The organism is Streptomyces sp. NPDC050315 (genome assembly GCF_040655775.1).
Classification (GTDB): Bacteria; Actinomycetota; Actinomycetes; order Streptomycetales; family Streptomycetaceae; genus Streptomyces.
In genome coordinates, this window is sequence record NZ_JBFAKN010000011.1 from 55,222 (window position 1) to 170,564 (window position 115,343).

General features: G+C 71.9%; 88 protein-coding genes, 2 tRNA genes and 3 pseudogenes (1 of these 93 running past the window's edge). 48 read left to right on the plus strand and 45 right to left on the minus strand.

The features are described from left to right. The first annotated feature begins 3 nt into the window (after positions 1-3). A complete protein-coding gene (locus AB0I82_RS32585; RefSeq protein ID WP_363261058.1) occupies positions 4-864 on the plus strand; it encodes a fused MFS/spermidine synthase in 861 nt (286 codons plus the stop codon). Positions 865-899: 35 nt separating this feature from the next. On the opposite strand, the gene AB0I82_RS32590 is transcribed toward AB0I82_RS32585, so the two are convergent. Beyond that, positions 900-1,454 (minus strand): hypothetical protein, encoded by a 555-nt coding sequence (locus AB0I82_RS32590; RefSeq protein ID WP_363261059.1) that lies wholly within the window; start codon positions 1,452-1,454, stop codon positions 900-902. 135 nt (positions 1,455-1,589) lie between these two features. On the opposite strand from AB0I82_RS32590, the gene AB0I82_RS32595 reads away from it, so the two are divergent. From AB0I82_RS32595 to AB0I82_RS32610, 4 genes and pseudogenes are all read left to right on the plus strand, one after another. Next, on the plus strand, positions 1,590-2,306 hold the full coding sequence (locus AB0I82_RS32595) for a response regulator transcription factor (protein WP_363261060.1): 717 nt from the start codon (positions 1,590-1,592) through the stop codon (positions 2,304-2,306). Then, on the plus strand, positions 2,303-3,712 hold the full coding sequence (locus AB0I82_RS32600) for a HAMP domain-containing sensor histidine kinase (protein WP_363261061.1): 1,410 nt from the start codon (positions 2,303-2,305) through the stop codon (positions 3,710-3,712). The genes AB0I82_RS32595 and AB0I82_RS32600 overlap by 4 nt, the downstream gene beginning before the upstream one ends. A 286-nt stretch (positions 3,713-3,998) precedes the next feature. Next, positions 3,999-4,898 (plus strand): annotated as a pseudogene (locus tag AB0I82_RS32605) (chitinase); the annotation flags it as partial. Between the two features lie 207 nt (positions 4,899-5,105). Continuing rightward, a complete protein-coding gene (locus AB0I82_RS32610) occupies positions 5,106-6,143 on the plus strand; it encodes a LacI family DNA-binding transcriptional regulator (protein WP_363261062.1) in 1,038 nt (345 codons plus the stop codon). Between the two features lie 21 nt (positions 6,144-6,164). Here the strand turns inward: AB0I82_RS32610 and AB0I82_RS32615 are convergent, their stop codons facing one another. Continuing rightward, complete coding sequence (locus AB0I82_RS32615) at positions 6,165-7,055, minus strand: AraC family transcriptional regulator (RefSeq protein WP_363261063.1); 891 nt, start codon at positions 7,053-7,055, stop codon at positions 6,165-6,167. A 132-nt stretch (positions 7,056-7,187) separates the two neighbouring features. On the opposite strand from AB0I82_RS32615, the gene AB0I82_RS32620 reads away from it, so the two are divergent. Further along, complete coding sequence (locus AB0I82_RS32620) at positions 7,188-7,838, plus strand: NAD(P)H-binding protein (protein WP_363261065.1); 651 nt, start codon at positions 7,188-7,190, stop codon at positions 7,836-7,838. A gap of 67 nt (positions 7,839-7,905) precedes the next feature. Here the strand turns inward: AB0I82_RS32620 and AB0I82_RS32625 are convergent. The 4 genes from AB0I82_RS32625 to AB0I82_RS32640 form a co-directional block, all read right to left on the minus strand. After that, positions 7,906-7,981: transfer RNA gene (locus AB0I82_RS32625), tRNA-His, on the minus strand. A 108-nt stretch (positions 7,982-8,089) separates the two neighbouring features. After that, positions 8,090-8,710, minus strand: a complete 621-nt coding sequence (gene orn / locus AB0I82_RS32630; protein ID WP_363261066.1) for an oligoribonuclease — start codon at positions 8,708-8,710, stop codon at positions 8,090-8,092. Positions 8,711-8,715: 5 nt separating this feature from the next. Continuing rightward, positions 8,716-9,996 (minus strand): helix-turn-helix domain-containing protein, encoded by a 1,281-nt coding sequence (locus AB0I82_RS32635; protein WP_363261067.1) that lies wholly within the window; start codon positions 9,994-9,996, stop codon positions 8,716-8,718. 369 nt (positions 9,997-10,365) lie between these two features. After that, on the minus strand, positions 10,366-10,671 hold the full coding sequence (locus AB0I82_RS32640) for a hypothetical protein (protein ID WP_363261068.1): 306 nt from the start codon (positions 10,669-10,671) through the stop codon (positions 10,366-10,368). A gap of 443 nt (positions 10,672-11,114) precedes the next feature. Between AB0I82_RS32640 and AB0I82_RS32645 the strand changes: the two genes are divergently transcribed. Continuing rightward, positions 11,115-11,636 carry a universal stress protein gene (locus tag AB0I82_RS32645; RefSeq protein ID WP_030250046.1) on the plus strand — a complete coding sequence of 174 codons (522 nt, stop codon included), beginning with the start codon at positions 11,115-11,117 and terminating at the stop codon, positions 11,634-11,636. 412 nt (positions 11,637-12,048) lie between these two features. On the opposite strand, the gene glmS is transcribed toward AB0I82_RS32645, so the two are convergent. From glmS to AB0I82_RS32675, 6 genes are all read right to left on the minus strand, one after another. After that, the gene (gene glmS / locus AB0I82_RS32650) at positions 12,049-13,869 is read right to left on the minus strand and encodes a glutamine--fructose-6-phosphate transaminase (isomerizing) (protein WP_363261069.1); all 1,821 of its coding nucleotides are present in this window, start codon (positions 13,867-13,869) and stop codon (positions 12,049-12,051) included. A gap of 45 nt (positions 13,870-13,914) precedes the next feature. Further along, positions 13,915-14,190, minus strand: coding sequence for a hypothetical protein (locus AB0I82_RS32655; protein ID WP_030250040.1), 276 nt, complete (start codon positions 14,188-14,190; stop codon positions 13,915-13,917). A gap of 355 nt (positions 14,191-14,545) precedes the next feature. Beyond that, entirely contained in the window at positions 14,546-15,706 is a 1,161-nt protein-coding gene (locus AB0I82_RS32660) for an acyl-CoA dehydrogenase family protein (RefSeq protein ID WP_363261071.1), read from the minus strand. Between the two features lie 5 nt (positions 15,707-15,711). Next, positions 15,712-16,647 (minus strand): hydroxymethylglutaryl-CoA lyase, encoded by a 936-nt coding sequence (locus AB0I82_RS32665; RefSeq protein ID WP_363261072.1) that lies wholly within the window; start codon positions 16,645-16,647, stop codon positions 15,712-15,714. After that, a complete protein-coding gene (locus tag AB0I82_RS32670; protein ID WP_363261073.1) occupies positions 16,644-18,584 on the minus strand; it encodes an acetyl-CoA carboxylase biotin carboxylase subunit in 1,941 nt (646 codons plus the stop codon). Before AB0I82_RS32670 ends, AB0I82_RS32665 begins: the two co-directional genes overlap by 4 nt. An 11-nt stretch (positions 18,585-18,595) precedes the next feature. Beyond that, complete coding sequence (locus AB0I82_RS32675; RefSeq protein ID WP_363261074.1) at positions 18,596-20,212, minus strand: carboxyl transferase domain-containing protein; 1,617 nt, start codon at positions 20,210-20,212, stop codon at positions 18,596-18,598. 85 nt (positions 20,213-20,297) lie between these two features. Between AB0I82_RS32675 and AB0I82_RS32680 the strand changes: the two genes are divergently transcribed. The 4 genes and pseudogenes from AB0I82_RS32680 to AB0I82_RS32695 all read left to right on the plus strand — a co-directional run. Continuing rightward, positions 20,298-20,903 carry a TetR/AcrR family transcriptional regulator gene (locus AB0I82_RS32680; RefSeq protein WP_363261075.1) on the plus strand — a complete coding sequence of 202 codons (606 nt, stop codon included), beginning with the start codon at positions 20,298-20,300 and terminating at the stop codon, positions 20,901-20,903. A 118-nt stretch (positions 20,904-21,021) separates the two neighbouring features. Next, positions 21,022-22,179 carry an acyl-CoA dehydrogenase family protein gene (locus AB0I82_RS32685; RefSeq protein ID WP_363261077.1) on the plus strand — a complete coding sequence of 386 codons (1,158 nt, stop codon included), beginning with the start codon at positions 21,022-21,024 and terminating at the stop codon, positions 22,177-22,179. 9 nt (positions 22,180-22,188) lie between these two features. After that, on the plus strand, positions 22,189-23,076 hold the full coding sequence (locus tag AB0I82_RS32690) for an acyl-CoA thioesterase II (RefSeq protein ID WP_363261078.1): 888 nt from the start codon (positions 22,189-22,191) through the stop codon (positions 23,074-23,076). Positions 23,077-23,211: 135 nt separating this feature from the next. Beyond that, a pseudogene (locus tag AB0I82_RS32695) lies at positions 23,212-23,446 on the plus strand (hypothetical protein); the annotation flags it as partial. On the opposite strand, the gene AB0I82_RS32700 reads toward AB0I82_RS32695, so the two are convergent. Continuing rightward, positions 23,355-24,152, minus strand: a complete 798-nt coding sequence (locus AB0I82_RS32700) for a phosphatase (protein WP_363261079.1) — start codon at positions 24,150-24,152, stop codon at positions 23,355-23,357. The pseudogene AB0I82_RS32695 and the gene AB0I82_RS32700 overlap by 92 nt on opposite strands. Before the next feature lie 192 nt (positions 24,153-24,344). Here AB0I82_RS32700 and speB point away from each other — a divergent pair, with 192 nt between their 5' ends. Then, on the plus strand, positions 24,345-25,325 hold the full coding sequence (speB, locus tag AB0I82_RS32705; protein ID WP_363261080.1) for an agmatinase: 981 nt from the start codon (positions 24,345-24,347) through the stop codon (positions 25,323-25,325). Between the two features lie 72 nt (positions 25,326-25,397). Here speB and AB0I82_RS32710 read toward each other — a convergent pair whose 3' ends face one another. Together AB0I82_RS32710 and AB0I82_RS32715 are read right to left on the minus strand one after the other, a co-directional pair. Then, positions 25,398-25,598: a hypothetical protein gene (locus AB0I82_RS32710; protein WP_363261081.1), complete on the minus strand. Its 201-nt coding sequence runs from the start codon at positions 25,596-25,598 to the stop codon at positions 25,398-25,400. A 287-nt stretch (positions 25,599-25,885) separates the two neighbouring features. After that, the gene (locus AB0I82_RS32715) at positions 25,886-27,454 is read right to left on the minus strand and encodes a PucR family transcriptional regulator (RefSeq protein ID WP_363261082.1); all 1,569 of its coding nucleotides are present in this window, start codon (positions 27,452-27,454) and stop codon (positions 25,886-25,888) included. 126 nt (positions 27,455-27,580) lie between these two features. On the opposite strand from AB0I82_RS32715, the gene AB0I82_RS32720 reads away from it, so the two are divergent. From AB0I82_RS32720 to AB0I82_RS32745, 6 genes are all read left to right on the plus strand, one after another. Then, the gene (locus AB0I82_RS32720) at positions 27,581-29,047 is read left to right on the plus strand and encodes a sodium:solute symporter (protein WP_363261083.1); all 1,467 of its coding nucleotides are present in this window, start codon (positions 27,581-27,583) and stop codon (positions 29,045-29,047) included. Between the two features lie 98 nt (positions 29,048-29,145). Continuing rightward, positions 29,146-30,822, plus strand: coding sequence for a thiamine pyrophosphate-binding protein (locus AB0I82_RS32725; RefSeq protein WP_363261084.1), 1,677 nt, complete (start codon positions 29,146-29,148; stop codon positions 30,820-30,822). A gap of 113 nt (positions 30,823-30,935) precedes the next feature. Continuing rightward, a complete protein-coding gene (locus AB0I82_RS32730) occupies positions 30,936-33,698 on the plus strand; it encodes a discoidin domain-containing protein (protein ID WP_363261085.1) in 2,763 nt (920 codons plus the stop codon). Positions 33,699-33,797: 99 nt separating this feature from the next. Then, the gene (locus AB0I82_RS32735; protein ID WP_363261086.1) at positions 33,798-34,823 is read left to right on the plus strand and encodes an esterase-like activity of phytase family protein; all 1,026 of its coding nucleotides are present in this window, start codon (positions 33,798-33,800) and stop codon (positions 34,821-34,823) included. Positions 34,824-34,918: 95 nt separating this feature from the next. Beyond that, positions 34,919-38,770 carry an ABC transporter ATP-binding protein gene (locus AB0I82_RS32740; protein WP_363261087.1) on the plus strand — a complete coding sequence of 1,284 codons (3,852 nt, stop codon included), beginning with the start codon at positions 34,919-34,921 and terminating at the stop codon, positions 38,768-38,770. Positions 38,771-38,883: 113 nt separating this feature from the next. Then, positions 38,884-40,344, plus strand: a complete 1,461-nt coding sequence (locus tag AB0I82_RS32745) for a S28 family serine protease (protein ID WP_363261088.1) — start codon at positions 38,884-38,886, stop codon at positions 40,342-40,344. 65 nt (positions 40,345-40,409) lie between these two features. Here the strand turns inward: AB0I82_RS32745 and AB0I82_RS32750 are convergent, their stop codons facing one another. The 6 genes from AB0I82_RS32750 to AB0I82_RS32775 all read right to left on the minus strand — a co-directional run bounded on the left by AB0I82_RS32750 (position 40,410) and on the right by AB0I82_RS32775 (position 49,300). Further along, positions 40,410-42,005 (minus strand): phosphodiester glycosidase family protein, encoded by a 1,596-nt coding sequence (locus tag AB0I82_RS32750; protein ID WP_363261089.1) that lies wholly within the window; start codon positions 42,003-42,005, stop codon positions 40,410-40,412. 118 nt (positions 42,006-42,123) lie between these two features. Further along, positions 42,124-42,753 carry a hypothetical protein gene (locus tag AB0I82_RS32755; RefSeq protein WP_363261090.1) on the minus strand — a complete coding sequence of 210 codons (630 nt, stop codon included), beginning with the start codon at positions 42,751-42,753 and terminating at the stop codon, positions 42,124-42,126. 302 nt (positions 42,754-43,055) lie between these two features. Next, positions 43,056-44,729, minus strand: coding sequence for a glycoside hydrolase family 3 protein (locus AB0I82_RS32760; protein WP_363261091.1), 1,674 nt, complete (start codon positions 44,727-44,729; stop codon positions 43,056-43,058). Between the two features lie 1,224 nt (positions 44,730-45,953). After that, on the minus strand, positions 45,954-46,763 hold the full coding sequence (locus AB0I82_RS32765; RefSeq protein WP_363261092.1) for a sugar phosphate isomerase/epimerase family protein: 810 nt from the start codon (positions 46,761-46,763) through the stop codon (positions 45,954-45,956). A 276-nt stretch (positions 46,764-47,039) separates the two neighbouring features. Then, entirely contained in the window at positions 47,040-48,110 is a 1,071-nt protein-coding gene (locus AB0I82_RS32770; RefSeq protein WP_363261093.1) for a helix-turn-helix domain-containing GNAT family N-acetyltransferase, read from the minus strand. A gap of 26 nt (positions 48,111-48,136) precedes the next feature. After that, positions 48,137-49,300, minus strand: a complete 1,164-nt coding sequence (locus tag AB0I82_RS32775; protein WP_363261094.1) for a LacI family DNA-binding transcriptional regulator — start codon at positions 49,298-49,300, stop codon at positions 48,137-48,139. Positions 49,301-49,532: 232 nt separating this feature from the next. Here AB0I82_RS32775 and AB0I82_RS32780 point away from each other — a divergent pair, with 232 nt between their 5' ends. From AB0I82_RS32780 to AB0I82_RS32800, 5 genes are all read left to right on the plus strand, one after another. Next, positions 49,533-50,684: a Gfo/Idh/MocA family oxidoreductase gene (locus AB0I82_RS32780; RefSeq protein WP_363261095.1), complete on the plus strand. Its 1,152-nt coding sequence runs from the start codon at positions 49,533-49,535 to the stop codon at positions 50,682-50,684. Between the two features lie 44 nt (positions 50,685-50,728). Then, positions 50,729-51,832 carry a dihydrodipicolinate synthase family protein gene (locus tag AB0I82_RS32785; protein ID WP_363261096.1) on the plus strand — a complete coding sequence of 368 codons (1,104 nt, stop codon included), beginning with the start codon at positions 50,729-50,731 and terminating at the stop codon, positions 51,830-51,832. After that, the gene (locus tag AB0I82_RS32790) at positions 51,829-52,716 is read left to right on the plus strand and encodes a sugar phosphate isomerase/epimerase family protein (RefSeq protein ID WP_363261097.1); all 888 of its coding nucleotides are present in this window, start codon (positions 51,829-51,831) and stop codon (positions 52,714-52,716) included. Before AB0I82_RS32785 ends, AB0I82_RS32790 begins: the two co-directional genes overlap by 4 nt. A gap of 353 nt (positions 52,717-53,069) precedes the next feature. Beyond that, on the plus strand, positions 53,070-55,313 hold the full coding sequence (locus AB0I82_RS32795) for an ATP-dependent RecD-like DNA helicase (RefSeq protein ID WP_363261098.1): 2,244 nt from the start codon (positions 53,070-53,072) through the stop codon (positions 55,311-55,313). A gap of 176 nt (positions 55,314-55,489) precedes the next feature. Continuing rightward, entirely contained in the window at positions 55,490-56,779 is a 1,290-nt protein-coding gene (locus AB0I82_RS32800; RefSeq protein ID WP_363261100.1) for a citrate synthase, read from the plus strand. Between the two features lie 698 nt (positions 56,780-57,477). Here AB0I82_RS32800 and AB0I82_RS32805 read toward each other — a convergent pair. Beyond that, the gene (locus AB0I82_RS32805) at positions 57,478-59,754 is read right to left on the minus strand and encodes a heavy metal translocating P-type ATPase (protein WP_363261101.1); all 2,277 of its coding nucleotides are present in this window, start codon (positions 59,752-59,754) and stop codon (positions 57,478-57,480) included. Between the two features lie 5 nt (positions 59,755-59,759). Continuing rightward, positions 59,760-59,993, minus strand: coding sequence for a heavy-metal-associated domain-containing protein (locus AB0I82_RS32810; RefSeq protein ID WP_363261102.1), 234 nt, complete (start codon positions 59,991-59,993; stop codon positions 59,760-59,762). A gap of 137 nt (positions 59,994-60,130) precedes the next feature. Here AB0I82_RS32810 and AB0I82_RS32815 point away from each other — a divergent pair. Next, a pseudogene (locus tag AB0I82_RS32815) lies at positions 60,131-60,607 on the plus strand (VTT domain-containing protein); the annotation flags it as partial. 132 nt (positions 60,608-60,739) lie between these two features. On the opposite strand, the gene AB0I82_RS32820 reads toward AB0I82_RS32815, so the two are convergent. Both AB0I82_RS32820 and AB0I82_RS32825 read right to left on the minus strand, forming a co-directional pair. After that, the gene (locus tag AB0I82_RS32820) at positions 60,740-61,507 is read right to left on the minus strand and encodes a sulfite exporter TauE/SafE family protein (protein WP_363261103.1); all 768 of its coding nucleotides are present in this window, start codon (positions 61,505-61,507) and stop codon (positions 60,740-60,742) included. 13 nt (positions 61,508-61,520) lie between these two features. Continuing rightward, the gene (locus AB0I82_RS32825) at positions 61,521-62,522 is read right to left on the minus strand and encodes a Gfo/Idh/MocA family oxidoreductase (protein WP_363261104.1); all 1,002 of its coding nucleotides are present in this window, start codon (positions 62,520-62,522) and stop codon (positions 61,521-61,523) included. A gap of 137 nt (positions 62,523-62,659) precedes the next feature. Here AB0I82_RS32825 and AB0I82_RS32830 point away from each other — a divergent pair, with 137 nt between their 5' ends. Further along, positions 62,660-63,724, plus strand: coding sequence for a LacI family DNA-binding transcriptional regulator (locus AB0I82_RS32830; protein ID WP_363261105.1), 1,065 nt, complete (start codon positions 62,660-62,662; stop codon positions 63,722-63,724). Positions 63,725-63,834: 110 nt separating this feature from the next. Here AB0I82_RS32830 and AB0I82_RS32835 read toward each other — a convergent pair whose 3' ends face one another. The 5 genes from AB0I82_RS32835 to AB0I82_RS32855 form a co-directional block, all read right to left on the minus strand. Further along, positions 63,835-64,041, minus strand: coding sequence for a MerR family transcriptional regulator (locus AB0I82_RS32835; RefSeq protein ID WP_030249939.1), 207 nt, complete (start codon positions 64,039-64,041; stop codon positions 63,835-63,837). Positions 64,042-64,313: 272 nt separating this feature from the next. Next, the gene (locus tag AB0I82_RS32840) at positions 64,314-65,711 is read right to left on the minus strand and encodes a sugar porter family MFS transporter (RefSeq protein WP_363261168.1); all 1,398 of its coding nucleotides are present in this window, start codon (positions 65,709-65,711) and stop codon (positions 64,314-64,316) included. 34 nt (positions 65,712-65,745) lie between these two features. Continuing rightward, on the minus strand, positions 65,746-66,606 hold the full coding sequence (locus AB0I82_RS32845) for a sugar phosphate isomerase/epimerase family protein (RefSeq protein WP_363261106.1): 861 nt from the start codon (positions 66,604-66,606) through the stop codon (positions 65,746-65,748). 117 nt (positions 66,607-66,723) lie between these two features. Beyond that, the gene (locus AB0I82_RS32850) at positions 66,724-67,743 is read right to left on the minus strand and encodes a Gfo/Idh/MocA family oxidoreductase (protein ID WP_363261107.1); all 1,020 of its coding nucleotides are present in this window, start codon (positions 67,741-67,743) and stop codon (positions 66,724-66,726) included. Positions 67,744-68,188: 445 nt separating this feature from the next. Further along, positions 68,189-69,109, minus strand: a complete 921-nt coding sequence (locus AB0I82_RS32855; RefSeq protein WP_363261108.1) for a sugar phosphate isomerase/epimerase — start codon at positions 69,107-69,109, stop codon at positions 68,189-68,191. Positions 69,110-69,399: 290 nt separating this feature from the next. Between AB0I82_RS32855 and iolC the strand changes: the two genes are divergently transcribed. From iolC to AB0I82_RS32880, 5 genes are all read left to right on the plus strand, one after another. Beyond that, entirely contained in the window at positions 69,400-70,407 is a 1,008-nt protein-coding gene (iolC, locus tag AB0I82_RS32860) for a 5-dehydro-2-deoxygluconokinase (RefSeq protein ID WP_363261109.1), read from the plus strand. Positions 70,408-70,524: 117 nt separating this feature from the next. Further along, on the plus strand, positions 70,525-71,406 hold the full coding sequence (locus AB0I82_RS32865; protein ID WP_363261110.1) for a deoxyribose-phosphate aldolase: 882 nt from the start codon (positions 70,525-70,527) through the stop codon (positions 71,404-71,406). Between the two features lie 67 nt (positions 71,407-71,473). After that, positions 71,474-72,373: a 5-deoxy-glucuronate isomerase gene (gene iolB, locus AB0I82_RS32870; protein WP_363261111.1), complete on the plus strand. Its 900-nt coding sequence runs from the start codon at positions 71,474-71,476 to the stop codon at positions 72,371-72,373. Then, complete coding sequence (iolD, locus tag AB0I82_RS32875) at positions 72,370-74,289, plus strand: 3D-(3,5/4)-trihydroxycyclohexane-1,2-dione acylhydrolase (decyclizing) (RefSeq protein WP_363261112.1); 1,920 nt, start codon at positions 72,370-72,372, stop codon at positions 74,287-74,289. Before iolB ends, iolD begins: the two co-directional genes overlap by 4 nt. A gap of 35 nt (positions 74,290-74,324) precedes the next feature. Then, complete coding sequence (locus AB0I82_RS32880; protein ID WP_363261114.1) at positions 74,325-75,818, plus strand: CoA-acylating methylmalonate-semialdehyde dehydrogenase; 1,494 nt, start codon at positions 74,325-74,327, stop codon at positions 75,816-75,818. Positions 75,819-75,878: 60 nt separating this feature from the next. Here the strand turns inward: AB0I82_RS32880 and AB0I82_RS32885 are convergent, their stop codons facing one another. Beyond that, a complete protein-coding gene (locus AB0I82_RS32885; RefSeq protein WP_363261115.1) occupies positions 75,879-76,712 on the minus strand; it encodes an AraC family transcriptional regulator in 834 nt (277 codons plus the stop codon). 49 nt (positions 76,713-76,761) lie between these two features. On the opposite strand from AB0I82_RS32885, the gene AB0I82_RS32890 reads away from it, so the two are divergent. Beyond that, positions 76,762-77,145, plus strand: coding sequence for a cupin domain-containing protein (locus AB0I82_RS32890; RefSeq protein ID WP_363261116.1), 384 nt, complete (start codon positions 76,762-76,764; stop codon positions 77,143-77,145). Between the two features lie 53 nt (positions 77,146-77,198). Here AB0I82_RS32890 and AB0I82_RS32895 read toward each other — a convergent pair whose 3' ends face one another. Together AB0I82_RS32895 and AB0I82_RS32900 are read right to left on the minus strand one after the other, a co-directional pair. Further along, the gene (locus AB0I82_RS32895; RefSeq protein WP_363261169.1) at positions 77,199-77,927 is read right to left on the minus strand and encodes an XRE family transcriptional regulator; all 729 of its coding nucleotides are present in this window, start codon (positions 77,925-77,927) and stop codon (positions 77,199-77,201) included. A gap of 421 nt (positions 77,928-78,348) precedes the next feature. Continuing rightward, positions 78,349-79,581 carry a styrene monooxygenase/indole monooxygenase family protein gene (locus AB0I82_RS32900; RefSeq protein WP_363261117.1) on the minus strand — a complete coding sequence of 411 codons (1,233 nt, stop codon included), beginning with the start codon at positions 79,579-79,581 and terminating at the stop codon, positions 78,349-78,351. Between the two features lie 167 nt (positions 79,582-79,748). On the opposite strand from AB0I82_RS32900, the gene AB0I82_RS32905 reads away from it, so the two are divergent. The 10 genes from AB0I82_RS32905 to AB0I82_RS32950 all read left to right on the plus strand — a co-directional run bounded on the left by AB0I82_RS32905 (position 79,749) and on the right by AB0I82_RS32950 (position 92,244). Further along, the gene (locus AB0I82_RS32905) at positions 79,749-81,035 is read left to right on the plus strand and encodes a hypothetical protein (RefSeq protein WP_363261118.1); all 1,287 of its coding nucleotides are present in this window, start codon (positions 79,749-79,751) and stop codon (positions 81,033-81,035) included. A gap of 236 nt (positions 81,036-81,271) precedes the next feature. Beyond that, positions 81,272-83,977: an alpha/beta fold hydrolase gene (locus AB0I82_RS32910; protein WP_363261119.1), complete on the plus strand. Its 2,706-nt coding sequence runs from the start codon at positions 81,272-81,274 to the stop codon at positions 83,975-83,977. Then, the gene (locus AB0I82_RS32915) at positions 83,974-84,837 is read left to right on the plus strand and encodes an ABC transporter permease subunit (RefSeq protein WP_363261120.1); all 864 of its coding nucleotides are present in this window, start codon (positions 83,974-83,976) and stop codon (positions 84,835-84,837) included. Before AB0I82_RS32910 ends, AB0I82_RS32915 begins: the two co-directional genes overlap by 4 nt. A 146-nt stretch (positions 84,838-84,983) precedes the next feature. Next, positions 84,984-85,451 (plus strand): hypothetical protein, encoded by a 468-nt coding sequence (locus AB0I82_RS32920; RefSeq protein ID WP_363261121.1) that lies wholly within the window; start codon positions 84,984-84,986, stop codon positions 85,449-85,451. Positions 85,452-85,560: 109 nt separating this feature from the next. Further along, entirely contained in the window at positions 85,561-87,630 is a 2,070-nt protein-coding gene (locus AB0I82_RS32925) for an FUSC family protein (RefSeq protein WP_363261122.1), read from the plus strand. A 178-nt stretch (positions 87,631-87,808) separates the two neighbouring features. Beyond that, complete coding sequence (locus AB0I82_RS32930) at positions 87,809-88,930, plus strand: rod shape-determining protein (protein ID WP_363261123.1); 1,122 nt, start codon at positions 87,809-87,811, stop codon at positions 88,928-88,930. Between the two features lie 330 nt (positions 88,931-89,260). Then, on the plus strand, positions 89,261-90,820 hold the full coding sequence (locus AB0I82_RS32935; RefSeq protein ID WP_363261125.1) for an ATP-binding protein: 1,560 nt from the start codon (positions 89,261-89,263) through the stop codon (positions 90,818-90,820). Then, positions 90,817-91,224 carry a roadblock/LC7 domain-containing protein gene (locus AB0I82_RS32940; protein WP_030249885.1) on the plus strand — a complete coding sequence of 136 codons (408 nt, stop codon included), beginning with the start codon at positions 90,817-90,819 and terminating at the stop codon, positions 91,222-91,224. Before AB0I82_RS32935 ends, AB0I82_RS32940 begins: the two co-directional genes overlap by 4 nt. Then, the gene (locus AB0I82_RS32945) at positions 91,221-91,583 is read left to right on the plus strand and encodes a DUF742 domain-containing protein (RefSeq protein ID WP_030249882.1); all 363 of its coding nucleotides are present in this window, start codon (positions 91,221-91,223) and stop codon (positions 91,581-91,583) included. The genes AB0I82_RS32940 and AB0I82_RS32945 overlap by 4 nt, the downstream gene beginning before the upstream one ends. After that, positions 91,564-92,244, plus strand: coding sequence for an ATP/GTP-binding protein (locus tag AB0I82_RS32950; RefSeq protein WP_363261126.1), 681 nt, complete (start codon positions 91,564-91,566; stop codon positions 92,242-92,244). Before AB0I82_RS32945 ends, AB0I82_RS32950 begins: the two co-directional genes overlap by 20 nt. A gap of 66 nt (positions 92,245-92,310) precedes the next feature. Here the strand turns inward: AB0I82_RS32950 and AB0I82_RS32955 are convergent, their stop codons facing one another. The 7 genes from AB0I82_RS32955 to AB0I82_RS32985 all read right to left on the minus strand — a co-directional run bounded on the left by AB0I82_RS32955 (position 92,311) and on the right by AB0I82_RS32985 (position 101,553). Further along, on the minus strand, positions 92,311-93,675 hold the full coding sequence (locus AB0I82_RS32955) for a cytochrome P450 (RefSeq protein ID WP_363261127.1): 1,365 nt from the start codon (positions 93,673-93,675) through the stop codon (positions 92,311-92,313). After that, entirely contained in the window at positions 93,669-94,817 is a 1,149-nt protein-coding gene (locus tag AB0I82_RS32960; RefSeq protein WP_363261128.1) for a selina-4(15),7(11)-diene synthase, read from the minus strand. Before AB0I82_RS32960 ends, AB0I82_RS32955 begins: the two co-directional genes overlap by 7 nt. Positions 94,818-95,048: 231 nt before the next feature. Then, entirely contained in the window at positions 95,049-96,407 is a 1,359-nt protein-coding gene (locus AB0I82_RS32965) for a cytochrome P450 (RefSeq protein WP_363261129.1), read from the minus strand. Between the two features lie 274 nt (positions 96,408-96,681). After that, positions 96,682-98,415: an alpha-amylase family glycosyl hydrolase gene (locus tag AB0I82_RS32970; protein ID WP_363261130.1), complete on the minus strand. Its 1,734-nt coding sequence runs from the start codon at positions 98,413-98,415 to the stop codon at positions 96,682-96,684. Then, positions 98,412-99,260: a carbohydrate ABC transporter permease gene (locus AB0I82_RS32975; protein WP_363261131.1), complete on the minus strand. Its 849-nt coding sequence runs from the start codon at positions 99,258-99,260 to the stop codon at positions 98,412-98,414. Before AB0I82_RS32975 ends, AB0I82_RS32970 begins: the two co-directional genes overlap by 4 nt. Beyond that, positions 99,257-100,228, minus strand: a complete 972-nt coding sequence (locus AB0I82_RS32980) for a sugar ABC transporter permease (protein ID WP_363261132.1) — start codon at positions 100,226-100,228, stop codon at positions 99,257-99,259. Before AB0I82_RS32980 ends, AB0I82_RS32975 begins: the two co-directional genes overlap by 4 nt. After that, entirely contained in the window at positions 100,225-101,553 is a 1,329-nt protein-coding gene (locus AB0I82_RS32985) for an extracellular solute-binding protein (protein WP_363261133.1), read from the minus strand. Before AB0I82_RS32985 ends, AB0I82_RS32980 begins: the two co-directional genes overlap by 4 nt. Positions 101,554-101,799: 246 nt before the next feature. On the opposite strand from AB0I82_RS32985, the gene AB0I82_RS32990 reads away from it, so the two are divergent. Together AB0I82_RS32990 and AB0I82_RS32995 are read left to right on the plus strand one after the other, a co-directional pair. Beyond that, positions 101,800-102,858 carry a LacI family DNA-binding transcriptional regulator gene (locus AB0I82_RS32990; protein ID WP_363261134.1) on the plus strand — a complete coding sequence of 353 codons (1,059 nt, stop codon included), beginning with the start codon at positions 101,800-101,802 and terminating at the stop codon, positions 102,856-102,858. 227 nt (positions 102,859-103,085) lie between these two features. After that, positions 103,086-103,601 carry a hypothetical protein gene (locus tag AB0I82_RS32995; RefSeq protein WP_363261135.1) on the plus strand — a complete coding sequence of 172 codons (516 nt, stop codon included), beginning with the start codon at positions 103,086-103,088 and terminating at the stop codon, positions 103,599-103,601. Between the two features lie 39 nt (positions 103,602-103,640). Here AB0I82_RS32995 and AB0I82_RS33000 read toward each other — a convergent pair whose 3' ends face one another. From AB0I82_RS33000 to AB0I82_RS33020, 5 genes are all read right to left on the minus strand, one after another. Beyond that, positions 103,641-104,411, minus strand: a complete 771-nt coding sequence (locus tag AB0I82_RS33000; protein WP_363261170.1) for a ribonuclease BN — start codon at positions 104,409-104,411, stop codon at positions 103,641-103,643. Positions 104,412-104,607: 196 nt separating this feature from the next. Next, a complete protein-coding gene (locus tag AB0I82_RS33005; RefSeq protein WP_363261136.1) occupies positions 104,608-105,669 on the minus strand; it encodes a glucose 1-dehydrogenase in 1,062 nt (353 codons plus the stop codon). A 372-nt stretch (positions 105,670-106,041) separates the two neighbouring features. Continuing rightward, complete coding sequence (locus tag AB0I82_RS33010) at positions 106,042-106,737, minus strand: hypothetical protein (RefSeq protein ID WP_363261137.1); 696 nt, start codon at positions 106,735-106,737, stop codon at positions 106,042-106,044. A gap of 147 nt (positions 106,738-106,884) precedes the next feature. Continuing rightward, on the minus strand, positions 106,885-107,343 hold the full coding sequence (locus AB0I82_RS33015) for a hypothetical protein (protein WP_363261138.1): 459 nt from the start codon (positions 107,341-107,343) through the stop codon (positions 106,885-106,887). A 341-nt stretch (positions 107,344-107,684) separates the two neighbouring features. Continuing rightward, a tRNA-Arg gene (locus tag AB0I82_RS33020) sits at positions 107,685-107,757 on the minus strand. Between the two features lie 311 nt (positions 107,758-108,068). On the opposite strand from AB0I82_RS33020, the gene AB0I82_RS33025 reads away from it, so the two are divergent. The 5 genes from AB0I82_RS33025 to ettA all read left to right on the plus strand — a co-directional run. After that, positions 108,069-110,009 carry a dynamin family protein gene (locus AB0I82_RS33025; protein ID WP_363261140.1) on the plus strand — a complete coding sequence of 647 codons (1,941 nt, stop codon included), beginning with the start codon at positions 108,069-108,071 and terminating at the stop codon, positions 110,007-110,009. Between the two features lie 42 nt (positions 110,010-110,051). Continuing rightward, on the plus strand, positions 110,052-111,764 hold the full coding sequence (locus AB0I82_RS33030; protein ID WP_363261141.1) for a GTPase: 1,713 nt from the start codon (positions 110,052-110,054) through the stop codon (positions 111,762-111,764). A gap of 244 nt (positions 111,765-112,008) precedes the next feature. Then, complete coding sequence (locus AB0I82_RS33035; protein WP_363261142.1) at positions 112,009-112,644, plus strand: single-stranded DNA-binding protein; 636 nt, start codon at positions 112,009-112,011, stop codon at positions 112,642-112,644. 270 nt (positions 112,645-112,914) lie between these two features. Beyond that, on the plus strand, positions 112,915-114,333 hold the full coding sequence (locus tag AB0I82_RS33040; RefSeq protein WP_363261143.1) for an LAETG motif-containing sortase-dependent surface protein: 1,419 nt from the start codon (positions 112,915-112,917) through the stop codon (positions 114,331-114,333). A gap of 227 nt (positions 114,334-114,560) precedes the next feature. Further along, on the plus strand, positions 114,561-115,343 hold the 5' end (the start) of the coding sequence (ettA, locus tag AB0I82_RS33045) for an energy-dependent translational throttle protein EttA (RefSeq protein ID WP_363261145.1). It continues 882 nt past the right edge of the window; the window shows 783 of its 1,665 coding nt (coding positions 1-783); it begins with the start codon at positions 114,561-114,563; the stop codon falls past the right edge of the window.

The window sequence follows — 115,343 nt, forward strand, 5'->3', positions numbered from 1 at the left end:
CGGATGGCGAAGAACAGGCGGGCGCGTGCGGCGCGGGAGCCGGTGACGGCGGAGGTGACCGGCGGCCGCGCCGAGCTGCGGCCCGACCGGGACCGGCCGCGCGGCTGGACGCTGCTGATCGACGACGCCCCGCAGTCCTTCGTGGACCTCGACGACCCGGCGTACCTCGACTTCTCCTACCAGCGCCGCCTCGGTCACATCGCCGACCTCGCGGCCCCGCCCGGCAAGCCGCTGCGCGTGCTGCACCTCGGAGGCGGCGCGCTCACCCTGGCGCGTTACGTCGCGACGACCCGCCCCCGCTCCACCCAGCAGGTCGTGGAGATCGACGCGCCGCTCGTGCAGTTCGTCCGCGAACAGCTGCCCCTGGAGAGCGGGGCGCGCGTCAAGGTACGCGGCGGGGACGCCCGCGCCGGACTCGCCAAGGTCCCGGACGGCTGGGCCGACCTGATCATCGCGGACGTCTTCAGCGGCGCCCGTACACCCGCGCATCTGACCAGTACCGAGTTCGTCACCGAGGCGGCGCGGGCGCTGGCGCCCGGCGGCTGGTACGCGGCCAACCTCGCGGACGGCCCGCCGCTGGCCTTCGTACGCGCGCAGATCGCCACCGTGGGCGCGGTCTTCGGCGAGCTGTGCCTGACCGCCGCGCCCCCGGTGCTGCGCGGCAAGCGCTTCGGGAACGCCGTACTGCTCGCCGCCGACGGGCCGCTGCCGGTCGCCGAGCTGACCCGGCGGGCCGCGACCGACCCGGAGACCGGCCGCGTCGAACACGGGCGCGCGCTGCGGGACTTCGCGGGCGGCGCGGCGCCGGTCACGGACGCCACCGCGGTCGCCTCGCCCGCGCCGCCGCCCGGCACCTTCGACTGAGGCTGCTGAGGCTGCGCCTCGAAGCCCGCTGCGGACTACTGCGCGTGGTTGTCCGTCGTGACCGTCGGCGGGTGGCCGTTCCAGGTGGAGATCACCGAGGTGCGGTCGGGGCCGCGGGTGAAGTCGACGCGGAGCCAGCCGTCCTGCTTCCAGACCTGCATCTGCCAGCCGGGCCCCGGCGTGGCCGACACCAGCTCGGCGTGCGTCTCGCGCAGGTCCAGGACGACCCGGCCGCCGTCGGTGCGGTAGCCCCTGACCGTGCTCGGCGCGGCGGAGCCGGGGGCCGTGGAGGAGCGGTCCGGCGCCGGGCTGGGTGGCGGCGAGGAGGGCTTCTCCGAGGGCCGGTCGGTGCTCGCACTCGGGGAGGGGGAGGGCTTGGGGCGGTGGGTGGAGGACGCGCGGGGTGCGGCGCCGCTCGCGGAATCGGGCTGCGCGCCGGGCGCGTTGTCGGAGATCGGGAGCGCGCGCGGCGGGTCGTACGCCGTACCGGAGACCACCGTGTGCACGCCGAACCACGACAGCGTGACCGCGGCGCCCGTCGCCAGCGTCCAGGCGCCCGCATGAATCAGTCCTCGTAGCACCCGGTTCATACTGCACCACTCCGGGCGCCGCGCACGACGCTCCGCCGCGGGGCCGTGCGAAACCGACGACGGGGCCTTGCGAAACGGACGACGATCGTCAATGGCCGGTCAAGAACCGCACCCGAATGGCGTACGGTGCCGCCCATGGCTCGTGTGCTCGTGGTCGAGGACGACCAGTTCGTCCGCTCGGCTCTCATCCGGCATCTGTCCGACGCCGCACACACCGTGCGCAGCGTCGGCACCGCCCTGGAGGCGCTGCGCGAGGTGGCCCAGGTCGGCTTCGACGTGGTCGTCCTGGACCTCGGGCTGCCCGACCTGGACGGCCGCGAGGCGCTGAAGATGCTGCGCGGCATCACCGATGTCCCCGTGATCGTTGCCACAGCGCGCGACGACGAGGCGGAGATCGTTCGATTGCTCAACGACGGCGCCGACGACTACCTCACGAAGCCGTTCTCCGTGGAACACCTGTCCGCCCGGATGGCCGCCGTACTGCGCCGCGCCCACGGGTCCGGCGGGCCGCCGCCCTCCCAGGTGCTCCGGGTCGGCGGCCTGACCGTCGACCCGCTGCGCCGACAGGCCGCCCTGGACGGCGCGCCACTGGACCTGACCCGCCGCGAGTTCGACCTGCTGGCCTTCCTGGCCGGGCGCCCCGGCGTGGTCGTGGCCCGTAAGGAGCTGCTCGCCGAGGTGTGGCAGCAGTCCTACGGCGACGACCAGACCATCGACGTCCACCTGTCCTGGCTGCGCCGCAAGCTCGGCGAGACCGCCGCCAGCCCCCGCTACCTGCACACCCTGCGCGGCGTCGGCGTGAAGCTGGAGCCGCCACAGGAAGTGCCGCCGCAGGCCGGGCCCCGGCCGTGAGATGGGCGCTGGTCAAGGTCGCGCTCGCGGTCACGGCCATGGTGGTGATCGCGTTCGCCGTCCCGCTCGGCATGGTCGTCAAGGAGCTGGCCCGGGACCGCGCGTTCGCCAACGCCGAGCGGCAGGCCGCCGCGATCGGTCCGGTACTCGCCATCACCACCGACCGTGCCGCGCTGACCCGCGCGGTCGCCAGCGCCGAGACCGGGCCCGGCGGCCAGCTCGGCGTCCACGTACCGCCGAGGGGCCGGGGCGGCGCGCCCGCGGTGATCGGCGCGGGCCGGGCGAAGGCCGCCGAGGTGGCCCGCGCCGCACGGTACGGCCGCGCTTCCGTCGCCACCGTCCGCGGCGGCTCCTCGCTGCTCCAGCCCACCGCGGTCGCCTCCGGCACCGCCGTGGTCGAGGTCTTCGTCCCGGAGGCGGCGGTCACCAACGGCGTCACGACCTCCTGGGTGCTGCTCGCCGGCGTCGGCCTCGCGCTGATCGTCGGCTCGGTGGCGGTCGCCGACCGGCTCGGTACCCGGATGGTGCGGCCCGCCGAGCGGCTCGCGGGCGCGGCGCACGACCTGGGGGACGGCAAGCTGGGCGTACGGGTCCTGGAGGACGGCCCCAAGGAGCTGCGCTCGGCGGCCGTCGCCTTCAACTCCATGGCCGACCAGGTCGTCCAGCTGCTCGCCAATGAGCGCGAGCTGGCCGCCGACCTCAGCCACCGCCTCCGTACGCCGCTGACCGTGCTGCGCCTGAACGCGGCGTCGCTCGGCGACGGCCCGGCCGCCGAGCACACCCGTACCGCCGTCGCTCAGCTGGAGCGCGAGGTGGACCGGATCATCCGTACCGCGCGCGAGCAGCAGGCGCTGACCCAGCAGGTGGCGGCGGCCGGGTGCGACGCGGCCGAGGTGATCCGGGAGCGGATGGGCTTCTGGTCGGCGCTCGCGGAGGACGAGGGGCGCACGGTACGAGTGGCGGGCGCGGACCGTCCCGTACGCGTTCCCGTCGCGCGCCCCGAGCTGGCCGCCGCGCTGGACGCGCTCCTCGGCAACGTCTTCCGGCACACCCCCGAAGGCACCGCGTTCGCCGTGGACGTGCACCACGCCGAGGACGCGGTGATCGTGCTGGTGTCGGACGCGGGCCCCGGCATCGCCGACCCGGCCGCCGCGCTCCGGCGCGGCCACGGCCACGGCGGCGACGGCTCGACCGGGCTGGGCCTGGACATCGCCCGCCGTCTCGCGGAGTCCACCGGCGGCGACGTACGGATCGGCCGCTCGGTCCTGGGCGGTACCGAGGTACGCATCTGGCTCGCCCTGCACGACCGGCGTGGCCGGGGCCCGTCCGGGCGCCGCCACCGGGCCCGCCGCCTGGGCCGGCTCCGCCGGCGGGCCCTCGGAGCGCGCGTTCCCCGGCCGCGCTGAACGCCGCCGCTTAACCCCTCCCTTTCCGTTCCTTAAGCGGTCCATAAGTCCGCTGCCCGGCGCACGGAACCTGCCGATTGTCCGTTTTCCGCTCGCTAGCGTGCGGGGCGTCACCCCCCACGACACGACAGGCAGGCACCAGATGACTTCTCCGGCACACCGCCGCCGTACGAGCTGCACGGCCAAGCTGATCGGCGCGGGCGCCGCCGCGGCGCTCGCCGTGGGCGGCGCGTTCGCCGTCGCCGGCGCGGCACAGGCGAGCAAGGCCACGCCGGCCGAACGGGCCGCTGCGGGCGGCGCGTTCGCCCCGTACGTCGACACCTCGCTCAGCCCCGCGTACGACCTGCTGGACACGGCCAAGAAGACCGGAGTGAAGACCTTCAACCTCGCCTTCATCACCTCCGGCGGCGGCTGCGACCCCAAGTGGGGCGGCAGCGGCGCGCTGGACGGCGACCCGGTCGCGCAGCAGATACCGAAGCTGCGCGCCGAAGGCGGCGACGTACGCGTCTCGTTCGGCGGCGCGGCCGGCTCCGAGCTCGGGCTCGCCTGCGGCTCGGCGGACGAACTGGCCGCCGCGTACGGCAAGGTCGTCGACGCGTACGACCTGAAGAAGGCCGACTTCGACATCGAGGGCGGCGCGCTGCCCAACACGGAGGCCAACACCCGCCGCGCGCAGGCCATCGCGCAGCTCCAGAAGGACCACCCGGACCTGGAGGTCTCCTTCACCCTGCCCGTCATGCCCGAGGGGCTGACCCAGGACGGCGTGGGCCTCCTTGCCGACGCCAAGAAGAACGGGGTGAAGATCTCCGCCGTCAACATCATGGCGATGGACTACGGGGCCTCGTACGACGGCGACATGGGGAAGTACGCGATCCAGGCCGCCACCGCCACCCAGAAGCAGGTGAAGGACGCCCTCGGGCTGAGCGAAACGGACGCCTGGAAGACGGTCGCCGTGACCCCGATGATCGGCGTCAACGACGTGGCGACCGAGATCTTCACGCAGGCCGACGCCAAGGAGCTCGCGGACTTCGCCGCCACCAAGCACCTCGGCTGGCTGTCGATGTGGTCCGCCACCCGCGACAAGGCGTGCGACGGCGGCTCCTCCGGCACCGCCCAGCCGACCTGCAGCTCCATCGATCAGCAGCCACTGGACTTCACCAAGGCCCTCGGCGCCTACCAGGGCTGACCCGCCCCGGTACCAGAACCGACCCGGACCACCCCCCAACGGCGGGGCGCAGCGGACCCCCACCCCCACAGCCGCTGCGCCCCGCGCTTCCGTTTGTTCCGCACCGCACCGATCTGGCGCCGCTTTCCGCCGTTCCGCCGCGTTCCGCTGTGTAATGGCCGCATACATTCACGGCCGGGAGGTACGGCCGGGAGTCCGGAGGCAGCCATGGCAGCGGCAGGGCGCGGTGGTCGGCGCGGCGGACGCCCCACGCTCGAGGAGGTGGCGGCGCGGGCCGGCGTCGGCCGGGGCACCGTCTCCCGGGTCGTCAACGGCTCGCCCCGGGTGAGCCCCCGCACGCGCGCCGCCGTCGAGCGGGCCATCGCCGAGCTGCAGTACGTACCGCACGGCGCGGCCCGCGCGCTGGCCGCCGACCGCACCGACGCCGTCGCGCTCGTGATCCCGGAGCCGGAGACCCGGCTGTTCGCCGAGCCGTACTTCTCCGGGATCATCCGCGGGGTCGGCGCCGGGCTCGCCGACACCGACCTCCAGCTGCTGCTGATCCTCGTCCGCACGCCCAAGGAGCGGGAGCGGCTGGGCCAGTACCTCGCCGCGCACCGTGTGGACGGCGTGCTGCTGGTCTCCGTGCACGTGGACGACCCGCTGCCCGACCTGCTGTCCCGGCTGGAGCTGCCCGCCGTGCTCAGCGGCCGCCGCTCCGCCCGCGAGACCGTGCCGTACGTCGACTCCGACAACACCGGCGGGGCCCGGGCCGCCGCCCGGCACCTCCTGGAGCGCGGCCGGCGGACGATCGCCACGATCGCCGGGCCGCCGGACATGTACGCGGCGCAGTGCCGCCTGGACGGTTACCGGCAGGCGCTGGAGGACACCGGGTACGACCCGGACGAGGCACTGATCGTCCCGGCGGACTTCACCGAGGACGGCGGACGGCGGGCGATGGCCGCGCTGCTGGACCGCCGCCCGGACGTGGACGCGGTCTTCGCGGCCTCGGACGTGATGGCGGCCGGAGCGCTGACAGTACTGAGAGAACGCGGCCGCCGGGTCCCGGAGGACGTGGCGCTGGTCGGCTTCGACGACTCGGCCGTCGCCCGCCACCTGGACCCGCCCCTGAGCAGCGTGCGCCAGCCGATCGAGGAAATGGGCCGGGCAATGGCCCGCGTCCTGATCGAAGAAATCGCCGAACGCTCCCGCGAACGCCCCCAACTGGTCCTGCCGACGGAACTGGTCGTACGCGAGTCCTCCTGACGGCCGCGACCTGACAGGCCGTCACGCCCCGCCGCGCACACTCTCCCGGAAGGCGATCGGCGTGACGCCCGCGCGGTGCAGGAAGTACTTGCTGAAGTTCGTCGCGTCCTCGAAGCCGAGGCGGCGGGCGACCCGGGCGGCCGGCAGATCGCCGTGCGCGAGCAGCCGCTTGGCCTCCAGCACCACCCTGCGGTCGATGAACTCCTTCGCGCCGACCCCGGCGGCGGCCTCCGTGGCGCGGGAGAGCGTACGCGGCGAATAGCCCAGCGCCCGGGCGTAGTCGGCGACCCGGCGGCTGACCGCGAAGTCCCGCTCGACGGCGTCCCGGAAGCGCAGGAACGTCGTCGTCGCCGCACAGTCACCGGCGTACTCCGCCGCATCCCGCACCAAATGTGCGGCGCGCAGCACCAGTACCGACAGCAGATGCCGCAGCACCTCCAGGTGCGCCTCCAGCGGCAGCCCGCACAGCGCGCCGAACTCGCGGTACAGATGGTCCAGCGCCGCCCGCGCGGCTTCCCCTGCCGCGTCCTCCGGATGCCGTACGGCCGGGCCGTACCAGTCCTCCAGGCGGGCCGCGGTGGCCGTCGCCGGGTCGAGGAAGCCGGACTCGAAGAGCACGAGGACGCCCTCCGCCTCCGCCAGGTCCCCGAAGTGCTGCACCTGACCGGGCCGTACCCACAGCCAGTCGCCCGGCGCCACGTCGTACCGGCGGAAGTCGACGGTGTGGGAGAGCCGGCCCGCGTCCAGCGAGAGGAGGTGGTGGAAGCCGGGGCGGTGCGGGACGGCCAGCGCGCAGGCGTCGGCCCGCGCGCGCAGCTCGGCGAGCGTCATGACCTCCACGCCCGCGGGCCGCCCGGCAGGCGCCGAGAACGCCACCTCCGGAATGCTCTCCGCACGCTCACTGCCCTGCATGTCGCTTTTTCACCATCGCTAGTCGTGCTCATACCCCGGAATGCCTGGATACCACCCCTAGCGTAGAAGACGTCACCGCGAAGGTTGACGGAAACCGGAAACCCCTCACCGAACCCCTCACCTGGAGTACCCATGTCCAAGATCGCCCTGTTCGGCGCCAACGGCACCATCGGCAGCCGCGTCCTCGACGAGGCCCTGGCGCGCGGCCACGAGGTCACCGCGGTGGTCCGCGACCCCGCGAAGATCACCAAGACCCACCCGAAGCTCACCGTGACCACCGGAGACGTCCTGGACCCGGCCGCCGTGGCCGCGGCCGCCGAAGGCCAGGACGTACTGATCAGCGCGGTCGGCGGTGGCGATGGACCCGGCCACCTCGCCACGATCAAGCCCTCGGCCGAGTCGCTGGTGGCCGGCCTGCGGAAGCTGGGTGACGGAGCGCCGCGGCTGATCGCGGTCGGCGGCGCGGGGTCGCTCCGTACCCCCGACGGCAAGCAGGTCTGGGACGCGGAGGGGCTGCCGGAGTTCCTGCTGCAGATCATGCACGCGCACGGCGACGCGCTGGAGTACTTGCGCACCATCACAGACGTGCGCTGGACCAGCCTCAGCCCGGCGGCCCTGATCGAGCCCGGCACCCGTACGGGCAGCTACCGCACCGCCTCCGACGACCTGGTCGCCGCGGCGGACGGCAGCAGCCGGATATCCACCGAGGACTACGCGGCCGCCCTCCTCGACGAGGCCGAGCAGCCCCGCCACATCGGCGAGCGCTTCACCGTCGGCTACTGAGAGCCCGCGCCCTCACACCGGACACGATGAAGGCCCGGTCCGCTTTCGCGGACCGGGCCTTCATCGTTGGGGTGAGTAACGGGACTTGAACCCGCGACATCCTGGACCACAACCAGGTGCTCTACCAGCTGAGCTATACCCACCATGACCGGTGCTGTGTGGTGTCTTGTTCCCCACCGGCTGAAGAAAAGTGTACAGGGTCCGAAGGGGTGCTCGCTCCCGGCTTTCCCCCGAGCCGGGAGCGAGCTGCGTCACTCTCCTGCCGGCTGCTGTTCCGCAGGCAGGACGTGCTTGGCCGCGATCGCCTTCGCGGTGTCGGAGTCGGGCCCCGGCTGCGGCACGAAGACCGCCTCCCGGTAGTACCGCAACTCCGCGATCGACTCACGGATGTCCGCGAGCGCCCGGTGGTTCCCGTTCTTCTCCGGGCTGTTGAAGTACGCCCTCGGGTACCAGCGCCGCGCCAGCTCCTTGACCGACGAGACATCGACGATCCGGTAGTGGAGATAGTCCTCCAGCTCCGGCATGTCGCGCAGCAGGAAGCCGCGGTCGGTGCCGACGGAGTTGCCGCACAGCGGGGCCTTGCCCGGCTCCGGTACATGACTCTTGATGTAGTCCATGACCTGCCGCTCGGCGTCGGCGAGGGTCGTCCCGCCGTCCAGCTCCGCCAGCAGACCCGAGGCGGTGTGCATCTCACGCACCACCTCGGGCATGGTCTCCAGGGCCTCGGCGGGGGGACGGATGACGATGTCCACCCCCTCGCCGAGGATGTTCAGCTCCGAGTCGGTGACCAGTGCGGCCACCTCGATGAGCGCGTCGTTCGCCAGCGAGAGCCCCGTCATCTCGCAGTCGATCCACACCATGCGATCGTTCATGCGTCTCACCCTACGGGGCGCTCCCGCTGGCTGGGCAGCACCGGGCGTCCGGTGGAGCGGCCGACGGCGGGCTCACCGAGCCGGGACGCATACGCGTCCGACTCCGGTTTGCCCGGTTCGTGCGCACCGAACGGAGCGCCCTGACCCGGTACCGGGGCGTGGGCCCCGAAGCGCTCGGCCGCCGGGGTTCCCGTGCGGTCCAGGCGCTCCGGCCGTTCGGACGGACGGACCGCGGGCCCTGGTGGCTCCCCGGTGCCGTTCTGTGGCCGCCGGGCGCGGTAGGCCGCCCGGTAGGCCGCCGGGGAGGACCCCAGCTGCCGCCGGAAATGACCACGCAGCGCGACGGGGGAGCGGAAGCCGCAGCGGCCCGCCACCTCGTCCACCGAGTAGTCCGACGTCTCCAGCAGCCGCTGAGCCTGCAGTACGCGCTGAGTGATCAGCCACTGCAGGGGAGCGCTCCCAGTGAGTGAGCGGAACCGGCGGTCGAACGTCCGGCGGCTCATGTAAGCGCGCGCGGCGAGCGTCTCCACGTCGAACTGCTCGTGGAGATGCTCCAGCGCCCAGGCGACGACCTCGGCCAGCGGGTCGGCACCGATCTCCTCTGGTAATGACCTGTCGAGATAGCGCTGGTGCCCCAACTCCGACGCGGTGCGCCGGGGCGGTACGACCAGGCGGCGGGCGAGCGCGTTGGCCGCGTCGGCGCCGTGGTCGGTCCGCACGATGTGGAGGCACAGGTCGATGCCCGCAGCCGTGCCCGCCGACGTCAGCACATCGCCGTCGTCGACGAACAGTTCGCGTGGATCGACATGGACGGACGGGTAACGCTTCGCGAGCGTCGGTGCGTACATCCAGTGTGTGGTCGCCGGTCGGCCGTCCAGCAGCCCTGCGGCCGCCAGCACGAACGCGCCCGTGCAGAGCCCGACGATGCGGGCCCCTTCTTCATGCGCGCGCCGGAGTGCGTCCAGCGCGGCAGGTGGTGGCGCCTGGGTGATCGAACGCCAGGCCGGTACCACGACGGTACCTGCCCGGGAGATCGCTTCCAGGCCGTATGGAGCGGAAAGCTCCAGTCCGCCAGTCGTGCGCAAAGGCGCATCTTCGCCCGCGCACACAAGCAACCGGTACCTCGGCACGCCCGCGTCCTGGCGGTCGATGCCAAATACCGAGAGCGGAATGGAGCTCTCGAAAATGGGGCCGCCACTGAAGAGGAGCACCGCGACTACTTCGCGGCGTCGTCGGGCGGCGAGCTTGCGTGCGGCATCTGGTACGGCAGCGGAGTCCTGGCTCATGGCACTAAGCCCCCCTCGGTCGTCTCGCCCTCTCGGTCCTGCACTGTTCCCCCGCCGTGATTGCCAAGATCGAATCTACTGTGTCCCGTGAGGATGGAGTGCCAAGTTCACCACCTGCTGGTAAGTCGATATGGCAACTTGGCGCGAAGCATTCGATCACGAAGCGTTCCACTCGTGGGCCCCGGTGGGAAGTACGCGTCCCGTCCCTGCGCCTCCGTCGTAGGGCACAGCCACGCCGCGCGGTCCTTTCCGGCCTGTTCAAAGGCCGGTTGCGGGTCGCTTTTGCCAAGGGATGTGCCGGGGGTCGAACTTGGCTGAAAAGGTTCGCGGGCACTCGTGCGAGCACCGCCGGAGTCGCGCGGAAGCGCCTCAATCCCCCGGCGTGCGCCCCCCTCCATGACGTCCGCCCCGGTGCGCCCCCAGGCCCGTTCTGCCGTGCCGTCCGCGGTGCACGGAAGCCCGCTCGACGGCCAGCCGGGCGGCGGTCCGCTCGGACTGCCGCAGCAGCGCCCGGCAGGCGCACGTGACCGCCGCGAGGCCGAGGGCGGTGCCGATGGCGCCGACGGGCGACGAGCCGCACACAAGGAGGACAAGCGGAACCAGCGCGCAGCTGAACGCGCCCCAGCGGACCACGTCGCTCACAGGGTCCGTCGGCGGGTGCGGCGTACCGGGCAAGGGGGTCTCCTTCCGAGTGCTCCACGCCGACCGCGCGGACCACTGGAACAACGCGGCCGGCCACGGGGAGTCACCGCGAGGGGTACGGACGGAGCAGAGGCGGCGGTACCGGAACAGAGGAGTCCGTATCGGATCCGGGGCGTCCGTATGTAAGGGCGGCGGGCCATTGCCAACGGCGCGACGCTCCGGCATGCTCCGGGGAACGTTCGGGGGCGCTGTCCGGTCAAAAGGGACAACCGCCGTTTACGGAGGGCCTGGGCAGGGGAGGAGTGGCGCCGTACTCTTGGGGTAAGGGGTTGGGAAGATGATTCCCGGCCGTATTGTTCGGCATTGAACCATCGCCGTCGCCCCGCTCTCCGCCCAGCTCAGTCAACTGCCCGAACAAGTCAATCGCCGTTCCCCTCCGCCTCTGGGCACGAGGGCTCCCCTTCGCCGAGACACTCATGGCCGGTCACGAATTCCCCGAACCCGCGGACCGCAAGCAGGTCGCCGATCCGATGGCGGACCTCGAAGCGGCGGAACAGTCACGCCACTCCTGCGACCCCGCCTTCCAGCACGGTGTGGTGGTGGGCTTCGACGGCTCGGTGTCCAGTGAACGGGCCCTGGCCTACGCCATCGGCATGGCCCGGCGCTCCGGCTCCGGTCTGATCATCGTGCATGTCGCCAACCGGCTCCCGACGACGGTGTGGGCGGGCTGCGAGCCGCCGGTCTTCGTCGACGTCCCCGATCACCGCACGGAGGTCCTGGGGCTGGAGCTGGCCTGCGCCGACCATCTCTCCGAGCTCTCCTGGATCCTGGTCGAGCGGGGCGGCGACATCTGCCACGAACTGGAGGAGGTCGGCCGGGAGTACGCGGCCGACGCGATCGTGGTCGGCTCCACGCACGGCATCGTCGGACGGATCTTCGGCTCGGTCGCCGGGCGGCTGGCGCGGCGCGCGCAGCGACCGGTGATCGTCGTGCCGTGAGGGCCGGCGCCTGAGGGCCGGCTTGCCCTCCTCTTCTGTACGGCTCTCCCCTTCCGTACGTATTCGGCCTCAGCCGCACGTCTACTGCATCAGGTCACCTCGACGTGACGAAGCGTCATACTCCGTTTGTAGTCGACAAATCTACTGACTCGTAGAGGTGGGTTCTGCGCTGGTGAGGGGTACAAACCTTCACACGACGTGCTGCCGCCCGGGTGTGACGGTTCCCGGGAAGGCGGCATCACTGCCGGCGTTAGGGCGACGCCGGCACCGGGAGGCGGGACCTCGCACGTATGGTGGCGCGCGCGAGGCCCCGCCTCTTTTTTGCGGCTAAACCGCCGCCGCTCTCGCGGACCGGGTGCTCACCGTCGTGGTTCCTCAATTGATGGTTGCGGTGCCCGGTCGCTCTTTTTGGTTACTCCACCGTCACCGACTTCGCCAGGTTGCGGGGCTTGTCGATGTCGCGGCCGAGGGACAGGGCCGTGTGGTACGCGAGGAGTTGGAGCGGGATGCCCATGAGGATGGGGTCGAGCTCGGGCTCGTTCTTCGGTACCACGATCGTGTGGTCCGCCTTCTCCTGCTCCGCGTGCGCGACGGCGAGGATGCGGCCGCTGCGGGCCTTGATCTCCTCCAGCGCCGCGCGGTTCTTCTCCAGCAGGTCGTCGTCCGGGACGATCGCCACGGTCGGCATCGCCGGCTCGATGAGCGCCAGCGGGCCGTGCTTCAGCTCGGAGGCCGGGTACGCCTCGGCGTGGATGTAGGAGACCTCCTTGAGCTTCAAGGACGCCTCGCGCGCCACCGGGTAGCCGCGGACCCGCCCGATGAACATCATCGACTTCGCATCCGCATACAGTTCGGCGAGCTTCTTGATCTCCGCTTCGCCGGCCAGGATCTCGGTGATCTGCTCCGGCAGCCGGCGCAGGCCGTCGATGATCCGCTTGCCGTCCGCCACGGACAGGTCCCGGATGCGGCCCAGGTGCAGCGCGAGCAGCGCGAAGGAGACCACCATGTTGGTGAAGCACTTGGTGGAGACCACGCAGACCTCCGGGCCCGCGTGCACGTAGATGCCGCCGTCGGTCTCCCGCGCGATCGCCGAACCGACGACGTTCACCAGGCCCAGCACCCGCGCGCCCTTGCGCTTGAGCTCCTGTACGGCCGCGAGTACGTCGTACGTCTCACCGGACTGCGAGACGGCGACGTAGAGGGTGTCGGGGTCCACGACCGGGTTGCGGTACCGGAATTCGGAGGCGGGCTCGGCGTCCGAGGGAATGCGCGCCAGCTCCTCGATCATCTGCGCGCCGATCTGGCCCGCGTGGTACGAGGTGCCGCAGCCCAGGATCTTGACCCGGCGGACGCCGCGTGCCTCGCGCGCGTCCAGGTTGAGGCCGCCCAGGTGCACGGTGGAGAAGCGGTCGTCGATCCGCCCGCGCAGCGCGCGGTCCACCGCGTCCGCCTGCTCGGAGATCTCCTTGTGCATGTACGTGTCGTGCGCGCCCATGTCATACGACTCGGCGGCGTACTCGACGGTCTCCGGGGAGGACGTCGTGCGCGAGCCCTCAGTGGTGTACGTGCGGTAGTCGTCGGCCTTCAGTGTGGCCATCTCGCCGTCGTCGAGGGTGACGACCTGGCGGGTGTGCGAGACCAGCGCGGCCACGTCGGAGGAGACGAACATCTCCTTCTCGCCGATGCCCAGCACGACCGGGGAGCCGTTGCGCGCGACCACGATGCGGTCGGCGAAGTCGGAGTGCAGTACGGCGATCCCGTACGTGCCCTCGATGTGCCGCAGCGCCTCGCGGACCTTCTCCTCCAGCGTGGTGGCCTCGGAGCGGCCGATGAGGTGCGCGAGGACCTCGGTGTCGGTCTCGGAGGCGAACTCCACGCCGTCGGCGGTCAGCTTCGCGCGCAGCTCGGCGGCGTTGTCGATGATGCCGTTGTGGACGACGGCGACCTTGCCCTCGGCGTCCACGTGCGGGTGGGCGTTCTCGTCGTTCGGCGCGCCGTGGGTGGCCCAGCGGGTGTGGGCGATGCCGGTGGTACCGGCGAAACGCTTCGGCAGGCGCGACTCCAGCTCCCGGACCCGGCCCTTGGCCTTGGCGGTCTTCAGCCCGCCGGTCTTGCCGGAGGCGTGGATGGCGATGCCGGCGGAGTCGTAACCGCGGTACTCCAGGCGCTGCAGGCCCTCGAGGAGCAGCGGCGCGACATCGCGTTTGCCGATATAACCGACGATTCCACACATGTGGGTTGACCCTCTCGGATTGACGGTGCGTAGGTGCTCGGCGTCTCAGCCGTAGACGAGGCGGCGCAACTGGCGTATCGAGAGCTCGGGCGGGGCCACGGCGCGGTGCGGCAGCTCGTGGGCGATCCGCTCGAAGATGGCGTCGTTGCGCAGGCCCTGCGCCTGCAGTTCGCGGTGTCTGCGGCGCACGAACGTCTCGGCCGTCTCATCGAAGTACGCGAGCACGTCCTGGATCACCCGGACGGCCTCGCCGCGCTGCAGCGGCGTACTGCGTACCAGGTGTTCTACGAGGTCCTCGTGGGACGGACGGCGATCGAGCACCCGTCGATACTGCGGTCTCCGGCGCGCTTTCGCAAGAAATCTGCCCGATATCGGGCAGGGGGGTGGGGAGCGAGGCGGGGCGGGGGCGGGTTCTCCCGCGCCCCGCCCGCGTTCCTGGGCAGGGCCCCTCCCTCTCCCCGAAGGGAGAGCCCCCGCGGCAAGGCCCCTCCCCCACCTCCACCGCACTCCCAGTAACGCTACCGTCACCCACCGACAGCACCCCGGTTGTCCACAGGGCGAAGGCCGAGGCTCACAACAAGGCGAAGGCCGAGGCTCACAACCAGGTGAAGGCCGAGGCTCACACCCGGAGACTCACAACCAGAGGGTCACACCCCAGAAGCTCACCCCCCGAAGCTCACAGCCCCATCTCCCGAGCAATCAGCATCCGCTGCACCTCACTCGTCCCCTCCCCGATCTCCAAAATCTTGGAGTCGCGCCACATACGGGCGACCGGGTACTCGTTCATGAAGCCGTAGCCGCCGTGGATCTGGGTGGCCTCGCGGGCGTTGGTGACCGCGATCTCCGAGGAGTACAGCTTCGCCAGCGCGGCCTCCTTCTTGAAGCGCTCGCCGTGCACCAGGCGGGAGGCCGCGTCGCGCCAGGCCAGCCGGGAGGTGTGGGCGCGCATCTCCATGTCCGCGAGCTTGAACTGTATGGCCTGGTTCTCCCCGATCGGCTTCCCGAAGGACTTCCGTTCCTTGGCGTACTTCACCGACTCGTCCACACAGCCCTGCGCGAGGCCCGTGGCCAGCGCCGCGATGGCGATCCGGCCCTCGTCCAGGATGCGCAGGAACTGGGCGTAGCCGCGGCCCTCCTCGCCCAGCAGGTTGGCCGCCGGGACGCGGACGTCGGTGAAGGACAGCTCGCGGGTGTCCGAGGCGTTCCAGCCGACCTTGGAGTACGGTGCCGCGACCGTGAAGCCGGGAGTGCCGGACGGCACGATGATCGCGGAGATCAGCGGGCGGCCGTCCTCCTTGTGGCCGGTGACGGCCGTGACCGTCACCAGGCCCGTGATGTCCGTGCCCGAGTTGGTGATGAAGCACTTGCTGCCGTTGATCACCCACTCGTCGGTCGCCGCGTCGAGCCGGGCCGTGGTCTTCGTACCGCCCGCGTCGGAGCCGGCCTCCGGCTCGGTCAGCCCGAACGCGCCCAGCATCTCGCCCGAGCAGAGCTTCGGCAGCCAGGTCTGCTTCTGCTCCTCCGTGCCGAAGTGGTACAGCGGCATCGCGCCGAGTGAGACGCCGGCCTCCAGCGTGATCGCCACCGAGGAGTCGACCCGCGCCAGCTCCTCCAGGGCGATGCCGAGCGCCAGGTAGTCGCCGCCCATCCCGCCGTACTCCTCGGGGAACGGCAGCCCGAACAGGCCCATCCGGCCCATCTCGCGCACGATGTCGTACGGGAACTGGTGGCTCTCGTAGTACTCGCCGATCTTCGGGGCGACGACGTCGTGCGCGAACGCCTCGACCGTGGAGCGCAGTTCCTCCAGTTCGGAGGGGAGACGGTGGTCCAGGGACATGGGGGTCACTCCTTGTGGGAGAGGGCTCGTACGGTGCGGGACGGGCTCGGTCGGCCCAGCTGCTCGGCCATCCACGCGCTTGTGGCGGTGAGGCGGCCGAGGTCGACCCCGGTCTCGATACCGAGGCCGTGCAGCATCCAGAGGAGGTCCTCGGTGGCGAGGTTGCCGGTGGCGCTCTTGGCATACGGGCAGCCGCCCAGCCCGCCCGCCGACGCGTCGACGGTGGTGACACCGTGCTGCAGCGCGGCCAGGGTGTTGGCCAGCGCCTGGCCGTAGGTGTCGTGGAAGTGGACGCCGAGCACGTCGGTGCCGACGCCCGCTTCGTTCAGCGCCGTGAGCAGGGTGGTGACATGGCCGGGCGTGGCGACGCCGATCGTGTCGCCCAGGCTCAGCTCGTCGCAGCCCTGGTCCAGCAGCGCGCGGCAGACCCGTACGACCTGGGGGATGGGCACCGGGCCCTCCCAGGGGTCGCCGAAGCACATGGAGAGGTAGCCGCGGACGTGCGCGCCCGCGTCCTTGGCGCGGGCGACGACCGGCGCGAACATCGCCAGTGCGGCGTCGACCGTGCGGTTGAGGTTGGCCTGGGCGAAGGACTCGGTGGCGCTGCCGAAGACCGCGATCCGGTCGGCGCCCAGGGCCAGCGCCCGGTCCAGGCCGCGCTCGTTCGGTACGAGGACCGGGAGCCGGGCACCGAGATCGCTCACCAGCGGGAACAGCCGCTCCGCGTCCGCCAGTTGGGGTACCCACTTGGGGTGTACGAAGCTGGTCGCCTCGATGGTGTCGAGCCCCGCGTCCGCGAGGCGGCGGATGAACTCCGCCTTGACCTCGGTCGGGATCACGGTCTGCTCGTTCTGCAGCCCGTCCCGCGCGCCGACCTCGTGGATGCGGACCCGCGCCGGCAGGCCGGGGGCCGGTACGGACATGGGCAGTCCCGGTGTCATCGCTGGTCGTCCTCCGGCTCGTCGGGGGTGATCACGGCCAGCACCTGGTCCATGGCGACCGTGCTGCCCGGTGTCACGTCGAGTTCGGCGACGGTGCCCGCGTGCGGCGCGGAGATGACGTGCTCCATCTTCATCGCCTCGACCACCAGCAGGCCCTGGCCCGCGGTGACGTGGTCGCCGACCGCGGCCTTGACGACCGTGACCGTGCCGGGCATGGGGGCGGTGAGGGAGTCGGCGCCGTGTGCACCGGCCGCGCCCCGCAGGGTCTCCTCGACCGGGTCGTGAGCGCGTACGTGCCAGGCGTCGCCGTCCCGGCCGAGCCAGTCCCCGGCGCGTACGAAGGTGTGCCGTACGCCGTCGACGGTGACGGCCACCCGGTCGGCGGTGACCTGGCCGCTGCCGGACACTTGTACGGGGTCGTGGCCGGGCACGCGCAGCCAGAAGGCGGGTGGGGTCGGCTCGCCGCCCAGCCGCCAGCCGTCCGGGACGGAGAACGGATCGGTCCAGTCCCCGCCCGACGGCTCCAGCGCGGCCCGGCGCACCGCGGCGGCGGCCGCGTACACCTCCTCGGGCACCTCCTGGCTCACCAGCCCGTCCGCCTCGCGCTCCACCAGGCCCGTGTCCAGCTCGCCCGCGACGACCGCCGGGTGGGCCAGCAGCCGGCGCAGGAAGCCGGTGTTCGTGGGCACGCCGAGGATCACCGTTTCCGCGAGCGCGGCCCGCAGCTTGCGGAGCGCGGTGGCCCGGTCGGGCCCGTACGCGATGACCTTCGACAGCATCGGGTCGTAGAGCGAGCCGACCTCGGTGCCTTCGGAGAGGCCGGAGTCGGTCCGTGTGCCGTCGCCCTGCGGCTCGTGCAGCGCCAGGACCGTGCCGCCGGACGGCAGGAAGCCGCGGGAGGGGTCTTCCGCACAGATGCGGGCCTCGACCGCGTGCCCGGTGAGGGTGATGTCGTCCTGTACGTACGGGAGTTCCTCGCCCGCGGCGACCCGCAGCTGCCACTCGACCAGGTCGATGCCCGTCACGAGCTCGGTGACCGGGTGCTCGACCTGGAGGCGGGTGTTCATCTCCATGAAGTAGTACGAGGCGGGGTCGTCGCCGGGGACGATGAACTCGACCGTGCCCGCGCCCACGTATCCGCACGAGCGGGCCGCTTCCACGGCGGCGGCACCCATGGCCGCGCGCGTCGCCTCGTCCAGCAGGACGCTCGGCGCCTCCTCGATGATCTTCTGGTGGCGGCGCTGGAGGGAGCACTCGCGCTCCCCGAGGTGGACGACGTTGCCGTGGCCGTCGGCGAGCACCTGGATCTCGATGTGCCGCGGACGGTCGACCCAGCGCTCGACCAGGAGTGTGTCGTCGCCGAAGGAGCCGCGGGCCTCGCGCCGCGCCGCCGCGATCTCGTCCGCGAGCAGCGCCTCGTCCCGTACGAGCCGCATGCCCTTGCCGCCGCCGCCCGCCGACGGCTTCAGCAGCACCGGCATGCCGATCTGCCGTGCCGCTGCGGCCAGTTCGGCGTCGCTCAGGCCGCTGCCCGACGAGCCCGGCACGACCGGCACACCCGCGGCCCGCACCGTCTCCTTCGCCCGGATCTTGTCGCCCATCAGGTCGATGGCCTCGGCGGAGGGTCCGATGAAGACCAGGCCCGCGTCCGTCACCGCGCGCGCGAAGGCGGCGTTCTCGGCGAGGAAGCCGTAGCCGGGGTGGATCGCCTCCGCGCCGCTGCGCCGGGCGGCGTCCAGCAGCGCGTCGATCCGCAGATAGCTGTCGGCGGCGGCCGGCGGGCCGATACGGACGGCCGTGTCGGCCTCCCGTACGTGCTGGGCGTCGGCGTCCGCGTCGCTGAAGACGGCGACCGAGCGGATGCCCAGGGAGCGGAGGGTGCGGAGGACGCGGACGGCGATCTCGCCGCGGTTGGCGACCAGAACAGTACTGAACATGGTGGAGGTCCTCACATCCGGAAGACGCCGAAGGCGGGGTCGGTCAGCGGGGCGTTGGCGCAGGCGGTGAGGGCCAGACCCAGCACCTGCCGGGTCTCCATCGGGTCGATCACGCCGTCGTCCCAGAGCCGCGCCGTCGCGTAGTAGGCGTTGCCCTGCGTCTCGTACTGCTCGCGAATGGGGGCCTTGAAGGCGTCCTCCTCCTCGGCGGACCATTCCTCGCCGCGCGCTTCGAGCTGGTCGCGCTTGACGGTCGCCAGGACCGACGCCGCCTGCTCGCCGCCCATGACGGAGATCTTGGCGTTCGGCCACATCCACAGGAAGCGGGGGCTGTACGCCCGGCCGCACATGGAGTAGTTGCCCGCGCCGTACGAACCGCCGATCACGACGGTCAGCTTCGGCACGCGTGTGCAGGCCACCGCCGTGACCATCTTGGCGCCGTGCTTGGCGATGCCGCCCGCTTCGTAGTCCCGGCCGACCATGAAGCCGGAGATGTTCTGCAGGAAGACCAGCGGGATGCCGCGCTGGTCGCACAGCTCGATGAAGTGCGCGCCCTTCTGCGCCGACTCGGAGAAGAGGATGCCGTTGTTGGCGACGATGCCGATCGGGTGGCCGTGCAGGTGCGCGAAGCCGGTGACCAGCGTCTGGCCGTACTCCGCCTTGAACTCCGCGAAGCGCGAGCCGTCGACGATCCGGGCGATGACCTCGCGGACGTCGTAGGGGGTGCGGGAGTCGGTGGGGACCATGCCGTACAGCCCGGCCGGGTCCGCCTTGGGCTCCTCCACCGTCCGTACGGTCCAGGGGAGCGGCGCGCGCTCGCCGAGCGTGGAGACGATGGTGCGGACGATCCGCAGGGCGTGTGCGTCGTCCTCGGCGAGGTGGTCGGTGACGCCGGACGTACGGGAGTGCACCTCGCCGCCGCCCAGCTCCTCGGCCGTGACGACCTCGCCGGTCGCCGCCTTCACCAGCGGGGGGCCGCCGAGGAAGATCGTGCCCTGGTTGCGGACGATCACGGCCTCGTCGCTCATGGCCGGTACGTAGGCACCGCCCGCCGTGCAGGACCCGAGGACGGCCGCGATCTGCGGAATCCCGGCGCCGGACATCCGGGCCTGGTTGTAGAAGATCCGCCCGAAGTGCTCCCGGTCGGGGAAGACCTCGTCCTGCATGGGGAGGAAGGCGCCGCCCGAGTCCACCAGGTAGACGCAGGGGAGGCGGTTCTCCAGGGCGACCTCCTGGGCGCGGAGGTGCTTCTTGACCGTCATCGGGTAGTACGTGCCGCCCTTGACCGTGGCGTCATTGGCGACGATCACCACCTCGCGGCCCGAGACCCGGCCGATGCCCGCGATCACGCCGGCGGCCGGGGCCGCCCCGTCGTACATCCCGTCCGCCGCCAGCGGGGCCAGCTCCAGGAAGGGCGAGCCGGGGTCCAGCAGGGTGTCCACCCGGTCCCGGGGCAGCAGCTTGCCGCGCGCGGTGTGCCGCGCCCTGGCCTTCTCGCCGCCGCCCAGCCGGGCCGCCGCGAGCTTCTCGCGCAGCTGCCCGACGAGCTCGCGGTGCGCGGCCTCGTTGGCCCGCCAGGAGTCTGCCGCGGGGTCTGCGGCGCTCCCCAGTACGGGTGCCTGCTCCATCGTCGTACCCGCCCCTTGTTAGTGGTCGTTAACACGATTGCCTCCAGGTTAACGACCACTAACCCGCCTGTCTACAATTGGAGCCATGAGCAGCACCAAGGCCCCCGCCACCGTCAGCCGCCGCGAGCAGATCCTCAAAGAGGCCGCGCGGCTCTTCGCCGAGCGCGGCTTCCACGGCGTCGGGGTGGACGAGATCGGAGCCGCGGTCGGGATCTCCGGTCCCGGCCTGTACCGCCACTTCGCCGGCAAGGACGCGATGCTCGCCGAGCTGCTGGTCGGCATCAGTGAGCGGCTGCTGGACGGCGGGCGGCTGCGGGTCGCCGACGGCGGTGAGAGCGCCGAGGAGGTGCTGCACGCGCTCATCGAGGGGCACATCGACTTCGCGCTGGACGACCGCCCGCTGATCACCGTCCACGACCGGGAGCTGGACCGGCTGCGCGAGGCGGACCGCAAGCGGGTGCGCCAGCTGCAGCGCCAGTACGTCGAGCTGTGGGTCGAGGTCGTCCGCGAGGTCTACCCGGCCTGCACGGAGGCCGAGACGCGCGCCGCCGTGCACGCCGTCTTCGGCCTGCTGAACTCCACGCCGCACCTGAGCCCGCGCGCCAGCCTGCCGCCCCGCTCGGCCACGGAAGCGCTGCTCAAGCGGCTGGCGCTGGGTGCCTTCGCGGCGGCCGCGGACCGGGGCGTCTGAGCCTCCGGGGGCGTACGCGTTCATTGAACCCTGGACAGGAAAGGTAACCGCCCGGTAGCTTCTGCTGAGCAAGCGCTTAGCCAGCGTTGTTGTTCATGTTGCTCCAGGGAGGCACAGGGTGAAGCGGACGGTATTCAACGAGGACCACGAGGCGTTCCGGGACACCATCCGCGCCTTCATCGAGGGCGAGGTCGTCCCGGTGTACGACGAGTGGTTCGCCGCGGGCCAGGTGCCCCGCGAGTTCTACTCCAAGCTCGCCGACCTGGGCCTCTTCGGCATCAACGTCCCCGAGGAGTTCGGCGGCGCGGGCCTGGAGTCGCACAAGTTCGAGGCGATCCAGTACGAGGAGACCGCCCGCGCCGGCGTCACCTTCGGCGGCTCCGGCGTGCACGTGCTGCTCGCCCTGCCGTACATCAAGATGCTCGCCACCGACGAGCAGAAGAAGCGCTACCTGCCGAAGTTCGTCTCCGCCGAGGAGATGTGGGCGCTGGCGATGACCGAGCCGGGCACCGGCTCCGACCTCGCGGGCATGAAGACCACCGCCAAGCTCTCCGAGGACGGCACGCACTACGTCCTCAACGGCGCCAAGACCTTCATCACCGGCGGCGTGCACGCCGACCGCGTCATCGTCTGCGCCCGTACGTCCGCCCCGAAGGAGGACGACCGCCGCTTCGGCATCTCCCTCTTCGCCGTCGACACCAAGTCCGAGGGCTACTCCGTCGGCCGCAAGCTGGACAAGCTGGGCCTGCGCACCTCCGACACCGCCGAGCTGGCCTTCGTCGATGTGAAGGTGCCGGCCGAGGACCTGCTCGGCGAGGAGAACAAGGGCTTCTCCTACCTCGGCAAGAACCTGCCGTCCGAGCGCTGGGGCATCGCCTACGGCGCGTACGCGCAGGCCAAGGCCGCGGTCCGGTTCGCGCAGCAGTACGTGCAGGAGCGCACCGTCTTCGGCAAGACCGTCGCGTCCTTCCAGAACACCAAGTTCGAGCTGGCCGCCTGCCAGGCCGAGGTGGACGCCGCCGAGGCCGTCGCCGACCGCGCTCTGGAGGCCCTGGACGCGGGCGAGCTGACCGCGGCCGAGGCCGCCTCCGCCAAGCTGTTCTGCACCGAGGTCGCGCACCGCGTCATCGACAAGTGCCTCCAGCTGCACGGCGGCTACGGCTACATGAACGAGTACCCGATCGCCCGCCTGTACGCCGACAACCGCGTCAACCGCATCTACGGCGGCACCAACGAGGTCATGAAGTCGATCATCGCGAAGTCGATGGGCCTCTAGGCCGGCCGGGTGAACGACGCACTGCAGTCCCTCCTCGATCTGCTCACCCTGGAGCAGATCGAGGAGGACATCTACCGCGGGCAGAGCCGTGCGGCGGTCGTGCCCCGGGTCTTCGGCGGCCAGGTCGCCGCGCAGGCCCTGGTCGCGGCCGGGCGCACGGTCCCGCCCGACCGGCCGCCGCACTCCCTGCACGCGTACTTCCTGCGGCCCGGGGACCCCGGCGCACCGATCGTCTACACCGTCGACCGCATCCGCGACGGCCGGTCCTTCACCACCCGCCGGGTCGTCGCCGTCCAGCACGGCCAGCAGATCTTCCACCTCACCGCGTCCTTCCACGCGCACGAGGAGGGCCTGGAGCACCAGGAGCCGATGCCCCGGGTGCCGGATCCGCTGACCCTGCCGACCGCCGCCGAGACGCTGCCCCGGTACGCCGACCGGTTCGTGGCCGAGGGCGTGGCCGAGCGGCTGCTGGAGGCCCGGGCCGCGGTCGACCTGCGGTACGTGGACGCGCCGCCGTTCGCCACCGCCGGCGAGGTGCGCGAGCCCCGCTCGCAGGTCTGGTTCCGTACCCAGGGCAAGCTCGACGGCGACACCGGCATCCCCCGGCCGCTGCTCGACATCTGCCTGGTCACCTACGTCTCCGACATGACGCTGCTGGACTCCGTGCTGCTCGCCCACGGGCGCGGCGGCTGGGCGGTCGGCGACGTGGTCGGCGCGAGCCTGGACCACGCGATGTGGTTCCACCGGCCGGTACGGGCCGACGAGTGGCTGCTGTACGACCAGGAGTCGCCGACCGCGCAGGGCGGCCGGGGCCTGGGCAAGGGCCGGATCTTCACGGCCGAGGGGCAGCTCGCGGTCTCGGTGATCCAGGAGGGCGTGATCCGCGTACCCCGGTGATGAATCGGGCGTACTGCCGCTTCATGGGCAGTGCGGCGGGAGCTGGGGACACGGCGGAGGACGCTGGGCGAGAGCACCGCGACCGTCCTCGTCGCCGCCATCCTGATCGGGCTGCTGCTGGTGTACGTGGCGTGGGTGGCCACCGCCGCGGAGATCGAGTGGGCCTGTGAGGAGGCCGAACGCGACCTCCGCGCTCGCTTCCCGGCGGTCCGCCGGGGTGTTCCTGGATCCGACGCCGGGGCGCGGGGAACCGGCCCCTTGCGGCGGCTGTCGCGGGGTCAGTCGGTCAGGCCCGCCGCGTTCAGCAGGTATGCCGTCAGCGGGTCGTAGTAGCGCGGGCTGCGGACGTGGTCGTCGAGCGGGACCGTGACCTGGACGGTGCCCTCCGCCTCGGCCAGGAAGAGCGCCGGGTCGTTGGAGTCCGCGTAGCCGACGGCGTCGATGCCGCGCTGCCCCGCGCAGCCCGCCCAGCCGTGGTCCGCGACGACCAGGTCCGGCAGTGCCTCGCCCGCCGCCTCCAGGCCGTCCAGGATCGCCGCCATCGGGGCCGGCGAGTGCGTGTGCCACAGGGTCGCGCCCCGCTCCACCATCGCGACCTGGCCGAACTGGAAGACCACGCCGTCGTCGGCGGTCAGCCCGTCCGGGACGACCACGATGTCGCAGCCCGCAGCGCGCAGCGCGGCGGCCGTGGCGATGTGCACGTCCAGCAGCCCGCCCGGGTGACCGGTCGCGAGGAGCACCCGCCGCCGGCCGGCGGCCGCCTTGCGCAGCACCGCCGCCATCCGCTCCAGCGCGTCCACCGTCAGCTCGGGGTCGATGGTGTCCTGGCCGTGCCGGTGGTCCGGGTCGTCGATGACGCCGCAGCGCTCGGCCATCACGGCGAGCACGTCCTGCTCGTCCCTCCAGCGGTCGCCCAGCTCCAGGCCGAACCAGTAGTGGCGGTCGCCGTTGGCGAGCTTGCGGTAGTGGTCGAGGTTGTTCTCGCGGGGCGTGGCGACGTCACCGGCGATGCGGGTGCGTACGAGGTGCTCGACCAGTTCGGCGCGGCTGGGGGCGGGGGCGGAGGTTATCGGCATGAGGCCATTGTGCCGGTGCGGATCAGGGCGGGGCGGGGGAGTTCGCCGCGTGGACATCTCGCGCGGCCCCGGACGCTGCGTGAGCGTTTCCACCGATACGGCCGCCGACTGGACGCCGTGTCGAATGAGACCCCACGTACCTCACAGAAATGTCCATGGGGCGAACGCCGCGCCGACTCTACGCTCAGCGCCATGACCACCGCATCTGCCGCATCCCCCGAGCCCGTCGGCCCCGTCGACTCCTCCCGCATTCCGCGCTACGCAGGCCCGGCGACCTTCGCCCGGCTGCCGCGCATCGACGAGGTCGGCGGCCGCGCCGATGTGGCCGTCGTGGGCGTCCCGTTCGACACCGGTGTCTCCTACCGCCCCGGCGCCCGCTTCGGCGGCAACGCCATCCGCGAGGCGTCCCGCCTGCTGCGCCCGTACAACCCGGCGCAGGACGCTTCCCCCTTCGCGCTGGCCCAGGTCGCCGACGCGGGCGACATCGCCGCCAACCCGTTCAACATCAACGAGGCGGTCGAGACGGTCGAGGCCGCGGCGGACGACCTGCTCGGCACCGGCGCCCGCATGATGACCCTCGGCGGCGACCACACCATCGCGCTGCCGCTGCTCCGCTCGGTCGCCAAGAAGCACGGCCCGGTGGCGCTGCTGCACTTCGACGCGCACCTGGACACCTGGGACACGTACTTCGGCGCGGAGTACACCCACGGCACGCCGTTCCGCCGCGCGGTCGAGGAGGGCATCCTCGACACCTCGGCGCTCTCGCACGTCGGCACGCGTGGCCCGCTGTACGGCAAGAAGGACCTCACCGACGACGAGAAGATGGGCTTCGGCATCGTCACCTCGGCGGACGTCATGCGCCGCGGCGTGGACGAGGTCGCCGACCAGCTGCGCCAGCGCATCGGTGACCGCCCGCTGTACATCTCCATCGACATCGACGTGCTGGACCCGGCGCACGCGCCCGGCACCGGCACCCCCGAGGCCGGCGGCCTGACCTCGCGCGAGCTGCTGGAGATCCTGCGCGGCCTGGCCTCCTGCAACCTGGTCTCCGCCGACCTGGTCGAGGTGTCCCCGGCCTACGACCACGCGGAGATGACCTCGGTCGCCGCCTCGCACACCGCGTACGAGCTGACCACGATCATGTCCCGGCAGATCGCGGCCGCGCGCGGCTGACGCCCGGCACGCACAACACCAGGGCCCCGGAATCGAGAGGTTCCGGGGCCCTGGTGTTTTTCAGGCTTGTGCTCAGACGCCGGTGGCGGCGGCCAGGCCGGAGACCTTGGCGATGCCGTCGGTGGCGAGGCCCTCGACGGCCTGCACGGCGGTGCCGTCGACGGTCACACCGGCGCTGTAGCCGGCGACGCTGCCGCCGAGGCTGGCGACACCAGCGGCGATGTTGTCCAGCTCGCTGTCGGCGATCTCGGCGGTCTCGATGAAGTCACGCATGACTTTTTCTTCCCTTCAAAGCACGGGGACGCGGAAGAGTAGGGGGTGACGCTGGGAATAGTGCCGGGGTGGCGGCGGTAAGGCAAGTCGCCCCCGAAGGCCTGTGCAATACGTCGGAAATGGCCTACCGCATGCGCTGTGAAGTGCCGTTTTGGATGCCGAATCCGACGATGTCGGACGTGGGCCGGTGGAATTCATGAAGGGTTCGGCAAAGGGAGTCGAGGACCGATGAAAAGGACATGTCGGTAAAGGTTTCCGAGGATCCGGGAATCCGGTGATCCGGGAATTCAGGAAAGCGCGCCGAGCGCGAACCACAGCTCCATCCGGATATCCGGGTCGTCCGGGTCGGTGTCGAGCAGGGCGGCGGCACGGGCGATGCGCTGCCGGACCGTGTTGCGGTGGATGCCGAGCGCCGTCGCCGTGCGGTCCCAACTGCCGTGCAGCGAGAGCCAGGTGCGCAGCGTCTCGCGGAGCGCCGGGGCGCCGTCGAGCGGCGCCAGTACGGCCGCCGCGTGCGCGCGGGCCTCGGCCGGCGGGACCAGCGCGGCGACACCGCCGGTGCCGCCGACGCCGGGGGAGCGGTGGTGGACGAGCGGGGTACGGGCGGCCACCGCGCGGCGCAGCGCGGCCGCGGCGTGCGCGTCCCCGGCGGGCAGCGCGGACACCGGTACGGGCTCGCTCACGCCGAGGGTCCAGCCCGGCTGCGGCGCGACGTCCTGTTCGGCGGGTACGAGGGCGCGTACGGCGTCGTCGCCCGGCGCGACCAGGGAAGTGCCCAGCCCGGCGGCGAGGACGGCGGCCGGGGCGTCACCGCCACGCCGGGGCCGGGCGTGCACGACTCTCCACTCCGCGTGCTTCAGCAGCGGCGCCACGTCGGCGGGGCCGTCCCCCAGCAGCAGCCGGACCAGCGCGGCGGAGTGCCCGCCGTCGGCCGCCTCCGCGTACGGGCCGGTGAGCAGCGACAGCAGTACCGCGGCGACGCCGACGACGGCGCGGGCCACCGGGTCGGGCGGCGGGGCGGCGACGAGGAGCGCGCGCGTACGGTCCGGGGCGCGGCCGCCTAGCGCGTAGGCGGCGAGGTGCGTACCGGGTGCTTCGGCGGGGGTGTCGCTCGCGCCTGCCGCCACTGGGGTGTCACCTGCGGCCGCCGGGCCGTCCGGGACCGCTGCCACCACTGTGTCGCTCGCTGCCGTCGGCCCGCCCGGGACCGTCACGCGCCGCGCGAGCCGGGTCGCCGCCGTTCGGGCGGGAGCGGGCGGTCGTGGTCCCGCGGCGGCCAGTTCGCCGTCGCCGCCCGGGCCCGACACCGCGGCCCAGCCGTCCACTTGGCGGGCGAGCGTGCGCAGTACGGCCGGTACCGGGTCGGGCCCGGCGGCCGCCGTGGCCAGGGCGCGCTGGCCGTCGCCGATGCGGGTCAGCTCGCGGTGCCGGGCCTCGGTCATGGCCTGCCACACCGCGCTCTCCACCGCCGTGAACGGGGTCCCCGCCGGCACCTCCAGCAGCCGCAGCCCGTACCGGTCGCAGGCCGCGACCAGCGCCCGCGGCACCGCGGCGTGCACGGGCGCGATGCCGAAGCCGAGCGCCACCGCACCCGCCGCGACCGTGCGCTCCGCGTACCCGTCGAGGTAGGCCCCCGCCCCCGCGGCCTCGTCGAGGTGCATCCCGGCCGTCAGCAGCAGCTCACCGCCCAGCAGATACGGCTCCGGGTCGGCCATCTCCGAGGTGTGCACCCAGTGGATGTCGGCGTCGGCGCGCGGCCCGGCCAGCTGCCGCAGCCCCAGGTCGGCACGGGCGAGCAGCGCGGACAGCGGGACGCCCGGAGTGGGCGGCGGCGAGTGCGGCGACGCGTCAGCCATGTGCGGATCCTCCATTTCCGAGCGGCACGGTGGAGGAAACGTACACTTCAGCGCCGCCACGCCGTTCCCTATGGTCAACCCACGAAATCCCGCCCCTCCCGCCCCGCCCTGCCGAAGGGATGGCCCATGGCTGTCGACTACGCGGTGATCGTCCTCTATCTGGCCGGCATGCTCGCCATGGGCTGGTGGGGCATGCGCCGCGCCCGCTCGAAAAGCGAATTCCTGGTCGCCGGGCGGCGCCTGGGCCCGTTCATGTACTCCGGGACCATGGCCGCGATCGTCCTCGGCGGCGCCTCCACGATCGGCGGCGTCGGCCTCGGCTACCAGTACGGCCTCTCCGGCGCCTGGATGGTCTTCACCATCGGCCTCGGCCTGCTCGCGCTGAGCCTCTTCTTCTCCGCCCGGATCGCCCGGCTGAAGGTCTACACCGTCTCCGAGATGCTCGACCTGCGCTACGGCGGCTCGGCCGGTGTCATCTCCGGCGTCGTGATGTGGGCGTACACCCTGATGCTCGCGGTCACGTCCACGATCGCGTACGCCACGATCTTCGATGTCCTCTTCGGCCTGGACCGCACGGTGTCGATCATCCTCGGCGGGGCCATCGTCGTCGCGTACTCCACGCTCGGCGGCATGTGGTCGATCACGCTGACCGACATGGTGCAGTTCGTGGTCAAGACGATCGGCGTACTGCTCCTCCTGCTGCCCATCGCCGTCGTCAAGGCGGGCGGCTTCGGCGAACTGCGGGCCGAACTCCCGGACTCCTACTTCACCCCGCTCGGCATCGGCGCCCAGACCGTCTTCACCTACGTCCTCATCTACTCCTTCGGCATGCTGATCGGCCAGGACATCTGGCAGCGGGTGTTCACGGCGCGCAGCGACCGCGTCGCGCGGCTGGGCGGCACCGCGGCCGGCACGTACTGCCTGGTGTACGCGCTGGCCGGAGCGGTGATCGGTACGGCGGCCAAGGTGCTCTACCCCCATCTCGGCAGCCCCGACGACGCGTTCGCCACGATCGTCAAGGACGCCCTGCCGATGGGCGCACGCGGACTGGTACTGGCGGCAGCGCTCTCCGCGGTGATGTCCACGTCCTCGGGAGCGCTGATCGCCTGCGCGACGGTGGCCAACAACGACATCTGGTCGCGGCTCCGGGGCGCGGTGGGCGGCGCCCCGGCCGCCGGGGAACGCGACGAGGTACGCGGCAACCGCGCGTTCATCCTCGTCATGGGCGTCGCCGTCATCTGCATCGCCATCGCCATCGACGACGTCGTCCAGGCCCTGACCGTCGCCTACAACCTCCTCGTCGGCGGCCTCCTGGTACCGATCCTCGGCGGCCTGCTCTGGAAGCGCGGCACGGGCACCGGCGCGCTGGCCGCCGTCGCGACGGGCGGTGCAACGGTGATCGCCCTGATGACCTGGCGCGGCGTCCTCGCCAACGAGCCCATTTACTACGGGCTGCTGGTGTCACTGGTCGCGTACGTGACGGCGAGCCTCCTCACGAAGCCGACGGACCCGGCGGTACTGGCGGAGTGGCGTTCTCGCTTGACCACGCCTACTCAGCCGCAGTCCGGCAATTCCAGCCCGTCCGGCGTTTGAGGCCGGAGCGGCCAATTCCAGCCCGTCCGGCGTTTGAGGACGAGCGGCCGCCAGGCCGCGATCCGCGCGCACCCCCACACACCCGCAGAGAGGCCCCCGTGAGCACCCCGAACACAGCGGAAAGCGCCGCACGGCGAACCGGCGGCGACCTCGTAGCCGAAGCGCTGCAAGCGCTGGGCGCGCAGACCGTCTTCGGCCTACCCGGCCAACACGCCCTGGGCCTCTTCGACGCCCTGAGCCGCAGCCCCCTGCGATACGTCGGACTGCGCGTCGAGAACAACGCCGGCTTCGCCGCAGACGCCTACGCCCGCCGCACCCGCGGCATCGCACCGCTCATGGTCTCCACCGGCCCCGGCGCCCTCATGACGCTCGCCGCGCTGCAGGAGTCCGCCGCCGCCTCGGCCGCCGTGCTCGCGATCGGCAGCCAGGTGCCGAGCGCCGGGCTCGGCGGCGGCCGCCACGGCTATCTGCACGAACTCCCCGACCAGAGCGCCTCGTTCCGCGGCGTGGTGAAGTCCGTGCACACCGCCCGCACGCACTCGCAGATCCCCTCCGCCATCGCCGCCGCCCGGCGCTCCGCGCTGACTGCCCCGCACGGCCCGGTCTGGGTGGAGATCCCGCAGGACGTACTGCTCGCGCCGACGACGATCCCCGTGGTCACGGGTCTGGCCGCCGACCCGGAGGAGCTGCCGCCGCGCCCCGAGCTGACCGCCGTGGCCGCCGACCTGCTGACGAGGGCCGAGCGCCCGGTGATCCTCGCGGGCGGCGGCACCGTACGGGCCGGGGCCGAACCCGAGCTGCGGGCGCTGGCCGAGCGGCTCCGGGCGCCGGTCGCGACGACGTTCGGCGGCAAGGGCGCCTTCCCCTGGACCCACCCCCTCTCCCTCCAGTCCTGGCTGGAGGACCGCCACACCACGGACTTCCTGGAGGACGCGGACGTCCTGCTGGTGGTGGGCTCGGGCCTGGGCGAACTCTCCTCGAATTACCACACGTTCAGGCCCCGCGGCCGGGTCGTCCAGATCGAGGCCGACGCGGGCAAGCTGGAGTCCAACCACCCCGCGCTCGGCATCCACGCGGACGCGCGCCTCGCGCTCCGGGCGCTGCTGGAGACGGTCGGCGTGCGCGAGGACGACACGGCGCCCGCGCGCGTACGGGCGCTGCTGGACCGGGTGGGGGAGCGGCTCGCGTCCCAGGAACTCGCCCTGGAACAGGACGTGCTGGCCGCCGTCCGCGAGGCGCTGCCGTCCCGGGCGCCCTCCTTCTGGGACATGACGATCCTGGCGTACTGGGCCTGGTCGGCCTTCGACGCCCGGCACCCCAACACCATGCACTCGGCACAGGGCGCGGGCGGCCTCGGCTATGCCTTCCCGGCGGCGCTGGGCGCGGCGGCGGCCGACCCGGCGCGGCCGGTCCTCGCGGTCTCCGGCGACGGCGGCGCCATGTATTCGCTCGCCGAGCTGGCCACGGCCCGCCAGTACGACCTGCCGGTCACCTGGCTGATCGTGGACGACGGCGGCTACGGCATCCTCCGCGAGTACATGGAGGACGCGTTCGGGCGGGCGACCGGCACCGAGCTGGCGCGGCCCGACTTCGCGGCGCTCGCCGAGTCCTTCGGAGTGCCGGCGGTGACGAGCGCCCCGGAGCGGCTGCGCGCCGACCTGGCGGCCGCGCTGGCCGCGCCCGGCCCCTCCGTGGTCGTCCTCCCGGCGCGGCTGCGGATGTTCGCGCCGACGCACCTGAGTGATCCTGTCGCTTCTCCGGCTTCGGAAAGTTAACAAAGCGCGTGGACCGTTGACGCGAACCGTTCATAACTTTAGGTTCGCTGCGGGCAGCGCCCCCTCTTGCTGTCCCGCCCCTCCCGTGCCCGACGATCCGTCGACGGAGAACAATGACGTACCTCCCACGTCCGCTGCCGCGTGCCGGCCGGCGGCTGCTCGTCCCCCTGCTCGCGGGCGCGCTCATCGCGGCCGTACCCCCGGTGTCCTCCGCCGCGGCGCCGGACGGCGACCGCGCCACGGGCCCGGCGACGGGCGCCACCCCGGCCGCCGACGGCTCCTGCGCCGCCGACGGCCCCGGCTGGACCTCCACCGCCACCCGCATCGACCCCGACGACAGCCACCACCCGTACGTCGGCAACGGCTACCTCGGGCAGCGCGTGCCGCCCAACGGCACCGGATACGCGGCACCCGGTGAGAAGACCGGTTGGCCCCTCTACGCCCCGCGCTACGACGGCGCGTTCGCCGCCGGTCTGTACGCCGAGGGGCCCAAGTCCGTGAAGAAGCGGCAGGCCATCGCCGCGCTGCCCACCTGGTCCACGCTGAACGTGGCCACCGGCGGCCCCGACGGCGAGACCTTCGATTCCGCCACGAAGTCGGGCCGGATCTCGCACTACCGGCAGTCCCTCCTGATGCGCTGCGGCCTGGTCCGTACGTCGCTGACCTGGACCGCCGCCGACGGCCGCGCCACCGACCTGGTCTTCGACGTGCTCGCGGACCGCACGCACGCGCACACCGGTGCCGTACGGCTGCGGATGACCCCGCACTGGAGCGGCCCGGCGACCGTCACCGACACCCTCGACGGGCGCGGTGCGCGCCGGATCGCGCAGACCGGCGGCGGTGCACGCGACGGCGACCGCACGCAGGACGTCACCTTCCGCACCGACGGGACGAAGACGGCGGGCGCGATGGCGTCCACGCTCCGCACGGGGCCGGGCATTCGTTCGGAAAGTGAACAGAAGGCCAAGGCGCCCGAGAAGCTGACGGCGCGTCAGGGTGTCAGCTTCCCGGTGCACAAGGGCCGGACGTACGAGGTCTCCAAGTACGTCGGCGTGGACACCGCGCTCACCTCCGACGACCCCAGAGCCGCCGCCACCCGTGCCTCCCAGCAGGCCGCGGAGCAGGGCTGGGACCGCCTCTACCACTCGCACGCCACCGCCTGGCAGCAGCTGTGGCGCTCCGACATCGAGGTGCGCGGCCGCGAACAGCGCGACCTCCAGGCGTGGGTGCGCTCGGCGCAGTACGGGCTGCTCGCCAACTCCCGGGAAGGCTCCGCGGACAGCATCGCCCCGGCCGGTCTGACCAGCGACAACTACGCGGGCGAGATCTTCTGGGACGCCGAGACCTGGATGTACCCGGGGCTGCTGGCCGCCCATCCGGAGCTCGCCCGGTCGATCGTCGAGTACCGCTACAAGACCCGGGCCGGGGCCCGCGCCAACGCGAAGAAGCTCGGCTACGACGGCCTGTTCTACCCGTGGACCAGCGGCGGCAAGGGCGATCTGTGGAAGGAGTGCCACAGCTGGGACCCGCCGCACTGCAAGACCCAGAACCACCTGATGGGCGATGTCTCGCTGGCCGCCTGGCAGTACTACCTCGCCACCAAGGACACCGGCTGGCTGCGGGAGCGCGGCTGGCCCCTCATGCAGGGCATCGCGCAGTTCTGGGCCTCCCGGGTCACCAAGAACGGTGACGGCAGCTACTCCATCAAGAACGTCGCGGGCCCGGACGAGTACAGCAACGGCGTGAACGACGGCGTGTTCACCAACGCGGGCGCCGCCACCGCGCTCCGCCACGCCACCCGCGCCGCCGCCGTCCTCGGCGAGAAGGCCCCCGCGTCTTGGAAGACCATCGCGGACAAGCTGCGCATCCCGTACGACAAGAAGCAGCAGGTCTTCCAGCAGTACGACGGCTACAAGGGCACCACCATCAAGCAGGCCGACACCGTGCTGCTGCAGTACCCGCTGCAGTGGCCGATGTCCGACGCGGCCCAGCAGAAGACGCTGGACTACTACGCCGCGCACACCGACCCCGACGGCCCGGCGATGACCGACTCGGTGCACGCCATCGACGCCGCCGAGATCGGCGAGCCCGGCTGCGCGACGTACACCTACCTCCAGCGGTCCGTGCGGCCCTTCATGCGCGGCCCGTTCCACCTCTTCTCCGAGGCGCGCGGCGAGAAGGCCGGTGCCCACGACCCGCTCGCCGGCTCGCCCACGCAGGACTTCCTGACCGGCAAGGGCGGCTTCCTGCAGGTCTTCACCCACGGCCTGACCGGCCTGCGGCTGGGCGAGGACAAGATCACCCTGGACCCGACGCTGCCGCCGCAGCTCGCCGACGGCGTCACCCTGCGCGGCCTGCGCTGGCAGGGCCGGACGTACGACGTGGCGCTGGGCGCGCACCACACCCAGGTGCGGCTGACCGACGGTGCGCCGATGACGGTCGCGACGCCGGAGGGCGAGCGGATCGTGAGCCAGGGCGCGCCGCTGACGCTGAAGACCCGCCGCCCCGACCAGGAGCCGACCACCAATGTGGCCCGCTGCGCGTCGGCGAAGGCCACGTCGGAGGAGCCAGGGATGTACGCGGGCGCCGCGCTGGACGGCAACACCACCACCGCGTGGGTGCCCGACGCCGCCACCGGCACGCTCACCGCCGACCTGGGCAGCGTCCGCCGCATCGGCACGGTCACCCCGCGCTGGACGGCCACGAAGCCCGAGTCGTACCAGGTCCAGGTCTCGCGCGACGGACGGCACTGGACCGGCACCGGCTACGACGGAAAGTCGCCCGCCCGATACGTCCGGGTCACCGTGCGCGGCAAGGCGGACGCCAAGACCCACCCGGGCATCGCGGAGCTGAGGGTGACGAAGGCCGAGGACTGACGGCCGGCGTTCCGCCGGACGGTACGCATGGTGCGGGCGGGGCGCCCGGGGGAAGGAACCCCCGGGCGCCCCGCCCCTTTGCCTGCAGGAAGGATCCCCGTGCGTCTCGCCACCGCCATACCCGCGGCCCTCGCCGCCGTACTGCTCGCCGCCGGAACGCTCCCGGCGGCCGCCGCCGCGGCCCCACCGAGCCCGGCCTGTTCCCCGCGCGTCTCCATCGACCGCTACTCCGACGCCCTGGACAAGCGGTCCGTCGACGGCCTCTACGTCGGGAACTTCTCCGCGCTCGCCCACGACACGGACGGCGACCTGCTCGCCCTCTCCGACCGGTCCGCGCTGGTCACCCTCGACGGCCGGACGCGCGAGCCGGTGCGCGGCATCCCGCTCGCCGACGAGGACGGCAAGCCGCTGGACTCCGAGGGGCTGGTGGTCGAGAAGAACGGCGACCGGCTGATCACCTCCGAGACCGAGCCGTCCGTCCGTCGCTACGACCGGGCCGGGAAGCCGGCCGGACGGCTGCCCGTACCGGACGGGCTGCGGGTCGCCCCGGCCGGGCGGGCCACCGCCAACCAGACCTTCGAGGGCCTCACCGCAAGCCCCGGCGGCCGTACGCTCACCGCGTCCATGGAGGGCCCGCTCGCCGGCGACGGCACCGACGCGCAGGGCCGCCCGCTGCACCGCTTCCAGACGTGGCAGCGGCAGCCGGACGGCGGCTATGCCCTCGGCAGGCAGTACGCCTACCCGGCCGGGCAGGGCATGACGATCCCCGAGATCACCGCGCTCAGCGACGGCCGCCTGCTCGTACTCGAACGTAAATTCGAACCCCAGGGCAACACCATCCGCCTCTACCTCGCCGACCCGCGCCACGCGGACGACACCCGGGACACCGAGAAGCTGGGCGCCGCCACCCGCCCCGCCACCAAGACCCTGCTCGCCGACCTCACCCAGTGCCCCTCCCTCGGCGCGCCCGCCCGGCAGCCCCAGATCAACCCCCTCCTGGACAACATCGAGGGCATGACCGTCCTGGGACGCGCGCACGGGCGGCTGCACCTGCTCCTGGTCAGCGACGACAACCAGCGGGAGCAGCAGATCACCCGGCTGTACGACATGACCGTCCGCCTCTGAGGTCAATGACCGCCGGAATTGTTGCGATGGGATGAAAACACCGGCCGCCGCTGTTGGTGCCTTGCGGTAAGGAATCGACCGGCGGGAGGCGTCGCGTGGCAGGGGCGGACACGGATACGGCGGAAGAGGGCTGGGCGCGGCGCCTGACGCGCACCTGCTGGCGGTACAAACAGGATGTACTGCTCGCGCTCGGCTCCTCCCTCGCCGGGATGGCCGTCATGGCACTCGTCCCGCTCGTACCGAAGCTGATCATCGACGATGTGATCGTCAAGCACGAGCGGTCCCTCGCACCGTGGGCCACCCTGCTGATCGTCGCCGCGCTCGCCGTGTACGTACTGACGTACATCCGCCGCTTCTACGGCGGCCGGCTCGCCCTGGACGTCCAGCACGACCTGCGCACCCGGATGTACCGGGCCATCACCAGGCTGGACGGCAGGCGGCAGGACGAGCTCAGTACGGGGCAGGTCGTCGGGCGCGGCACCAGCGACCTCCAGCTCGTGCAGTCGCTGCTGTTCATGGTGCCGATGATGCTGGGCAACGTCCTGCTGTTCGCCATCTCCCTGGTGATCATGCTGGTGCTCTCGCCGCTGCTCACCGTCGTCGCCCTCGCCGTCGCCCCCGCCCTGTGGTGGATCGCCAAGCGCAGCCGCCTCCGGCTCTTCCCCGCGACCTGGTACGCGCAGGGCCAGGCGGCGGCCGTGGCGGGCGTGGTGGACGGCTCGGTCTCCGGCGTCCGCGTCGTGAAGGGCTTCGGCCAGGAGGAGCAGGAGACCGGCAAGCTCCGCGAGGTCAGCCGGCGGCTCTTCGCCGGGCGACTGCGCACCGTACGCCTCAACGCCCGCTACACCCCGGCCCTGCAGACCGTCCCCTCCCTCGGCCAGGTCGCGATGCTCGCGCTCGGCGGCTGGATGGCCACCCGCGGCCAGGTCTCGCTGGGCACCTTCGTCGCCTTCTCCACCTACCTCGCGCAGCTCGTCGGCCCGGTCCGGATGCTCGCCATGATGCTGACCGTGGGCCAGCAGGCCCGCGCGGGCGTGGAGCGGGTCTTCGAGCTGATCGACACCGAGCCGGTCATCGAGGAGCGCCCGGACGCGGTGCCGCTGCCCGCCGACGCGCCCGCCACGGTCGAGTTCGAGCACGTCACCTTCGGATACGGCGACGAAGGTGACACGCACCCGGTCCTGGACGACTTCTCGCTGCGCATCGAGCCCGGCGAGACCGTCGCCGTGGTCGGCACCTCCGGCAGCGGCAAGTCCACCGTGTCCCTGCTGCTGCCGCGCTTCTACGACGTGAGCGCCGGGCGGGTGCTCGTCGGCGGCCGGGACGTGCGCGACCTGACCGCCGATTCGCTGCGCGGCGCCATCGGCCTGGTCCCCGAGACCAGCTTCCTCTTCTCCGACTCGATCCGGGACAACATCGCCTACGGCGCCCCGGACGCCACCGACGAGCAGATCCGCGCCGCGGCCCGCGCCGCCCAGGCCGACGGCTTCATCTCCGCGCTCCCCGACGGGTACGACACCGAGGTCGGCGAGCAGGGCCTGAGCCTCTCCGGCGGCCAGCGGCAGCGCGTGGCGCTGGCCCGCGCGATCCTCACCGACCCGCGCGTCCTGGTCCTGGACGACGCGACCTCCGCGGTCGACGCCCGGGTCGAGCACGAGATCCACGAAGCGCTGCGCGGCGTGATGGCGGGCCGCACGACCCTGCTGATCGCGCACCGCGCCTCCACCCTGGCGCTGGCCGACCGGGTCGCGGTCCTCGACGGTGGCCGGCTGCTGGACATCGGTACCCGCGAGGAGCTGGAGGAGCGCTGCGAGCTGTACCGCAGGCTGCTCACCGACCCGGACGAGCTGGGCGGCGTGGAGCGGGACCCGGCGGGGCAGGTGGCGACGGCCGGGGCCTTCTCCGGGGAGGCGGCGGCCACCGGTCTCCTGGAGCCGGAGACGGCGACCGGCACGCGGCCTCGCCGCGTCATCGACGGCGTGACGCCGGAGCTGTGGGTCCGCACCGAGGAAAAGGCGGACGACACCGGCTCCCGGGAGGGCGGCAGCGCCTCCGCCGCCGCGCTCGCCGGCCGCCCCGGCGGCATGGCCGGCGCGCTGGCCGGGATGCCGGCCACCCCCGAGCTGCTCGCAAAGGTCGCGGCCCTGCCCCCGGCCACCGACACCCCCGACATCGACGAGGAGCAGGCCGCCCGGCCCGAGAGCTCCTACGGGCTGCGCCGCCTGCTGCGCGGCTTCGGCCGCCCGCTGCTGATCGCCCTGCTGCTGGTCGCCGTGGACGCGGTCGCCGGACTGCTGCTGCCCGTACTGATCCGGCACGGCATCGACGACGGCGTGCAGCGCGCCGCGCTCAACGGCGTATGGGCCGCGTCCGCCGCGGCGCTGCTCGTCGTGCTCGCCCAGTGGGCCGCCCAGATCGGCTCCAACCGGATGACGGGCCGTACCGGCGAACGCGTCCTGTACTCCCTCCGCGTCAAGATCTTCGCCCAGCTGCAGCGCCTCGGCCTGGACTACTACGAGCGCGAGCTGACCGGCCGGATCATGACCCGGATGACCACCGACGTCGACGCGCTCTCCACCTTCCTGCAGACCGGCCTGGTCACCGCCGTCGTCTCCGTCCTCACCTTCTTCGGCATCCTGGTCGCCCTGCTGGCCATCGACGTCCAGCTGGCCCTGGTCGTCTTCGCCACGCTGCCGCCGCTGATCATCGGCACGTACTTCTTCCGCAAGCAGAGCGTCAAGGCGTACGAGCTGGCGCGCGAGCGGATCAGCGTCGTCAACGGCGACCTCCAGGAGAGCGTCGCGGGGCTGCGCATCGTGCAGGCGTTCCGTCGCGAGAGCACCGGCGTCGCGCGCTTCACCGAGCGCAGCGCCGCCTACCGACAGGCCCGCACCCGCGGCCAGTTCCTGATCTCGGTCTACTTCCCGTTCGTGCAGCTTCTGTCGTCCGTGGCAGCCGCGCTGGTGCTGATCGTCGGCGCGGACCGGGTGAGCGCCGGGACGCTGACCGCGGGCGCGCTGGTCGCCTACCTCCTCTACATCGACCTCTTCTTCGCCCCCGTCCAGCAGCTCTCCCAGGTCTTCGACGGCTACCAGCAGGCGTCCGTGTCGCTGGGCCGCATCCAGGAGCTGCTGCGCGAGCCGACGACCACCCCGCAGGCCGCCGATCCCCGCCCGGTCCGCGCGCTGAAGGGCGAGATCACCTTCGACGACGTCCACTTCCGCTACGCGACCGCCGACGGCGAGCAGGCCGAGGCCCTCTCCGGCATCGCCCTGACCATCCCCGCGGGCCAGACCGTCGCGTTCGTCGGCGAGACCGGAGCCGGCAAGTCCACGCTGGTCAAGCTGGTCGCCCGGTTCTACGACCCGACGACAGGGGCCGTCCGCATCGACGGCACCGACCTGCGCGACCTGGACCTGACCGGCTACCGCCACCGCCTGGGCGTCGTCCCGCAGGAGTCGTACCTCTTCCCCGGCACGGTCCGCGACGCCATCGCGTACGGCCGCCCGGACGCCACCGACGCCGAAGTGGAGGCGGCGGCCCGGGCGGTGGGCGCGCACGACATGATCGCCACGCTCGACGGCGGCTACCTCCACGAGGTCGCCGAGCGCGGCCGCAACCTCTCCGCCGGCCAGCGCCAGCTCCTCGCGCTCGCCCGCGCCGAACTGGTCGACCCCGACGTGCTGCTGCTCGACGAGGCCACCGCGGCGCTCGACCTGGCCACCGAGTCCGTCGTCAACCACGCCACGGACCGGCTGGTCGGCCGCCGCACGACTCTGGTCGTGGCCCACCGCCTCACCACGGCCGCGCGCGCGGACCGCGTCGTCGTACTGGACCGCGGCCGCGTCGCCGAGGACGGCACCCACGCCGAACTGCTCGCCCGGGGCGGCCGGTACGCGGAACTGTGGCGCTCCTTCACCGGTGAGACGAAGGAGGTCAGGGTGTAGCGCCGCCCGCCCCGCCGGCCGACTCCCGCCCGCTACCGCCGGTCGGGGGGTGGTCGGCGGGGAGCCGCCCCGATAGGTTCAGCGCGACCTTTGCGAACCCCAGGGGAGGGCGCATGCGCAAAACGCTCAGATGGCTGATGTCGCTCACCGTGCTCATAGGCACGGTCGGCGCGGGCTCGGCCACGGCAACGGCGGCCACCGCCGCCACGCCGGCCGGAGCCGCCGGAACGGCCACCACCACCGCGGACAGCCGAGCAGAAGCGGACATCAAGGACCGCCTGCTCGCCATACCGGGAATGAGCCTCATCCAGGAGAAGCCGGTCGACGGCTACCGCTTCTTCGTCCTGAACTACACCCAGCCGGTCGACCACCGGCACCCGGGCAAGGGCACCTTCCAGCAGCGCATCACCGTGCTGCACAAGGCGGTCGACCGCCCCACCGTCTTCTTCACCTCCGGCTACAACGTCAACACCGAGCCGACGCGCAGCGAGCCCACCAAGCTCATCGACGGCAACCAGGTCTCGATGGAGTACCGCTACTTCACCCCGTCCCGGCCCGAGCCCGCGGACTGGAAGAAGCTGGACATCCAGCAGGCCGCCGCCGACCAGCACCGCATCTTCAAGGCGCTGAAGGGCATCTACGCCAAGAACTGGATCGCCACCGGCGGCAGCAAGGGCGGCATGACGGCGACGTACTACCGCCGCTTCTACCCCGACGACATGAACGGCACGGTCGCCTACGTCGCGCCCAACGACGTCGTCAACGACGAGGACTCGGCCTACGACCGCTTCTTCGCCACCGTCGGCACCGCCGAGTGCCGCAAGGACCTCGCCGCGATCGAGCGCGAGGCGCTGAAGCGCCGCGGCGAGATGGTCGACCGATTCCAGAAGAAGGCCGACGCCGAGGGCTGGACCTTCAAGCTCCCCGGGAACGCCGACCGCGCGTACGAAATCATGGTCACCGACCTGGTCTTCGGCTTCTGGCAGTACCAGCCCGCCGCCACCGCCTGCGCCGAGGTCCCGGAGCCCACCGTGTCCACCGACACCCTCTGGACCTGGATGGACAAGGTCGGCGGCTTCGACAGCTACACCGACCAGGGCATGCAGCCCTACCTGCCGTACTACTACCAGGCCGGCACCCAGCTCGGTGAGCCCGGCTACGCGTACCCGAACGTCGCGGACCTGCTCCGCTACCCGGGCATCAACAACTCCCGCACCTTCGTCCCGCGCGACATCCCCATGTCCTTCGACAAGAAGGCCATGCCGGACATCGACCGCTGGGTGCGTCACCACGCCGAGCGGATGATGTTCGTCAACGGCCAGTGGGACCCGTGGAATTCGGAGCACTTCCGGGTCGGCAAGGGCGCGAAGGACTCCTACGTCTTCACCGTCCCCGGCGGCAACCACGGCTCCAACATCACCAAGCTGAAGGAAGCCGACCGCACCAAGGCCACGGCCCGCCTCCTGAAGTGGGCCGGCGTGACCCCGGCCGCGGGCGAGTCGGCCCCGGCGGCCCCGTACGACAAGAAGCTGGACAAGCAGCAGTCGCAGCGGATGCCGCTGCTGCGCCCGTAAGGGGCGGTTGGTCGTTTGCGTGGTGGGCCCGGGCGGTGGACGGCCGTCCCGGGCCCATCGCTGTGTTACTTGGTGAGCAACAGGGCGTCGCCCACGGCCCGTTCACCCGTCGCGTCCGACGGGGTGGTGATCAGACGGCCGTTCACGGCCATGCCCACGGAGCCGCCGCCGTCGAGGTTCATGGCCTGCGTGGCGCCGAGGGACTTGATGAGGGCCGCGGCCTCGTTCAGGCCGAGGCCATCGCTGTAGCCGGGCTGCCGGCCCGCGCTGGTGAGCAGGATGATCCGGCCCGCCCGGTCGGTGCCGAGGACCATCCGCGGATTGCGCCGGATGCCCCAGGTGTACGCGAACGAACGGTCACCGGCGTGCTCGATGCCGTCGGCCGCGTAGTCGACGGCCACCTTGCCGTCGCGCACCAGCTCCGGGCCGCCGTTGACGATGTCGTCGTGTGCGGTGAGGCGGACGGGGCGGCCGTCGGTGTCGGTGATCTTCTCGTCCAGCCGTACCGCCGAGCCGGGCGCGGCATGGTCCCGCAGCCACCGCTCGCCCGCGCCGATACCGGCCAGCACCGTGCCGCCCTCGGGCACCGGGCCGCCGCGCGGCCGCAGCTGCTGGACGCGGCCCGCGCTGTTCAGTACTGCCTCCACGCCGGGCCCGGCGGGCGTTCCGGCCCCCAGCTCCGGCGTGAAGCGCACGATCTCGTCCGGATCGGTGCAGGTCACATCGTGCTGCGGCCGCTCGGTGGGCACGTCGCCGCCGGTCCCGCCGCAGTTGCGCACCTTCCCCGGTACGCGGTTGATGCCGTCCACGCGCTCGCGCGCGCCGCCCGCCGCGACGGTCAACTCGGTCCGCAGATGGCGGAATTCGGGGCGCAGACCGTCGCCGCGCAGCACGGCGGCGATCCGGCCGTTCGTCGCGGCGCTCTGCAGCCGCCCGTCGTACGCGGCGATGCCCGCGGCGGCACCCGGTACGCCGTCCTTCTCCTCCATCACGAAGAACCCGGCGTTCACCGCGAGCAGCGAGTTCGCGCGGGCCGCCAGGTCCGTGACCTTCTCCCGCCCGGCGACCGCGGTCCCGTAACCGGCGTCCAGCCGACCCCGGTACGCCCGGGGATCGATGACGGCGACCTTGACGCGAGCCAGTCCCGTACCGGGCGCGCCGTCGCCGCCGGTCCACTCGCTGACGGCGTCGAAGCCCGCGGCGGCCAGTTCCTTGCGGGCGTTATCGGCCTGTTCCCGGCCGCCGTACGTGCCGGTGCGGACGCGTATCCCGACCGTGCCCCGCCGGTCGGAGCCGGCCGGCCAGCGGACCTCCTCGGTACGCGGCGCGAACCCGGCCGCGCGCACCCCGTCCGCCAGCCCGTCGGCCGTCTCGCCGCTGTGCAGCACCGCGCCGTCCTTCCGCACGGTGACCGTCCAGTGGTCGGCACCGGGCCGCCCGGAGAGCGTGCCCTGGTACAGGTCGACACCGGGCGCGAGCCGGTCGTGCTGCCAGTCGGAGAGCTGCTCGGGGAGTGTCTTCGGCAGCGAGAAGGCGGCCGGGGCCGCGGCATCCGCCCGGTGGGTGGCGGATCCGGGGATCACGAAGGTCGCGGCGAGGGTGACGGTGAGGACGGTGGTCAGCGCGGGGGAGGGGGAGAGGGAGGCGCGGGGGTGCGGCACCGGTGCTCCTTCGGGGACACGGGCGAGGGGGGCACGGAACACCGGGGATGGCATCACGGAATGCCGTCATGCGGAAGGAAGACGGGCGGAACGGAGGTGACCGGAGGGTGAAGCCTTCTCAGCCCGTCGTGAGGCGGCGGGCGCAGCCCGTGGAGTGATCGGGGAGGCGCAGATACAGGGTCGTGCCGAACGGGCAGGACGGCCGGTCGCCGACCGTCGCCGTCACCTCGTACTCGGGCCGGTGCTTCGCCTTCGCGCCGGCCGGGGCGCAGGGCGTCTCGCGGGCCTGGAGTCCGGCGGCGAGGTAGACGCAGTCGCCGGGCACGGTGCGGGGGCCGCCGCCCTGCCCCGGGTCGCCGGGGTGCGGCGCGCGCAGGTTGCGCATGCAGGCGTACCCCTGCGGGACCGCGCCGTCGCCGTCCTCGTCGGCGTCCGGCCGGTGCTGGCTGATGTGCAGAACGAAGTCGGTACGGGCCGGGCAGAGCGGCCCCCGGGACTGCCGCCCGGCATGCCGCGCCAGCACCCAGGCCGCGGCCGCCCCGCTCGCACAGGCCACCTCCCGGAAGGCCGCCGCCCGCCCCCGGCTGCTGCACTCGCCACGGTCCAGGAAGACCGTGCCGTATCCCGTCGGCGACGCGGCACCGGCGTCACGGGCCTCCGCACTGGTGGACGGCCGGCACCCCGTCAGCAACAGGCCCGCCGCCAACAGGGCGCCCAGCAGCGCCCCCACGCCCCGTGCCCCGCGCACCCCCACCGTCCCCCCTGCGTCCCACTTGCGCGATGCCAGTCCCTGCCGGCCCAGCGTGACCCGCCGTGACGGGCCCACGCCAGACGCGAACGGCGTATTGCGCATGAGGTACGAGGGTTGCGGTACGGGCCGTGCGGTACCTGCCGTACGGAGGGGCCGGTATGAGCACCCGGTACGGGCGCCCCAGTGGGGTCAGTACGACAGGTACAGGTACAGGTACATGTACAGGCGCAGGCGCAGGCGCAGGCGCAGGTCGTGTCCGGTGCGGTCGGTACGACAGGTGCAGCTGCGTCCGGGTGTGGTCAGTAGGACAAACCGTGGCCGATCGGGAAGAGTTCCGTGCCGGGGGCGTCGGCGCGCATGACCGGGACCGGCAGCTTCCCCTTCGGCTCCCGGCGGCCGGCGATCACCCGCGCGGCGGCGCGCAGTTCGACATCGGTCCACGAGTAGCTGGCCAGCGCCGCCTTGACGCCGTCGAGCTGGGCGATGTCGTACGGGTTCCGGATCGCCAGCTGCACCACCGGCTTCCCGGAATCCAGCAGCGCCCGCACCAGCCCCCGCTGCGAGGACCCCGCCGTGACGTTGTACGTGGCCACGACCACCGCGTCGTGGTCCGCCAGCGCCGCCACCGCCGCATCGGTCTGCGCCTGGGTGGGCGCCGTGCCCGTGGAGTGCGCGGTGGCGGTGAAGCCCAGCTCGCCGAGGGTGCGCGCGAGCACTCCGGTGGGCGGGCCGCCGGTGCCGGACGGCGCGGCCGGGTCGGCGCCGACCACCAGGACGCGGCGGGCGCTGCGCCGGGAGAGCGGCAGCAGCCCGCCCTCGTTGACCAGCAGCGTCGTGGTGCGGTCGGCGATCTTGTCGGCGGTCCTGAGGTGCCGCCGCGTGCCGACCGTACGGTCCACCGCACGCCGCGACGTGTACGGACCGGCGAACAGCCCGCGCCGCTCCTTCAGCACCAGGATGCGCAGCAGCTTCTCGTCGATCTCCCGCTCGCTCAGCTCCCCGTTGCCCACGGCCGCGAGCACGCCCTTGTACGCGGCCTCCAGGTCCGGCGGGTTCAGCAGCTGATCGACGCCGGCCTTCAGGGCGAGCACCGGGACGCGGTCGTCCCCGTACTTCTTGCGCACGCCCTCCATGCCGAGCGAGTCGGTGACCACCACACCGTCGTAACCGAGGCGTTCGCGCAGGATGCCGGTGAGGATCGGGCGGGAGAGCGTGGCGGGGTCCTCGCTCTTGTCGAACGCGGGCACGACGATATGCGCCGTCATGATCGAATCTATCCCCGCCGCGATGGCCGCCTTGAACGGCGGCGCGTCCAGCCGCTCCCACTCCTCGGCGGTGTGGTGAATGGTCGGCAGCCCGACGTGGCTGTCGGTGTCGGTGTCGCCGTGCCCGGGGAAGTGCTTGGCGGTCGCGGCCACGCCGGCCCCCTGATACCCCTTCACTTCAGCGGCGACGAACCGGGCCACCGCCTTGGGGTCGGCCCCGAACGACCGCACGCCGATCACCGGATTCGCCGGGTTGACGTTCACGTCGGCGGTGGGCGCGTAGTCCTGACGGATGCCCATGGCGTACAGCTCGGCACCGGCAATCCGGCCGACCGTCTCCACGTCCTCCCGCGAGCCGCCCGCGGCCAGGGCCATCGCCCCGGGGAAGAGCGTGGCGGGCGCGCCGATCCTGGCCACTATCCCGTGTTCCTGGTCCGTGGCGATGATCAGCGGAACGGGAACGCGCTGAGCGGCGCCCGCCTTCTGGATGCCATTCGAGAGGTCGGCGATCTGGCGCGGGTCGCGGGTGTTGTGCGCCCAGGAGAAGTAAATGATGCCGCCGATGTGGTACTTGGCGATCAGCTCGGCGGCGTTGGAGACGCCGATCTCCTTGCGATTGGCCTCGACGTCGGCGGGATCGGGCGCGGTGGCGGAGTGCCCGTACACCCGCATCACAAAGAGCTGCCCCACCTTCTCCTCAAGACTCATCCGCCCAATGAGCCCCCGCAACCGGTCCCTAACGTCCCGCCCCGGCGTCCCGGACGCGGCATACGCGGTATCACCGGTGACCCGCCCCGCAGCCGCGACCGTCGCCGCAGCAGCGGCAGCGGTGAGGACGGCCCGCCTGGAGCGGTCGGCGGGGGCGGGGGGATCGGTGGGGGTGGTGGGCACGGAGGGTGCGGCGGGGGCGGACCGATCGGCGCGGCCGGAGGGGGTGGCGGGGCTGGGCCGATCGGAGGGTGCGGTCGGGTCGGATCGATCGGCGCGGCCGGAGGGTGCGGACGGTGCGGCGGGGCCGGGCCGATCGGCGCAGCCGGAGGGGGCGGCGGGGTCCGGCCTATCGGCGCGGCCGGACGGATCGGCGGGGGCGGAGCGGTCGGTGGCTCTGGGGCGATCGGATCGGCTGGGGCGGTCGGCAGGGCTGGGGCGAGCGGTACGTCTGGAGTGCATGTGCGCTCCTTCCGGAGGGCTCCTAGGAGGCTTCCTCGATGACTCCTCGGCGACTTCCTCAGCGCCGGTGGCACCGCACGGCCGGAGCGGCGTGGCACAACCGCTCCCACCCGCCCAGTCCCTGTCATATAGGCGTATTGAAGGAAACTGCCAAGGAGACACGGATATCCGGAAAACAATCACCGGTCAATGCCCCAGCCCCAACCGGGTGATCAGGCGACTGGGGGTAGGGGGAAGGCCGCGCGGGGGCGGCGAGGCGCGGGCGCGGCGGTGGGCCTGGGCGGAGGTGACCCCGAACGGCGGTCGGTCCGGGAGGAGATCCGCCACCGGCGCGTGAGGAGGGGGGTGCGCCGGTGGCGGTGTGCTGCCGGCCGCAGGCGGTGGAGAGGGTGGTCAGCGACGCAGCCAGCAGCGAGGCCGACACCGCTTTGCGGAGACTCACCGGCAGTACGTCGATGTGACGGACCGACAACGCCCTGGGTTCCCCGGAACCGCCCCACCCCGCAAGGTTGGTACAGATTGGTACTACTGGCACACGGTGGACCACCCAACGACCACCCGAGGCCCGCGTAACGGCCGCCCGAGCTCCGCGCAACGGCCGCCCGAGTACCGCCTAACGCCGCCCGGGGACCGCCCGAGGCCCCCGAGGGTCTTCAGGGGGCCGCCCCGACGCCCTTGGGCACAGCTCTTACCGCTACTTCCCCGGCCTCGTCCTCCGTCTTCCGCCCCCGCCCTCCCTCCTCCGTCCTCCCTCTTCCGTCCTCACCTCCCCAAGGTGGTCAGGAGCTGCTCCAGATGTTCGCGGCCGGGGCGGAGCAGGTCGGGGAGCCCGGGTGCGTCCCGGTACCACCGCTTCTCGTACTCCCAGCACAGCCAGCCGTCCCAACCGTCCCCGACGAGCGCGCCGAGGCAGTCGGCCAGCGGGAGCACCCCGGCGCCGAGCGGCAGCGGCGTCGTGTCCTCGGCCGAGGCAACGTCCTTGACCTGGACATAGCCCAGCTGAGGAGCGAGCACGGCCTGTGTGGCGGCCGGATCCTCACCGCCGAGCCAGGTGTGCAACACGTCCCACAGCGCCCCGACCGACCCGTGCCCCACCGGACCGACCACGCGCGCCGCCGCGGCCCCCGTACGGTGCGAGTCGTGCGTCTCCAGCAGCACGGACACCCCGCGGTCCGCGGCAAGCGGCGCGATGGCCCCGAGCCGCCGGGCGGCGTCCGCGTCGGCCTCCGCGGCCGGCCGATCACCCGCACCGGGGAACACCCGTACGTACGACGCGCCCACATCCGCCGCGAGGCCGACCAGCCCCGCCAACTCGTCCGCGAGCGCCGCCTCGCCCGCCGAGTCCTGCGCCTCGGCGACCTTCGCGTACCCCGCGATGGTGAGGACCTCCACCCCGGCGTCCGCGAACACCCGGGCGACCTCGGCACGTTCGCCGGGACCGAGGCCCGTATGCACCGGTTCCTCCGGATGGGCGCGCAGCTCCACCCCGTGGTATCCGGCACCGGCAGCAAGCCCGGCCACGTCCCGTACCGTCATCCCGGGCACGCCCAACGTCGAGAAGGCGAATCGCATAGCCCTACAGCCCTACCTTTCCCAGCCCGTCACGAAGAACCGAACCTCCAACCGCCCCCACCGCACCGCCGGCCAACGACCCGCAACCGAAGCCACGACCCACAGCCCCAGCCGACAACTCACGACCGCAGCCATGGCCCACAGCCCCAGCCTGCGCCTCACCGCCGTGGCCAAGGCTCACAGCCCCAGCCGGTGGTTCACCGTCTCAGTCGACGACTCACCGCCGCAGCCACGGCCCACAATCTCAGCCGGTGGTTCACCGTCTCGGCCGACGACTCACAGCCGCAGTCGCCAGTCCTGCCCGACCAGGTCCTGTCCGAAACTGTGGTGCGGCCGCTCGGCGACCAGCTCGAACCCGGCCCGCTCGTAGATCCGTCGGGCGGACGTCAGGACGCTGTTGGTCCACAGCACCAGCTCCTCGTACCCGGCGTCCCGGGCAAAGTCCGCGCAGGCCGCCACCAGCCGCCCACCGATGCCGTGACCGCGGGCCTCGGGCTCCACGAGCAGCAACCGCAGCCGAGCCCTGCGTATCCGCTCCCGCCGACCGCTCCGCTCACCCCCGTCCCCAGTTTCGCCTCCGCTTTCCGTCTTCGTCCCGCCTCCGCTCTCGTCCTCGCCATCGGCCCGTGCCCCCTCGTCCGCCCGGTCGCGGACGCACATCACCTGGCCCGCCGGTTTGCCGTTCAGTTCGGCGATCCAGGCGCGGTCCCAGCGTGGGTCGAAGTGGTCGGCGAACTCGGCGACGATGTGGGCCACCAGCGCTTCGTAGGAGAGGTCGAAGCCGTACTCGCGGGCGTAGAGCTCGGCGTTGCGCTGCACCATCCAGCCGAGGTCGCCGGGGCGCGTGGTCCGCAGGGTCACCTGGTCCGACGCCGGCCCGGGACGGGCGGTGGGCGGGGGCTCCGGACCGGTGTCCGATGGGGCCGCGTCGCCGAGCAGCTCGCGGATTGTCGTCATGGACTCCACCAGCCGGGCACGGTCGGGCCCGGGCAGCTGTTCCAGGAGTCGGCCGGCGCTGTCCTGCGACCGCTCCTCCAGGGTGGACGCCGTTTCCCGGCCATGCGGGGTGAGCGTGACGCGCCGGCGTCGGGAGTCCTCCTCCGACCGGCCGGTGGTGATCAGCTCCCTCTCCTCGAACTTCCCGAGGAGACGGCTGAGATACCCGGCGTCCAGGGAGAGCGTGACGCGCAGGTCCGCGGCGTCCACCTGACCAGGGCTGTTGGCGAGCTCGTACAGCAGCCGGGCCTCGGTGAGCGTGTACGGACTGTAGAGATGGCGGCCGTAATCGAGCGCGCCGATGAAGTTGGTGTAGAAGCGGTTGAAGCGGCGGAATTCCTGGACGGTCATGGCATCCCCCAAAAACCTTGACTGAGTCAAGAATAGGGCGGAGCCGTCGACTTGCGTATCACCAATTCGGATGAAAGCAGCACCACGCCGTCCGCCGGCGCCGGCTCCCGGCCCATCGCCAGCCGGCCGGCCCGTGCGCCGGCCTCGGCCAGCGGCAGCCGGACGGTCGTCAGCGCCGGCACCGCGTCCATGCTGAAGGGCAGGTCGTCGAAGCCGACGACCGAGACGTCCTCGGGGACCCGCCGCCCGTGCTCGCGCAACGCGGCGCAGACGCCGAGCGCGACCGTGTCATTGGCCGCGACGACGGCGGTCAGACCCTCGTCCCGCCGGAGGAGTTCGTGGGCCGCCGCGTAGCCGGAGGCCCGGTCGTAGGCGCCGTGGACCGTGCGGCCGGGCATGTCCTCGATGCCGTGCGCCGCGAGGGCGGCGCGGTGGCCCTCCAGCCGGTGCCGGGTGGTGGTGAGCCCCTCGGGGCCCGCGACGCATCCGATGCGGCGGTGGCCGAGGGCGACCAGGTGCTCGGTCAGCGACCGCGCACCGCCCCGGTTGTCGAACGCGACGGTCAGCGGAGCAGGCCCGGCGTCGGCACCGGAAGCCGAGGAAGCAGCGGGAGTCGAGGCAGCCCGGCCCTCCACCGAGCCCAGGCCCCCCGCCGACCCCGCCACCGGCGCCCCGTCACCCGACCCCACCACCCCCACCGCCAGGGGCGGACGCCCGCACAGCACCACCTGAGTCCCCGCCGCGGACAGCCGCGCCACACGGGCCGCCAACGCGGCCGTATGCGCGGGGTCCTCGGTCGCGCCGCCGGTCAGTACCACGGCACCGGCCCGCTGGCGGTGCAGCAGCGTGAGGTAGGTCAGCTCGCGCTCCGGGGAGCCGCCGGTGTTGCAGACCACGGCGAGCTTCTCGCCACCGGAGGTGCCGTCGCCGCTCATCTCCGACTGCACCGCGCTCGCGAGGATGCCGAAGAACGGGTCGGCGACATCGTTGACGAGGATGCCCACCAGGTCGGAGGTGGCCGCGGCGAGCGCGCTGGCCGGTCCGTTCGCGACGTACTCCAGTTCCGCGACCGCCCGCAGCACCCGGTCGCGGGTGGCCTTGGCCACCGGATAGTTGCTGTTCAGCACGCGTGAGACGGTCGCCGCCGAGACTCCCGCCCGCGCGGCGACGTCCGCCAGTGTCACGGCCATATCGCTCCCCGTCCCCCTTCCTGCGGCGCCACGTACGGCGTCGCCCCTCTTGTGGCGCCTCGCGTCGCAGGCTAGCTTCTCTCGCGATGGAAAGCGCTTTCTATGCGTGACCGGGTGACCAACTCCGGGCGCTGGGCGCCGCGCGCCTTCGTCGGTGCTTTCCGTGCGCTTGTCCGTTCGCGGACCACGTGGGCCGCGACCGATACCACCGGTTGATGTGAGGGGTCGGGTTGTGACACGCAAGACCGTACGGATCGCCATGAACGGCGTGACCGGGCGCATGGGCTACCGCCAGCACCTGCTCCGCTCGATCCTCGCCCTGCGCGAGCAGGGCGGCCTGGACGTGGGCGGGGGCACGGTGATCTGGCCCGAACCGGTCCTGGTCGGCCGCGCGGAGCACAAGCTCGCGGCGATGGCCGACCGGCACGGCCTCACGGAGTGGTCCACCGATCTGGACGCGGTGCTGGCCGACGACAGCATCGACATCTACTTCGACGCGCAGGTCACCGCGGCCCGCGAGGAGGCCGTCAAGAAGGCGATCGCCGCGGGCAAGCACCTCTACGTGGAGAAGCCCACCGCCACCGGGCTTGCCGGTGCGCTCGAACTGGCGCGGCTGGCCCACGCCGCCGGCATCAAGCACGGCGTCGTCCAGGACAAGATCTTCCTGCCGGGCCTGCTGAAGCTGAAGCGGCTCATCGAGGGCGGCTTCTTCGGACGCATCCTGTCCATACGGGGCGAGTTCGGCTACTGGGTCTTCGAGGGCGACTGGCAGGAGGCGCAGCGCCCGTCGTGGAACTACCGGGCCGAGGACGGCGGCGGCATCGCGACGGACATGTTCCCGCACTGGGAGTACGTACTGCACGAGCTGTTCGGGCCGGTACGCACCGTCCAGGCCCAGCTGGCCACCCACATCCCGCGCCGCTGGGACGAGGCCGGGAAGCCGTACGAGGCGACCGCCGACGATGCCGCGTACGGGATCTTCGAGCTGGCGGGCGGCGCCGTCGCGCAGATCAACTCCTCCTGGGCGGTGCGCGTCAACCGGGACGAGCTGGTCGAGTTCCAGGTGGACGGCACGGAGGGGTCGGCCGTCGCGGGCCTGCGCCGCTGCCGGGTCCAGCACCGCTCCGCGACCCCCAAGCCGGTCTGGAATCCGGACCTGCCGGCCACGGAGGACTTCAGGGCGCAGTGGCAGGAGGTGCCCGACAACGAGACGTTCGACAACGGCTTCAAGGAGCAGTGGGCGCTCTTCCTGCGCCACGTGGTGCTCGACGAGCCGTGGCGGTGGGACCTCATGGCGGGCGCGCGTGGCGTGCACCTCGCCGAACTGGGCATCCGCTCGGCGCAAGAAGGACGCCGCCTGGACGTACCGGAGCTGAGCCTGTGAGCGCCGCGTCCGAAGCCGCGCCGGCGACGTCCGGAACCACGCCTGTGAGCGCTGCGCCCGTAGGCGCGGAGGTCCCCTTCACCTCCCGTACCGTCTTCGCCGCCGCGCACGTCGTCGCCGACCCGTATGCCGACACCACCCCGGACGGCCCGGCCGTACTGGACTGGGACGCCACCCTCGCCTTCCGGCGCCACCTGTGGTCGCACGGTCTGGGCGTCGCGGAGGCCATGGACACCGCGCAGCGCGGCATGGGCCTGGACTGGGCGACCGCCGCCGAGCTGATCCGGCGGTCGGCCGCCGAGGCCAGGGCGGTGGGCGGCCGGATCGCCTGCGGCGTGGGCACCGACCAGCTCCCGCCGAGGGAGGCGGGGCTGGCGGAGGTGCGCGCCGCCTATGAGGAGCAGCTCGCCCTCGTGGAGGAGGCCGGCGGACAGCCGATCCTGATGGCGTCGCGGCAGCTGGCGGCGGTCGCGGCCGGGCCCGAGGCGTACGCGGAGGTGTACGGGCACCTGCTCCGGCAGAGCAGCGAGCCGGTCATCCTGCACTGGCTCGGCCCGATGTTCGACCCGGCGCTGGAGGGCTACTGGGGCAGCGACGGTCTCGACGCGGCCACCGAGACGTTCCTGCAGATCATCGCCGAGCACCCGGACAAGGTCGACGGCGTGAAGGTCTCGCTGCTCGACGCGGACCGAGAGGTGGCGCTGCGCCGCCGGCTGCCGAACGGCGTGCGCTGCTACACGGGCGACGACTTCCACTACCCCGAACTGATCGCGGGCGACCAACGCGGCTTCAGCCACGCCCTGCTGGGCGTCTTCGACCCGCTCGCCCCGCTGGCCGCCGAGGCCGTGCGCCTGCTGGACACCGGGAACACCGCCGCGTTCCACAAGGTCCTGGACCCCACTGTGGAGCTGGCCCGGCACCTCTTCGAAGCGCCGACCCGCTACTACAAGACGGGCGTCGTCTTCCTGGCCTGGCTCTCGGGCCACCAGTCGCACTTCACGATGGCCGGTGGCCTGCAGTCGGTCCGCTCGCTGCGGCACCTGCGCCGGGCGTACGAACTGGCGGGCGGGCTCGGCCTGTTCCCGGACCCCGACCTGGCCCGGCACCGGATGGCGCAGCTGACCGCCGTACTCGGAGGAGACGCATGACCGGTCGCGGTACGAAGGACGACGACCGCACGCACCCCAATCACAGCGACGACCTCGCGCGACTGAGCCTCAACCAGGAGACGGTCAAGCAGTGGTCGCTGCCCGAGCTGGCGGACGGCTGCGCGGCGGCCGGGCTGCGCCACGTGGGACTGTGGCGCGAGCCCGTACAGAAGTACGGCGTCGACGCGGCCGCCAAGCTCATGCGGGAAGCGGGACTGACCGTCACCAGCCTGTGCCGCGGCGGCTTCTTCACCGCGGCCGACCCCCAGGAGCGCGCCGTCGCGCTCGACGACAACCGGGCGGCGCTCGACGAGGCCGCGACCCTCGGGACGGACACCCTCGTCCTGGTGTCCGGTGGCCTGCCGCCCGGCAGCCGGGACCTGCACGGGACCCGGGAGCGGGTCGCCGAGGCGCTGGCCGAGCTGGGGCCGTACGCCGCCGAGCGGGGCGTACGGCTGGCGATCGAGCCGCTGCACCCGATGTACGCATCGGACCGCTGCGTCGTCTCCACGCTCGCCCAGGCGCTGGACCTCGCCGAGCGGTTCCCCGCGGAGCAGGTGGGGGTGGTCGTGGACACGTACCACCTGTGGTGGGACGACACGGTTGGAGAGGGGATCGAACGGGCGGGGCGCGGCGGGCGGCTCGCGGCATTCCAGCTCGCCGACTGGGTGACCCCGCTGCCCGAAGGGGTACTGCTCGGCCGGGGGCAGCTCGGGGACGGGGCGGTGGACCTGAGGTGGTTCCGCGAACGGACCGAAGCTGCGGGACACGACGGGCCCATCGAGGTCGAGATCTTCAACCCGGGCCTGTGGGAGCGGGACGGGGCCGAGGTACTGGCCGAGGTGATCGCCCGTTACCGGAAGCACGTACTGAGCCCAGAGTGAGGCAGGCGCGCGCAAGGGAGCCCGGGGGCTCGGCTGAACGCGCCGTGTGCGCCGTGCGTACGGGCGCGGGCCGCGATGCGAACTGCGCCGAAAGAGGGGCGGAACCACGCAACCGTTCCGGCCCTTTGGAGGTCGTACTGGACATCGGTGCCTGACAGCGGGGGAGATCCGGGGGAAGGTCGGGCGGCGATGAAAAGGGGGGAACCCGAGGGGGGACCGAGGGGCCCGGCAATACGCCGGGCCCCTCGAAATGTCCAGTCGACACATCCGGCCTGTGGACAACCCACAGGCCCGGCCGCCGGGTTGTCCACAGGCCCCCGGCGATGTCCGACCCCGGCGGTACCTTCGGTTCCATGCAGCGAACGCGCGGGGGAGGCCCGAACAACCCACCCGGCCAGGCCGTCGTCGAAGGCGTCCTGGAGCGGATCACGTACGCCAACGAGGACAACGGCTACACCGTCGCGCGCGTCGACACCGGCCGCGGCGGCAATGATCTGCTCACGGTGGTCGGGGCGCTGCTCGGTGCCCAGCCGGGGGAGTCGCTGCGCATGGAGGGACGCTGGGGCTCCCATCCCCAGTACGGCCGCCAGTTCACGGTCGAGAACTACCGCACGGTCCTGCCCGCCACCGTGCAGGGCATCCGCCGCTATCTCGGCTCCGGCCTGATCAAGGGCATCGGCCCGCGGATCGCCGACCGGATCACCGAGCACTTCGGCACGGACACCCTCGATGTCATCGAGAAGGAGCCGAAGCGCCTCATCGAAGTGCCGGGCCTCGGTCCGAAGCGGACGAAAATGATCGGCGCGGCCTGGGAGGAGCAGAAGGCCATCAAGGAGGTCATGGTCTTCCTCCAGGGCGTCGGCGTGTCCACCTCCATCGCGGTGCGGATCTACAAGAAGTACGGCGACGCGTCCATCTCCGTCGTACGGAATCAGTCGTACCGCCTCGCCGCCGACGTCTGGGGCATCGGCTTCCTGACCGCCGACCGCATCGCCCAGTCGGTGGGCATCCCGCACGACAGTCCCGAGCGGGTGAAGGCCGGCCTGCAGTACGCGCTGTCCCAGTCCACCGACCAGGGGCACTGCTTCCTGCCCCAGGAGCAGCTGATCGCCGACTCCGTGAAGCTGCTCCAGGTGGACACGGGGCTGGTCATCGACTGCCTGGCGGAGCTGGCCGAGGACCCGGAGGGCGTCGTACGGGAGACCGTCCCCGCCCCGGACGGCGGCGAGCCCGTCACGGCCGTGTACCTCGTCCCCTTCCACCGCGCCGAGCTGTCCCTGGCCGGGCGGCTGCGGCGGCTGCTGCGGGCCGCGGAGGATCGGATGCCGGCCTTCCACGACGTGCCCTGGGACAAGGCGCTGGCGTGGCTCGCGGACCGTACGGGAGCGAAGCTGGCGCCCGAGCAGGAGGCGGCGGTGAAGCTGGCGCTGACCGAGAAGGTCGCGGTGCTCACCGGCGGCCCGGGCTGCGGCAAGTCCTTCACGGTCCGCTCGGTGGTGGAGCTGGCGCGCGCCAAGAAGGCGAAGGTCCTGCTCGCGGCGCCGACGGGGCGGGCCGCCAAGCGGCTGGCCGAGCTGACCGGCGCGGAGGCCGCCACGGTGCACCGGCTGCTGGAGCTGAAGCCCGGTGGGGACGCCGCGTACGACCAGGACCGTCCGCTGGACGCCGACCTCGTGGTGGTCGACGAGGCGTCGATGCTGGACCTGCTGCTCGCCAACAAGCTCATCAAGGCCGTGCCGCCGGGCGCCCATCTGCTCCTCGTGGGCGATGTGGACCAGCTGCCGTCCGTAGGGGCCGGGGAGGTACTGCGCGACCTGCTCACGGACGGCAGCCCGGTGCCGGCCGTACGGCTGACCCGGATCTTCCGGCAGGCGCAGCATTCGGGCGTGGTGACCAACGCGCACCGGATCAACGCCGGGACGCTGCCGATCACGACCGGGATGCCCGACTTCTTCCTCTTCCCGCAGGAGGACACCGAGGAGGCCGGGCGGCTGACGGTCGATGTTGCGGCCCACCGGATCCCGGCGAAGTTCGGCCTCGATCCCCGGAGGGACGTACAGGTGCTGGCTCCGATGCACCGCGGCCCGGCCGGAGCGGGGGCCCTGAACGGTCTGCTGCAGCAGGCGGTCACCCCGGCCCGCCCCGACCTCCCCGAGCGCCGCTTCGGCGGCCGGGTTTTCCGCGTCGGCGACAAGGTCACCCAGATCCGTAACAACTACGAGAAGGGCGCCAATGGCGTCTTCAACGGCACGGTGGGAGTGGTCACGGCCCTGAACGTCGAGGACCAGCGGCTGACCGTGCTGACCGACGAGGACGAGGAGGTTCCGTACGACTTCGACGAGCTGGACGAGCTGGCGCACGCGTACGCCGTGACGATCCACCGTTCGCAGGGAAGTGAGTACCCGGCAGTGGTGATTCCCGTCACGACAGGGGCGTGGATGATGCTGCAGCGCAATCTGCTCTATACGGCGGTTACCCGGGCAAAGCGATTGGTGGTGCTGGTGGGGTCGCGCAAGGCCCTGGGCCAGGCCGTGCGGACGATATCGGCGGGTCGCAGGCATACCGCGCTGGATCACCGGCTTGGCGGCACGATGTGAGGTGTCACCCCTTTCCCCATTGGGGCGAAGGGGCGCAAGATGGGCAGCTGGGCGGCACTGAGTGCCGCCTTAGGGCCCTATGGCCGACCCCGAGTGCACATCCAAGGTCCAAATGGGGGAAGGTATAGGCAGTCAGGGCACCTCGAAGAAGAGGCACAACGTCGGTGAGGGATGACGTGAGCGACAACTCTGTAGTACTGCGTTACGGGGACGGCGAATACACCTACCCGGTCGTCGACAGCAGCGTCGGCGACAAGGGCTTCGACATCTCGAAGCTGCGCGCACAGACCGGTCTGGTGACCCTGGATTCCGGTTACGGCAACACTGCTGCGTATAAATCCGCGGTCACCTATCTCGACGGTGAGGCGGGCATTCTCCGGTACCGCGGCTACCCGATCGAGCAGCTCGCAGAGCGCAGCACGTTCATCGAGACCGCGTACCTGCTCATCAATGGCGAGCTGCCGACCGTCGACGAGCTGTCCTCCTTCAAGGAGGACATCACTTACCACACGCTGCTCCACGAGGACGTCAAGCGCTTCTACGACGGCTTCCCGCGGGACGCCCACCCGATGGCGATGCTGTCCTCGGTCGTCAGCGCGCTGTCCACCTTCTACCAGGACAGCCACAACCCGTTCGACGAGCAGCAGCGCTACCTCTCCAGCATCCGGCTGCTGGCCAAGCTGCCGACGATCGCGGCGTACGCGTACAAGAAGTCGGTCGGCCACCCGGTCGTCTACCCGCGCAACGACCTCGGCTACGTCGAGAACTTCCTGCGCATGACCTTCTCGGTGCCCGCCGCCGAGTACGACCTGGACCCGGTCGTCACCAGCGCCCTGGACAAGCTGCTGATCCTGCACGCCGACCACGAGCAGAACTGCTCGACCTCGACCGTGCGCCTGGTCGGCTCCTCGCAGGCGAACCTCTTCGCCTCGATCTCGGCCGGCATCAACGCGCTGTGGGGCCCCCTGCACGGCGGTGCGAACCAGTCCGTGCTGGAGATGCTGGAAGGCATCCAGCGCGACGGCGGTGACGTCGACACCTTCATCCGCAAGGTGAAGAACAAGGAAGACGGCGTGAAGCTCATGGGCTTCGGGCACCGCGTCTACAAGAACTTCGACCCCCGGGCGAAGATCATCAAGGCGGCGGCGCACGACGTCCTCTCGGCGCTCGGCAAGTCCGACCAGCTGCTGGACATCGCCCTGAAGCTGGAAGAGCACGCGCTGGCCGACGACTACTTCGTCGAGCGCAAGCTCTACCCGAACGTGGACTTCTACACCGGTCTGATCTACCGGGCCATGGGCTTCCCGACCGAGATGTTCACCGTGCTCTTCGCGCTCGGCCGGCTCCCCGGCTGGATCGCCCAGTGGCACGAGATGATCAAGGAGCCCGGCTCCCGGATCGGCCGTCCGCGCCAGATCTACACCGGCGTGGTCGAGCGCGACTTCATCCCGGTCGAGCAGCGCTGACACGAGGCTTACTGTCCACCGGCCCGCAGGTGCGGGCCGGCCAGGACCCGCCGCGCGGGCCGCGAAAGCCGGCCGTGAGCCGACTCGCGGGCCGCGCAGGCCAGCCGTGAAAGCCGACTCGCAGGCCGCGAAGGCCGCCCGCGAAACCGGCGTACAAAGCGGAAAGCGCCCCTCGCTCCAGATCCCCCCACGGGTCCGGAGCGGGGGGCGCTTCCCTTTCCCGGGTCGGATTCCCCCCACGGGATCCGTCCGGGCGTCCATTGAGGGCACCCTGCTCTACTGCGTTGCGCGAGCTGCCGGGACGCGCACGTACGGGAGGGCCGCTCAAAGCTCCCCGGGCACGTCGCCCCGGCCACGCGTACCGGACGAAGTCCCCCAAGACCGGTCCGGTTGCCTAGTACAAGCCCCGCCGGGGTGCTTGTACTGCACGGTTAGACTCACGACCCCCTCGAATGGTTACGTCCGAACCTCTGTGATCTGGGTCTCTTGCCATATCGGGCGAATACGGTCAAGGAGCCCTGTCAGGAGATCGGGGCCCCAGTGTATGGGTACGGTGCTGGTTGTGAGAACTGTGTGAAGGTCCCCAATCAGGTGAAGAACCCCACCCAGTTACTGGCGGAGAACGGGAACTCCCGGGGCCCTGTGCGCATCCCGGGAGCTCCGTTGCAGAACGTGGGCCCGCCGCCCCGCAGAGTCTCCTACGTGAAGGACCGCAGCCGCAGGCTGTTCGTCACCACGAAGACCGACGAGAACGCCATCGCCGCCCCCGCGATCATCGGGTCGAGCAGCCCGGCCACCGCGAGCGGGATGGCCGCGACGTTGTAGCCGAACGCCCAGAACAGATTGCCCTTGATCGTTCCCAGGGTGCGCCGGGCGAGCCGGATGGCGTCGGCCGCGACCCGGAGGTCCCCGCGGACGAGGGTGAGATCGGCGGCCTCGATGGCCGCGTCGGTACCCGTACCGATGGCCAGGCCCAGATCGGCGCGGGCGAGCGCGGCGGCGTCGTTCACGCCGTCCCCGACCATCGCGACCGACCGGCCCCGCTCCTGCAGCCGCTGTACCACCGCGACCTTGTCCTCCGGCATGACCTCGGCGAACACCTGGTCCGGATCGATGCCGACCGCGCGGGCGACGCTCGCCGCGACGGCCTTGTTGTCGCCGGTGAGCAGTACCGGGGCCAGCCCGAGCGCCCGCAGCCGCGCGACCGCCTCCGTACTGCCGTCCTTCACGGTGTCGGCGACGGACAGTACACCGCGTACTCGTCCGTCCCAGGCGGCCAGGACGGCTGTACGGCCCGCGGCCTCGGCCCGGTCCCGGGCGTCGGCGAGCTCGGCGGGGAGCGCGTAACCCTCCGCGGCGGCCAGCAGGCGCTCGCGGCCCACGACGACCTCGTGGCCGTCCACCGTGCCGCGTACGCCCAGGCCCGCGACGTTATCGAAGCGTTCGACCGCCGGAAGCTCCCCCACGCGCTTCTGTGCGCCCTCCGCGATCGCCCGGGCCACCGGATGCTCCGAGGCATGCTCCAGGGCCCCGGCGAGCCGCAGCAGGGCCTCCTCGTCCGTGTCCGCCGCCGGGACCGCCTCGTACAAACTCATCCGCCCGGTGGTGACCGTGCCGGTCTTGTCCAGGACGACCGTGTCGACCCGGCGCGTGGACTCCAGTACCTCCGGGCCCTTGATCAGAATGCCGAGCTGGGCGCCCCGGCCCGTACCGACCATCAGCGCGGTCGGCGTGGCCAGCCCCAGCGCGCACGGGCAGGCGATGATCAGGACCGCGACCGCCGCCGTGAACGAGGCGGTGGCATCGCCCGTCACCAGCAGCCGCACGACGAGCGTCGCGAGAGCGATCACCAGTACCACCGGCACGAAGACGGCCGAGATCCGGTCCGCGAGCCGCTGCGCTTCCGCCTTGCCGCTCTGCGCGTCCTCCACGAGCCGCGCCATCCGCGCGAGCCGGGTGTCCGCGCCGATGCGGGTGGCCTCGACGACGAGCCGCCCCGCGGTGTTCACGGTCGCGCCGGTCACCGCGTCGCCCGGCGCCACGTCGACCGGTACGGACTCGCCGGTGAGCATCGAGGCGTCCACGGCCGAGGTGCCGTCCACCACCGTCCCATCGGTGGCGATCTTCTCCCCGGGCCGTACGACGAACCGGTCGCCGACGGCCAGCCGGTCCACGGGGACGCGCGTCTCGCGCCCGTCCCGGAGGACGGCCACGTCCTTGGCGCCCAGGTCCATCAGCGCGCGCAGCGCCGCGCCCGCCTTCCGCTTGGAACGGGCCTCCAGATAGCGCCCGAGCAGCAGGAACGCGGTGACCCCGGCCGCCGCCTCCAGGTAGATCGCGGACGAGCCGTCCCCGTGCCGGGCCGTCAGATCGAAGCCGTGCCGCATCCCCGGCATCCCGGCGTGCCCGAAGAACAGCGCCCACAGCGACCAGCCGAACGCGGCCAGCGTCCCGAGGGAGACCAGCGTGTCCATCGTGGCGGCGCCGTGCCGCAGGTTCGTCCAGGCGGCGCGGTGGAAGGGGTACCCGCCCCACACGACGACCGGCGCGGCCAGCGTCAGACACAGCCACTGCCAGTTGTCGAACTGCAGTACAGGAATCATCGACAACGCGATCACCGGCGCGGCGAGCACGGCCGAGACGAGCAGCCGCTGGCGCAGCGCCGCCAGGGCACTGTCGGGCCCCTCCTGGGCTCCGGCTTCCTTCTCCTCGTGTGCGCCCGGCGCGGGGGCGGCCGGCTCCGGCTCGGGCTCCGGCTCGCGCGCCGTGTACCCGGTCCGCTCCACCGTGGCGATCAGATCGGCGATCTCGACGCCCGGCTCATACGCGACCCGCGCCTTCTCCGTTGCGTAATTGACGGTGGCGGTCACGCCCTCCATACGGTTGAGCTTCTTCTCCACGCGCGCGGCGCACGAGGCGCAGGTCATGCCGCCGATGGCCAGCTCGACCTGCGCCTGTACGGCTGTGTCCGGCATGGGGGTCAGGCCTGGCCCACGAGCTCGTAGCCGGCCTCGTCGACGGCGGCGCGCACGGCCTCCTCGTCGAGCGGGGCCTGCGAGACGACGGTGACGAGGCCGGTCGCGGCGGCCGCCGCGACCGAGCTGACACCGGCGATCTCGGAGATCTCCTGCTTCACGGCGCCCTCACAGTGACCGCAGGTCATGCCGGTGACCTTGTAGGTGGTGGTGACGGACTGGTCGGCCGGTGCGGACATGGGATTCTCCTAGTGCCGGGGTGACGGTTGGTGTTCCACGTTCCACTTTATACCCCTAGGGGGTATGAATGCACGGGTATCCCGCTCCGCCGACGAAAAACCCACCCGAACCCTACGGAATTGGCCATGCCGCCGGGATGGAGTCAGCCTGGAAGGACACAGGAACGCCGGACCGAAGAACCGGGGCCACCGTGAACGCCCTCGCCATCTACGCACTGCTGGCCTTGACCACCGCCCCACCACTGCTGCCCAACGCCGCCCTCCTCGCCTGGTCCGGCACCCTCTCCGCCCGCGGAACCCTCCACCTCCCCGTCGTCCTCCTGGTCGTCGCCGGGAGCGCGGTGGTGGGAGATCTGGTGCTGCATTTGGTGGCACGGAGATTCGGGGGGCCGGCGCGGCGGTGGATGGGCCGCAGCGCGCGGCGCCGGTTGTTCCTGGAGCGTACGACCCTGCTGATCGACCGGTACGGCGTGCCCTTCGTGGCGGGCGTCCGCTTCCTCCCGGCGGGGCGGGTCGCCGGGGCGCTCGCCACCGGAGTGGTCCGGTATCCCGTACGGCGTTATTTCCTCGGCTGCGCGATTGCCGAGACGCTCTGGGCCTCGTACTCGGTCGGCCTCGGCTACCTCGGCGTCACGGCCACCAGCTCCCTCGTCCCCGCCCTCGCCCTGAGCCTCGGCCTCTCCACCGCGGTCTGCGGCGCGACGGCCCTGGCCCAGCACCTGGTTTTGCGGCGTCTCGCCGCCCGCTCAACGCAGCAGATTCAGTGCCGCAGCCGTGGTCAGGAGGAGGGTGAGGCGGGTGAAGAGGGGTTGGTTGAGGTGGGGGATGGTGCGGCGGCCGAGGTGGGCGCCGAGGAGGAGGGCGGGGAGGAGGGCCGCGTCGAGCAGGAGGGTGTGCGGGGTGAGCAGGCCGAGGCCGGCGCTGAAGGGCAGCTTGAAGGCGTTCACCAGGAAGAAGAACCAGGCCGCCGTGCCGAGGAAGCCGAGCATGCCGAGTCCTGAGGCGAGCAGGTAGAGGGACATCGCCGGGCCGCCCGCGTTGGCGACCATGGTGGCGAAGCCGGCCATGAGGCCGTAGAGCGGGGTGCGGAGGGCGGTACGGGCGCGGGGGCCGTCTTCCGGCTCGGTGGTTCGTACGTGGCCGTCCCGGCGCCTCCAGCGTTGCCACAGGTGGTGGGCCGTGATGGTCAGCAGGAGGGCGCCGATGGTGCGGCGTATGAGGGTGTCGTCGGCGAGGGCGGTGAACGCGACGCCCACGAGGACGCCCGCGGCGACGGAGGGGAAGAGGCGGCGCAGGGTCGGGCGGTCGGCGTGCCGGCGGTAGGCCCGTACGGCGATGACGTCGCCGACCAGGAGGAGGGGCAGCAGAGCGCCGGTGGACTCCTTGGCGGGTAGTACGGCGGCGAACAGGGCCACGCTGACGGCGGCCACGCCGCTGAGGGCGGTCTTGGAGAAGCCCGCCAGCAGCGCGGCCACCGCCAGGGTGAGCAGGGGGAGGAGTCCCAGGTCGAGCACGGTGGGGCGGGACTCAGGCGCGCATGTCGGCGATCCGGACCGGCTCGCCCGTGCGGCGGGAGCGCTCGCATGCCTCGGCGATGTAGAGCGCTTCGAGGGCGTCGGCGGCCGGGCAGGGGTTCTCCGCGCGGCCCGCGGCGACCTCCGTGAAGGCGGTCAGTTCGGTGACGTACGCGTCGTGGAAACGTTCCATGAACGTCGCGTACGGGGCGGCCTGCTGCCAGGAGAGCCGGGCCTCGGCGGTGGGCATCGGGGCGCGGTCGTCCAGGCCGACGAAGCGGGCACCCTTGGAACCGCAGACCTCCAGACGGACGTCGTGGCCCGCGCCGTTGTAGCGGGTGGCGGTGACGGTGGCGAGGGTGTCGTCGTCGAAGCGGAGCAGCGCGGCGCAGGTGTCCACGTCGTCGCCGTCGGCGAAGAAGGACTCGCCCTTGTTGGCGCCCTGGGCGTAGACGGAGACGACCTCGCGGCCGGTCAGCCAGCGCAGGATGTCGAAGTCGTGGATGGAGCAGTCGCGGAAGAGGCCGCCGGAGGTGGGGATGTACGCGGCCGGGGGCGGCGTCTGGTCGGAAGTGCAGGCTCGGAGGGTGTGCAGCCAGCCCAGCTCGCCGGAGCGCAGCGCCTCGCGGGTGGCGTGGTAGCCGGCGTCGAAGCGGCGCTGGAAGCCGATCTGTACGGGGACGGGGCTGTGGGCCGCACGCTCGACGACGGTGACGGTGCCGGGGACGTCCAGGGCCACCGGCTTCTCGCAGAAGACCGGGACTCCATGGTCCAGCGCCTGGTGGATGAGGGCGGCATGGGCGCTGGTGGCGGCGGTGATCACCACGCCGTCCAGGCCGCTCGCGTACATGTCCTCGAGGGTGGCGGCGGCCTGGAGGCCGAGCTTGTCCGCGAGCGCGCGGGCGCGGGCGGCGTCCACGTCCGCGACGACGATCTCGTGCACGCCGGCGACGCTCTTCAGGGTCTCGGCGTGGAACGCGCCGATGCGGCCGGTGCCGATGAGGCCGAGCTTCATTGCTGCCACTCCTTGGAACGGTCCAATCGTTGTCCAGGAACCCTGCATGTCCTTACATAGTGGTGTCAACCCTTGGGGGAGGGCGATTACGGCCGTGCGTTGACGGGTTCGTGCGGTGAATGGAAGGATTTCGCGCCATGGAACGGTCCAAAGAGCCTGCGGAGCGGCCGGAAGGCGTGACTGCCCCGCCCCCGACGATCCGCAGCGTCGCCGAGCGCGCGGGCGTCTCCAAGTCGCTGGTCTCCCTTGTGCTGCGAGGCTCGCCGCAGGTCAGTGACGCCAAGCGGGCCGCCGTACTGGAAGCGGTACGGGAGCTGGACTACCGGCCCAACGCCGCGGCACGCAGCCTCGTGGCGAGGCGTACGCACACCGTGGGTGTACTCCTCAACGACATGCGCAACCCCTGGTTCGTCGAGCTGCTGGACGGCCTGAACTCCGTATTGCACGCGCACGGCCTGCGGATGCTGATGGCCGACGGCCGGCTCAACCGGCACACCGGGGAGGACTTCACCCGTACGTTCGCCGAGCTGCGCGTGGACGGCATGGTCGCGGTGGGCACGCTGCCGGACACCGGCGCGCTCGCGGAGGCCGCCGGGCGGCTGCCCACCGTCGTCGCCGGCACCCACGACCCGCGGCTGCCCCGCGTGGACACCGTCGCCAACGACGACGAGCGCGGCGCGAGGCTCGCCACCGAGCACCTCATCGGCCTCGGCCACCGCCGGATCGCCCACATCATGGGCCAGGGCAGCGTCGGCGAGCTGCGCCGGCGTGGCTACGAAGCGGCGATGCGCGCACACGGGCTCGACGACGGGGTGATGATGGCGCCCAGTGACGCGACCGAAGAGGGCGGTTACCGGGCGGCCGTGCGGCTGCTCGGCAGTACGGACCGCCGCACGCGTGGCGTCGAACGCCCCACCGCCGTCTTCGCGTTCAACGACATCACGGCCGTCGGCGTGCTCTCGGCGGCGCAGGAGCTGGGCCTCGAAGTGCCCCGCGACCTCTCCCTGATCGGCTGCGACAACACCTATCTCGCGCGGCTCCGGCACCTGTGGCTGACGACCGTGAACAACGCCAGTTACGAGGTGGGGCGGCGGGCCGCGCGGTGCCTGCTGGACCGCATGGACCGCCCGGACCGCCCCGCCGAACGGCAGCTGGTGGAGCCGTCGCTGGAGGTACGGGGGACCGCGGAGGCCCCGTACTGAGGCGCGCGTACCGAGGCGCCCGTACGGTGCGGCGCGCCCGTACGGAAACGGCCCCGCACCGGGGCGGTGCGGGGCCTTGAACGGACAACGGACGACGACTGGCGGCGCGCTCAGTCCTCCCGGTCGCGCCGCCCCCGGTGGCCCGGACGCCGGGTCACCCACTCCCGTACGGTGTCGGCGAACCAGTACGGCTTACCGCCCTCCACAAGGTCGGGTGGTGGCAGCAGGCCGTGCTTCCGGTAGGAGCGCACGGTGTCCGGCTGGACCCGGATGTGTGCGGCGATCTCCTTGTACGACCAGAGCCTCCGGTCGGTCATGTTCTGCGCACCTCCCTCAGCCGCACGCAGGGCGGCTCCAAGAGAGCCCGCGGGGGAACTGCGTACGGCGTGGCGATCACTCACCCTGTGCCCGGTGCAACGACGTCCTTGAGCAGCGGGGTCAGGCTGTTGAGGGGCTGTGACCGAAGACCCGCGTAACGGTGACGACGGTGACCGGGCCCGGACGGCCGTTGCCGTACGGAGAAGGGCGGTGCGCCTTAACAGGGCCTACGGAGGTGCCTACGGAGCGCCTAAGGGGCCACGAAGAGGCTCTACGGCCCTGCGGGAGGGGCGGGCTGGGCCGCCTTCCGCAGCTCGGTCTCCAGGTCCTCCAGGGCCATCCCCTTGGTCTCCGGCGCGTACCGCTTGCAGAAGACCAGCGACAGGACACACATGACGCCGAAGAGCCAGAACGTGGTGGCGGCGCCGGCCGCGTCCAGCAGCACCGGGAAGAGCAGCGCCACCCCGAAATTGACCAGCCACATCACGAACACCGCCGCACCCATGGCCAGCCCCCGCACCTTCAGGGGGAACATCTCGGCGAGCAGCAGCCACACCCCGGTGTTCAGCGTGGCCTGCATGAAGGCCATGTAGAGCACCATCAGGCCGAGCACCAGGTAACTGACGCCCGTGGACTGCGGCAGGTGGAAGGACGCGCCGAGCAGCGCCAGGGAGACGGTCATCCCCGCCAGGCCCCAGATGAGCATCGGGCGGCGGCCGACCTTGTCGATCAGCGACATGCCGACCGCGGTGGCGATCACGGAGATCGCGCCGACCGCAATGGTTGCGGTGATCGCGGCATTCGTGCCCAGCCCCGTGGTCAGCAGGATCTTCGGGGCGAAGTAGATCACCGCGTTGACGCCGGTGATCTGCTGGACGATCGACAGGCCGATGCCCACCAGGAGGATGCGGCGCACCCAAGGGGTACGCAGCTCCTGCCAGGCGCCGCGCTGGGCGTCGGCCTCCAGAGTGCGGGCCTGCTCAATACGGGCCAGCTCGTCGTCCACTTCGCCGGCCGGCAGAGTGCGCCGCAGCACGGCGCCCGCCTCTTCCGTACGCCCCTTGCTCATGTACCAGCGAGGAGTGTCCGGCAGGAAGAACAGGCCGACGAAGAGGGCGACGGCGGGCAGCGCGGCGAGGCCGAGCATCCAGCGCCACGCCTCCCAGTGCGCGAGCACCGCGTTGATGAGGTACGCCAGCAGCTGGCCGCTGACGATCATCAGGGAGTTGAAGGAGACCAGCCGCCCCCGTATGTGCGGCGGGGCTATCTCCGAGAGGTACAGCGGAGTGATGACGGAGGCGCTGCCCACGGCGAGCCCGAGGACGAAGCGCGCCACCACCATGAAGGCGACCGAGGGCGCGAGCGCCACGGCTATCGCGCCCCCGATGAACACCGCACCCGCCCACAGCAGGGAGTTGCGGCGGCCGAGCCGGTCCGACATGCGGCCGCCGGCCAGCGAGCCGAAGGCCGCGCCGATCAGCAGGGCGCTGGTGATGACGCCCTCCCCGAGGGAGGTGAGGCCGAAGTGCTCCTCCATGAAGGGCAGTGCGCCGGAGACGACTCCGGTGTCGTAGCCGAACAGGGCGCCGCCGATGGCGGCAATGGCAGCGATGCCGACGATGAAGCGCTGGGCCTTCTTGCCGGCCGTGCGCGGGGACTCCTCGCGCACGGCGGTGCCCGTACTGGTCGGGGCGGCCACGGGATCAGCTCCAGTACCGGGTGACGTACTCGTCGATCTTCGCCCGCATGAAGTGCGAGGACTCCTTGGCCCGCTCCTCCCAGGCGAAGACCGAGGAGACCAGCGTGCCGTCGAAGCCGTTCGCGGCCAGCTCCCGGAAGAGCTCGTCGAAGTCGACCTCGCCCTGCCCCATGTCCAGGTGCTGGTGGATCCGTACGGCCGAGCCCGGCGGGTTGACGATGTAGCGCAGCCCGGAGGAGCCGGTGTGGTCGAAGGAGTCGGCCAGATGGACGGCGGTGGTCAGATCGCCCGCGTGCTTCAGGATGCCCGGCGCGTCGTTGCCCTGATGGAAGGTGTGCGGCGCGCAGTACAAGAAGGACACCAGCGGGTTGTTGATGCCGCGGATCATGTCGACGGCGGCGTGGCCGTCCTCGATGAAGTCGTCCGGATGCGGCTCCAGGGCGAGCGTGATGCCCTCCCGCTCGAAGACGGGCAGCAACTCCTCAAGGGAGCGCCAGAACTGGCCCTCACTCGTGTCGGCCTTCTCCGGGCGGCCGTTGAACTCCGAGTTCATCGCGGAGACGCCGAGGTCGGCGGTGATCTGGATGGCCCGCTTCCAGTACCGGACGGCGGCCTGGCGCTCGTCCTCGTCCGGCGAGGACCACTTGTAGAGCGGGAGTACGGAGGAGATGCCGACGCCCGCCGCGCTCAGCTCCTTGCGGAACTTCTGCACAGTGCCGTCGTCCACGCGCGGGTGCAGGAAGAACGGGTTGAAGTCCGCGCGCGGCGACAACTCGATCCACTCGAAGCCCAGCTCGGCGACGACGCCGGGGAGTTCGAGCAGTGGGACGTTCCGGAACATGTACGGGTCAAGGGCGATCTTCACGGGAGGGGCAGCCTTTCGAAGTACGACGTACTGGGAGGAGTCCGGGGCCGGGAGCCGGGCCGAAGCCCCGCGGTGGCGGGCCGGGCGCCGACGGCTCAGCGGCGCTGAGCGGGGCTCTCAGCGGTACAGAGCAGGGCGCTCGGCCAGCTCGACCGTGACGCGCTCGCCGGTCTCCTGAGCGCGCACACCGGCCTCGCAGACGGCCGCCGCGGCGTAGCCGTCCCACACGCTCGGGCCCTCGACCTCGCCGCGGCGGGTGGCGTCCACCCAGCGCTGCACCTGGAGGTCGTAGGCGTCGGCGAAACGGTCCTCGAAGCCGGGGTCGATGGCGCCGCCCCAGCCGTTGGCGGTGTTGGCGAAGACGCCGTGGTTGTCGCCGATGCGGGCGGTGCCGTCGGTGCAGACCGCCTCGCACATCACCTGGTAGCCGAAGCCGCAGTTGACGAACAGCTCGGTGTCGACAAGCTGGCCGGAAGCGGTCTCGAAGAGGATGAGCTGCGGGTCGCTCAGCCCCTCGGGGGCCTTGCCGGTGGGCTTCGGGAACAGCACGCGGACGGCGGTGATCTCCTCGTCCAGCAGCCAGCGGGTGACGTCGATCTCGTGCACGGCCGAGTCGTTGATCATCATCGCGTTGGTGAAGCCGGGCGGGCAGCTGGGGTTGCGGTGCTTGTTGTGCAGCATCAGCGGCCGCCCGTAGGCGCCCTGGTCCAGCTGCGCCTTGAGCTTCATGTAGTCGGCGTCGTAGCGACGCATGAAGCCGACCTGTACGCGACGGTGGCCCAGCTTCTCCTCGGCCCTCAGGACGCGGAGCGCGGACTCGGCATCCGGGGTGAGCGGCTTCTCGCACAGCACCGGCAGGTCCCGCTCGAACGCGGCGAGCAGCGTGGCCTCGTGGGCCGGGCCGGGGGAGGCGATCAGTACCGCGTCGACCGCCGGGTCGTCCATCGCGGCGGCCGGGTCGGTGTAGGGCGTACACCCCTCGATGCCGTCGGCGATGGCCTTCACCCGGGCGGCGTCGATGTCCACCACGGCGGCGACCCGCGCGCCACTGATGACGTCATTGATGCGGCGCACGTGGTCCGAGCCCATCCGGCCGGTGCCGATGACGGCCACGCCGAGCGTTCCGTACGAAGTCATGTCGTCCCTCATCCTTATGGGTTAAAGCTACGGACTGTGATGGACCCCGGGGGTAGAATCACTTTAAGTAATCGTTGCCGGGGAAAGGGGAGGCGGCGCGGCGGACACGTGCACTGGGCACAGTCAGGTGCACAAGGCGCAGTGAACGGGTGCACAGGCACACGGATGCACGGGTGCACAGGCGCACAGAGCGCAGTAGACGGGTGCGCAGGGCACACGCCGTGGACGGTGCGCAAGGCACACGCCGTGGGCGGTGCGCAGGGCACCCGCCATGGACGAGTGCCGCAAAGCACACGCGGCGCGCCGAACATGGAACGGCTCCGCTGCGGCTAGGCGTATCCGGTCCGCAGGGCGTATTCGGTGCGGGGCGAGGTCATGGTCGCGGTCACGGGTGAGGCCACCGGTGCGGTCACGGGCGCGGTCATGGGCGCGGGACGGGCGCCGCTCAGGCGCCGCAGGAGCGCAGGAAGCGGCGGGTGCGCTCGGCGATCGGGTACGGCTGGGTGGGCGGGCAGGGGTACATGTCCTGCTCGACGATGGCGAAGAGGTCCACGTCCAGGGCCTGCGCGGCCTCCAGGACGGGCGGCAGGGCGGGCACGCCGAGCGGCGGCTCGCACATCACGCCCTGCTTCACGGCGGGCCCGAAGGGAGTGCCGTTGGACTGCACGTCGGCGAGGATGTCGGGGTCGACCTGCTTGAGGTGGAGGTAGCCGATCCGCTCGCCGTAGGTCTTGATCAGCTTGACGCTGTCGCCGCCGCAGTAGGCGTAGTGGCCGGTGTCCAGGCACAGGTTGACCAGCGAGGAGTCGGTGCCGTCGAGGAAGCGCTCAACGTGCTCCTCGGTGTCGATGTGGGTGTCGGCGTGCGGGTGCACGACGATGTCCAGGCCGAACTCGTCGCGTACCTGCTTCGCCAGCCGCTCCATGCCGCCGGTGAGGTGCTTCCACTGCTCGGTGGTCAGCTCGCTCGGCTCGATGAGCTCGGCGGTCTTGTCGTCGCGCCAGAACGACGGGATGACGACAAGGTGCTTGGCGTCCATCGCCTTGGTCAGCGTGGCGACCTCGGTGACGTGCTGCCAGGTCGCGTCCCAGTTCTCGGGGCCGCGGTGCATCGAGGTGAAGATCGTGCCGGCCGACACCTTCAGGTCACGCTTGGCGATCTCGCCGTGGAGTACGGCAGGGTCGGTGGGGAGGTAGCCGTAAGGCCCCAGTTCGATCCATTCGTAACCGGCCTCGCTGACCTCGTCCAGGAAGCGTTCCCAAGGGACCTGCTGGTCGTCCTCGGGGAACCAGACGCCCCAGGAATCGGGTGCCGATCCGACGCGGAGCCGGTCCAGACGGGGTGCATCTGCGCTGGGTACGGGCATGGTGCGGCTCTCCTCTCGCCGGTCGGCGGTGACCGGGAAGGGACGGGGTGGGGTTGTGGTGGCACAGCCTTCATCGGCCTGCCGAGCCTGTCAAGACTTCGTCCTGACATAAGGACTTAAGGACTTTGTAACCCGTGGTGGCTCGGCCACCGCCGTGCCATCATCGCATCGTCGACGTCAGAATGTAAGGACAAACTGTTGACAGGGTGTGAGTCGCCCCGTTAGACCTGTGGTCGGAGCCGACCTGGCCGGAGCCGACAGCAGGTACCGGCGGAATCGAAGGGGCGCACATGACCGAGCCGACCGACACCGGCAGCTTTGACCTGATCACCATGGGCCGCATCGGGGTGGACATCTACCCGCTGCAGACCGGCGTTTCGCTGGCCGACGTGGAGACGTTCGGGAAGTTCCTGGGCGGCTCGGCCACCAACGTCGCGGTCGCCGCCGCCCGCCAGGGCCGCCGCACCGCCGTGATCAGCCGCACCGGTGCCGACCCCTTCGGCACGTACATCCACAAGGCGCTGCGCGACTTCGGCGTGGACGACCGCTGGGTGACCCCTGTCGCGCAGTACCCGACCCCGGTCACCTTCTGCGAGATCTTCCCGCCGGACGACTTCCCGCTGTACTTCTACCGCCGTCCCAAGGCCCCTGACCTGGTCATCCGCCCCGACGAGCTGGACCAGGAGGCGATCCGGGCCGCCAAGGTCTTCTGGATCACCGGTACCGGCCTGTGCGAGGAGCCCAGCCGCTCCGCGACGCTCGCGGCCCTGGAGGCGCGCGGCAAGTCCGGCACCACCGTCTTCGACCTGGACTGGCGGCCGATGTTCTGGGGCGGCCAGGGCGGCGCCTCCGGGGACGGCGGCGAGACCGGCCCGCAGGCGATGGCCAATGCCCGGCCGTACTACGAAGCCGCGCTGGCCCACGCCACCGTGGCCGTCGGCAACGTCGACGAGGCGGAGGTCGCCACCGGCCTGCGCGACCCGAAGGCGTGCGCCCAGGCGCTGCTGGACATGGGTGTCGAGCTGGCCGTCATCAAACAGGGCCCCAAGGGCGTGCTCGCCGTGCACCGCGACGGCCGCATCGCCGAGGTCCCGCCCACCCCGGTCGAGGTCGTCAACGGCCTCGGCGCGGGCGACTCCTTCGGCGGCGCTCTCGTGCACGGCCTGCTCTCCGGCTGGGAGCTGGAGCCGATGATGCGGTACGCCAACGCCGCCGGCGCCATCGTCGCCGCCCGCCTGGCCTGCTCCTCGGCCATGCCGACCGCCACCGAGGTCGAAGCGTTCCTCGCGGAGCGCTGAGAAGACGTTCCTCGCGGAGCGCCGAGAAAGGGCTCCCCAGGGAGCGCCGAGACCACCGCCGCACACCGCACACCGCCCGCGTGGACATCGCGGGCGCTCAAGAAGGTGAGTTACGCCTTGACCACACCGCTCTCCGACCTCGTGCGGCTGCGGGCCCAGCACCCCGAAGCCGTCGCGGAAGCCGCGGCCCGCCGCACCCGCCGCCCCCTCATCGGCGACAGCGGCCGGCTGATGATCGTCGCCGCCGACCACCCCGCGCGCGGCGCGCTGGCCGTCGGCGACCACAAGCTGGCCATGGCGGACCGCTTCGACCTGCTGGAACGGCTCTCGCTCGCGTTGTCCCGGCCCGGCGTGGACGGCGTGCTCGGCACTGCCGACATCCTGGAGGACCTGCTCCTCATGGGGGCGCTGGAGAACAAGGTCGTGATGGGCTCGATGAACCGCGGCGGCATCGCCGGCGCGTCCTTCGAGATGGACGACCGCTTCACGGGCCACCGCCCGCAGGACATCGCCCGGCTCCGCTTCGACTGCGGCAAGCTGCTGCTGCGCATCGACTACGACGACGCCGGGTCGCTGGACACCATGGAGTCCACGGCGCGCGCCATCGACGCCATGGCCGAGCGGGAACTTCCGCTCTTCGTCGAGCCGTTCATTTCCCGTCGGGTCGACGGCAAGGTGAAGAACGACCTGAGCGCCGAGGCGGTGACCAAGTCCGTCGCCATCGCCTCCGGGCTCGGCGGCACCTCCGCGTACACCTGGCTCAAGCTGCCGGTCACCGAGGACCCCGAGGACATGGCGCAGGTCTGCGAGACCTCCACGCTGCCGACGGTGCTGCTCGGCGGCGACATCTCGGCCGCCGACCAGGACGCGACGTACGAGAAGTGGCGCAAGGCCCTGCACCTGCCGACCGTGCAGGGACTGGTCGCCGGTCGCTCGCTGCTCTACCCCGTGGACGGGGACGTGGCGGGGGCTGTGGATACCGCCGTCAGCCTCTTGTAGCCGCTTTGGCGCGGAAGTTATCCACAGGGTCCTGTCACCGTCAGTGTTCAGTAGGAGACTTGACGTCATGAACGCCGAATCCACCTTCCACCGCCCGGCCGGCACCGCCGCCGACGGCCCGTACGCCCTCGACATCCATCCCAAGAACGCCGGCTGGGGCTACTCCTCCCTCCGCGTGCTGGAGCTCCCGCCCGGCGGTCACCACTCCTTCGCCACCGGCGAGAGCGAGTGGATCGTGCTGCCGCTCTCCGGCGGCTGCACGGTGGCGGTCGACTCCGGCGAGGAGTTCGCGCTGACCGGCCGGGACAGCGTGTTCAGCGGCGTCACGGACTTCGCGTACGTCCCGCGCGACGCGCATGTGGGCATTGCCAGCGAGTCCGGCGGCCGCTTCGCGCTCACCGGCGCCCGCTGCTCCAAGCGCCTGCCCGCGCGGTACGGCCCCGCCTCGTCCGTCCCCGTCGAGCTGCGCGGTACGGGCAACTGCTCGCGCCAGGTCAACAACTTCGGTGCCGCAGGCGTCTTTGAATGCGACAAGCTCATCGCCGTCGAGGTGATCACGCCGGGCGGCAACTGGTCCTCGTATCCGCCGCACAAGCACGACGAGTGCCGGCCGGGCGAGGAGTCCGAGCTGGAGGAGATCTACTACTTCGAGATCGCCGAGGCGAACGGCAAGCCCGGCCTCGGGTACCAGCGCGTGAGCCCGTCCGGACACGGACAGAACACCGACGTGCTCGCCGAGGTCCGCGGCGGCGACGTCGTCCTCATCCCCGACGGCTGGCACGGCCCGTCCATCGCCGCCCCCGGCCACGACATGTACTACCTCAACGTCATGGCGGGCCCCGGCGAGGCCCGCGAATGGCTGATCTGCGACCACCCGGACCACGGCTGGATCCGCGGTACGTGGCCCGAGCAGCCCGTCGACCCCCGCCTCCCCCTTTACAGCGCACCCGCAGGAGAAGCCCGATGACCGCCCCGACGACGCGCCGCCTCACGGTCGCGCAGGCCCTGGTCGAATTCCTCGCGCACCAGTACACCGAGCGGGACGGCGTACGGCACCGTCTCATCGCAGCGACCTGGGGCATCTTCGGCCACGGCAATGTCGCCGGACTCGGCCAGGCGCTGCTGGAGTCGCAGCCCGCGGCGTACGAGCGCGGAGTCGCCCCCGAGTCGCCGGGGATGCCGTACCTCCAGGGCCGCAACGAGCAGGCCATGGTGCACGCCGCCGTGGGGTACGCCCGTCAGTCCGACCGGCTCTCCGCGCAGGCCGTCACGACCTCCATCGGCCCCGGCGCCACCAACCTCGTCACCGGCGCCGCCCTGGCCACGGTCAACCGCCTCCCGGTCCTGCTGCTGCCCGGCGACACCTTCGCCACCCGCCCGGCCGAGCCGGTGCTCCAGCAGCTCGAAGTCCCGTACGCGGGCGACGTCTCCGTCAATGACGCGCTGCGCCCGGTCTCCCGGTACTTCGACCGGGTCACCCGCCCCGAGGCGCTGATCCCGGCTGCCCTGCAGGCCATGCGGGTGCTGGCCGACCCGGTCGAGACCGGCGCGGTCACCCTGGCGCTGCCGCAGGACGTGCAGGCCGAGGCGTTCGACTGGCCCGAGGAGTTCTTCGCCGACCGGGTCTGGCATGTCACCCGGCCGCAGCCGGACGCGGGCGCGCTGGCCGAGGCCGTGCACGCGATCCGCTCCGCCGAGCGGCCGCTGCTGATCGCGGGCGGTGGCATCCACCACTCCGAGGCGGAGGAGAGCCTGCGCGCCTTCGCCGAGGCCACCGGCGTCCCGGTCGCCTCGACCCAGGCCGGCAAGGGCTCGCTGCGGTACGACCACCCCGCGGACGTGGGCGGCATCGGGCACACCGGCACCGCGACGGCGGACGCGCTGGCCCGCGAGGCGGACCTGATCATCGGCGTCGGCACCCGCTACACGGACTTCACCACCGCCTCCGCGACGCTCTTCGCCCGCCCCGGCGTGCGCTTCGTCAACCTCAACATCGCCTCGTTCGACTCCCACAAGCTCGGCGCGCTCTCCCTGATCGCCGATGCCCGCGCGGGCCTGGAGGCGCTGACCCGCGAGCTCGGCGGGCACCGGGTGGAGAAGGCGTACGAGGAGGCGTACGGCGCGGCCAAGGCCGAGTGGGAAGTCCTGGTCGACGCCGCGTATCAGACCGGGGCGGAGGATGCGCGGCCCAGCCAGACGCAGCTGCTCGGGCTGTTGGACGCGGCCGTCGGCGACGACGACGTGATCATCAATGCGGCCGGCTCGCTCCCCGGCGACCTGCACAAACTGTGGCGCGCCCGGTCCCGTCGCCAGTACCACCTGGAGTACGGCTACTCCTGCATGGGGTACGAGATCCCGGCCGCGATCGGCGTCCGGATGGCCGCCCCGGACCGCCCGGTGTGGTCGCTGGTCGGCGACGGCACGTATCTGATGATGCCCACCGAGATCGTCACGGCGGTCCAGGAAGGCATCAACATCAACATCGTCCTCATCCAGAACCACGGCTATGCCTCCATCGGCGGCCTCTCGGAGGAGACCGGCGCCGAGCGCTTCGGCACGGCGTACCGCTTCCGCGCCAAGGACGGCACGTACACCGGCGAGCCGCTGCCGGTGGACCTGGCCGCGAACGCGGCGTCGCTGGGCATGGACGTGATCCGCGCCGCCACCGTCGCCGAGCTGCGCTCCGCGTTCGCCGAGGCCCGCGCCTCGGATCGCCCCACATGTGTCTATGTCGAGACCGAAACGGCTGACACTGTGCCGGGCGCGCCCGCGGCCCAGGCCTGGTGGGATGTCCCTGTTGCCGAGACCGCGACGCGCGAGGCGGCGCTGCTCGCCCGCGAGGAGTACGACCGCCAGGCGGCCGGACGCCGCCGCCACCTCTGACCCGCCCTGCTTTCGTCCCCAGAAAGGCCCCGCACATGAAGACCCTCAGCCACTGGATCGGCGGCAAGCCCGTCGAGGGCACCTCCGGCAACTTCGGTCCGGTCTACAACCCCGCCACCGGCGCCCAGGAGAAGCAGGTCCCCTTCGCCTCCGTCGACGAGGTCGACACCGCGGTAGCCACCGCGAAGGAGGCGTTCCGCACCTGGGGTACCAGCTCGCTCGCCAAGCGCACGGCGGTCCTGTTCAAGTACCGCGAGCTGGTCGACGCGCACCGCGAGGAGATCGCGCGGCTGATCACCGCCGAGCACGGCAAGGTGCACTCCGACGCGCTCGGTGAGGTGGCCCGCGGCCTGGAGATCGTCGAGCTGGCCTGCGGCATCTCCGAGAAGCTCAAGGGCGAGCTGTCCACCCAGGTCTCCACCCGCGTGGACGTCTCCTCCATCCGCCAGTCGCTCGGCGTGGTCGCCGGCATCACGCCGTTCAACTTCCCGGCCATGGTGCCGATGTGGATGTTCCCCATCGCCATCGCCTGCGGCAACACCTTCGTCCTCAAGCCCAGCGAGAAGGTGCCCTCGGCGGCCTTCAAGCTGGCCGAGCTGGCGGCCGAGGCGGGCCTGCCCGACGGCGTGCTGAACGTCGTCAACGGTGACAAGACCGCGGTGGACCGCATCCTGGAGCACCCCGACATCGCCGCGGTCTCCTTCGTCGGCTCGACCCCGATCGCGAAGTACATCCACACCACCGGCACCGCCAACGGCAAGCGGGTGCAGGCGCTGGGCGGCGCGAAGAACCACATGCTGGTCCTGCCGGACGCCGACCTGGAGCTGGCCGCGGACTCCGCGATCAACGCCGCGTACGGCTCGGCCGGTGAGCGCTGCATGGCCATCTCCGTGGTCGTCGCGGTCGGCGACACCGCCGACCCGCTGATCGAAAAGATCAAGGAGCGGGCCGCCGCGCTGACCATCGGCCCCGGCGACGACCCGGCCTCCGAGATGGGCCCGCTGATCACCAAGGTGCACCGCGACAAGGTCGCCTCGTACGTGACCGGCGCGGCCGCCCAGGGCGCGACCGTCGCGATCGACGGCACCGGCTTCACGGTCGAGGGCCACGAGGACGGCCACTGGATCGGCGTCTCGCTGCTGGACAACGTCACGCCCGAGATGGACTGCTACCGCGACGAGATCTTCGGCCCGGTGCTCTCCGTCGTCCGTGTCGACACGTACGACGAGGCCATCGCCCTGATGAACAACTCCCCGTGGGGCAACGGCACGGCCATCTTCACCCGGGACGGCGGCGCGGCCCGCCGCTTCCAGCTGGAGGTCGAGGCCGGCATGGTCGGCGTGAACGTGCCGATCCCGGTCCCGGTGGGCTACCACTCCTTCGGCGGCTGGAAGGACTCGCTCTTCGGCGACCACCACATCTACGGCAACGACGGCGTGCACTTCTACACCCGCGGCAAGGTCGTCACCACCCGCTGGCCCGACCCCTCCGACGGCGGCATCAACCTGGGCTTCCCGAGCAACAGCTGAGGCCCGGGAGTCGGCCTTCACGACCCGGTCGTCGTGAAGGCCGACCGAAGGCCGACGTTGTCACACGGTGCGGCTGCGTCCTGCTGCGTAGCGTCCGGGTGGCACGCCCAGGTGGCGTTTGAAGTGCCGGTTCAGATGTGCCTGGTCGTGGAAGCCGACGCCTGTGGCGACGTCGGCAAGCCGTTGTCCGGCGAGCAGCAGCCGCCGTGCCCGTTCCACGCGTCGTCCGGTGAGGTAGGTGTGCGGCGGTAGCCCGTACGCCTGCCGGAAGCAGCGGATCAGATGGGTGGGATGGGCGTGCAGGACCGCGGCCGCCTCGTCCAGGGTCACCCCTGTATGGAGACAGGAGTCCAGGAGCTCGCGCAGGGCGGCGGCGAGCCGCCCCGCCTCACGGCCCGGCGTCCTGGCCCGTGGCGATGCGCCGAGGTGGGACAGGAGGCGTTCGCGGACGAACGCCAGCCGGGACTCCGCTTCGAACACATCGCCCGCGGTATCGAGTGCGTCGTGCAATTGGCGGAGGCGCCGGTGCAGCGCCGCGTCCGCGTGGACCGGGACGTCGACCGCGGCCCCGGCGAGCCGGCCGGGCAGCACTTGCGCGTCGAGATACAGCACGCGCTTGCGGAACCCCGAGGCGTTCACCGTCCGGCCGTCGTGGGGCACTCCGGGCGGCAGCAGGACGACCTTGCCGGACCCGGCGGCGCCGTGCCGCCGGCGCTCCACGGCGAAGTCCACGCAGCCGTCGTCGAGGATCATCAAGTCCCAGGTGTCGTGGGTGTGCACCGGGTAGGCGTGGTCGGTGAAGTGCGCGTGAAAGACCTCGGCGATCCCGGCGACCGCGGGGCGCCAGGCGTTGATCCGGGTCCTGGGCCGCTGGTTCGCCGTGCCGCTGCTCATGCCAGGAACGTACAAGACCGACCGCGTCCGGCGCGGGCACGCTGATGCCATGAGCAACACGACCAGGCCGACTGAGGCCATCAACCTGACGCACAAGCTCTCGCTGTTCAGCGAGTTGTGGACGCAGAAGAAGATCGCCGACCTGAACGACTACGAGGTCAAGCTCGCCAAGCTGAAGGGCGAGTTCGTCTGGCACAGCCACGAGAACACCGACGAGCTCTTCCTCGTCCTCAGCGGGCGCCTCACCATCCAGCTCAGGGAGACCGACGACGTCGTACTGGGGCCGGGCGAGCTGTTCGTAGTGCCGCGCGGGGTCGAACACTGCCCGGTGGCCGAGGAGGAAACAGCCATCCTGCTGCTCGAACCGGCAGGGACTCTGAACACCGGCGACGCAGGCGGGTCGATGACGAAACCGGCCGAACTCCTGGAATGAACCGCCACGGCGCCGACCGGAATCCCATGGCCCGGCGGGGGCCGTACGCGTACTCATTCAGGCGGCTGTGAATAACGCTCCATCGTCGCCTTCGACGTCGACGCGTCCTTGAACACCAGCTCCCACGGGCCGGTGTTCACGTCGAAGTCCTTGCCGAATCCGACCCACTTGCCGGCCATGCGCCGCCCTGTGGGCTCCACGAGCAACTGGACGGCGCCGTGGTACCGGGCGCCCTGGTAGTAGCCCGTGGCTGCTGTCTGTTCGGTCCACACTCCCGTCACGACGTTCCGATCCACGGTCAGGTCCAGGCTCAGCGGAGAGTCGGGGTTGGCGGACGCGCCCGGCAGCGACTGGCCCGTGAGGCGGTTGCCGCGCTGGATCAGTACGAGGTGGTGAGCACCGGTGAACGTCTGCTCGCGCCCGGAGGAGAAGTACTCGTACCGGCTCAGCCAGATGCCCGAATAGCAGTCCGGGGGTTTCGCGGCCGATGCCGCGGTGGGCCGGGCGGCCGGCTCCGGGGCGGCGACACCCTCCGGGGCGGGTTCCATGTCATGGCCACCCGCACCGTCGTCGCGCACGCGGGCCATCGGTACGGGCAGGCTGAACCCCAGTGCCTCGACAGGGCGACCAGTGACCCTTTCCAGGGCTCTCGCGTACACCGGGCGGGGCGTGCGGCTCACGCCTGATTCCCACCGCTGTACGAGGCGTTTCGTCGCGTCGTTCGGCTCGTCCGCGTCAACGCCCGCCTTACGGAGTGCTTTCGCCAACTCGTCCTGGCTCATCCGCAAGCCGAGGCGCACGGCCCGCAGGATGTCGTTCGGTACCTGCTGAGTGATCACGTGGCCGCGCCTCCTCGGTTGTCGCCATGGTTCGTCCTGAAACCAAGCTAGACCTGACCGGCTATCAATGACACCGGTTTGACGCCTTTGAGCGACACCCCACCGACACCTTCCATGCCGTCGCAGCGGTCCCCCGCAGCCGGGAGCGATGAGGTTCTCCGCACAGGAAAGGTGGACAACATGGACGGCCTGAGTACGGACGAACTGCCCGGCGAGCTGAACCTGAAGAAGTGCCCCAAGTGCACATGCCTGGTCATCTGGGACGACGAGACGGGCGTCTGCGTGCATTGCGAAGCGGACCTGGAGTCGGGTGAACGCGGCGGGACTGCCTACTCCGTGACCGGCCGGGCCGCACACCGGTCGGTCACGGCCCCCGGATCTCCGCCAGATATGCCGCCGCTGCTTCCGGGTCGGTGAGCCAGTGGCGGAAGTCGGCCGGGTCGGCGTAGCCGTTGACGAAGCGGTGGGCTATGGCGGGGGTGTGGGCGGCGGCCGACAGGAGGCGTTGGATGTGCTCCGGGGGCGGCTGGAGCATGGTGTTGGTGAACTCCGTGGCGTACTGGGCGTGGTCCCAGAAGGTGTCGAAGGTGCGCTGCATCCAGGGGCGGTCGAAGGGGGCCGTGCCGCGTTCCTTGATGGCGCGGAGGTAGCGGGCGGCGCAGCGGGCCGCGTTGTTCGAACCCTGGCCGGTGACCGGGTCGTTGACGACGACGGTGTCCGCCATGCCGAGGACGTACCGGCCGGGCGCGACCTCGGCCACCGGGCGCCGCACGGTCGGTGTGACCGCGCCGTACAGCGTGCAGCGGGCGTCCGTCGGCTCGGCGTTCCGGCACAGCTCGTACTCCGCGGGCGCGTACCGTCGCAGCAGGTCCAGCGTGCGCGCGAGGCAGGCGGCCGGCGCGGGCCGGTCCTGCCAGCAGTCGTACGGGCCGCCCGGTACCCCTTCGAGGAACACGATGTCGCACAGGCCGCCCGTGGTGAGCGCGGGGATCACGAACACCTCACCGGCCTCGGGCGAGAGGTGGGAGCGGGTGTGCGGCGCCGGGTACTCCGGGCGGTGCCCGACGCCGTGCAGGTAGATGCAGGCCAGGGAGCGCTGCGGCCGGTCGTACGGGGAGCGCGCGCGGTCCCGGGGGAAGAGCCGGGTGAGGTCGCCGCGGCCCGCGGCCACCAGGGTCAGATCGTGCGAGGCGGCCAGCGCGGCCAGCCGTCTGCCGTCGGCGGCGCCGTACTCCACCCGGCCGCCCCGCGCTTCGTACAGGTCGAGCCAGTCGGCCATCTTCACCCGCTGGTCGACGGATTGGGCCTCCTCGTCGAAGCGGCCGGTGAACCGCAGCGCGGGCCTGCCCGGCGGGTCCCAGACCGTGGCCTGCAGCGCGGTGATGCCGGGGGCCTTGCCGTCCCAGGCGTTCAGGCCCGCCGCGCGTTCGAGGCCGAGCGCCGGGCCGAACATGATCTGGGTGGACATCACCCGCCCGGCGCGGATCTGCTCCGGCGTGCGGTCCGAAACCACGGTCACGTCGTACCCGTTGGCGAGCAGTCCGTGGGCCAGCTGCAGTCCGGCCTGCCCTGCGCCGACGATCGCGATGGCACGCATAGCCGCCTCCCCCGCGGCCCGGGTGCGGCGCCGGGCCCCTCCTTCAGTTGTACTTGCGGGGCGCGCGCGGTGTACAGATCCGTTACGGTGCGGGCGCTGCCCGCGCACACGCGAAACCGCAGTACAGCCGCAGTACAGCAGTACAACTAGAGAAAGACGGGGGCGAAATGCCACACACAACGGTCCTCAGCAAGGGGGCGCGGATCACCGCGGGGGTGTTCTGCACGCTCTTCTTGCTGAACAGCGCCACATGGCTGGCGATGGACATGGCGGAGTACGGGTTCGGGGCGCTGTGGGAGTCCTGGACGGGGCTCGGGCCGCACGTCGACGGCGCGATCACCGATGCGTACGCCGTCGGCCTGCTGGCCGTGCAGGTGGGGGCCGTGTGGGCGGCGTTCACGGGGGCGCGGGCGGCCGGCGGTCTGCTGGCCGTGGCGACGACACTGACGTTCACCGCCGCGATTCAGGTGTTCGTCAGCACGGGCCAGCACACGAGCGACAACCGCTGGTTCCTCGGTGAGGTGAACACCGACACGGACACGTTCCTGAGTGTCTTCATCACCAGCGGGCTGCTGGTGCTGCTCGGCCTCGTCTCCTGCATCGTGGTGCTGTCCGGGCTGCGGGTCTGGCCGACGCGGCGGCCGAGCGACCCGCCGATGCGGCCGCTGCCCGCCGCCGCGGTGGCCGGTGCGGTGGTGTTCGGGCTGATCGCGCTGTGCGCCGCGGTGTGGAACGTTTCCGTACTGCTGCAGGACGGCATCGGCTCGCTCGATGTGATCTACCTGGGCCACGGCATCCTCTCCGCGCTGACGAGCCTGGGCCCCGGCTGGTACTCCGTCACGTTCCTGCTGATGTCCGCGGTCGCCGGACTGCTCTGCGCCGCACGCGGGGTGTCGGCGCGCGGCTTCACCACCGGGCTCGCGCTGGTCCTGCTGCCGATCTCGCTCATCGGCATGATCGGGCTGCTCGCCGGGGGGCACTTCTTCGAGCTGGGGCAGGCTCCCGCGTTCCAGACCGTGCTGTCCCGTGTGCAGGTGGTCGTCGAGCTCCTCGGCTCGATCGCCGTCCTGGCCCTGATGGGCCGCCCGGGCATGCCCGTCGCCGCGGAGTGGTCGCCGCCCGCGCAGCCGGGGATGCCGGGGGCACCGGGCGCGGCGCCGTACGGAATGCCGGGCATGCCGGCGTACGGAGCGCCCGGCCAGCCGCAGCCGCAGGCCGGCCAGCCGCAGCCCGGCTACGCGCCGCAGCCTCAGCCCGGTTACGCACAGCCCCAGCCCCAGCCCCAGCCCGGCTTCGGCCCGCCCGCCGCCCCGGCACCCGGGTACGGCCCGCCCGCCATGCCCCAGCAGGCTCCGCAGGCCGCCCCTCCGGTACCCCCGCAGACCCCGCAGGCGCCGTACGGCGCACCGCCGGCACCGCCCGCCGGCGGCTTCGGCCCGCCGCCGCAGGACTGAGAGCCGGAACGGCCGCCCCGGAACGGCCGCCCCGGAACGGCCGCCCCGGAACGGCCACCCCGGGACGGCCACCCCGGGACTGACGAGGACGGCCTCCGGGACCGGCCGTGGCGGCCACCCCCGGGACCGGCCGTGACGGCCCCCCGGCACCGGCCGTGACGGCCCCCCGGCACCGGCCGTCGCAGCCACCCCGGCCCTGACCCGGAGTTGACACCCCGCCCCCGTAGGGTGACCGCATGGCTGTAAAGGTTCCCCGGCCGAGTGGCCGGCGACTGGTCGCGCTCGTGGCCGTGCTCGCCGTCCTGCTCGGCGGCGGCTCATGGGCGGCGGTCGCCGCACCCGACGGCGAGGCCGCGTCGGTGCAGCGTCAGGACCAGGTCCTGACGCTGCCCGAGAAGCCCGGCAGCAAGGCCACCGTCCGGATCGACACCTCCTACTTCACCAGTACGGCGGTGCACGGCCGCCGTCCCGCCGTGCTGCTCGGCCACGGCTTCGGCGCGAGCAAGGAGGCGGCCAAGGGCCAGGCCCAGCAGCTGGCGCGGGCCGGATACGCCGTACTGACCTGGTCGGCACGCGGGTTCGGGCGTTCCACCGGCAAGATCGGGCTGAACGACCCGGAGGGCGAGGTCGCCGACGCCGGCGGGCTCATCGACTGGCTGGCGAAACGTCCCGACGTGCAGCTGGACAAGCCCGGCGACCCGCGCGTCGGGATGACCGGCGCCTCGTACGGCGGTGCCATCGCGCTGCTCACGGCGGGCCACGACCGCCGGGTGGACGCGATCGCGCCGCAGATCACGTACTGGAACCTCGCCGACGCGCTGTTCCCCGACGGGGTGTTCAAGAAACTGTGGGCCGGTTACTTCTTCACCACCGGCTCGGCCCCCGTTACCACCTCCGTGCCCAATCCGGCGCGCGGCGTGGCCTGTCACCGCTTCGAGGCGCAGCTGTGCCGGATGTACGAGCGGGTGGCGGTCTCCGGGAAGCCGGATGAGGCCGCCCGGAAGATGCTGGAGAGCCGCAGCCCGCAGGCCGTCGCCGACCGCATCAAGGTCCCCACGCTGATCACCGAGGGCCAGTCCGACTCGCTCTTCCCGCTCGGCCAGGCCGACGCGATGGCGAAGGCGCTGAAGAAGAACGGCGCGCCGGTCAAGGTGGACTGGATCGAGGGCGGCCACGACGGCGGTGCCCGCGAGGAGGCCCGCGTACTGGCCCGTACGGAAGCCTGGTTCGCGCGCTATCTGAAGGGCGAGCGCGGCACCGACACCGGACCGGCGTTCCGGATCAGCCGGTCCGGGGGCCTGGACGCCCGTGACGGCGCCACGCGGCTGCGCGAAGCGAGCGGGGACAGCTACCCGGGCTTGCGCGGCGACCCGCGGTCCGTGCCGCTCGCCGGCCGCGAGCAGACGCTCGCCAACCCCGCGGGCGGCGACCCGCCCGCGATCTCCTCCGTCCCCGGCATCGGCGCCGCGCTCGGCGGCCTGAGCGCGCTGGGCAACGGCCCGTCGCTGGACTTCCCCGGCCAGTACGCCCGGTTCGAGTCGCGCCCGCTGAAGAGTCCCGTGCAGGTCACCGGCTCGCCGACGGCGAAGCTGCGCGTCGCGAGCGACAGCGGCGAGGCCGTGCTGTTCGCGAAGGTGTACGACGTCGGGCCGGACGGGCGGAGCCAGTTGCTGCCGCATCAGCTCGTGACGCCGCTGCGGGTCACGGATGCGAAGGACGGCCGTACGGTCTCCGTCCGGCTCCCGGCCATCGACCACGAGTTCGCCGCCGGGCACAGTATGCGGCTGGTGGTGGCCGCCACCGACATGGCGTACGCCTCGCCCGCCGAGCCCGCCGTGTACAAGGTCGCGCTCGCCGGAAAGCACGCCCTCAGCGTGCCGACCGCGCCCGGCGTGCACACCGCCGCCACCCCGCTGCCCTGGTGGGTCTGGGGCCTGCCGCTCGCCGCCGCGCTGATCGCCGCCGCGCTGCTGCTCACCGGGCGGCGCCGCACCACGCCGCCCGCGCCCGCCCCGGACCTGGCCGACGTGCCGCTGCGGATCACGGGCCTGACGAAGAAGTACCACGGTGCCGTCGACCGGTACGCCGTCCAGGACCTGACCTTCGGTGTCGACCGCGGGCAGGTGCTCGGGCTGCTCGGGCCCAACGGCGCGGGCAAGACCACCACGCTGCGGATGCTGATGGGGCTGATCACGCCGGACGACGGCGAGATCCGGGTCTTCGGGCACGCGGTGCGGCCGGGCGCGCCGGTGCTCTCCCGGGTCGGCGCGTTCGTCGAGGGCGCGGGCTTCCTGCCGCACCTGACGGGCCGGGAGAACCTGGACCTGTACTGGCGGGCCACCGGCCGTCCGGCCGAGGACGCGCACATCGACGAGGCGCTGGAGATCGCCGGGCTGGGGGAGGCGCTGCAGCGCGCCGTCCGTACGTACTCCCAGGGCATGCGGCAGCGTCTCGCCATCGCACAGGCCATGCTCGGCCTGCCGGACCTGCTCATCCTGGACGAGCCGACCAACGGCCTGGACCCGCCGCAGATCCGCGAGATGCGGGATGTGATGACCCGTTACGCGGCCGGGGGCCGGACCGTGATCGTGTCCAGCCATCTGCTGGCGGAGGTCGAGCAGACCTGTACGCATCTGGTCGTCATGGACCACGGTCTGCTGGTGCAGTCCGGGCCGGTCGGCGAGATCGTCGGGTCCGGCGACACGCTGCTGGTCGGCACGGCGGAGCCGGTGCCGGAGGGGGTGGTGGAGAAGGTGGCCGCGCTGCCGTTCGTCACCTCCGCCGTCCGCGCCGACGACGGGCTGCTCGTCCGCCTCGACGGCACGGCCGGCACGCCGAAGCTGCTTGCCGAACTCCTCCGCCTCCACGTACCGGTGGACCGCGTCGGGCCGCACCGCCGCCTGGAGGACGCCTTCCTCACCCTGATCGGAGGGGACCGATGAGTACCGCAGCACGCCCGGCCGGGCCCGCGGCCGGCTACCGCGCGGGGCACACCCTGCCGCTGCGCGTCGAAGCGCTGCGGCAGCTGAAGCGGCGCCGCACGCTGGTGGTCGGCGTGGTGCTGGCCGCGCTGCCGTTCGTACTGGTCGCCGCCTTCGCGATCGGCGGCGACCCGGCCGGGCGCAACAACCGGATCACCCTGATGGACACCGCGACCGCATCCGGCGCCAACTTCGCGGCCACCGCGCTGTTCGTCTCGGCCGGCTTCCTGCTGGTGGTGCCGGTGGCGCTGTTCTGCGGTGACACGGTCGCCTCGGAGGCGAGCTGGTCCTCGCTGCGGTACTTGCTGGCCGCGCCCGTGCCGCGCACCCGGCTGCTGCTGAGCAAGCTGACCGTGGCGCTGGTGTTCAGCGCGGCCGCGATGGTGCTGCTGCCGCTGGTCGCGCTGGCCGTGGGCACGTACGCGTACGGCTGGGACGCGCTGCGGCTGCCCGGCGGCGGGGTGCTGCCGGCCGGGGACGCGGTGCCGCGGCTGGCGCTGGTCGTCGCGTACCTCTTCGTGTCGCAGCTGGTGACCGCGGCGCTGGCGTTCTGGCTGTCGACGGTGACGGACGCGCCGCTGGGCGCGGTCGGCGGCGCGGTCGGCCTCACCATCGTCGGCAACGTCCTGGACCAGGTCACCGCGCTCGGCAACTGGCGCGACGTCCTCCCGGCCCACTGGCAGTTCGCCTGGGTGGACGCGCTCCAGCCGAAGCTGGACTGGACCGCCATGACCCAGGGCACCGCGGTCTCCGTCTCGTACGCACTGATCCTCTTCGCCCTGGCCTTCCGCGGCTTCCGGACGAAGGACGTGGTGTCGTAAGGGCTCCTCTTCTGCTCCTGTGCGGGCGCCCGGTTGGGCCGGGCGGGTGTACGCGCCGCGGGTCGTGCAACCCTCGCGCGGTGTGGCGTGTCTGCTCGGGTGAGGTCCGCATAATGCGGATGAATTCCGGAAGAAGAGGACATTCGATGATCCGTAAGGCTTCGCGAGCTGTCACCGTCTCCGCTGTCTGTGCCGCCCTGCTCGGTGGCGGCCTGACCCTCGCGGCGTCCGCGCCCGCCGCGCCCGCGCCCGCGACGGCGGCCTCCGAGGAGAAGGCGCCGGCCCGTTACAACGCCGAGCAGGTCCACCACTTCCTGCAGGGTTTTTACGGCAACCACGGGCCCCGCCAGTGGGAGCGGGACAACATGGTCGGCGACGAGCTGAAGAAGCGCGCCGAGAAGAACAAGAAGTACGACGTCCTGCTCTGCGCGCAGAACAACCCGCGCGACATCGCCATCGGAAAGGTGACCACCGCGCAGTCCGCGGGCGTGGGCTGGGCGACGGTGACCACCAAGTGGAACCGCGGCCCGAACCAGCACTTCATCGCGTACGTCGCCCTGGACGCGAGCAAGCCGATCAAGCTCACCCAGATCGACTGCAGCCCGGGCAGCTGACCCGGCGGCGGCAGCGGTACCGGCCGCCATACGGACGGGCGGCCGGTACCGGTGCGCCGTGTGCGAGCTGCCGCCCGATTTCACGGCATTCGCACCGTATTCTCTCGCTATGACCTGGACGAGCGCGCTGAAGCAGACCGCCCGCTCCGGGCTGAGCGTCGAACGGGCCAAGCTCACGCCGCTCATCGCGATCCGCGGCGCGATGGGCGTCGGGATCGTCGTCGGGGGCTGTCTGTGGCTGGGCTCCCCGGTGCTCGCGGTCTCCGCCGCCTTCGGTGCCTTCTCCGCCGCCATCGCCACCTTCCAGCGCAGCTGGCGGCCGCGCCCGCTGCTGGCGCTGGCCGTCGCGGGCGGCCTCTCGGTCTCCACCTTCCTCGGCTATCTGGCCGCCGCCCACACGGTGCTGTTCGTGCTGCTGCTTGCCGCCTGGACCCTGCTCGCGGGGCTGTGCTGGGCCGTCGGGCCGGTCTCCGGGCTGATCGGCACGCAGACCGTCGCGGTGATGCTGGTGACCGTCACCCTGCCGACCTCCGTACTGGGCGCGCTGGAGCACGCCGCGCTGATCGCCCTCGGCGGCTGCGTACAGGCCGCGCTCATCCTGCTCTTCCCCGTCCGCCGGTGGGGGCGGCAGCGGGACGCGCTGGCCGACGCGCTCGCCGCCGAGGCCGACTACGCGCGCCGGCTGCGCCACGATCCGGTGGCGCCCTTCGACCCGCAGCCCCTGATGGACGCCCGGCTCGCCTCCCGGGTGACGCCCCGCCAGGCCCGGCGCCGCCCCGCCCAGCTGCACGGCCCCCGCACCCTCGCCGAACAGGTCCGCCCCGCGCTCGCCTCGCTCGCCGACCCCGTCGTCGGCGCCCCGCTGGAGGGCCCCGAGCGGGACCGCGCCCGCGAACTGCTCGGCGCCGCCGCGACCGTACTGGACGCGGTGGCCGCCGCCATCCGGCACGCCCGGCCGGTCCGGCTGCCCGCCGACGCCCTGGACGCGCTGGAAGTACCGGAGTCCGGCGACATGCTGACCGGCCCGGCGCGCCGTTCGGCGGCCCGGCTGCTGAGCCTGCTGGCCGACGCCGTGGAGGCCGCCGAGGAGCCGGTCGAGCCCACCGGCCCGGTCTCCGACGGCGACCGGCCGCACCTGCTGCGCCCCGCCGTCCAGCACCAGGTCCCGGTCGTCATGCGGGCCGTCCGCCGGGAGCTGCGCTGGTCCTCGTTCGTCCTGCGGCACGCGCTGCGGGTGGCCGCGGTGGCCGCGGCCGGCTACCTCATCGGCACCGCGCTGCCCTTCGGGCACGGTTACTGGGCGCCGCTCACCTCCGTGATGGTCATGCGGCCCGACTTCGCGCAGACGTACCAGCGCGGCATCGCCCGCTTCATCGGCACCCTCTTCGGCGTCGCGGTCGGCGGCGGGGTGATCGCCCTGTTCCACCCGGGGCGGTACGTCGACGCAGGCCTGGCCATCGTGTGCGCCTTCCTGATGTACCTGCTGCTGCGCACCGGCGTCGCGGTCACCTCGGCCTGCGTCGCCGCGTACGTCGTCTTCCTGCTCGGCATCGCGGGCGCCGGCTGGGAGCAGACCGTGCAGGAGCGGGTGGTCCTCACCCTGCTGGGCGGCCTGCTGGCGACGCTCTCGTACGCGCTCTTCCCGGCCTGGGAGACGTCCCGGCTGCGCGAGCGGCTGGCGGAGTGGCTGGAGACGGGCGGGCGGTACGCCGTCGCCGTCCTGGAGATCTACGCCCGGCCCGCCGAGCGCCGGCCGCGCAAGGTCCGCGAGGCGCTGCTCAACCTGCGCGCGGCACGGGTCGCGTGGGTGAAGAGCGGGGAGCGCGCCGGGCAGGAGCCGGTGCGGCACCGCGGGCTCTCGCAGGGCGCCACGCAGGCGGCGGAGGCGGCCCTCAACGCCATGGGCCGCGTCACGATGCTGATGGAGGCTCATCTGCCGGGCCCGGACGCGGAACCCTCACCGGGCGCCGACGCGTTCGCCGCCGAACTCGGGCCCGCGGTGCGCAGCGCGGCTCAGGCCATCAGGGAGGGCGGCGACCTGGACTGGTCGGGGCCGCACAGGTGGCTGGCCGTCTGGGAGGCGGAGACGGAGGGCCGGGGCGTGGCGCTGCGCGCGGCGGGCCTGCTGGTGGACTCGCTGGACGACCTCGCGAACGCGCTGAACCGGACCAGGCTCTGAGCCGTGGGCCGAGTGCGGCCCGGGCCGGGCGGCGCGCAAGTATGCGACGCCAGTAGAGTAGGTAATTGCCCGTTATTGACGTCAATGCTGTCGTCTGGGGCGCGATGTCGGGGGGTTCCGTGCGCCGCGCCGCGGGCGTGTCCGCAGTCCGAGCCGAAAGCGAGCGAGCGAACTCCTCATGGCGTCCAGCACTTCCTCCGGCGGTAGTTACGACATAGGCATCGACCTGGGGACGGCCAACACCCTGGTCTACGCCCGCGGCAAGGGCGTGGTGCTCAACGAGCCGTCCGTGGTCGCCGTGAACGCGGCGGGCGACGTTGTCGCGGTCGGCACGGAGGCCAAGCGCACGATCGGCCGCACCCCGTCCGGCATCACCGCCATGCGGCCGCTCCAGGAAGGCGTGATCGCCGACTTCGACGCCGCCGAGCGGATGCTGCGCGGACTGATGAAGAAGGCGCTGCCGGGCCGCCGGCTGTCCCGGCCGCGGGTGGTGATCTGCGTACCGTCGGGCATCACCGGTGTGGAGCGGCGCGCGGTCATCGACTCCGCCAAGCGCGCGGGCGCCCGCGAGGTGCAGCTGATCGAGGAGCCGATGGCGGCCGCGATCGGGGCCGGGCTGCCGGTCGCCGAGCCGGTGGGCTGCATGGTGGTGGACATCGGCGGCGGCACGACGGAGGTCGCGGTGGTCTCCATGGGCGGCCTCGTCACGGCGCAGTCCGTGCGGGTCGCGGGCGACGCGATGGACGCGGCGATCACCGCGTACGTGAAGAAGAAGCATGCGCTGGCCATCGGGGAGCGCACCGCCGAGGACATCAAAATCGCGGTGGGCTCGGCGCTGTGGGTGCCGGAGGAGGACCTGGTGCCGGAGCCGGCGGGCGAGGACGCGGAGGAGGAGACGGAGCGCGCGCGGCCCGTACGCCGTGACGCCTGCACCGTCCGCGGCCGCGACCAGGTCAACGGCCTGCCGCGGTCCCAGGAGATCACCGCAGAGGAGATCCGGCAGGCGCTCGCCGAGCCCGTCGACGCGATCGTCCAGGCGGTCCGGCGCACCCTGGACGCCTGCCCGCCCGAGCTGGCGGGCGACGTCATCGAGCACGGCATCGCGCTCACCGGCGGCGGGGCGCTGCTGCGCGGCCTGGACCGGCTGCTGAGCGAGGAGACCGGCGTGCCCGTGGTGATCGCCGACGACCCGCTGCACTGCGTCGTGGCGGGCACCGGCAAGTGCGTCGAGGAGTTCGCCGCCCTGCACGGCCTGCTGGCGGACGCCAGGACGCAGCCGCGGCGGACCGTACGCCTGTGAAATCCGTACGCCTTTGAAATCCGTCAAGAAAGATCCGCCGCACGGTCAACTCCGTTGATCGTGCGGCAAACTGGCGCACCGGGTCGCTGTCCGTGAGGTGTCATCGCGGCCCCCGCAAGGTGTGCGCCAGGCGGACAACGATGTCCGTTCAGCGGGTCTAAAGCCGTTCACCTGCGGCGACATGACCCGGCGTCAAGGAGTGATCAAGTCCGGTTATGCTGAAGGCGGCTCAGCGTACTGGCAGTTACTCATGGTTACCTGTGTGTCGACGCTGCCCTCACCGCTGCGCCCGTGGACTTCCCCGTATCTTTCGATTGGTTGAGGGTGCTGATGGTTCGAGAAGGATCGTCGCCCGGAGGGCTGCGACCCGCTTCGGCGCTCGGGTGGATACTGCCGGCGGCACTCACCGTGATCGCCGCCGTCGTCGCCGCCGTACTGGTCCCCTCCGCCGCGCTGACGCCGGTCCTGTGGACGGGAGGCGTCGCCACCGTCGCGGTGGCGCTCCTCTCCGCCGAGGCCGCCCGCCGCGGCCGCGCGCTGACGGCCCTGCGCCGCAGCTCCGAGGCGCAGGCCGCGGTGCTGGCCCGCCAGGAGGCCGCGACCGTACGGCTCGCCGAAGGGCTGCTGCCCGAGGTCGTCACCCGGCTCGGGCAGGGCGAGTTCCCCGAGGACGTGCTCGCCTCGATGACGGAGCGGCTGGACGGGGAGGCCCGCGAGTCCGGCCTGACCCCCGAATTCGCCGCGGCCCACGAGGCCGTACTGCGCTCCGTCCTGGAGGCGGTCGTCGCCGAGGAGGACTCGCGCGAGTCCGCCCAGCGCGCGTTCGTGAACATCGCCCGCCGCGTTCAGGCCATCGTCCACCAGCAGGCGCAGGAGCTGCGCGGCATGGAGGACCGGCACGGCCAGAACCACGAGGTCTTCGGCGACCTGCTCCGGCTGGACCACGGCACCGCGCTGATCGGCCGGCTCGCCGACTCCATCGCCGTACTGGGCGGCGCCCGCCCCGGCCGCCAGTGGAGCCGCGCCGTTCCGCTGTTCAGCGTGCTGCGCGGCGCGATGTCCCGGATCATCGACTACCAGCGCGTCGAGCTGCACTCCGTCTCGGAGGTCGCGGTCGTCGGCACCGCCGTCGAGCCGCTCATTCACGCGCTCGCCGAGCTGCTGGACAACGCCACCCGCTACTCCCCGCCGCAGACCCGCGTCCACCTCACCGCTGTCGAGGTGCAGTCCGGCATCGCCGTCGAGATCGAGGACGGCGGCGTCAGCATGAGCGAGGAGGCCCGCAAGCGGGCCGAGCGGATGCTCCAGCAGGCCCAGGAGGGCATCGACGTCAACGACCTGGGGGAGACCCCGCGGCTCGGCCTCGCGGTCGTCGGCCGGCTGGCCCAGGCGTACGACTTCCAGGTGTCGCTGCGCACCTCGGCGTACGGCGGCGTGCGCGCCGTCCTCATCGTGCCGCAGGATCTGATCACCACCGCGCCCGCCACCGGCCGGGCGCACGGCATCGGCGCCTCCTCCGGGCCGCTGAGCGAGCGCACCGAGCCCAAGGCGGTCGAGCGCCCGGCCACCGGACCCGTGCCCTCGACGCCCGCGGCGCTGCCCCGGCCCGAGGACACCCAGGAGGACGTGCCGATGGTGACCGGGCGGACCGCCAACGGGCTCCCGCAGCGGCGCCGCAAGTCCCGCGCCACCGCGCCCGCGGCCCCGGCCGCGCCGCAGGCGTCCACCGCCCCCGACACCGCAGACCACCGGTCCTCCGCGCCGGAGGCAGCTCCCGAGGTGCAGCCCGGCATGTGGCTGGCCGCCTTCCAGAGCGGCCTCTCCGGAGAATCGGGCGGGACCGCCGGGCCGAAGAGTGACAAGTCGTCGGAAAAGAGTGAGTTGCCATGATTCAGCACCGGGCCAACATGGACTGGATGCTCAAGGACCTGGCGGAGAGCGTCCCGCAGACCCGCAACGTCGTCGTGCTGTCCTCGGACGGCTTGCGGATGGCCCAGTACGGCACGGACACCGACACCGCGGACCGGCTGGCCGCCGCCTGCGCGGGGCTGCAGTCCCTGGCCGGCGCGGTGTCCGCCGAATTCCCGCACAGCGACGGCAAGATGCGCATGGTCGTCATCGAACTGGACGGCGGCTTCTTCTACTTGATGGCGGCGGGCGCGGGCGCGTACCTCGCGGTGCTGGCCGACGAGGGTGTGGACGCCGGGCTGATCGGCATGAAGATGCGTGACCTGGTGGCCCGTATCGGCGAGCACCTCAGCAGCCCGCCGCGCGGCGAGGGATCGGCCGCGTGAGCGGAGCGGGCCAGGATTGGGAGGACGAGAGCCCCGAACGGCTCTATGTGATCACCGGCGGGCGCTCCGGCGCCGCCGCGCAGACTTTCTCCCTCGACCTGGTCACGCTGATCGTGGCCAAGGCCGCCCCGCGACCGGGCATCCAGCCCGAGCACGCCGCGATCATGCGGCTGTGCCACTCCCCGCTGTCGGTGGCGGAGCTCTCCGCCTACCTGAAGCTACCGGTCAGCGTGGTCACCGTGCTCCTGGGTGACCTGCTGGCCGACGGGCGGGTCGTGGCGCGCGCGCCCGTACCGCCCGCAGAACTTCCGGACCGTTCCCTTATCGAGGCGGTGATCCATGGACTTCAACAGCTCTGACCCGGCCGCCGGGCAGGCGCTCATAGACCAGCCCGTGGCAGGGCAGGCGTCCGCCGCGGAACCGGTCGCCGGGCCGCGGAGCGAGGACGCGCTGCCGGACTCGGCCACCGCGGCGGTAAAGGTGGTGATCGTGGGCGGTTTCGGGGTCGGCAAGACGACCCTGGTGGGCGCGGTCAGCGAGATCCGCCCGCTGACCACCGAGGAGACGATGACCCAGGCCGGCGTCGGCGTCGACGACACCCTGGGCATCGAGCGCAAGACCTCCACGACCGTCGCGATGGACTTCGGGCGCATCAGCCTCAACGAGGAGCTGGTGCTCTATCTCTTCGGCACGCCCGGCCAGCAGCGCTTCTGGTTCCTGTGGAACGGCCTGTTCGACGGCGCGCTGGGCGCGGTCGTACTGGTCGACACCCGCCGCCTGGAGGTCAGCTTCGACGTCATCGGCCGCCTGGAGGAGCGCGGCGTGCCCTTCGTCGTCGCGATCAACTCCTTCCCGGAGGCCCCCAGGCACGACGTCGAGGAGCTCCGCGAAGCACTCGACCTCCCCCCGGAGGTCCCGATCGTGGACTGCGACGCCCGGCTGCGCACCTCCAGCCGCGACGTCCTGATGACGCTCATGCACTACCTGCACAACCTCGCCGTCAGCGCCGAGGCATCGTGATACGGCGGGGGCGGCGCATTCCGCGCCGCCCCCGCCGTGTCCAACTGTCCGACCGCCCGGCGGCGTTCAGCCCGCCCGGGGCACCACCGTCATGGGGACATGGTCGGGATGGACCATGGCCGAGGTGGCCTTGCGGGGGGTGTGCCCGGGGACCGGACGCAGGGTGTACCGCTGGAGGATGGTCGCCACGGCGATGGTCGCCTCCGTCCAGCTGAAGGCGTCGCCGATGCACATCCGGTTGCCCGCCCCGAAGGGGAAGAAGGACGTGCGCGGGATGTCGTCGCGCAGCCACCGGTCCGGGTCGAAGTCGTCGGGGTTCTTGTACAGCTCCGGGTGCCGGTGCACGGCATAGAGACTGAAGGCGACCTCGGCTTCCGCGGGGATTTTGTACGTGACCTCCTGGCCGTCGGGCCGGGTGTCCGTCAGCTCCACCGGCTCGGTCGTACGCCGCATCAGCATCGTGACACCGTAGAGCCGGATCACCTCGTCCAGCACCCGCTTGACCGTGCCGAGCCGCGGGACGTGCTCGATGGTGACCGGGCCGTCGCCCACCACCTCGTCGATCTCCTCCAGCAGCTGCCGCTCGACCTCCGGGTGGCGCCCCACCTCGTGGAAGAACCAGCTCAGCGTGGAGGCGGTGGTCTCGGTGCCGGCGAACAGAATGGTCACCAGCTCGTCCCTGACCTCCTCGTCCGTCAGTGCCTCGTCGGTGTCCGCGTCCCGCGCGGACAACAGCAGGGCCACCAGGTCGTCCCGGTCGGTCCGCTCCGAGAGCCGGGTGTCCGCGACCACCTTGTCGATCACCGCGCGCATCTCCCGCGCCGCCGCGTCGAACTTCCGGTTCGCCGGGATCGGCAGCCCGTCCAGGAACGTCGGGAACGCGGCCCGCAGCAGCATGTACTTGAGGATGACCGGCAGGTTCTTGCGGACCGACTCCACTGCCGGCTGACCGAGGTCGGCGGAGAACATCACCTCCGCGAGCGTGCGGATGGTGTATTCGCCCATCTCCTGTTCCAGGGCCAGTTGCTGCCCCGGCTCCCAGGAGTCGACCAGGTCCTGGGCGCGTTCGCTCATCGTGGCCGCGTAACCGGCGATGCGCTCCTTGTGGAACATCGGCTGCATCAGCCGCCGGTTGCGGCGGTGCACCTGGCCGCTGGAGGTCGCGAGGCCCTTGCCCACCAGCGGTTCGACGCGGGTGTACAGCCGCCCCTTGACGAACTTGGGGGCGTGCTTGACCATCACGTCGCGGATCAGATCGGCGTCGGTCGGTACGTAGACGGGCATCGTGCCCAGGTCCACCCGCACCAGCGGTCCGGTCTCCGGCAGCGACTGGAGGAAGTCCAGCGGCCGGCGTGCCATGTTCAGGGCGTGCCCGACGAGGGGCATCCGTCCCGGCGCGCGGGGGATGTCCTGCGCGTCAACGATCACCATGAAGAGCCTTTCGTCGCGCCGACGCGCGCGCCGACCAGGGGGAGCTCGGCGCCCTGCGGCGACCGGTGCGGTGCGGGGCCGGTGAGCGCGTCCAGCACGTCCCACCACCAGGCGATGGAAGGAATGTTCACCGGTCCGGTGCCGGTGGGCGTCGCGCTGAACCGCGCCGGCAGGGCCGCCGGATCGTCGGGCGTGGTGTAGCGCACGGACGTGATGCCCCAGTCCATCGAGCCGCGGACGAAGTGGCCCAGGTCGGTGAGGTACTGCCGCAGCTGCGGGCTCCCCTGCTCGGCGAGCGCCTCGCACAGCTGCTGGAAGAGGACCATCACGCGGTCCCGCTGGCCGATGGCCTCGGTCAGGGCCTGAGAGGTCGTCAGGCCCCGGTGGTGCTCCAGTACCCGGATGACGTTGAGGTAGTAGCCGCCCGTCTGGCCCCGCTCCCTGACCTCCTTGTGGTACGAGAACAGGTCGTTGTCCCAGCAGATCACGAAGGACGCCGCCTGGGCCGCGGCCCGTACGCCCGGCAGGGCGCGCTCCTCCGGCCGGAGTTCATAGCCGTGCGCCATTTCCAGCATCGGCAGGACGACGGTGGTCGCGCCGTCGTAGAGACGCATCAGCGTGTAGTCGTCGAGCTCGGGCACGCTGCCCGCGGTGCGGTGGGACGCCTCCCAGATCACGGACAGGAAGTACTCTCGCAGCGCGTCGATCCACGCCTTCGTCTGCCCGGCGGTGCCGTACTCCGCCACTCTGGCCCGCAGGTCGCGCAGTCCGCGCGCGAGCGGGTCGTCGGTGAGGACGGCCGCCTCGGGATGCTCGGCGACCCACAGCAGGTGCTGCAGCGCCGCGTTGAGGGCGCCCGGCGCAAGGCCGAGGTCCCCCTCTTCGCACAGGCCGTCGTCCACGCCGAACAGCCACAGGACGAAGTCACCGAGGACCTGGACGACCTCCGTACGGCCCGAGGGCAGGATGCGCGAGGCGAACGAGCCGATCTCCTGCGTCACCAGCCGCTCGCGCAGCCCCGGCGATCCGATGCCGAACGCGTGCGCCCATGCGGCGGTCCGTGCGTCGATGTCGGCGTGGAGCGGGTGAATGGCCGGTGGTATGGGGGCGTAGGTAGGGGGGACTATGAGCGCGGTACTCACTCCGGCCGCCTTCCTGTCGGATGCGCTACATAGCGCGCACCCACCGTGATCAACAGCCCGCATGGTACGCATGGCCCAAAAATGATCAATAGGGCCAACATCACGTGTGCGCGCGGAGCTTAAAGGGAAGGCAGCCCAGATACCTTAACCGGTGGTCGACCGGCGGTTTCCGGGACAAACGGAATGGCCCGGGCGGCGGCGGACGGCCGCGCGCCGCGGGCCTCATGAGGTCTACGCAGTGGCCGAAGCGGCACCCGTGACCGGGCAGCCGCCTGCCGCGCGCCGGCTGTGACCGGAGAGCGTACCGGAGCTGAGCGCCACCTTCGGACGCGGCTGGAACCGTACGGGCAGCGCCGACAGGCGCTTGGAGAGCAGCACGTACTGCCACTCCACCTCGTCCTCGGGCACGGCGAGCCGCATGTCGGGCAGCAGCGTCAGCAGGGTGTCGATGCCGGTGTCGGCGATGGCCCGGCCGATGTCCTCACCGGGGCAGCGGTGCGGTCCTGCGCTGAAGGCGAGGTGCGAGCGGTTGCCGTGCACGGGGACGGTCAGATCGGGCCGGATCTCCGGGTCGATGTTCGCGGCGCCGGGACTGAGCAGCAGCATGTCGCCGGCCTCGATCCGCCAGCCGTCGAGCGTGGTGTCGGCCGTCGTCCAGCGGCCGGGGAGCACGGAGAGGGGCGGCTCGTCCCAGAGCATGCCGTCCAGCGCGTCGGTCAGCGTCATGTGACCACCCGACAGATTCGCCCGGAAGCGCCGGTCGGTCAGATTCATGTGCAGGGTGTTCGCGATGAGATTCGCCGTGGTCTCGTACGCGGCGATCATCAGCAGCCGCAGGTGCCCGTGGACCTCCTCCTGGGAGAGCCCGGACTCGTGCGTGCCCAGCCAGCTGGCCAGGTCGTTGCCCGGCCGCTGCTGCTTGGTCCGCTGCAGCGCGACCAGGGCGGTCTTGATGACCTCGTTGCTGGCGGCGGCCGTGTCGCTGCCGGTCATCAGGTCACGGGCGGCGTCCGCCAGCCGCGGGCCGTCCGCCTCGTCCATGCCCAGCAGCCGGGTCATCACGAGCATCGGCAGCCGCTCGGCGTACTGGCGGACCAGGTCGGCCTCGCCGGCCTGGATGAACTCGTTGACGAGCATCTTGGTGTACCGGACCACGTAACGGCGTATCCCGTGCCGGTCGAGGTCCTCCAGGCTGTCGGTGACGGCTGCCCGCGTCCGTGCGTGCGCCGTACCGTCGGTGAACACGCACGTCGGCTCCCAGTCGACCGTGGGGCCCAGCGGCCAGGCGTCGGGCACCTGGTCGTCGAGGTTCCACAGCCGTGAGTCACGGCTGTACGGGTACGGCGTGCGGGCGACATCGAGGTTGGCCTGGTAGCCCAGCACCAGCCAGACCGGCAGGTCCCCCGGCAGCAGCACCGGCGCCACCTGGCCGTACGTGGCGCGGAGCCGGGCGAACAGCGCGGCCGGCTCCGCGGCCTCCGGTCCGTACAGCCGGAGCAGTCCGCCCGGATCCTCGTCGCTCAGGGGCCGGCCCACATGCGCCTTCAACTCGAACCGGGCGCGGACGTGTTCGGGAATCGGGATGGTCACGGTCTCTCCGGCGTACTGAGGGGGGCAGGATGAGGGAGCGGCATCACGTATGGCGCCGTGGCCTTCTTCGCCCACGCCGCATCTCGCAGGCCGGTACGACCGCTGTCGTGCACATCCGGATGACAGGATCCTGCGTCGAAGGCGTACCAGGCGTGATCCACTGCGTCAGGCTAACAGCCCGCTGCTGCCGCCCAGTTTGGTGCTGCGCCCCGACGGAGCGCGGCGGGCCGGGGCAGCTTCGATGCGCCGCCCCGGCCCGTCACCGATCAGGCTCTCAGTCCGTCTGCCGCAGCCAGGCAGTGGTGTCCGGCGGCAGCAGCCCGTCGGTCAACGGGCCGCTGCTCAGCAGCAGTTCGCCCACAGGCAGCGGCACGGGCCGGTCCGACACGTTCGTCAGACACGTCCAGCCCGTCGACCGCCCGAAGTGCACGACCCCCGCCGCACCGCCCTCCGCCGCCTCGTCCGGCGCCGACAGCCACTCCAGCGACTCGTCGCCCTGCAGCTCCCGGCGGAGGTGCAGCGCCGACCGGTACAGCTCCAGCGTCGAGTCCTTCGCGCCGTCCTGGGCCGCGACCGACAGGTCCCCGAAGGAGGGCGGCTGCGGCAGCCAGGCGCCGCCGGGGCCGAAGCCGTACGAGGGGCCGTCCGCGGTCCACGGCAGCGGCACCCGGCAGCCGTCCCGCCCCTTGCGGGTGTGCCCGGTCTGCTCCCACACCGGGTCCTGCAGCGCCTCCGTCGGCAGGTCGGCGACCTCCGGCAGGCCCAGCTCCTCGCCCTGGTAGAGGTAGGAGGAGCCGGGCAGCGCCAGCATCAGCAGCGTCGCGGCGCGCGCCCGGCGCAGCCCCAGCGCCCGGTCCTCGGCCGGCCGGGTGCCGCCGGACAGCAGCCAGGCGTCGGTGTCGGTGCCCGGCGGCAGCGCGAGCCGGGAGGCGTGCCGGATCACATCGTGGTTGGAGAGCACCCAGGTCGCCGAGGCGCCGGCGGCGGCCGCGGTGGCCAGCGACTCGGTGATCACCTTGCGCAGCGCGGCGGCCGACCAATCGGCCTGCAGGTACTCGAAGTTGAACGCCTGCCCCAGCTCGTCGGGCCGGGTGTACAGCACCCGCCGGGAGTTCTTCACCCACGCCTCGGCGACCGCCATCCGCGGCGGCGTGTAGGAGTCCAGCACGATCCGCCAGTCCCGGTAGATCTCGTGCACCTCGTCCCGGTCCCAGTGCGGATGGGTGCCGTCCGGCAGCAGGTCGTGGTCGCCCCTGAACTGGTTCTCGCCCATGTCCCGCAGCGGCTCGGCGAGGTCCTTGGCCAGCCCGTGCGCCACGTCGATGCGGAAGCCGTCCGTCCCGCGGTCGGACCAGAAGCGCAGCGTGCGCCGGAAGTCCTCGCGCACCTCTTCGTTGGTCCAGTCGAGGTCCGGCTGCTCGGGCGCGAAGAGGTGCAGATACCACTGGCCGTCCGGCACCCGCTTCCAGGCGCTGCCGCCGAACCGGGAGACCCAGTCCGAGGGCGGCAGTTCGCCGTTCTCGCCGCGCCCGTCCCGGAAGACGTACCGTGCGCGGGCGGCCGAGCCGGGCGGCGACGCCAGCGCCTCCTGGAACCAGACGTGCTGGTCGGAGGTGTGGTTGGGTACCAGGTCCACCAGGATCTTCAGGCCCAGCCGGTGCGCCTCGGCGACCATCGCGTCGAAGTCGGCGAGCGTGCCCAGCCGCGGGTCGACGTCCCGGAAGTCGGCCACGTCGTACCCGCCGTCGACCAGCTCCGAGGGGTAGAAGGGGCTCAGCCACAGCGCGTCCACGCCGAGCGAGGCCAGATGGGCCAGCCGGCTCGTGATGCCGGGCAGATCGCCGATGCCGTCGCCGTCGCTGTCGGCGAAGCTGCGCGGATAGACCTGGTAGATGACGGCCTGCCGCCACCAGTCGGGGTCCTGCGAGGACAGATCGGGGAAGGCGGGGACGGTCACGGATGCTCCTTCGGGAAGCGGATCGGACACATCAGGAGTTGAGTCGGTCATCCCTTGACCGCGCCGTCGGTCAGGCCGGACAGCACGGCGCGCCGGAAGACGAGGACGAGGAGGGCGATCGGCACGGTCGCGGCCATCGCTCCGGCGAAGATCGTTCCGTACGGGATCTCGTACTGGCTGCTGAAGAGTGCGATGCCCACCGGCACGGTCCGGTAGGCGTCCTCGCTGTTGAACGTGAGCGCCATCAGGAACTCCGTCCAGGTCGCGGTGAAGGTGAACACCCCGGCCGTGAACAGCGCGGGCCGGGCCTGCGGCAGGATCACCGACAGCAGCGCCCGGGTCGGCCCCGCGCCGTCCACCGTCGCCGCCTCCTCCAGCTCGTACGGGATGGACAGCAGCGAATTCCGCAGGATCCAGATCGCGAACGGCAGGTGGAAGGCGGTGTACGGGATGATCAGGCCCCAGTAGCTGTTGAGCAGGCCCAGCTCGCGTTCGACCAGGTACAGCGGGGTGACCACGGCGATCGTCGGGAAGACGGAGATCATCAGCAGGCCCGTCATCACCGGGCCGCGGCCGCGCATCGGCGTGCGGGCCAGCGCGTACCCGGCGAACAGCCCGAGCCCCAGGACGATCGCGGTGGCGCTGACGGCGACCACCGCGCTGTTGAGCAGATAGCGGTCGAAGCCCGCGAAGCCCAGCGCCTGCCGGTAGTTGGCGAGGGTGGGAGCGAGGGGTACGGGCGTCGGCGGCAGCGTGCCGTTCTCCCGCGCCGTCTTGAAGGACGTGACCGCCATCCACAGCAGCGGCAGCGCGGTCACCGCCACCAGGACCAGCGCGCCCAGGTTCACCACGTTCACATAGCGGCGCACTCCCGTACGCCGGCGGCCGCGCCTCATGCCGCGCCCCCTTCGTCGACCTGGCTGCGGAACATCCGCAGGAACAGCAGACAGCCCACGATGACCAGCACGCCCGTACTGGTGGCGATCGCCGCCCCCATCCCGATGTCGAGGTTCTGGAACAGCGTCTTGTAGCCGAGCACGGCGAGCGACTGGGTGGCCGTGCCGGGGCCGCCCTGCGTGAGCACGAACGGCAGGTCGAAGATCCCGAACGCCTGGAGCACCCGGAAGAGGACCGCCACCGACACCACGGGGCGCAGGGCGGGCAGCACGACGTTCCAGAAGGTGGCCCAGGCACCGGCGCCGTCCATCTCGGCCGCCTCGTACCGCTCCCGCGGGATGCGGACCAGCCCCGCCAGGATGATCACCGCGACGAACGGCGTGGTCTTCCAGATGTCCGCCACCGCCATGCCGGTGATCGCCGGTACGGGCGTCCCGAGGATCACCGGCGGCTCGGCCAGTACCAGCCCGAACAGCCAGGTCACCGCGCCGAACGTGGCGTCGTACAGGAAGTCCCACAGCTGCGCCGAGACCACCGTGATCAGCGACCAGGGGATCAGCAGCAGCGCGAGGATCCAGCCCCGCCCGGCCTCCAGCCGGTCCAGCAGCACCGCGGCCGCGATGCCGAGGGCGATCTCCACGGCCACCGTCACCAGCGTGTACCCGACCGTGAAGGCCAGCGCCTCCAGCCACACCGGACTCGCCAGCATCGTCGTGTAGTTGCCGAGCGTCCACTCCTCGATACGCACGCCACCGAAGGTGAAGCGCACGTCGGAGAAGCTCAGCACGACCGAGTAGACCACCGGGAAGAGCGTCACCAGCGCGATCACGGTGAGCGCCGGGGCGGTGTAGAGCCAGCCGGTACGAGCCCGGCGGCGCGCGATGCCGGCCGGCGGACGGGGTTTCCGAGGGGCGGGGGAGCGGGGCGCGGGCCGGGTGTCCGGGGCGGCCGTCGAAGAGACCGTCACAGCGCCTCCCCTCGCAGCGCCGCGCGCAGATCGCCGCGGGCGCGGGCCAGCGCGCGCGGCACGCTCGTACCGCCGCTGAGCACCTCATTGACCCGCGTGAACACTGCTTTGCTGACCATCGGGTACTCCGGGGTCCGGGTCGGCCGGGCGACCAGCCGCACCTCACGGGCCAGCGCGAACGCCGGATTGGACGACCGGGCCACGGCCTTGCCGCGCAGCTGGGACAGCAGCGGCGGCAGTACGGCGGCCTCGCGGGCCAGGATCGACTGGCCCTCCTCCTCGGCGAGGAAGCGGGCGAACGCCAGCGCCGCGCCGAGGTTCCGGGAGTGCGGATTGAGGTAGTTGCACCAGCCGCCCAGACAGCTGCGGCCGCCCGTGCCGCCCTCGAAGCCGGGCCGCCGCATCACCCCGATCCTCCCCGCCACCCGCGAGGACGCCGGGTTGTCCGCGACGCCCCAGGCGTACAGCCAGTTGCGCAGGAACACCGACCGGCCGCTGGTGAAGGCGTCCAGGCTGTCCTGCTCCACGAAGGTCGTCACCGAGGACGGCGAGACACCGCGCGCGATCAGCTCCCGGAGGTAGGACACGGCCCGCACGCCCGCCGGGCTGTCGAAGGTGACCGTGCGCGCGTCGGGGGAGAGGATGCTGCCGCCCGCGTCGGCGACCAACTCCGCGACGTTCGCGGTGAGCCCCTCGTACACCGTGCCCTGCCAGACGAAACCGAGGTCCGCGTCGCCCGCCCGCTGGATCTTCGCGGCGGTGGTCGCCAGCTCCTCCCATGAACCGGGCGGCCGCAGCCCGTGTTTGTGCAGCAGATCCTTCCGGTAGTAGAGGAACGCCTCGTCCAGATAGAGCGGGAAGGCGTACACCGAACCCTGGTACGTCAGCGCCCGCACCAGCTCCTCGGGATAGCGCTGCCAGTACCCCTTCGGCAGCAGCGGATCGAGCGGCAGCGTCAGCGAGTTGTACGCGAACTGGGCGGGCCAGGCGATGTCGCCCATGTAGACATCGGGGGATGGGCTGCCGCTCGTCACCTGCGTGGTGAGGGTCGCGCGGGCCACGTCCGTGGTCGGCGGCGCGGCGATCAACTGCACCGAGACGTTGGGGTACTTCCGGCGGAACGCCGTGACCAGCACGGGTCGCAGGTCGCTGCCGTCGCGGGCCGCCACCCGCCCGGCCCACCAGCGGATGGTGACCGGGCCGCGCGGTATCTCGGCGGCCCCCGAGAGATCCGGGCCGCGCGCGACGGCCCGGCCGCAGCCGGTCGCGGCGGCCAGCCCGGCGGCGGCACCGGTGGTGTTCCGAAGGAGGGATCTGCGGCTCAACGGCATGACGATGCGCTCCTGATGGAGGGGTGGAATCGCTGCTGCCTGACAACGCTTGCACGCTAGAAGTGGCCCCACAGGCTGTCAATGGACCGCGCAGCATCGAAATGGCCGCTGTCCGGCGCGTATCTCGCCCGAAGGTTGGGGTTGATTGGTGTTGTTGGCGCGAATTGCTGGATATCTCCTGGTGGTAACGCTGTCATCGACCGGGTTCATGTCCCCTACACCTGTGCTACGTTCCGGACCATGCCTCCAGCGCAGCGCCACCCCACCATGGCCGACGTGGCCGAACGGGCGGGGGTCTCGGTCTCCACGGTCTCGCGGACCCTGCGCGGGCTGTCCACGGTCTCGGAGGAGGCCAGGGAGAAGGTCGAGGCAGCCGCCCGCGAGCTGTCCTTCGTCATATCCCGCCAGGCGTCCAGCCTGGTCACCGGCAAGACCGGCACGGTCGCCGTGCTCGCGCCCACCCTCGGCTCGTGGTTCGTCGGACAGGTGCTGCGCGGCCTCAGTGAAGTGCTGCGCGACGCGGGCCTGGACCTCATGGTCTACAGCGTCGCCGACCTCGCCGAACGCGCCGCCTTCTTCGACCGGCTCCCCGCCCGCCGGAACGCCGACGCGCTCCTGGTCGTCTCCTTCGACCTGACGGAAGCGGAGTTCGCCCGGCTGGACGGCCTGGGCGTACCGGTCGTGTACGTCAGCCAGCACGCGCCGGGCCGGGCGAGCGTGTACGTCGAGGACGTCGCGGCCGCCCGCGCCGGCACCCGCTACCTGCGCGGCCTCGGCCACCGCCGGATCGCCTTCGTCCGCGCGTCCCCCGACACCGGCTTCACCTGCAGCTCGCGCACCCGCCTGTTCGGCTACCGCGAGGCGCTGGCCGAGGCTCAACTCCCGTACGACGAGGACCTGGTGGTCGCCACCTCGCGCGGCCGGCGCGACACCTCCGAGGCGGTCGGGCGGCTGCTCTGCCTGGCCGACCCGCCCACCGCGGTCTTCGCCGAGACCGACGAGATCGCCATGGAGGTGCTGTGGGTCCTCCGGGCTTCCGGCATCGACGTGCCCGGCCGGATCTCCGTCCTCGGCTTCGACGACCACGACCACGCCGAGTGGCTGGACCTCACCACGATCGCCCAGCCCGCCGTCGAGGTCGGCCGCGCGGCGGGCACGCTGGCCCACACCCTCATCGACGATCCGGCCACGGATCCGGCGCGCCATGTCGTACTGCCGACGTGTCTGATTCCGCGGGGGACCACGGGGCCGGTTGCCGGTCCGGGTCCGTTGGGGGAGGTGGACGCGGGGGAGGCGTAGGGAAACGTACGAAGGCGTACGGAGGCTTCACGCAGACGTACGGAGACGTACTGAGGCGTACTAGGCCCCTGCCGCAACTCGTCCGAACCGAGCACGGTGAAGACGCCGTCCCGGGGAACCGGAGATGACACACCGGGTCGAATACAACCCTTCCCAGGCATATGAGTGTCCTATCCAGTGGGCCCCGGACTCAGGGCCCGCCGTTCATCCTGGGGGAAGGACTCACCATGCGAAGCTCCCGTCCCGCGCGCCGCCGCACCACCGTCATCGGTACGGCCGTCGCCGCGCTCCTCACCGCCTCCGCGGCCATCCCGGCCTTCGGCGCCACCACCGCGTCGCCGCCCGTCCGGCCGGCGGCCCAGACGGCGGTCGAGCCGGTACGCGGCGGCAGCCCCGAATCGACCGTGGACCGGGTCGCGAACTTCTACGGCGCGTACATCGACGCCGTCTACGACGAGGACGGCCGGCTCGCCCACGAGCTGCGGAACCACTACCTCCGCAGCGACCTGCGCAAGCGCCTCGCCGACTGGGAGGCCAAGAACCACGCCGACGGCGTCCTGCGCGCGCAGAACGTCCCGGTCAAGTGGTCCGTGAAGTACGACGGTTCCGGCACCGGCAGCTCGTACACGATCGTCACCCTCACCTGGGACTCGGGCAGCCGCCCGAGCACCTCGCGGCTGGCGGTCCGCAGCTCTCTGGAGACCCGCCAGATCACGGACATCAAGGCGGCGCCGGGCAAGTGACGCGAGGGCGCGCGCAGGCGGAGACGCAGGCGCGGGCGCTCAGGGAAGGTGCGGGGGCTCGTCGGGGGGCGGGTCCCCGTCCCGTGTGTGCCGCGGTGCGCGGTGGTGGACGTGGTGGACGTAGTGGATCACATGGCGCTCCGGGTGGTCGTGGAAATGTCTCCCCAGCAACGCGCCGCCGAAGACCACGAAACCGACCCCGACCAGCCAGCTCTCCACCATCAGTACGGTGCCCACGGCCCCGTAACTGACCGCGTTGGTGACGATGAGCGGCGCGAAGAACAGGTACGAGAAGGCGCGCAGACCGACCAGGCCCGCCATGGTCGCGACGGCGCCCGGCAGCAGCGCCCGCCACGCGACCTGCTCGCCGAGCAGGAACCGCTGCCCCCACCAGAAGAAGAGCACGCCGGCCACGAGGTTCAACCCGATCCGCAGCGGTTCCGGCACGGCGCCCCGGGACTGCACCTCGGCATAGAGGTACGCCATCAGGACGGCCAGCCAGACGATCTGCCGCCAGGCCCGGTGCCAGGGGCCGATCGACAGGCTCCAGGTCTTCTCGTACCCGGTCTGCACGCTGCCGGCGAAGGTCAGGCCGAAGACGGCGAGCGCGACGAGGCTGAACGCACTGGTCGTGGCGACCGCCTGGCGCGGCGCGCTGAAGACGCTCTGCACGGCGTGCGCCGAACGCCCCGACAGCGCCATACCGTCGACCAGCCACATGGCGAAGCCGCGCTGCTGGACCGGGACGGCCGCCGCCACCACGATCAGCAGCGGCACGAGCGTGACCAGCCCGAGCGCCCCGAACGCCATCGAGCGGTGCAGCAGCTCCAGCTCGACCCCACGCTGCCGGAACCGCCGCACGCGCAACCGTCTCCGCAGCCGGCGCAGGGGATGGCGGCGCACGGGATGGCGCCGCCGCCCGGAGTCCTCATGCAACGTGCTCACCCGTCGTGCTCACTGGTCGCGCTCACCCGTCGTACTCATCCATCACGCTCATCCATCACGCTCATTCGTCGTGATCGTCCATCGTGATGATGACCTTGATGTCGTCGTCCCGGGCGGTGAACGCCTCCGGCGCGCGGGAGAGCGGCACCCGACGGGTGATCAGGCGCTCCAGCCAGCCCGGGTCGGCGGCGGCCAGCGCCTCCGCGGCCTGCCGGTAGTGCCGCAGATTCGCGTTGACCGAGCCGACCACCGCGTCGTTCTCCAGCACCAGGTCCCGGTTGACGGTGCCCGCGTCGATCGTGAGCTGCCGCCCGGTCGGCGAGACGCCGGTCAGGCAGACGATCCCGTACGCGGCCGTCCCCGCCATCGCGTCGAAGACCAGCCGCCCGGCCCCGGTCGCCTCGATGACGACGTCCGGCCGGAGCGCCTCCGTGACCCGGTCGATGTCCTCGCTGTGGTACGTCGCGCCCAGGTCGCGCACCAGCCCGGGCTTCGGGCCGCCGGTGACCCGGTCCAGTACGTGCACGTCGAGACCCCGCTGTACTCCCAGGAGCGCGGCCAGCAACCCGATCGGGCCCGCGCCGGTCACCAGCACCCGCCGGGGCTCGAACCATGCCCGGGCCCCGACCCGTTCCACCTGCTCCCACGCCTTGGCCACCACGGTGGTCGGCTCCATGAGCACCCCGACCTGCCGCAGCCCGGCATCGAGCCGCACGGCGTACTCGGGCTCCACCGTCCACGCCTGGCTCGCGTAACCGTCCCGCTCCTTGATGCCCCGCTCGGTGTAACGGCCGTTCCGGCACATGTCGAACTCGCCGCGCGCACACGCCCCGCACGGCTCCGGATCGGGCCGCCGGACCACGCCCACGACCAGGTCACCGCGGCGGAACCCACTCCCGGACGGCGCCTCGCGCACGCACCCGAGCGACTCGTGCCCGAGCACAAGCCGCTCCCGCCCCGGCGGTGCCGCGCCATATTCCCCGGCCACGATCTCCTTATCGGTACCGCACACCCCCACAGCAAGCCCCTCCACCAACAGCTCCCCCTCCCCGATCACCGGCCCGTCCACTTCCCGCACCTCCAACGAACCGGGCTGCAGGGGCTGGACGGTCAACGCACGCATGGTCGTGAGCCTTTCGTCGGTGGGTCACCGCGGGGGCGGCCGGCGGATGTTCGGGTACCGCCAGGCCGGCCGGTGGCTGCCGGTCACCGTCGGGGGCGGTGGCCGGAGACGGCGAGTACCCGGGGGTGCCTCGCTCCAGACCGACGACCGGTCGAAGCACCCGCCCGACCCCCCATTCACCCCCACACCGGGCCGTCCGTCACTCGCACACGCCGCTGTCCTCACGGGACGCCACCCACGGACGTACTCCCTCTTCCTCCGGAACAACAGAAAGGCCCTCCGAGGCGGAGGGCCTTTCTGTCTTTGTCGTCAGCCCCCATAAGCGTGTCGGCGGCGCTCAAGGCGGGGGGGGGTGCGGGCCCTGTCCCCGTCCTAGGCCTTGTCCCCGCGACTCACCCGTACGCAGCCCAACGTGCCTGCCACGACGGTCAGCGCTGCCAGGCCGCCGATGGTCCCCTTGTACGCGCCGGGGTCCAGGTCCACTTCCGTGTCCGCGTTCTCCAACGGAGCGGCTGCGCCCTCGGGGTCGTACAGCACACGCAGCTTGTCGCCCGGCTCGATCGAGCGCGGGTCGCAACCGTCCGACAACTCGGGCGAGATCTCCCGGCCGTCGCGGGTACGGAGCGTGCACTCATCGGTCTTGCCCCCGTCGACCTCGACCACAACGGCCTCGGTCCACCGCCCCCGCTTCTCCAGCCCCCGCTCATCCCCGGCCTCTTGGGTAACGATCGCCAGCACGATTGCTGCAGGGATGGCAACGGCGAGCGCCCCGACGGCCAGTTTCGGCGTCTTCTTGTGAGTAACGCGGCGAAGCAGAACGGCCGGCACCGCGAGGAGCGCCAGAGGAATCAGCATCGCGGAGGCGACGAAGGCCGGGCCGCGCAGCAGGCCCGGAAGCGGCACCACCGGCTGGGCCCACATCAGCCCCACCGAAGCCGCAACGCACACGCTGGGAAACAGCAACCAGAAGATGAGGCCCGTGCGGCGCCGGGAAAGGGCGTTCTCCGCCGCCTGCACCGCCCGCCCGGCCCCTGCCACGAGCCCCCGTATGCCCTGGTCCCCCGCCATGCGCTCCCTCTCCCTCTCCGTCTACGTCGACCTGCTGCCGGACGAGCCTACGAGGCGCGGAAATCCGCCTGATCGGCGAGGTCTCGTCAGCCCTGACCGGTACGCCGCCGCGCTGCGCGCCGCCGGTGCTGCCAACACCGCAGCGAGCTACGTGCGGTTCAACTCCCGCGTGCGCGCCCGGGTACGGATCGCCCGTTCCCGCGCGGACCAGCTGTAGCGCCCCGCGTACTTCTTGACCGGGGCCCAGGCGAACAGTCCCGCGACGACCAGGAGCGGCAGCAGCCCGAGGGCGTCCGGATCGGAGAAGTTGGCGAGGAGGGCCACCGCGAGGATGAGGGTCAGGACCAGGACGACGGCCCCGTAGATGAAGCGGCCGTGCGGGTACCCCTGTGTGCCGTAGCGCAGCGGGAACTCCGCGTCGTGCCCGCGGTCGACGGCCGCCCACTGCCGCATCAGCTCGAAGCGCTGAACGGACCTCTTGCGCAGCGCCCGCAGAACGAGGAGCGCCGGCACGGCGAGAACGGCGAGCATCAGCACAGCCGGCACCACCGCCACCGCGACGTCGGTGGAGTCACCCGTCCCGGATCCGGCGGCATCGATCACCATCGCGGGGACCAGGCCGGCGGCGAGCGTTACCACCCCCGCACACGCCAAGAACGCGAACGCCCGACCGCGCGACAGATCCTCCCGAATCAGCGCCCCGAGGGCGTCCCCCTGATCCCGCAACCGGGACGCCCGATCCGGCCAGCTGTCCGGTGCGCCGGGGGACGCCGGTAGCGGATCAGCCCGGAAGGGAGACGTGCGGGCGGGTGCTGGAGGGTGATCATTGGTGGGGTACGTCATATCCGTTCCTGTGTCCACCGAGGGAGTGGCCGACGTCTCCCTGCGGGTTCTCGCAGGCACCCTAACCAGCAAAAAGGCCCTCCCGTAGGGAAGACCTTGAAGAGCGCCCCCGGCAGGACTCGAACCTGCGGCCAAGTGCTTAGAAGGCACCTGCTCTATCCACTGAGCTACGGGGGCCGGGTGTGGACGTGGATCACGGACCGCGGACCAGGATAGGGGGCCGCGTGCCTCGTCCCGGTTGCTTCACCTCCGTGGCACGTTGTGGAGGTTCAGTGAAGCGGTCCCGATAATCGCAGGCAGGTACGAATTCTGCATCGGTTTTGGCGCCTCGTGGGACGGGTGTTGTGCACTCGTTATGCCTGAGCCCCTCCTGTCGCGGGCGCCACACGCGCCACACATCCCATTTTGTGCGGGTTCGTACGGCGCGCACATAGGGCTATACACTTCAAAAAGCCGTCGAAATTGGGCATTCTTCACATGTGGCGACCTTGGACGTAGGACCCCGGATCATCGACGCGCTCTCCGTGCTGCGTGACCGCGTCGCCGCCGCACGCTTCCCACTGCCGCTCCCAGGGGTCGCGCGCGCCCGCCGCGACCGTGCCGAGTTGCTCGCTCACCTCGACGACTATGTGATGCCCCGTTTGCGCGCTCCTCAGGCACCGCTGCTCGCCGTCGTCGGCGGGTCCACCGGCGCCGGCAAGTCCACGCTGGTCAATTCCCTCGTGGGGCGGCACGTCACGGAGGCGGGCGTGCTGCGGCCCACGACCCGTACGCCCGTCCTGGTGTGCCATCCGGACGACCGGCACTGGTTCACCGGGCCCCGCGTCCTCCCCGATCTCGTACGCGTGTGGATGCCCGAGCAGGGGAGTGGCCAGGGCCACGAGTACAGGAGCGCCTTTTACGGGGGGGAGGGCGAAGAGGGCGCGGAGGTTTACGAGGACGAAGGAGACGGCGGTGAGGGGGGCGACGGGCCGGCGCCGCTGCGTATCGAGACGGACAGCGGCGTCACCAGGGGGCTCGCCCTCCTGGACGCTCCGGACATCGACTCCCTCGTGGCACGCAACCGGGAACTCGCCGCGGAGCTGATCTGCGCGGCGGACGTATGGGTGCTGGTCACCACGGCCTCGCGGTACGCCGACGCCGTCCCCTGGCACCTGTTGCGCACCGCCAAGGAGTACGACGTCACGCTCGTCACCGTGCTCGACCGGGTGCCGCACCAGATCGCGCCCGACATCGCGGGCCGGTACGCGGCGCTGCTCAACCGTGCCGGCCTCGGGCACGTACCGCGCTTCACCATCCCCGAGCTGCCGGAATCGGCGGGTGGCGGCAGCGGCCTGCTGCCCGCCACCGCGGTCGCCGCGCTCCGCGCCTGGCTGGAGCGGCACGCCGAGGAACCCGCGGCGCGCGAGGCGGCCGTGGCCCGTTCCGTGGCCGGAGCGGTCGCCTCGTTGCGCAGCCGGCTGCCGGCGCTGGCCGGGGCGTCCGCCGCCCAGCATGCCGCCGCGGTCCGGCTGGCCGACCGGGTCGACGACGCGTACGAGAAAGCGTCCGTACGGGTACGGAGCGCCGTGGCCGCCGGCGAGGTCCTCTCGGGGGACGCGCGCGCCCACTGGCGCGACCACGCACTCGGGGGCCGCCCCGACGAACTGCTGGACGCTCTCACCCGCGGGCTCACCTCCCTCTTGTGCTGCGCGGTGGAGGAGGCGGACGAGCGGACGGCGGAGGCGTGGCGGCGGGACCCGGCGGCGGGCGGGCTCGGCCCATTGGGGGGCGCGGAGGACGCCAGTACCAGGGCCGGCGTCAGGGGCAGTACCAGTGCCGGTACCGCCGCCCCCGAAGGGGCCGGTATCGCTGCCCCCGGGGAGCCCGGAAGCGCTGTGCACGAAGAGGCCGGTACCGCCGCCGGGCGGCTCGGCATTCTTGTGCGGCGCTGGCGGCGCTGCCTGGAGGATCTCGCCGAGGACGAAGTGCGCGAGGTCCGGGCGACGCGGGAGGCGTCCGGGGACGTGCGCGGCGTGTTCGGCGGCGTACGGGCGTTGACACGTGAGGCGCGTGGCGTACCGGGGGAAGCGCGCGGGCCGGAACGGACGGGGGCCGCCGTACCGGAGGAAGCGGCGGCGCTGCTCGCCACCATGTTGCTGGGCGGCCGCCGGGCCCGTACGGCGGGCGAGAACCTCGCCGAGCTGCTCGGCGCACACGGAGCGCTGCGGCTGCGGGACCGGGGCGGCGCGCTGCTGGACACCTACCTGGACCGCGCGCTGGCCGGCGAGCGGGAACGCAGGCTCGCCCCACTGGACGAGCTGACCGTGCCCCCCGAACAGCAGGCGGGGCTGATCGCCGCCCTGTCGGCGCTGCGCAGGGAGCCGGTACCGGGACCAGTGCCGAGGCCGGCATCGGGACCGGCCCCGGAGGGGGCGATGACGAGATGACGGAGACGCGCCCGTGGCGGCGGCGCTACCGGCGGAGTGCGAGTGGCACCTGCAGAGAGGGCTCAGGACTTCATGGTGAGCGGTGAGGACCAGGACGCGGCCGGCTATGGATGCGTACCACGGGGGCGGCGCACCGTGGAGGACGAACTTCAGCCGCGGATCGACGCGCTGCGGGAGCTGATCGGGCTGTCCCGGACGCGGCTGGACGGGCGGACGCTGGACGAGGCCGGGCAGGTACTGGACGCGGCGGACGAGCGGTACCGGCTCTCGGGCGAGCACACGGTCGTGGCGGTCGCCGGAGCGACCGGCAGCGGCAAGTCGTCGCTCTTCAACGCGCTCGCCGGCGCACCGTGCTCGCAAGTGGCGGCGCGCCGCCCGACCACCTCGCAGCCCGTGGCGTGCGTCTGGCCGGGCGACCGGGTCGGCGCCGAGGGGCTGCTGCACCGGCTGGAGATCCCGGTAGCGCAGCGCTTCGTACCCGCTCCGGGGCCCGCGGACGACGGGGACCTGCGCGGACTCGTCCTGCTCGACCTGCCGGACCACGACTCGGCGGCGGCAGGGCATCGCGCTCAGGTGGACCGGGTGCTGAAGGCGGTCGACGCCGTCATCTGGGTCGTGGACCCGGAGAAGTACGCGGACGCGGTGCTGCACGAGCGGTATCTGCGCCCCTTGGCGGGCTATGCCGAGGTGACCTTCGTCGTGCTCAATCAGGTGGACCGGCTGCCCGGTGACGCCGCTGATCAGGTGGTCGACGATCTGCGGCGGCTGCTCGACGAGGACGGGCTGGCGCTCAGCGAACACGACGAGCCGGGCGCCACGGTACTCGCGCTGTCCGCGGCCACCGGGGAGGGCGTGGACGAACTACGGGACGCACTCCGGCAGTTCGTCGCGGAGCAGGGCGCTGCGGGGCGCCGCCTGGCCGCGGACGTGGATGCCGCGGCGGAACGCCTGCAACCCGTGTACGTGGCGGAGGGGCACGCCGGGCTGACCGAACGGGCGCGGGAGGACTTCGAGGAACGGCTCGCCGAGGCCGTGGGCGCCACGGCGGCCGGGCGCGCGGCCGAACGCGACTGGCTGCGCCACGCGGACCGCGCCTGTGCCACTCCATGGGTACGACTGCGGAGTTCGAGGCGTGGGGGGACGGCGCGCGGGAGCGTGACGTACGGGGCGCGGGAGTGGGACGGGGGGCCCGCCTCGGGCCGGAGCCCCGGGCAGGCGTCGCGTGCCGTGACCGAGCAGGCGGTGCGGGCCGTGGCCGGTGAGGCGGCGCGGGGACTGCCCGTGCCGTGGGCGCAGGCCGTGCGCGAGGCGGCGGACAAGGGGGCGCGGGGGCTGGCGGAGGCGCTGGACGGGGCGGCGGACGCGGCCGAGAGGGCGCTGCGGGCCGGGCCGCCGGCGAGACCGCGGTGGTGGACCGTGGCGGCGGCGGGCCAGGGGCTGCTGGTCGGGCTGCAGGCGCTGGGTGTGCTGTGGATGGTGGGCCTGCTGTGCGGAGTGGAGTGGGCGGCGAGGGGGCCGGGTTGGCTCCCGGCGCTGGTACTGATCACGGCCGGTACGGTCGGCGGACCCGCGCTGTCCTGGCTGTGCGGCGTGGCGGCACGCGGTCCCGCGCGGCGGTACGGGCAGGACGCCGAGCGGGAGTTGCGGGCCGCGGCGGCCGGCTGCGGCCGGGCCCGGGTGCTGGAGCCGGTTGCGGCGGAACTCCTGCGGTACCGGGAGGTGCGTGAGCAGTATGCGGTGGCGGCGGGGGTGTGAGCGGGCCCCGCGCGGAGATCGCCGGTCACGAGATCACAGACCACTGGCGGATCACTAGCGGATCACTCGTAAGGGTGGCCGACTTTTCCCCATTCCTTCCTGCCCGTCGATTGCCCCGGCGGTTGTCCACAGCCCCCGACGAGCTTTTGCGAACTCGTGCAGCATGAGTTCCAGGCACGGTCGGGGGCGTGATCCACGACCGGGCCGACGGAGATCAGGAAGAGCGGGAACGGGGGAGAAGACGATGACCGACACGATGGTGACGCTGACGGGGAACGCGGCGACGGCGGTGGAGCACCGCTATACAAAGGACGGCGCGGCAGCGGCGAGGTTCCGGATGGCCTGCACGCCACGCCGCTTCGACAGGGAGCAGGGCCGCTGGACGGACGGCGCCACGAGTTTCTACACCGTGCGGGCGTGGCGCACGCTCGCGGACAACCTCGCCGCTTCGGTGGCGGTGGGCGAACCACTGGTCGTACGGGGCCGGTTGACGGTACGCGAAGGGGAGCACCCGCCGGAGCGGGGCGGCGGCCGCTGGTTCGCGGCCGAGATCGATGCCGTGACGATCGGGCACGACCTGACCCGCGGCACGGCCGCCTTTCGCCGCGCGGCGCGAGCCCGCACGGAGACGCTGCCGCAGTCCGCTCTGCCGCCGTTCGGCGCGGCACAGTCCGGCCCGCCCGCAGCCGAACGACCCGGCACTCCCGACGCAGCCCACGCAACTAGCGGGAGCAGCACGGAAACTGACGATTTCGCGGGTGGAACTCAGCGCTCCGGCGCCGAAAGTGGCGATTCGATGCCTGTGATTGCCGCGCACGCGACCGGAATTGATGATTCCATGACGGCAAGTGATTCGCCGGAGAAGGTGCCAGTGTCCTGAATTGCCCCCGGGGATTTGTCGATAATCCCAGGTCAGCGGGGCTTCCTTCGGTAACGATTGCGATTCGGATCGCTGGTCCGACGGTTACGGGCGGGGACGCTGTTGCGCTTGCTCTCTAGGATCCACGAGTACTCACGGGGGCTGATCATCACGAGTACTCACGGGGACTGATCGTTCCGTTCGGCGACCGTTCCGAGCGGCTGTTGAGTTCTTGCGTTCTTTACGGCGGGGCCACTTCCCAATGACCTGCCCCGCCCAGAGGGGAATTCCATGATTTCTGTGAAGAGGCGCGGCGCGGCCCGCCTTGCCGCCGCTGTCCTGGCCTCCGGCCTGGTCGCGGCGGGTGCGATAGCCACCGCGGGGCCTGCCGCCGCGGACGAGGCGCCCCCGGGGCACAGCGGAGTGACCGCCACGCTCGGCGGTCTGACGACGTACGACCAGGCCGTCATTCATGACAACGGCCGGAACGAGGAGATCGGCGCCGGTCTCTTCGAGATGGCCGTCGACGGGGGCGGCTCGCTCCAGACGTACTGCATCGACATCCACAACCCGACGCAGGACCAGGCCAAGTACCAGGAAGTGCCCTGGAGCCAGTCGTCGCTGCACAACAACGCGGACGCCGGAAAGATCCGCTGGATCCTGCAGAACTCCTACCCGCAGGTGAACGACCTGGCCGCGCTCGCGGGCAAGGCCGAGTCGGGGACGCTCACCGCGAAGACCGCGGCGGCCGGTACGCAGGTCGCGATCTGGCGCTTCTCCGACCACGCCGACGTCGACGCGGTCGACCCCGCGGCGGAGAAGCTGGCGGACTACCTCGAGAAGAGTGCGCAGGACCTCGCGGAGCCGACGGCGTCCCTGTCGCTCGACCCGCCCGCGGTCTCCGGAAAGCCCGGCAGCCGCATAGGCCCGGTCACGGTGCACACCAACGCCCAGAGCGCGACGGTCACCCCGGCGTCGGACGCCCCGGCCGGCGTCTCGATCGTCGACAAGAACGGCAAGGTGGTCGCCGAGGACGGCAAGCCGCTCGGCACGGTGTCCAACGGCTTGCAGCTGTTCTTCGACGTGCCGGCGGGTGCGGAGGACGGTGCCACCTCGATGACCGTCCAGGCCGCCACGAAGGTGCCGGTCGGCCGGGCCTTCACCGGTGTCGGCGAGCACGCCAAGAGCCAGACGCAGATCCTCGCGGGCTCCAGCGAGTCCACCGTCTCCGCGGAGGCCACCGCCTCCTGGGCGAAGCAGGGCGCGGTTCCGGCGGTCACCGCCGAGAAGAACTGTGCCAAGGGTGGTGTCGACGTCACCGTCAGCAATAAGGGTGACGAGGCGTTCGGCTTCCAGCTGTCCGGCAAGGACCACGAGGTCGCGCCCGGCAAGTCCGAGACGGTGACCGTGCCGGTCGGCGAGGACCAGTCGTACGAGATAACGGTGAAGGGCGCGGGCGGCTTCTCGAAGACGTTCTCCGGCGTCCTGGACTGCAAGACCGCCGGCAGCGACGGTGGCAGCAGCCCGTCCCCGGCCCCGTCCGCGCACCCGAGCCCGGCCTCGGCCGGTGGTACGGGCGGTGACTCGGCCGGTGACCTGGCCGAGACCGGTTCCAGCAGCGCCACGCCGGTGATCGCGGGCGTCGCGGTCGTGCTGGTCGTGATCGGCGGCGCGGCGGTCTTCTTCCTCCGCAAGAAGAAGACGGTGTGACGCAGTAAGCAGTGAGTAGTAGTGGGTCGACGGTCCCGGAGTGCGTTTTGTGCTCCGAGGCCGTCGGCCCGGAGCGGGCCGCCCCGTGCGGACTCCCGTAGGTCCCCCATGTGCGAAGCGTCACTGCATGTAGCTCCGCGGAGCTACCCGTTTCCATCGGAGGACCGGCGTACGGCAAGATGGGTAGTACTGCCCACTTCCAGATCCAGACTGCCGGACGGTTTCTCTTGGCTGAGTTCATTTACACCATGCGCAAGGCGCGCAAGGCGCACGGCGACAAGGTGATCCTCGACGACGTCACCCTGAACTTCCTGCCGGGGGCGAAGATCGGTGTCGTGGGCCCGAACGGTGCCGGTAAGTCCACGGTGCTGAAGATCATGGCGGGCCTGGAGCAGCCGTCGAACGGCGACGCGTTCCTGTCGCCCGGTTACAGCGTCGGCATGCTGCTGCAGGAGCCGCCGCTGGACGAGTCCAAGACGGTCCTGGAGAACGTCCAGGACGGCGCCCGCGAGGTCATCGACAAGCTCAAGCGCTTCAACGAGGTCGCCGAGCTCATGGCGACCGACTACAGCGACGCGCTGATGGAGGAGATGGGCAAGCTCCAGGAGGACCTCGACCACGCCAACGCGTGGGACCTGGACACGCAGCTGGAGCAGGCCATGGACGCGCTGGGCTGCCCGCCCGGCGACTGGGGGGTCACCAAGCTCTCCGGTGGTGAGAAGCGCCGCGTCGCGCTCTGCAAGCTCCTCCTGGAGGCCCCCGACCTGCTGCTCCTCGACGAGCCCACCAACCACCTGGACGCCGAGTCCGTGCAGTGGCTGGAGCAGCACCTCGCCAAGTACGCCGGCACCGTCGTCGCCGTCACCCACGACCGGTACTTCCTCGACAACGTGGCCGAGTGGATCCTGGAGCTGGACCGCGGCCGGGCGCACCCGTACGAGGGCAACTACTCCACCTACCTGGACAAGAAGGCCACGCGCCTGAAGGTCGAGGGGCAGAAGGACGCCAAG

Coding starts and splice junctions, on each gene's coding strand:
- AB0I82_RS32930 (WP_363261123.1), top strand. CDS start 87,809: ATGGCGTCCAGCACTTCCTCCGGCGGTAGTTACGACATAGGCATCGAC.
- AB0I82_RS32665 (WP_363261072.1), bottom strand. CDS start 16,647: ATGACACCGGGACTGCCCATGTCCGTACCGGCCCCCGGCCTGCCGGCG.
- AB0I82_RS32700 (WP_363261079.1), bottom strand. CDS start 24,152: ATGCCGATAACCTCCGCCCCCGCCCCCAGCCGCGCCGAACTGGTCGAG.
- AB0I82_RS32760 (WP_363261091.1), bottom strand. CDS start 44,729: ATGAGTCTTGAGGAGAAGGTGGGGCAGCTCTTTGTGATGCGGGTGTAC.
- AB0I82_RS32710 (WP_363261081.1), bottom strand. CDS start 25,598: ATGCGTGACTTCATCGAGACCGCCGAGATCGCCGACAGCGAGCTGGAC.
- AB0I82_RS32645 (WP_030250046.1), top strand. CDS start 11,115: ATGGCCGGTCACGAATTCCCCGAACCCGCGGACCGCAAGCAGGTCGCC.
- AB0I82_RS32950 (WP_363261126.1), top strand. CDS start 91,564: ATGGACTTCAACAGCTCTGACCCGGCCGCCGGGCAGGCGCTCATAGAC.
- AB0I82_RS32765 (WP_363261092.1), bottom strand. CDS start 46,763: ATGCGATTCGCCTTCTCGACGTTGGGCGTGCCCGGGATGACGGTACGG.
- speB (WP_363261080.1), top strand. CDS start 24,345: ATGACCACCGCATCTGCCGCATCCCCCGAGCCCGTCGGCCCCGTCGAC.
- AB0I82_RS32895 (WP_363261169.1), bottom strand. CDS start 77,927: ATGAGCCAGGACGAGTTGGCGAAAGCACTCCGTAAGGCGGGCGTTGAC.
- AB0I82_RS33035 (WP_363261142.1), top strand. CDS start 112,009: ATGACCGACACGATGGTGACGCTGACGGGGAACGCGGCGACGGCGGTG.
- AB0I82_RS32905 (WP_363261118.1), top strand. CDS start 79,749: ATGCCACACACAACGGTCCTCAGCAAGGGGGCGCGGATCACCGCGGGG.
- AB0I82_RS32970 (WP_363261130.1), bottom strand. CDS start 98,415: ATGACCGACTCAACTCCTGATGTGTCCGATCCGCTTCCCGAAGGAGCA.
- AB0I82_RS32635 (WP_363261067.1), bottom strand. CDS start 9,996: ATGAGCCAGGACTCCGCTGCCGTACCAGATGCCGCACGCAAGCTCGCC.
- AB0I82_RS32920 (WP_363261121.1), top strand. CDS start 84,984: ATGATCCGTAAGGCTTCGCGAGCTGTCACCGTCTCCGCTGTCTGTGCC.
- AB0I82_RS33040 (WP_363261143.1), top strand. CDS start 112,915: ATGATTTCTGTGAAGAGGCGCGGCGCGGCCCGCCTTGCCGCCGCTGTC.
- AB0I82_RS33015 (WP_363261138.1), bottom strand. CDS start 107,343: ATGGTGATCGATGCCGCCGGATCCGGGACGGGTGACTCCACCGACGTC.
- AB0I82_RS32610 (WP_363261062.1), top strand. CDS start 5,106: ATGGCAGCGGCAGGGCGCGGTGGTCGGCGCGGCGGACGCCCCACGCTC.
- AB0I82_RS32940 (WP_030249885.1), top strand. CDS start 90,817: ATGATTCAGCACCGGGCCAACATGGACTGGATGCTCAAGGACCTGGCG.
- AB0I82_RS32715 (WP_363261082.1), bottom strand. CDS start 27,454: ATGGCTGACGCGTCGCCGCACTCGCCGCCGCCCACTCCGGGCGTCCCG.
- AB0I82_RS32805 (WP_363261101.1), bottom strand. CDS start 59,754: ATGCCGGACACAGCCGTACAGGCGCAGGTCGAGCTGGCCATCGGCGGC.
- AB0I82_RS32795 (WP_363261098.1), top strand. CDS start 53,070: ATGCAGCGAACGCGCGGGGGAGGCCCGAACAACCCACCCGGCCAGGCC.
- AB0I82_RS32595 (WP_363261060.1), top strand. CDS start 1,590: ATGGCTCGTGTGCTCGTGGTCGAGGACGACCAGTTCGTCCGCTCGGCT.
- orn (WP_363261066.1), bottom strand. CDS start 8,710: ATGAACGATCGCATGGTGTGGATCGACTGCGAGATGACGGGGCTCTCG.
- AB0I82_RS32620 (WP_363261065.1), top strand. CDS start 7,188: ATGTCCAAGATCGCCCTGTTCGGCGCCAACGGCACCATCGGCAGCCGC.
- AB0I82_RS32825 (WP_363261104.1), bottom strand. CDS start 62,522: ATGAAGCTCGGCCTCATCGGCACCGGCCGCATCGGCGCGTTCCACGCC.
- AB0I82_RS32925 (WP_363261122.1), top strand. CDS start 85,561: ATGACCTGGACGAGCGCGCTGAAGCAGACCGCCCGCTCCGGGCTGAGC.
- AB0I82_RS32835 (WP_030249939.1), bottom strand. CDS start 64,041: ATGACCGACCGGAGGCTCTGGTCGTACAAGGAGATCGCCGCACACATC.
- AB0I82_RS32775 (WP_363261094.1), bottom strand. CDS start 49,300: ATGGCCGTGACACTGGCGGACGTCGCCGCGCGGGCGGGAGTCTCGGCG.
- AB0I82_RS32885 (WP_363261115.1), bottom strand. CDS start 76,712: ATGAGCAGCGGCACGGCGAACCAGCGGCCCAGGACCCGGATCAACGCC.
- AB0I82_RS33010 (WP_363261137.1), bottom strand. CDS start 106,737: ATGGCGGGGGACCAGGGCATACGGGGGCTCGTGGCAGGGGCCGGGCGG.
- AB0I82_RS32900 (WP_363261117.1), bottom strand. CDS start 79,581: ATGCGTGCCATCGCGATCGTCGGCGCAGGGCAGGCCGGACTGCAGCTG.
- AB0I82_RS32955 (WP_363261127.1), bottom strand. CDS start 93,675: ATGGTGATCGTTGACGCGCAGGACATCCCCCGCGCGCCGGGACGGATG.
- iolB (WP_363261111.1), top strand. CDS start 71,474: ATGAACGCCGAATCCACCTTCCACCGCCCGGCCGGCACCGCCGCCGAC.
- iolC (WP_363261109.1), top strand. CDS start 69,400: ATGACCGAGCCGACCGACACCGGCAGCTTTGACCTGATCACCATGGGC.
- AB0I82_RS32830 (WP_363261105.1), top strand. CDS start 62,660: ATGGAACGGTCCAAAGAGCCTGCGGAGCGGCCGGAAGGCGTGACTGCC.
- AB0I82_RS32810 (WP_363261102.1), bottom strand. CDS start 59,993: ATGTCCGCACCGGCCGACCAGTCCGTCACCACCACCTACAAGGTCACC.
- AB0I82_RS32680 (WP_363261075.1), top strand. CDS start 20,298: ATGAGCAGCACCAAGGCCCCCGCCACCGTCAGCCGCCGCGAGCAGATC.
- AB0I82_RS32915 (WP_363261120.1), top strand. CDS start 83,974: ATGAGTACCGCAGCACGCCCGGCCGGGCCCGCGGCCGGCTACCGCGCG.
- AB0I82_RS32720 (WP_363261083.1), top strand. CDS start 27,581: ATGGCTGTCGACTACGCGGTGATCGTCCTCTATCTGGCCGGCATGCTC.
- AB0I82_RS32880 (WP_363261114.1), top strand. CDS start 74,325: ATGAAGACCCTCAGCCACTGGATCGGCGGCAAGCCCGTCGAGGGCACC.
- AB0I82_RS32855 (WP_363261108.1), bottom strand. CDS start 69,109: ATGCCCGTACCCAGCGCAGATGCACCCCGTCTGGACCGGCTCCGCGTC.
- AB0I82_RS32910 (WP_363261119.1), top strand. CDS start 81,272: ATGGCTGTAAAGGTTCCCCGGCCGAGTGGCCGGCGACTGGTCGCGCTC.
- AB0I82_RS32995 (WP_363261135.1), top strand. CDS start 103,086: ATGCGAAGCTCCCGTCCCGCGCGCCGCCGCACCACCGTCATCGGTACG.
- AB0I82_RS32890 (WP_363261116.1), top strand. CDS start 76,762: ATGAGCAACACGACCAGGCCGACTGAGGCCATCAACCTGACGCACAAG.
- AB0I82_RS32975 (WP_363261131.1), bottom strand. CDS start 99,260: ATGAGGCGCGGCCGCCGGCGTACGGGAGTGCGCCGCTATGTGAACGTG.
- AB0I82_RS32935 (WP_363261125.1), top strand. CDS start 89,261: ATGGTTCGAGAAGGATCGTCGCCCGGAGGGCTGCGACCCGCTTCGGCG.
- AB0I82_RS32745 (WP_363261088.1), top strand. CDS start 38,884: ATGCGCAAAACGCTCAGATGGCTGATGTCGCTCACCGTGCTCATAGGC.
- AB0I82_RS32590 (WP_363261059.1), bottom strand. CDS start 1,454: ATGAACCGGGTGCTACGAGGACTGATTCATGCGGGCGCCTGGACGCTG.
- AB0I82_RS32585 (WP_363261058.1), top strand. CDS start 4: ATGGCGAAGAACAGGCGGGCGCGTGCGGCGCGGGAGCCGGTGACGGCG.
- glmS (WP_363261069.1), bottom strand. CDS start 13,869: ATGTGTGGAATCGTCGGTTATATCGGCAAACGCGATGTCGCGCCGCTG.
- AB0I82_RS32990 (WP_363261134.1), top strand. CDS start 101,800: ATGCCTCCAGCGCAGCGCCACCCCACCATGGCCGACGTGGCCGAACGG.
- AB0I82_RS32660 (WP_363261071.1), bottom strand. CDS start 15,706: ATGTCCCTGGACCACCGTCTCCCCTCCGAACTGGAGGAACTGCGCTCC.
- AB0I82_RS32670 (WP_363261073.1), bottom strand. CDS start 18,584: ATGTTCAGTACTGTTCTGGTCGCCAACCGCGGCGAGATCGCCGTCCGC.
- AB0I82_RS32850 (WP_363261107.1), bottom strand. CDS start 67,743: ATGACTTCGTACGGAACGCTCGGCGTGGCCGTCATCGGCACCGGCCGG.
- AB0I82_RS32675 (WP_363261074.1), bottom strand. CDS start 20,212: ATGGAGCAGGCACCCGTACTGGGGAGCGCCGCAGACCCCGCGGCAGAC.
- AB0I82_RS32770 (WP_363261093.1), bottom strand. CDS start 48,110: ATGACCGTCCAGGAATTCCGCCGCTTCAACCGCTTCTACACCAACTTC.
- AB0I82_RS32790 (WP_363261097.1), top strand. CDS start 51,829: ATGACCGGTCGCGGTACGAAGGACGACGACCGCACGCACCCCAATCAC.
- AB0I82_RS32730 (WP_363261085.1), top strand. CDS start 30,936: ATGACGTACCTCCCACGTCCGCTGCCGCGTGCCGGCCGGCGGCTGCTC.
- AB0I82_RS33000 (WP_363261170.1), bottom strand. CDS start 104,411: ATGGCGTTCGGGGCGCTCGGGCTGGTCACGCTCGTGCCGCTGCTGATC.
- iolD (WP_363261112.1), top strand. CDS start 72,370: ATGACCGCCCCGACGACGCGCCGCCTCACGGTCGCGCAGGCCCTGGTC.
- AB0I82_RS32615 (WP_363261063.1), bottom strand. CDS start 7,055: ATGCAGGGCAGTGAGCGTGCGGAGAGCATTCCGGAGGTGGCGTTCTCG.
- AB0I82_RS33005 (WP_363261136.1), bottom strand. CDS start 105,669: ATGCGTGCGTTGACCGTCCAGCCCCTGCAGCCCGGTTCGTTGGAGGTG.